The 113,428-nt window shown below is 73.6% G+C and carries 98 protein-coding genes (2 of these 98 only partly in view); 63 read left to right on the top strand and 35 right to left on the bottom strand.

Features of this window, described 5'->3' with window-relative positions; translation table 11 throughout:
• The 13 genes in view from AC1Z4A_RS29315 to AC1Z4A_RS29255 are tightly spaced (at most 20 nt apart) and all read left to right on the top strand, a layout consistent with a single transcriptional unit that may run on beyond the window.
• Positions 1-438: the 3' end of a right-handed parallel beta-helix repeat-containing protein gene (locus AC1Z4A_RS29315; protein WP_483682882.1), read on the top strand. 1,083 nt of this gene lie to the left of the window's left edge; only the last 438 of its 1,521 coding nucleotides appear in the window; its start codon lies beyond the left edge, outside the window; its stop codon occupies positions 436-438.
• Between the two features lies 1 nt (position 439).
• Entirely contained in the window at positions 440-1,738 is a 1,299-nt protein-coding gene (locus tag AC1Z4A_RS29310; RefSeq protein ID WP_483682881.1) for an O-antigen ligase domain-containing protein, read from the top strand.
• 8 nt (positions 1,739-1,746) lie between these two features.
• Complete coding sequence (locus tag AC1Z4A_RS29305; RefSeq protein ID WP_483682880.1) at positions 1,747-2,955, top strand: glycosyltransferase; 1,209 nt, start codon at positions 1,747-1,749, stop codon at positions 2,953-2,955.
• Positions 2,952-4,187 carry a class I SAM-dependent methyltransferase gene (locus tag AC1Z4A_RS29300; protein ID WP_483682879.1) on the top strand — a complete coding sequence of 412 codons (1,236 nt, stop codon included), beginning with the start codon at positions 2,952-2,954 and terminating at the stop codon, positions 4,185-4,187. Before AC1Z4A_RS29305 ends, AC1Z4A_RS29300 begins: the two co-directional genes overlap by 4 nt.
• Entirely contained in the window at positions 4,184-4,978 is a 795-nt protein-coding gene (locus AC1Z4A_RS29295) for a glycosyltransferase family protein (protein ID WP_483682878.1), read from the top strand. Before AC1Z4A_RS29300 ends, AC1Z4A_RS29295 begins: the two co-directional genes overlap by 4 nt.
• Positions 4,975-5,622, top strand: coding sequence for a PIG-L deacetylase family protein (locus AC1Z4A_RS29290; protein ID WP_483682877.1), 648 nt, complete (start codon positions 4,975-4,977; stop codon positions 5,620-5,622). The genes AC1Z4A_RS29295 and AC1Z4A_RS29290 overlap by 4 nt, the downstream gene beginning before the upstream one ends.
• A 3-nt stretch (positions 5,623-5,625) precedes the next feature.
• Entirely contained in the window at positions 5,626-6,651 is a 1,026-nt protein-coding gene (locus AC1Z4A_RS29285; RefSeq protein ID WP_483682876.1) for an NAD-dependent epimerase/dehydratase family protein, read from the top strand.
• A 20-nt stretch (positions 6,652-6,671) separates the two neighbouring features.
• A complete protein-coding gene (locus AC1Z4A_RS29280; protein WP_483683771.1) occupies positions 6,672-7,946 on the top strand; it encodes a DUF4910 domain-containing protein in 1,275 nt (424 codons plus the stop codon).
• Between the two features lie 5 nt (positions 7,947-7,951).
• Positions 7,952-9,298 (top strand): hypothetical protein, encoded by a 1,347-nt coding sequence (locus tag AC1Z4A_RS29275; RefSeq protein ID WP_483682875.1) that lies wholly within the window; start codon positions 7,952-7,954, stop codon positions 9,296-9,298.
• Positions 9,295-10,242 carry a glycosyltransferase family 2 protein gene (locus AC1Z4A_RS29270; RefSeq protein WP_483682874.1) on the top strand — a complete coding sequence of 316 codons (948 nt, stop codon included), beginning with the start codon at positions 9,295-9,297 and terminating at the stop codon, positions 10,240-10,242. The genes AC1Z4A_RS29275 and AC1Z4A_RS29270 overlap by 4 nt, the downstream gene beginning before the upstream one ends.
• Complete coding sequence (locus AC1Z4A_RS29265; RefSeq protein WP_483682873.1) at positions 10,239-11,468, top strand: polysaccharide pyruvyl transferase family protein; 1,230 nt, start codon at positions 10,239-10,241, stop codon at positions 11,466-11,468. Before AC1Z4A_RS29270 ends, AC1Z4A_RS29265 begins: the two co-directional genes overlap by 4 nt.
• An 11-nt stretch (positions 11,469-11,479) precedes the next feature.
• Positions 11,480-12,031 carry a dTDP-4-dehydrorhamnose 3,5-epimerase gene (gene rfbC / locus AC1Z4A_RS29260; protein WP_483683770.1) on the top strand — a complete coding sequence of 184 codons (552 nt, stop codon included), beginning with the start codon at positions 11,480-11,482 and terminating at the stop codon, positions 12,029-12,031.
• Positions 12,032-12,038: 7 nt separating this feature from the next.
• Positions 12,039-13,364: a glutamate-1-semialdehyde 2,1-aminomutase gene (locus AC1Z4A_RS29255; RefSeq protein ID WP_483682872.1), complete on the top strand. Its 1,326-nt coding sequence runs from the start codon at positions 12,039-12,041 to the stop codon at positions 13,362-13,364.
• Between the two features lie 12 nt (positions 13,365-13,376).
• On the opposite strand, the gene AC1Z4A_RS29250 is transcribed toward AC1Z4A_RS29255, so the two are convergent.
• Complete coding sequence (locus tag AC1Z4A_RS29250; RefSeq protein ID WP_483682871.1) at positions 13,377-14,039, bottom strand: phosphatase PAP2 family protein; 663 nt, start codon at positions 14,037-14,039, stop codon at positions 13,377-13,379.
• 111 nt (positions 14,040-14,150) lie between these two features.
• Positions 14,151-14,576 (bottom strand): secondary thiamine-phosphate synthase enzyme YjbQ, encoded by a 426-nt coding sequence (locus AC1Z4A_RS29245; RefSeq protein WP_483682870.1) that lies wholly within the window; start codon positions 14,574-14,576, stop codon positions 14,151-14,153.
• A gap of 168 nt (positions 14,577-14,744) precedes the next feature.
• Between AC1Z4A_RS29245 and AC1Z4A_RS29240 the strand changes: the two genes are divergently transcribed.
• The 4 genes from AC1Z4A_RS29240 to AC1Z4A_RS29225 are packed head-to-tail and all read left to right on the top strand — an operon-like array spanning position 14,745 to position 18,828.
• Positions 14,745-15,500 carry a (Fe-S)-binding protein gene (locus AC1Z4A_RS29240; protein ID WP_483682869.1) on the top strand — a complete coding sequence of 252 codons (756 nt, stop codon included), beginning with the start codon at positions 14,745-14,747 and terminating at the stop codon, positions 15,498-15,500.
• Positions 15,497-16,966: a lactate utilization protein B gene (locus AC1Z4A_RS29235; protein ID WP_483682868.1), complete on the top strand. Its 1,470-nt coding sequence runs from the start codon at positions 15,497-15,499 to the stop codon at positions 16,964-16,966. Before AC1Z4A_RS29240 ends, AC1Z4A_RS29235 begins: the two co-directional genes overlap by 4 nt.
• Entirely contained in the window at positions 16,963-17,655 is a 693-nt protein-coding gene (locus AC1Z4A_RS29230) for a LutC/YkgG family protein (protein ID WP_483682867.1), read from the top strand. The genes AC1Z4A_RS29235 and AC1Z4A_RS29230 overlap by 4 nt, the downstream gene beginning before the upstream one ends.
• Before the next feature lie 21 nt (positions 17,656-17,676).
• Positions 17,677-18,828 carry a CaiB/BaiF CoA transferase family protein gene (locus AC1Z4A_RS29225; RefSeq protein WP_483682866.1) on the top strand — a complete coding sequence of 384 codons (1,152 nt, stop codon included), beginning with the start codon at positions 17,677-17,679 and terminating at the stop codon, positions 18,826-18,828.
• Between the two features lie 42 nt (positions 18,829-18,870).
• Here the strand turns inward: AC1Z4A_RS29225 and AC1Z4A_RS29220 are convergent, their stop codons facing one another.
• Positions 18,871-20,667, bottom strand: a complete 1,797-nt coding sequence (locus AC1Z4A_RS29220; protein ID WP_483682865.1) for an ABC transporter ATP-binding protein — start codon at positions 20,665-20,667, stop codon at positions 18,871-18,873.
• 136 nt (positions 20,668-20,803) lie between these two features.
• Between AC1Z4A_RS29220 and AC1Z4A_RS29215 the strand changes: the two genes are divergently transcribed.
• Complete coding sequence (locus AC1Z4A_RS29215) at positions 20,804-21,253, top strand: MarR family winged helix-turn-helix transcriptional regulator (RefSeq protein WP_483682864.1); 450 nt, start codon at positions 20,804-20,806, stop codon at positions 21,251-21,253.
• A 102-nt stretch (positions 21,254-21,355) separates the two neighbouring features.
• On the opposite strand, the gene AC1Z4A_RS29210 is transcribed toward AC1Z4A_RS29215, so the two are convergent.
• On the bottom strand, positions 21,356-22,972 hold the full coding sequence (locus AC1Z4A_RS29210; RefSeq protein WP_483682863.1) for a peptide-N4-asparagine amidase: 1,617 nt from the start codon (positions 22,970-22,972) through the stop codon (positions 21,356-21,358).
• Positions 22,973-23,139: 167 nt separating this feature from the next.
• Between AC1Z4A_RS29210 and AC1Z4A_RS29205 the strand changes: the two genes are divergently transcribed.
• Both AC1Z4A_RS29205 and AC1Z4A_RS29200 read left to right on the top strand, forming a co-directional pair.
• Positions 23,140-24,972 carry an ABC transporter transmembrane domain-containing protein gene (locus AC1Z4A_RS29205; RefSeq protein ID WP_483682862.1) on the top strand — a complete coding sequence of 611 codons (1,833 nt, stop codon included), beginning with the start codon at positions 23,140-23,142 and terminating at the stop codon, positions 24,970-24,972.
• A complete protein-coding gene (locus AC1Z4A_RS29200) occupies positions 24,969-26,750 on the top strand; it encodes an ABC transporter ATP-binding protein (protein WP_483682861.1) in 1,782 nt (593 codons plus the stop codon). Before AC1Z4A_RS29205 ends, AC1Z4A_RS29200 begins: the two co-directional genes overlap by 4 nt.
• A gap of 49 nt (positions 26,751-26,799) precedes the next feature.
• On the opposite strand, the gene AC1Z4A_RS29195 is transcribed toward AC1Z4A_RS29200, so the two are convergent.
• Entirely contained in the window at positions 26,800-27,669 is an 870-nt protein-coding gene (locus AC1Z4A_RS29195) for an NAD(P)-dependent oxidoreductase (RefSeq protein ID WP_483682860.1), read from the bottom strand.
• A 212-nt stretch (positions 27,670-27,881) separates the two neighbouring features.
• Between AC1Z4A_RS29195 and AC1Z4A_RS29190 the strand changes: the two genes are divergently transcribed.
• Positions 27,882-28,406 (top strand): TetR/AcrR family transcriptional regulator, encoded by a 525-nt coding sequence (locus tag AC1Z4A_RS29190; RefSeq protein WP_483683769.1) that lies wholly within the window; start codon positions 27,882-27,884, stop codon positions 28,404-28,406.
• Positions 28,407-28,516: 110 nt separating this feature from the next.
• On the opposite strand, the gene AC1Z4A_RS29185 is transcribed toward AC1Z4A_RS29190, so the two are convergent.
• Positions 28,517-29,308 carry a metal-dependent hydrolase gene (locus AC1Z4A_RS29185; RefSeq protein WP_483682859.1) on the bottom strand — a complete coding sequence of 264 codons (792 nt, stop codon included), beginning with the start codon at positions 29,306-29,308 and terminating at the stop codon, positions 28,517-28,519.
• 133 nt (positions 29,309-29,441) lie between these two features.
• Here AC1Z4A_RS29185 and AC1Z4A_RS29180 point away from each other — a divergent pair, with 133 nt between their 5' ends.
• A complete protein-coding gene (locus AC1Z4A_RS29180; RefSeq protein ID WP_483682858.1) occupies positions 29,442-31,955 on the top strand; it encodes a DEAD/DEAH box helicase in 2,514 nt (837 codons plus the stop codon).
• Positions 31,956-31,987: 32 nt separating this feature from the next.
• On the opposite strand, the gene AC1Z4A_RS29175 is transcribed toward AC1Z4A_RS29180, so the two are convergent.
• The 3 genes from AC1Z4A_RS29175 to AC1Z4A_RS29165 all read right to left on the bottom strand — a co-directional run bounded on the left by AC1Z4A_RS29175 (position 31,988) and on the right by AC1Z4A_RS29165 (position 34,472).
• Positions 31,988-32,929 carry a DUF6397 family protein gene (locus AC1Z4A_RS29175; RefSeq protein WP_483682857.1) on the bottom strand — a complete coding sequence of 314 codons (942 nt, stop codon included), beginning with the start codon at positions 32,927-32,929 and terminating at the stop codon, positions 31,988-31,990.
• Between the two features lie 65 nt (positions 32,930-32,994).
• Entirely contained in the window at positions 32,995-33,411 is a 417-nt protein-coding gene (locus AC1Z4A_RS29170) for a roadblock/LC7 domain-containing protein (RefSeq protein WP_483682856.1), read from the bottom strand.
• A gap of 161 nt (positions 33,412-33,572) precedes the next feature.
• Positions 33,573-34,472 (bottom strand): oxygenase MpaB family protein, encoded by a 900-nt coding sequence (locus AC1Z4A_RS29165; RefSeq protein ID WP_483682855.1) that lies wholly within the window; start codon positions 34,470-34,472, stop codon positions 33,573-33,575.
• Between the two features lie 124 nt (positions 34,473-34,596).
• Here AC1Z4A_RS29165 and AC1Z4A_RS29160 point away from each other — a divergent pair, with 124 nt between their 5' ends.
• The 4 genes from AC1Z4A_RS29160 (at position 34,597) to AC1Z4A_RS29145 (ending at position 38,264) form a co-directional block, all read left to right on the top strand.
• On the top strand, positions 34,597-34,872 hold the full coding sequence (locus AC1Z4A_RS29160; protein ID WP_483683768.1) for a hypothetical protein: 276 nt from the start codon (positions 34,597-34,599) through the stop codon (positions 34,870-34,872).
• A 172-nt stretch (positions 34,873-35,044) separates the two neighbouring features.
• Positions 35,045-35,947, top strand: coding sequence for an alkaline phosphatase family protein (locus tag AC1Z4A_RS29155; protein ID WP_483682854.1), 903 nt, complete (start codon positions 35,045-35,047; stop codon positions 35,945-35,947).
• 2 nt (positions 35,948-35,949) lie between these two features.
• The gene (locus tag AC1Z4A_RS29150; RefSeq protein WP_483682853.1) at positions 35,950-37,236 is read left to right on the top strand and encodes an MFS transporter; all 1,287 of its coding nucleotides are present in this window, start codon (positions 35,950-35,952) and stop codon (positions 37,234-37,236) included.
• Complete coding sequence (locus tag AC1Z4A_RS29145) at positions 37,233-38,264, top strand: TolB-like translocation protein (RefSeq protein WP_483682852.1); 1,032 nt, start codon at positions 37,233-37,235, stop codon at positions 38,262-38,264. Before AC1Z4A_RS29150 ends, AC1Z4A_RS29145 begins: the two co-directional genes overlap by 4 nt.
• An 18-nt stretch (positions 38,265-38,282) precedes the next feature.
• Here AC1Z4A_RS29145 and AC1Z4A_RS29140 read toward each other — a convergent pair whose 3' ends face one another.
• Entirely contained in the window at positions 38,283-38,465 is a 183-nt protein-coding gene (locus AC1Z4A_RS29140; RefSeq protein ID WP_483682851.1) for a hypothetical protein, read from the bottom strand.
• A gap of 352 nt (positions 38,466-38,817) precedes the next feature.
• Between AC1Z4A_RS29140 and AC1Z4A_RS29135 the strand changes: the two genes are divergently transcribed.
• Together AC1Z4A_RS29135 and AC1Z4A_RS29130 are read left to right on the top strand one after the other, a co-directional pair.
• On the top strand, positions 38,818-41,709 hold the full coding sequence (locus AC1Z4A_RS29135) for a DEAD/DEAH box helicase (protein WP_483682850.1): 2,892 nt from the start codon (positions 38,818-38,820) through the stop codon (positions 41,707-41,709).
• Positions 41,706-42,974: an SWIM zinc finger family protein gene (locus AC1Z4A_RS29130; protein ID WP_483682849.1), complete on the top strand. Its 1,269-nt coding sequence runs from the start codon at positions 41,706-41,708 to the stop codon at positions 42,972-42,974. Before AC1Z4A_RS29135 ends, AC1Z4A_RS29130 begins: the two co-directional genes overlap by 4 nt.
• 21 nt (positions 42,975-42,995) lie before the next feature.
• Here the strand turns inward: AC1Z4A_RS29130 and AC1Z4A_RS29125 are convergent, their stop codons facing one another.
• Positions 42,996-43,388 (bottom strand): hypothetical protein, encoded by a 393-nt coding sequence (locus AC1Z4A_RS29125; RefSeq protein ID WP_483682848.1) that lies wholly within the window; start codon positions 43,386-43,388, stop codon positions 42,996-42,998.
• A gap of 205 nt (positions 43,389-43,593) precedes the next feature.
• A complete protein-coding gene (locus AC1Z4A_RS29120) occupies positions 43,594-44,451 on the bottom strand; it encodes a phosphatidylinositol-specific phospholipase C/glycerophosphodiester phosphodiesterase family protein (RefSeq protein ID WP_483682847.1) in 858 nt (285 codons plus the stop codon).
• A gap of 221 nt (positions 44,452-44,672) precedes the next feature.
• Here AC1Z4A_RS29120 and AC1Z4A_RS29115 point away from each other — a divergent pair, with 221 nt between their 5' ends.
• The 3 genes from AC1Z4A_RS29115 to AC1Z4A_RS29105 all read left to right on the top strand — a co-directional run bounded on the left by AC1Z4A_RS29115 (position 44,673) and on the right by AC1Z4A_RS29105 (position 49,091).
• A complete protein-coding gene (locus AC1Z4A_RS29115; RefSeq protein ID WP_483683767.1) occupies positions 44,673-45,890 on the top strand; it encodes a phosphodiester glycosidase family protein in 1,218 nt (405 codons plus the stop codon).
• A 133-nt stretch (positions 45,891-46,023) separates the two neighbouring features.
• A complete protein-coding gene (locus tag AC1Z4A_RS29110) occupies positions 46,024-47,436 on the top strand; it encodes a family 2B encapsulin nanocompartment shell protein (protein WP_483682846.1) in 1,413 nt (470 codons plus the stop codon).
• Between the two features lie 230 nt (positions 47,437-47,666).
• Positions 47,667-49,091, top strand: coding sequence for a family 2B encapsulin nanocompartment shell protein (locus AC1Z4A_RS29105; protein ID WP_483682845.1), 1,425 nt, complete (start codon positions 47,667-47,669; stop codon positions 49,089-49,091).
• Positions 49,092-49,127: 36 nt separating this feature from the next.
• Here the strand turns inward: AC1Z4A_RS29105 and AC1Z4A_RS29100 are convergent, their stop codons facing one another.
• On the bottom strand, positions 49,128-49,322 hold the full coding sequence (locus tag AC1Z4A_RS29100; RefSeq protein ID WP_483682844.1) for a hypothetical protein: 195 nt from the start codon (positions 49,320-49,322) through the stop codon (positions 49,128-49,130).
• Positions 49,323-49,557: 235 nt separating this feature from the next.
• Here AC1Z4A_RS29100 and lysX point away from each other — a divergent pair, with 235 nt between their 5' ends.
• On the top strand, positions 49,558-52,926 hold the full coding sequence (lysX, locus tag AC1Z4A_RS29095; RefSeq protein ID WP_483682843.1) for a bifunctional lysylphosphatidylglycerol synthetase/lysine--tRNA ligase LysX: 3,369 nt from the start codon (positions 49,558-49,560) through the stop codon (positions 52,924-52,926).
• Here the strand turns inward: lysX and AC1Z4A_RS29090 are convergent.
• From AC1Z4A_RS29090 to AC1Z4A_RS29065, 6 genes are all read right to left on the bottom strand, one after another.
• Positions 52,871-53,593, bottom strand: coding sequence for an ABC transporter ATP-binding protein (locus AC1Z4A_RS29090; RefSeq protein ID WP_483682842.1), 723 nt, complete (start codon positions 53,591-53,593; stop codon positions 52,871-52,873). The two genes, lysX and AC1Z4A_RS29090, sit on opposite strands and share 56 nt — an antisense overlap.
• Positions 53,586-54,497: an ABC transporter ATP-binding protein gene (locus tag AC1Z4A_RS29085; protein WP_483683766.1), complete on the bottom strand. Its 912-nt coding sequence runs from the start codon at positions 54,495-54,497 to the stop codon at positions 53,586-53,588. Before AC1Z4A_RS29085 ends, AC1Z4A_RS29090 begins: the two co-directional genes overlap by 8 nt.
• A 44-nt stretch (positions 54,498-54,541) precedes the next feature.
• Positions 54,542-55,372: an ABC transporter permease gene (locus tag AC1Z4A_RS29080; protein WP_483682841.1), complete on the bottom strand. Its 831-nt coding sequence runs from the start codon at positions 55,370-55,372 to the stop codon at positions 54,542-54,544.
• An 11-nt stretch (positions 55,373-55,383) separates the two neighbouring features.
• Positions 55,384-56,352: an ABC transporter permease gene (locus AC1Z4A_RS29075; RefSeq protein WP_483683765.1), complete on the bottom strand. Its 969-nt coding sequence runs from the start codon at positions 56,350-56,352 to the stop codon at positions 55,384-55,386.
• A gap of 32 nt (positions 56,353-56,384) precedes the next feature.
• Positions 56,385-57,974 (bottom strand): ABC transporter substrate-binding protein, encoded by a 1,590-nt coding sequence (locus AC1Z4A_RS29070; protein WP_483682840.1) that lies wholly within the window; start codon positions 57,972-57,974, stop codon positions 56,385-56,387.
• Between the two features lie 77 nt (positions 57,975-58,051).
• Entirely contained in the window at positions 58,052-59,119 is a 1,068-nt protein-coding gene (locus AC1Z4A_RS29065) for a LacI family DNA-binding transcriptional regulator (protein ID WP_483682839.1), read from the bottom strand.
• 142 nt (positions 59,120-59,261) lie between these two features.
• On the opposite strand from AC1Z4A_RS29065, the gene AC1Z4A_RS29060 reads away from it, so the two are divergent.
• The 6 genes from AC1Z4A_RS29060 (at position 59,262) to AC1Z4A_RS29035 (ending at position 68,866) form a co-directional block, all read left to right on the top strand.
• Positions 59,262-60,587 carry an ABC transporter substrate-binding protein gene (locus AC1Z4A_RS29060; RefSeq protein ID WP_483682838.1) on the top strand — a complete coding sequence of 442 codons (1,326 nt, stop codon included), beginning with the start codon at positions 59,262-59,264 and terminating at the stop codon, positions 60,585-60,587.
• Between the two features lie 77 nt (positions 60,588-60,664).
• Positions 60,665-61,597: a carbohydrate ABC transporter permease gene (locus tag AC1Z4A_RS29055; protein WP_483682837.1), complete on the top strand. Its 933-nt coding sequence runs from the start codon at positions 60,665-60,667 to the stop codon at positions 61,595-61,597.
• Complete coding sequence (locus tag AC1Z4A_RS29050) at positions 61,597-62,427, top strand: carbohydrate ABC transporter permease (protein WP_483682836.1); 831 nt, start codon at positions 61,597-61,599, stop codon at positions 62,425-62,427. The genes AC1Z4A_RS29055 and AC1Z4A_RS29050 overlap by 1 nt, the downstream gene beginning before the upstream one ends.
• Before the next feature lie 13 nt (positions 62,428-62,440).
• Complete coding sequence (locus AC1Z4A_RS29045; RefSeq protein ID WP_483682835.1) at positions 62,441-63,676, top strand: glycoside hydrolase 5 family protein; 1,236 nt, start codon at positions 62,441-62,443, stop codon at positions 63,674-63,676.
• Position 63,677: 1 nt separating this feature from the next.
• Positions 63,678-65,765, top strand: a complete 2,088-nt coding sequence (locus tag AC1Z4A_RS29040) for an endo-beta-N-acetylglucosaminidase (RefSeq protein WP_483682834.1) — start codon at positions 63,678-63,680, stop codon at positions 65,763-65,765.
• Between the two features lie 56 nt (positions 65,766-65,821).
• Complete coding sequence (locus AC1Z4A_RS29035) at positions 65,822-68,866, top strand: alpha-mannosidase (protein WP_483682833.1); 3,045 nt, start codon at positions 65,822-65,824, stop codon at positions 68,864-68,866.
• Positions 68,867-68,871: 5 nt separating this feature from the next.
• Here AC1Z4A_RS29035 and AC1Z4A_RS29030 read toward each other — a convergent pair whose 3' ends face one another.
• Positions 68,872-69,468, bottom strand: coding sequence for a TetR/AcrR family transcriptional regulator (locus AC1Z4A_RS29030; RefSeq protein ID WP_483682832.1), 597 nt, complete (start codon positions 69,466-69,468; stop codon positions 68,872-68,874).
• A 174-nt stretch (positions 69,469-69,642) separates the two neighbouring features.
• On the opposite strand from AC1Z4A_RS29030, the gene AC1Z4A_RS29025 reads away from it, so the two are divergent.
• From AC1Z4A_RS29025 to AC1Z4A_RS29010, 4 genes are all read left to right on the top strand, one after another.
• Positions 69,643-70,608, top strand: coding sequence for an alpha/beta hydrolase family protein (locus tag AC1Z4A_RS29025; protein WP_483682831.1), 966 nt, complete (start codon positions 69,643-69,645; stop codon positions 70,606-70,608).
• Between the two features lie 64 nt (positions 70,609-70,672).
• Positions 70,673-71,233 carry a DUF1697 domain-containing protein gene (locus AC1Z4A_RS29020; RefSeq protein ID WP_483682830.1) on the top strand — a complete coding sequence of 187 codons (561 nt, stop codon included), beginning with the start codon at positions 70,673-70,675 and terminating at the stop codon, positions 71,231-71,233.
• 9 nt (positions 71,234-71,242) lie between these two features.
• Positions 71,243-74,020, top strand: a complete 2,778-nt coding sequence (locus AC1Z4A_RS29015; RefSeq protein WP_483682829.1) for an alpha/beta fold hydrolase — start codon at positions 71,243-71,245, stop codon at positions 74,018-74,020.
• Positions 74,017-74,871: an ABC transporter permease gene (locus AC1Z4A_RS29010; RefSeq protein ID WP_483682828.1), complete on the top strand. Its 855-nt coding sequence runs from the start codon at positions 74,017-74,019 to the stop codon at positions 74,869-74,871. Before AC1Z4A_RS29015 ends, AC1Z4A_RS29010 begins: the two co-directional genes overlap by 4 nt.
• Before the next feature lie 67 nt (positions 74,872-74,938).
• On the opposite strand, the gene AC1Z4A_RS29005 is transcribed toward AC1Z4A_RS29010, so the two are convergent.
• Both AC1Z4A_RS29005 and AC1Z4A_RS29000 read right to left on the bottom strand, forming a co-directional pair.
• Positions 74,939-75,850 carry an SDR family oxidoreductase gene (locus tag AC1Z4A_RS29005; RefSeq protein WP_483682827.1) on the bottom strand — a complete coding sequence of 304 codons (912 nt, stop codon included), beginning with the start codon at positions 75,848-75,850 and terminating at the stop codon, positions 74,939-74,941.
• Positions 75,847-76,626 carry an SDR family oxidoreductase gene (locus tag AC1Z4A_RS29000; RefSeq protein ID WP_483682826.1) on the bottom strand — a complete coding sequence of 260 codons (780 nt, stop codon included), beginning with the start codon at positions 76,624-76,626 and terminating at the stop codon, positions 75,847-75,849. The genes AC1Z4A_RS29005 and AC1Z4A_RS29000 overlap by 4 nt, the downstream gene beginning before the upstream one ends.
• Before the next feature lie 76 nt (positions 76,627-76,702).
• On the opposite strand from AC1Z4A_RS29000, the gene AC1Z4A_RS28995 reads away from it, so the two are divergent.
• The 4 genes from AC1Z4A_RS28995 to AC1Z4A_RS28980 are packed head-to-tail and all read left to right on the top strand — an operon-like array spanning position 76,703 to position 80,229.
• On the top strand, positions 76,703-77,464 hold the full coding sequence (locus AC1Z4A_RS28995) for an enoyl-CoA hydratase family protein (RefSeq protein ID WP_483682825.1): 762 nt from the start codon (positions 76,703-76,705) through the stop codon (positions 77,462-77,464).
• 14 nt (positions 77,465-77,478) lie between these two features.
• Entirely contained in the window at positions 77,479-78,330 is an 852-nt protein-coding gene (locus AC1Z4A_RS28990; RefSeq protein WP_483683764.1) for a CoA transferase subunit A, read from the top strand.
• Positions 78,327-79,097 carry a CoA-transferase subunit beta gene (locus AC1Z4A_RS28985; RefSeq protein WP_483682824.1) on the top strand — a complete coding sequence of 257 codons (771 nt, stop codon included), beginning with the start codon at positions 78,327-78,329 and terminating at the stop codon, positions 79,095-79,097. The genes AC1Z4A_RS28990 and AC1Z4A_RS28985 overlap by 4 nt, the downstream gene beginning before the upstream one ends.
• A 7-nt stretch (positions 79,098-79,104) precedes the next feature.
• Positions 79,105-80,229 (top strand): NAD(P)H-dependent flavin oxidoreductase, encoded by a 1,125-nt coding sequence (locus AC1Z4A_RS28980; RefSeq protein ID WP_483682823.1) that lies wholly within the window; start codon positions 79,105-79,107, stop codon positions 80,227-80,229.
• Here AC1Z4A_RS28980 and AC1Z4A_RS28975 read toward each other — a convergent pair.
• The 3 genes from AC1Z4A_RS28975 to AC1Z4A_RS28965 are packed head-to-tail and all read right to left on the bottom strand — an operon-like array spanning position 80,210 to position 82,833.
• Entirely contained in the window at positions 80,210-81,379 is a 1,170-nt protein-coding gene (locus AC1Z4A_RS28975) for an acetyl-CoA C-acetyltransferase (protein ID WP_483682822.1), read from the bottom strand. The genes AC1Z4A_RS28980 and AC1Z4A_RS28975 overlap by 20 nt on opposite strands.
• Before the next feature lie 15 nt (positions 81,380-81,394).
• Positions 81,395-82,018, bottom strand: a complete 624-nt coding sequence (locus AC1Z4A_RS28970; protein WP_483682821.1) for a TetR/AcrR family transcriptional regulator — start codon at positions 82,016-82,018, stop codon at positions 81,395-81,397.
• 14 nt (positions 82,019-82,032) lie between these two features.
• Entirely contained in the window at positions 82,033-82,833 is an 801-nt protein-coding gene (locus AC1Z4A_RS28965; protein ID WP_483682820.1) for an SDR family oxidoreductase, read from the bottom strand.
• Between the two features lie 45 nt (positions 82,834-82,878).
• Between AC1Z4A_RS28965 and AC1Z4A_RS28960 the strand changes: the two genes are divergently transcribed.
• From AC1Z4A_RS28960 to AC1Z4A_RS28940, 5 genes are all read left to right on the top strand, one after another.
• Positions 82,879-83,718, top strand: a complete 840-nt coding sequence (locus AC1Z4A_RS28960) for an enoyl-CoA hydratase (RefSeq protein ID WP_483682819.1) — start codon at positions 82,879-82,881, stop codon at positions 83,716-83,718.
• Positions 83,719-83,809: 91 nt separating this feature from the next.
• Positions 83,810-84,997: an acyl-CoA dehydrogenase family protein gene (locus tag AC1Z4A_RS28955; protein WP_483682818.1), complete on the top strand. Its 1,188-nt coding sequence runs from the start codon at positions 83,810-83,812 to the stop codon at positions 84,995-84,997.
• Positions 84,994-86,019, top strand: coding sequence for an acyl-CoA dehydrogenase family protein (locus tag AC1Z4A_RS28950; RefSeq protein ID WP_483682817.1), 1,026 nt, complete (start codon positions 84,994-84,996; stop codon positions 86,017-86,019). The genes AC1Z4A_RS28955 and AC1Z4A_RS28950 overlap by 4 nt, the downstream gene beginning before the upstream one ends.
• A 23-nt stretch (positions 86,020-86,042) precedes the next feature.
• The gene (locus AC1Z4A_RS28945; protein WP_483682816.1) at positions 86,043-87,572 is read left to right on the top strand and encodes an FUSC family protein; all 1,530 of its coding nucleotides are present in this window, start codon (positions 86,043-86,045) and stop codon (positions 87,570-87,572) included.
• A gap of 122 nt (positions 87,573-87,694) precedes the next feature.
• A complete protein-coding gene (locus tag AC1Z4A_RS28940; RefSeq protein ID WP_483682815.1) occupies positions 87,695-88,210 on the top strand; it encodes a MarR family winged helix-turn-helix transcriptional regulator in 516 nt (171 codons plus the stop codon).
• Positions 88,211-88,237: 27 nt separating this feature from the next.
• Here AC1Z4A_RS28940 and AC1Z4A_RS28935 read toward each other — a convergent pair whose 3' ends face one another.
• The 4 genes from AC1Z4A_RS28935 to AC1Z4A_RS28920 form a co-directional block, all read right to left on the bottom strand.
• On the bottom strand, positions 88,238-88,819 hold the full coding sequence (locus tag AC1Z4A_RS28935) for a hypothetical protein (RefSeq protein WP_483682814.1): 582 nt from the start codon (positions 88,817-88,819) through the stop codon (positions 88,238-88,240).
• Positions 88,820-88,845: 26 nt separating this feature from the next.
• The gene (locus AC1Z4A_RS28930; RefSeq protein WP_483682813.1) at positions 88,846-90,324 is read right to left on the bottom strand and encodes an ATP-binding protein; all 1,479 of its coding nucleotides are present in this window, start codon (positions 90,322-90,324) and stop codon (positions 88,846-88,848) included.
• A 15-nt stretch (positions 90,325-90,339) separates the two neighbouring features.
• Entirely contained in the window at positions 90,340-91,047 is a 708-nt protein-coding gene (locus tag AC1Z4A_RS28925) for a response regulator (protein WP_483682812.1), read from the bottom strand.
• Positions 91,048-91,235: 188 nt separating this feature from the next.
• Positions 91,236-92,057, bottom strand: a complete 822-nt coding sequence (locus tag AC1Z4A_RS28920) for a PaaX family transcriptional regulator C-terminal domain-containing protein (RefSeq protein WP_483682811.1) — start codon at positions 92,055-92,057, stop codon at positions 91,236-91,238.
• 94 nt (positions 92,058-92,151) lie between these two features.
• Here AC1Z4A_RS28920 and AC1Z4A_RS28915 point away from each other — a divergent pair, with 94 nt between their 5' ends.
• The 8 genes from AC1Z4A_RS28915 (at position 92,152) to egtD (ending at position 100,759) form a co-directional block, all read left to right on the top strand.
• The gene (locus AC1Z4A_RS28915; RefSeq protein WP_483682810.1) at positions 92,152-93,801 is read left to right on the top strand and encodes an acyl-CoA dehydrogenase family protein; all 1,650 of its coding nucleotides are present in this window, start codon (positions 92,152-92,154) and stop codon (positions 93,799-93,801) included.
• A complete protein-coding gene (locus AC1Z4A_RS28910) occupies positions 93,798-94,604 on the top strand; it encodes a crotonase/enoyl-CoA hydratase family protein (protein ID WP_483682809.1) in 807 nt (268 codons plus the stop codon). Before AC1Z4A_RS28915 ends, AC1Z4A_RS28910 begins: the two co-directional genes overlap by 4 nt.
• A gap of 153 nt (positions 94,605-94,757) precedes the next feature.
• Complete coding sequence (locus tag AC1Z4A_RS28905; RefSeq protein WP_483682808.1) at positions 94,758-95,432, top strand: hypothetical protein; 675 nt, start codon at positions 94,758-94,760, stop codon at positions 95,430-95,432.
• A gap of 30 nt (positions 95,433-95,462) precedes the next feature.
• Positions 95,463-96,218 carry a bestrophin-like domain gene (locus AC1Z4A_RS28900; RefSeq protein ID WP_483682807.1) on the top strand — a complete coding sequence of 252 codons (756 nt, stop codon included), beginning with the start codon at positions 95,463-95,465 and terminating at the stop codon, positions 96,216-96,218.
• Between the two features lie 185 nt (positions 96,219-96,403).
• Positions 96,404-97,684, top strand: coding sequence for an ergothioneine biosynthesis glutamate--cysteine ligase EgtA (gene egtA, locus AC1Z4A_RS28895; RefSeq protein WP_483682806.1), 1,281 nt, complete (start codon positions 96,404-96,406; stop codon positions 97,682-97,684).
• Complete coding sequence (gene egtB / locus AC1Z4A_RS28890; protein WP_483682805.1) at positions 97,681-99,009, top strand: ergothioneine biosynthesis protein EgtB; 1,329 nt, start codon at positions 97,681-97,683, stop codon at positions 99,007-99,009. The genes egtA and egtB overlap by 4 nt, the downstream gene beginning before the upstream one ends.
• Positions 99,009-99,791, top strand: a complete 783-nt coding sequence (gene egtC, locus AC1Z4A_RS28885; protein ID WP_483682804.1) for an ergothioneine biosynthesis protein EgtC — start codon at positions 99,009-99,011, stop codon at positions 99,789-99,791. The genes egtB and egtC overlap by 1 nt, the downstream gene beginning before the upstream one ends.
• The gene (gene egtD, locus AC1Z4A_RS28880; RefSeq protein WP_483682803.1) at positions 99,788-100,759 is read left to right on the top strand and encodes an L-histidine N(alpha)-methyltransferase; all 972 of its coding nucleotides are present in this window, start codon (positions 99,788-99,790) and stop codon (positions 100,757-100,759) included. The genes egtC and egtD overlap by 4 nt, the downstream gene beginning before the upstream one ends.
• Before the next feature lie 13 nt (positions 100,760-100,772).
• Here the strand turns inward: egtD and AC1Z4A_RS28875 are convergent, their stop codons facing one another.
• Positions 100,773-101,789: an Lrp/AsnC family transcriptional regulator gene (locus AC1Z4A_RS28875; RefSeq protein WP_483682802.1), complete on the bottom strand. Its 1,017-nt coding sequence runs from the start codon at positions 101,787-101,789 to the stop codon at positions 100,773-100,775.
• Positions 101,790-101,938: 149 nt separating this feature from the next.
• Between AC1Z4A_RS28875 and AC1Z4A_RS28870 the strand changes: the two genes are divergently transcribed.
• Positions 101,939-103,405, top strand: a complete 1,467-nt coding sequence (locus tag AC1Z4A_RS28870) for an MFS transporter (RefSeq protein WP_483682801.1) — start codon at positions 101,939-101,941, stop codon at positions 103,403-103,405.
• 69 nt (positions 103,406-103,474) lie between these two features.
• On the top strand, positions 103,475-103,687 hold the full coding sequence (locus tag AC1Z4A_RS28865; RefSeq protein ID WP_483682800.1) for a dodecin: 213 nt from the start codon (positions 103,475-103,477) through the stop codon (positions 103,685-103,687).
• Positions 103,688-103,692: 5 nt separating this feature from the next.
• Here AC1Z4A_RS28865 and AC1Z4A_RS28860 read toward each other — a convergent pair whose 3' ends face one another.
• From AC1Z4A_RS28860 to AC1Z4A_RS28845, 4 genes are all read right to left on the bottom strand, one after another.
• Positions 103,693-104,898: a cytochrome P450 family protein gene (locus tag AC1Z4A_RS28860; RefSeq protein WP_483682799.1), complete on the bottom strand. Its 1,206-nt coding sequence runs from the start codon at positions 104,896-104,898 to the stop codon at positions 103,693-103,695.
• On the bottom strand, positions 104,895-106,082 hold the full coding sequence (locus tag AC1Z4A_RS28855; RefSeq protein ID WP_483682798.1) for an MAB_1171c family putative transporter: 1,188 nt from the start codon (positions 106,080-106,082) through the stop codon (positions 104,895-104,897). The genes AC1Z4A_RS28860 and AC1Z4A_RS28855 overlap by 4 nt, the downstream gene beginning before the upstream one ends.
• Complete coding sequence (locus tag AC1Z4A_RS28850) at positions 106,079-106,642, bottom strand: M78 family metallopeptidase domain-containing protein (protein ID WP_483682797.1); 564 nt, start codon at positions 106,640-106,642, stop codon at positions 106,079-106,081. Before AC1Z4A_RS28850 ends, AC1Z4A_RS28855 begins: the two co-directional genes overlap by 4 nt.
• 132 nt (positions 106,643-106,774) lie before the next feature.
• Positions 106,775-109,954, bottom strand: coding sequence for a bifunctional cytochrome P450/NADPH--P450 reductase (locus AC1Z4A_RS28845; protein WP_483682796.1), 3,180 nt, complete (start codon positions 109,952-109,954; stop codon positions 106,775-106,777).
• A gap of 123 nt (positions 109,955-110,077) precedes the next feature.
• Between AC1Z4A_RS28845 and AC1Z4A_RS28840 the strand changes: the two genes are divergently transcribed.
• On the top strand, positions 110,078-110,719 hold the full coding sequence (locus tag AC1Z4A_RS28840) for a PAS domain-containing protein (protein ID WP_483682795.1): 642 nt from the start codon (positions 110,078-110,080) through the stop codon (positions 110,717-110,719).
• A gap of 232 nt (positions 110,720-110,951) precedes the next feature.
• Here the strand turns inward: AC1Z4A_RS28840 and AC1Z4A_RS28835 are convergent, their stop codons facing one another.
• A complete protein-coding gene (locus AC1Z4A_RS28835) occupies positions 110,952-111,647 on the bottom strand; it encodes a (2Fe-2S)-binding protein (RefSeq protein WP_483682794.1) in 696 nt (231 codons plus the stop codon).
• A gap of 169 nt (positions 111,648-111,816) precedes the next feature.
• Between AC1Z4A_RS28835 and AC1Z4A_RS28830 the strand changes: the two genes are divergently transcribed.
• On the top strand, positions 111,817-113,428 hold the 5' portion of the coding sequence (locus tag AC1Z4A_RS28830) for an Orn/Lys/Arg family decarboxylase (protein ID WP_483682793.1). Its footprint extends 719 nt past the window's final position; only the first 1,612 of its 2,331 coding nucleotides appear in the window; the start codon lies at positions 111,817-111,819; its stop codon lies beyond the right edge, outside the window.

Below are 113,428 nucleotides of genomic sequence, written 5' to 3'. Positions count from 1 at the left end.
GACCGGTTCTGCAACAGCCCGGCCAACACCTCGTCCGGTGACTGCACATTGCTGGTGCGGCACTCCGACCGCTGCGCGCGGCCGGCGATCGCCACAGCACCGCTCTACACCGACTGCCGGTGGAAGACCCAGCGGGTGGACATCCACAACAACCGCTTCGTGCTGGACCCGTCCGTCGTCGACTGCACGGTGAAGTGCGACCGCATGGCGGTGCTGGCCAACTACGGCACCTATCCGGACTGGTCGCCGTACCAGGGCGAACGGGTGGCCGAGGCGATCACCCTCAAGCAGGACAACCGCTGGCACGACAACGTGTACATCGGACCGTGGAAATTCGTCGCCCACGACCCGAGCCGGGTGCTCGACTCCGGGCAGTGGCAGGGCACTCCGTACCAGCAGGACGCGGGCAGCACCTTCGCGCCACGGGCCGGTGGTTGAGATGGCCGGGAACCTGATGCACGGTGCGCTGCCGGGCGGACCGGATACGGCGGGCACGCAGCCCGGCACCGAACCGCGCCCTGCCGGCACACCGAGGATCGTCGGCACGGTCTGGGGGCTGCTGATCCTCAACACGCTCGGCTCCGCCGGGGCGAGGACCATCATCCCGCTGCCCCGCTCCCTCATCCAGATAGCCACCATGGGCGCGCTGGTCGCCGCGTTCGCGCTGGCGCTCGCACTCAATCCCCGGCTGCGCATCCATGCCGGCGCCTACTTGTTCCTGCTCACCCTGCTGCTGGTGCCGAGCGTGATCTCCAGTGCGCACCTGGAGTCCGGGTTCGGCGCGCTGTTCCGGTGCGCCCGGCTGGCTCTCTTCGTCAGCACGCTGTGGCTGCTCAGCCGCTGGTGGGACGGCGGGCTGACGTTCGTCCGGCACCACATCCGGATGTACTTCGCGGTGCTCGGGTCGGTGGCCGCCGGCCTGGTCGCCTCACCGGGCGCGGCCATGCCCGATCTCTACGGCGGGCGGCTGGTCGGCGCGTTGTGGCCGCTCACGCCGCCGCAGATCGGACAGTACGCCGCGGTGATCATCGGGCTCACCGTGCTGCTCGTCCTGGGCCGCCGGACCGACAGGGCGAGCGCGACGGTGGTCATCGTGCCGTCACTCGTTCTCCTCGCGTTGACCCACACCCGGACGGCCACGCTCGGCCTGTTCATCGGGCTGACGCTGGCGATCGGCTCGCTCGTCCTGACCAGCGCCGCAGCCCGCCGGTTCTTCACCTGGGCGGTGCTGTGCGCCGTGGTGGCCGCGGTGGCGCTCGGCCCCGTGCTGCAGGCCTGGTTCCTGCGCGGACAGAGCAAGGAGAACTTCAGCAACCTCACCGGTCGGGCCAAGGTCTGGGACGCCTTGCTGGCAGCACCCCGGACGACCGTGGAGGAGTTGTTCGGCGTGGGCCTGGGCGACAAGTCGTTCGGCGGGCTGCCGATCGACAACAGCTGGCTGGCCGTCTACAACGAGCAGGGTCTGACCGGCATCGCCCTGGTGGCGGCGATCATCATCGTGCTGGGCGGCGTCGCGTTGCTGCGGCCACCGTCGCTGTCGAGGGCCTGCGCGATCTTCCTGATCAGCTACTGCGCGATCGCGTCGTACACCGAGGCCGGGCTGGGCGACGCCTCGCCGTATCTGCTGCATCTGGCCCTGGCCGCCTCGCTGCTTGCGGCACCTGCCGCGGCCACGCCCCTCCCGGCGCCCGGCATCCCTCGACGACGTATCCCGCGATGGGCCAAGGATCGGAGGTGACCTCAAGCATGCACGTTCTCGTGGTGCACAACCGCTACTCCTCGGCGCAGCCGAGCGGGGAGAACAAGGTCGTCGACCAGGAGGTGGGGCTGCTGCGCGCGGCCGGCCACCGGGTCGAGGTGTTCGAGCGGCGCAGCGACGACATCGCCGCCCGTTCCCTGCCGGGCAAGGCTGCGGTGCCGCTGCTGGTGCCGTGGAACCCGGCGGTCCGCGCGGAGCTCGCCGCCCGGCTCCGTACCGAGCGGCCGGACGTGGTGCACGTCCACAACGTCTTCCCGCTCCTGTCGCCCGCGGTGCTGGCCGCCTGCGCCGACGCCGGCGTGCCCGCCGTGGCCACGCTGCACAACTACACCCAGGTCTGCCCGCCCGGCACGCTGCAGCGGGACGGCCGGCCGTGCACCGAGTGCGTCGGGGCGGCGCCGCTGCCCGCCGTCCGGCACGGCTGCTACCGGAACTCCCGGCTGGCGACGGTGCCGCTCGCGGTGAGCCTGTCGGTCAACCGGCGGCGGTGGTGGTCCGGCGTGGAGCGGTTCTTCTGCATCTCCGCAGCACAGCGCGACGTCCTGGTGCGGGCCGGCATGCCGGCCGAGCGGCTGGCGGTGAAGCACAACTTCGTGCCCGAACCGGGCGTCCGTCGAGCCGGCGACGGCAGGCATCTGCTCTATCTCGGCCGGCTCGCGGAGGCCAAGGGCGTGCGGCTGCTCATGGCCGCGTGGGACGAGATCACAGCGAGCGGCGGTGCGGGCGTGCCGCTCGTGGTCGCCGGCGCGGGGCCACTGGAGCGAGAGGTGACCGCCTGGGCGGCGGGCCGGGACGACGTGCGGTACGTCGGCCTGTACGACGCGGCCCAGTGCCGGCAGGCCATCGCGCAATCGGTCGCCGTGGTGGCTCCCTCGACGTGGCTGGAGGCGTTCGGCCTGGTGGTCGTGGAGGCGATGGCGGCGGGGGTCCCGGCCGTCGCCGCCGGTCACGGCGCCTTCGTCGAACTCGTCGAGGACGGGGTGACCGGGCTGCTGCACCGGCCGGGCGAACCCGCCTCGCTCGCGTCCTGCCTGCGCCGGATCACGGCCGGGCAGGCGCCCAACCGGGAGATGGGCCAGGCGGCCCGGCGCCGATACGAGCAGGCTTTCAGCCCGGCCGTCGGGCTGGAACGCCTGGTGGAGGGGTACCGGACCGCGATCGCGGGTCGGACGGAATCAATGGGGGGCAGTAGATGACACGATGCCGACTCTGCGGCTCGGCGGCGCTGGCGAGCGTCGTCGATCTCGGGGCGACCCCGCCGTGCGAGAGCTTTCTCGCCGCGGACCAACTGGACGAGCCGGAGCCGGCGTACCCGCTGCACCTGCGGGTCTGCACCGACTGCTGGCTCGCGCAGATCCCTCCGCTGATCACCCCGGAGGAAACGTTCACGCAGTACGCGTACTTCTCCTCCTACTCGACCTCCTGGGTGGAGCACGCGCGCACGTTCGTCGCCGACGCCGTACAGCGGGTGGGTCTCGGCCCCGACGCCTTCGTGGTCGAAGTCGCGAGCAATGACGGGTACTTGCTGAAGCACGTGGTGGACCACGGGATCCGCTGCCTCGGCATCGAGCCGTCGGTGAACGTCGGCGCCGCCGCGCGGGACGCGGGTGTGCCCACGCTCACGGAGTTCCTGTCCCCGGCCACCGGAACGGCCGTCCGCGCCGAGCACGGCCCGGCGGACCTGGTCGTGGCCAACAACGTGTACGCGCACATCCCCGACGTGGTCGGGTTCACCCAGGGGCTGCGCGCCCTGGTCGCCGACGACGGCTGGGTCTCCATCGAGGTGCAGCACCTGCTGACCCTGATCGAGGAGAACCAGTACGACACGATCTACCACGAGCACTTCCAGTACTACACGGTCGCGTCCGCGGCCCGGGCGCTGGCGAGCGGCGGACTCGCGCTCGTGGACGTCGAGCTGCTGCCCACACACGGCGGCTCCATCCGGCTCTGGGCCCGGCCGACCGAGGTGGCCGGCGAGCCGAGCCGCCGGGTGGCCGACGTACTGGCCCGGGAGAAGGCTGCCGGGCTGCAGGAGCTGTCCGGGTACACCGAGTTCTCCGCCCGGGTGGCCAAGGTGCGCCGGGACCTCCTGCGGTTCCTCGTCGAGGCGGCCGAGCGCGGCGAGACGGTGGTCGGCTACGGCGCCCCGGGCAAGGGCAACACCCTGCTCAACCACTGCGGCATCCGACCCGACCTGCTCGCGTACACGGTCGACCGCAACCCCTACAAGCACGGCAGGTTCACCCCGGGCACCCGCATCCCGATCCTGCCGCCCGAGCAGATCGCCGCCGACAGGCCGGACTACGTCCTCGTCCTCCCGTGGAACCTGCGGGCCGAGCTGGTCGAGCAGCTGTCCTTCGTGCACGACTGGGGCGGCCGCCTTGTCTTTCCCATTCCGGAACTGAGCATTGTCGAGGTCCAGTCATGAAGGTTGTTCTGTTCTGCGGCGGTTACGGGCTGCGCATGCGCAGCGGAGCCTCCGACGACATGCCCAAGCCGATGGCGATGGTCGGCCCGCGGCCGCTGATCTGGCACGTCATGCGCTACTACGCGTACTTCGGGCACACCGATTTCATCCTGTGTCTCGGGTACGGGGCTCACCACATCAAGAACTTCTTCCTCAACTACGAAGAGACCACGTCCAACGACTTCGTGCTGCGGGGCGGGCGGACCGAGCTGCTGTCCACCGATATAGCCGACTGGACCATCACCTTCGCGCAGACCGGCATCGAGTCGCCGATCGGGGAGCGGCTGCGTCGGGTGCGGCACCACCTGGACGGCGACGAGATGTTCCTCGCCAACTACGCCGACGTGCTCACCGACGCCCCGCTGCCGGAGATGATCGACCGGTTCGCGCGGCGCGACGCCGGTGCGTCGATGATGGTGGTGCCGCCGCAGTCCTCGTTCCACTGCGTGGACCTGGGCGAGGACGGCCTGGTGGGGGGCATCACCCCGGTGAGCGAACTGCCGCTGTGGGAGAACGGCGGCTACTTCGTGCTCCGCCAGGAGGTCTTCGACCACATCCCGGAGAACGGGGACCTGGTCGCCGACGGATGTGCCCAACTGGCCAAGTGCGGCCGGCTGGTGGCGCACCAGCACCGCGGCTTCTGGAAGCCGACCGACACGGTGAAGGAGCGGGCCGCGCTCGACGCCGCCTACGCCCGGGGCGACCGCCCGTGGGCCGTGTGGGAACGGGACGGCGCGGGGGTGAGCGCGTGATCCGGCTCGGGGCCGGGCGCCTGGACCGGATCGTCGCGGTGGGCGCGCACTGCGACGACATCGCCATCGGCGCGGGCGGCACGCTGCTGACGATGTGCCTCGCGCGGCCGGGTCTGCGCGTCGACGCTCTGGTGCTCTCCGGTGGCGGCACCGAGCGGGAGCAGGAGGAGAAGGCCGCGCTCGCCGCCTTCTGTCCGGGCGCCGAACTGTACCTGACCGTGCTCAAGTTGCCGGACGGCCGGCTGCCCGTGCACTGGGAAGAGGCCAAGGCCGCGGTCGAGGAGCTGCGCGAGCGGACCGAGCCGGATCTGATCCTGGCCCCGCGCACCGACGACGCGCACCAGGACCACCGCGGCCTGGCACAGCTGATACCCACCGCATTCCGCGACCACCTCGTGCTCGGCTACGAGATCGTCAAGTGGGACGCCGATCTCGGCCGTCCAGCGGCGTACCAGCCGCTGTCGCCGGAGACCGCCGAACAGAAGGTGCGGCTGCTGCAGGAGCACTACCCCTCGCAACGGCACCGGCCCTGGTACGACCGGGAGGCCTTCATCGGTCTTGCACGGATCCGCGGCATCGAATGCCACGCGCGCTACGCCGAGGCGTTCGCCGTCACCAAACTCACTCTCGACCTGGGGGATTGAACCTTGCGCGTACTGCTCACCGGACACCAGGGCTACCTTGGCACCGTGATGGCCCCGGTCCTCGCGGCCGCCGGGCACGAGGTCGTCGGTCTCGACGCCGGCTTGTTCGCCGGCTGTGTCCTCGGCCCGACACCCACGGACCCACAGGGGCACCGGGTGGACCTGCGCGACGTCACGGCCGACCACGTGGCCGGGGTGGACGCCGTGATCCACCTGGCCGCCCTGTCCAACGACCCGTTGGGATCGCTGGCGCCGGAGCTCACCTACGACATCAACCACCACGCGTCCGTGCGGCTGGCCCGGCTGGCCCGCGACGCCGGAGTGCGGCGCTTCCTGTACGCGTCGACCTGCTCCGTCTACGGCGCCACCGGCGGAAACGACCTGGTGACCGAGGATGCCCCGCTGCGCCCGGTGACGCCGTACGCGGAGTCCAAGGTGCGGGTGGAGGACGACCTGCATGCGCTGTCCGACGGCGACTTCAGCCCGGTGTTCATGCGCAACGCCACCGCCTTCGGCTACTCACCCCGGCTGCGCGCCGACATCGTGCTGAACAACCTGGTGGGCCACGCGCTCCTGTCCGGCGAGGTGCTGGTGCTCTCCGACGGCACCCCCTGGCGCCCGCTGGTGCACGCCGCCGACATCGCAGGGGCCTTCGCGGCCGCGCTGATCGCGCCGCGGGAAGCGGTGCACGACCGGGCGTTCAACATCGGCAGCGAGGTCAACAACGTCACGGTCGCCGAGATCGCCGAGCAGGTCGCCGAGGCGGTGTCCGGCGCGCGGGTGGTGATCACCGGGGAGACCGGTGCCGATCCGCGGTCCTACCGGGTGGACTTCTCCCGGTTCCGCGCCGCGATACCCGGCTTCGACTGCGAGTGGACGGTGAAGCAGGGCGCGCTCGAACTCGCCGACGCCTACCGCAAGCACGGGCTGACCCGGGAGGACTTCGAGCGACGCTTCACCCGGCTCGCCGTGCTGCGCGCGGCGTCCGACGCGGGCGCCGTCGACGACACCCTGCGGTGGCGCCGGTGACCGCGACCGGCGAACAGCCGATGACCTCGACCGGCGAACAGATGCACGCCCTGGTGGAGCGGCTGTACCCGCTGTGCCGGAGCATCACCGGCGACGGCGTGCGCGCCACCCTGGAGATCATCGACGAGTACGTCCCGTTGCAGGTGCACGAGGTACCGACCGGGACTCGGGTGCTCGACTGGACGGTGCCGCAGGAGTGGAACATCCGGGACGCGTACATCGCCGACTCCGCGGGCAACCGGGTCGTCGACTTCGCCGCGTCCAGCCTGCACGTGCTCGGCTACAGCGTGCCGGTGTCGGCGACCATGCCGCTGGCCGAGCTGCGCGGACACCTGCACACCCTGCCGGACCACCCGGCCTGGGTGCCGTACCGCACCAGCTACTACAAGCCGGAATGGGGGTTCTGCCTGGCCCAGGAGACCTTGGACGCGCTGCCGGACGGCGAGTACGAGGTGTGCATCGACTCCACACTCGCGGACGGCCACCTCACCTACGCCGAGCACGTGGTCCCCGGGCAGGTCGCCGACGAGGTGATCGTCTCCTGCCACGTCTGCCACCCGTCGCTGGCCAACGACAACCTGGCCGGCATCGCGGTGGCGACGTTCCTGGCCCGGGCGCTGGCGGAGCGGACGCCGTACTACACCTACCGGTTCATCTTCGCGCCCGGCACCATCGGGGCGATCACCTGGCTGGCCCGCAACGCGGACCGGGTGGAACAGGTCAAGCACGGGCTGGTGCTGGCCTGCGCCGGCGACCCGGGCCGGCTGACGTACAAGCAGAGCAGGCGCGGCGACGCGGAGATCGACCGGGTGATGCGGCACGTGCTGCGCGCATCCGAACGTCAGCATCACGTCGCCGAGTTCACTCCGTACGGTTATGACGAGCGGCAGTTCTGCTCCCCCGGTTTCGATCTCGGCGTGGGCTCGCTCAGCCGGACCCCGTACGCCGGCTACCCCGAGTACCACACCTCGGCGGACAACCCGGACTTCGTCTCCCCGGAGGCGATGGCGGACACCCTCGCCGTCTGCCGCGAGGCATTCGCCGTGCTGGACCGCAACCGGCGGTACGTCAACCTCAGCCCCTACGGCGAGCCGCAGCTGGGCCGGCGCGGTCTGTACGACTCGCTCGGCGGCCGCAGCGACGCGAAGCAGGCCGAGATGGCCATGCTCTGGGTGCTCAGTCTCTCCGACGGCGAGCACAGTCTGCTGGACGTCGCCGAGCGGTCCGGGCTGCCGTTCGACACCGTCGCCGCCGCGGCCGGCGCCCTGCACGGCGCCGGGCTGATCAAGGCGTGACGCCGATGACCACCGAGGGGGTGAAGGCGACGACACCGGCGACAGCGACACCGGCGGAGGGGCCCGGGGAGACCGGGCGGTCCGCCCAACGGGGCGTCGTCGGCCGGCTGTCCTGGGGGCTGGCCGACCAGGCGGTCTCCAGCATGATCAACTTTGCGGTGGGCATCTACGTCGCCCGCGAGCTGGGGGTGACCGCGTTCGGCGTGTTCAGCCTGGCCTGGCTGACCTACGGCGTGGTGCTCAACGTCTCCCGCGGGCTGGCCACCGACCCGCTCGTGGTGCGGTTCAGCGGCGTGCCGGAGGCGACCTGGCGCGCGGCGGCGGCCCGGTCGTCGGGGGCCGCGCTCGCCGTCGGCGCCACCCTCGGCGCGGTGTGCCTGCTGGTCGGGCTCGGCCTCGGCGGCGACGTGGGGCCCGCGTTCGCCTGCCTCGGCGTCGCCCTGCCGGCGCTGCTCTTGCAGGACTCCCGGCGGTTCGCGTTCTTCGCCGCCGGCACCGGGCAGAAGGCGTTCGCCAACGACCTCGTGCAGGGCGTCGCGCTCGTTCCGGCCATGGTCGTGGCGGCCCGGGTGGGCACCGTGGCCGCTTTCGTGCTGGCCTGGGGCGCCGCCGCTGCGGCGGCCGCCGGATACGGCTTCCTCCAGTCCGGCATCCGGCCCCGGGTGGCCCAGGCCCGCGGGTGGCTCCGCGAGCAGCGCGACCTCGGCTCCCGGTACCTGGTCGAGAACGTCAGCCTCAGCGGCGCGAGCCAGCTGCGGGCGTACGGGCTCGGCGCGATCGCCGGGGTCGGCGCGGTGGGTGCGGTCCGGGGCGCCGAACTCCTGCTCGGCCCGTTCCTCGCCCTGCTGATGGGGCTGTCGCTGGTCACCGTCGCGGAGGCGGCCCGGGTGCTGAGGCAGGCACCGCACCGGCTCGGCCGGTTCTGCCTCCTGCTGGGCGGCGGGCAGGCCGCCGCCGCGCTGCTGTGGGGCTCGGCGCTGTTGCTGATGCCGGACCGGGCCGGCGAACTCGTGCTCGGCGACGTCTGGCACTCCGCCTCGCAGCTCATCGTGCCGGCCACGCTCGGCGTCGCGGGCGCCGGCCTCGGCAGCGGCGCGGCGGCCGGGCTGCGCGCGCTCGCCGCGGCCCGGCGCAGCCTGCGCTGCCAGCTGTTCGCCTCCGCCTGCTACCTCGGCGGCGGGATCGGCGGGGCGGCCGTGGCCGGCACGGTCGGCTCGGCCTGGGGCGTCGCCGCCGCGACCGCCTGCGGCTCGGCCGTGTGGTGGCTGCAGCTGCGGATCGCCCTGCTCGAGCGCCACCGCGCCCCCATCCCCGAAGCAGAGGACGGCATCCCCGAAGTGAGGACGACATGACCGCCCACCCCAGGCTGAGCATCGGCCTGCCCGTGTACAACGGCGAGGAATACCTGGCCGAGTCGCTCGACGCCCTGCTCGGCCAGACCTACGAGGACTTCGAGCTGGTCATCTCCGACAACGCCTCGGCCGACGGGACGCAGGACATCTGCCGCAAGTACGCCGCACAGGACTCGCGCATCCGGTACCTCCGGCTGCCCCGGAACATCGGCGCCGCGCCGAACCACAACTACGTGTTCACCGAATGCCGCGGCGAGCTGTTCAAGTGGGCCTCGCACGACGACCTGTACGCCCGGGACCTGTTACGGCGCTGCGTGGAGGCGCTGGACGAGCGGCCGGACGTGATCCTCGCGCACTCCGACCAGGCGGTCATCGACGGCGAAGGCAAGGTGAAGGTCCCGTACGAGTACGGGCTCGCCACCGACTCGCCGCACGCGCCGGAGCGCTTCCGCAGTTTCCTGTTCGAGCCCGGTGGCGACGACTTCTACGGGGTGATGCGGGCCGACATGCTGCGCCGGGTGAAGCCGCACGACAGCTACCACCACGCGGACCGCACGTTCGTCGCCGAGATCGTCCTGCACGGTCCCTTCCACCAGGTGCCGGAGCTGCTGTACTTCCGCCGCGACCACCCCACCCGCGCCGAGCGGGCGAACCCTTCCAAGCGCTCCCGGTGCGTCAACCTGGACCCGCGCCGGGCAGGCCCGCTGCACCCGACGCCCCGGCTGCTCGCCGAGTACGTCTGGGGCTTCGTCGCGGCGATCCGGCGGGCGCCGCTGTCCGCGGCCGACCGGCGCGCGTGCTACCGCCACCTGGCCGCATGGACGACCAGCCGGGCCCGGCCGGGCGCCGGCGAGCGGGTCGAGGACCGCGCCCCCGTCGACCCGGGCCGGCTCGCTGTCTCCGTCGACGCCCTCGTCGCGGGCCGTGAGGGGCGGCGGGCATGAAGACTGCGGCACGCGTGGGGGTGTTCGGCCTGCTCGGCTCCGGCAACCTCGGCAACGACGGGTCGTTGGAAGCCGTGCTCGGGTACCTCCGTGCCGAGCACCCGGAGGCGGTCGTGGACGCGCTGTGCGGCGGACCCGAGGTCGTCGCGACCCGGTACCGGATCCCCGCGACGCGGCTGCACTGGTACCGCGGGGAGTACCGGACCGCGTCACGTGCGGGCGCGATCGCGGCCAAGGGCCTGGGCAAACTCGTCGACGCCGTCCGCACCGCTGCCTGGGTGCGCCGGCACGACGTGGTGATCGTGCCGGGCATGGGCGTCCTGGAGGCCACGCTGCCGCTGCGGCCGTGGGGCTTCCCGTACTCGCTGTTCCTGCTCTGCGCGACCGGCCGGCTGTTCGGCACCCGGGTCGCGCTGGTCGGCGTGGGCGCCGACACGATCGGCAACCGGCCTACCCGGGCCCTGGTGCGCTGGTCGGCGCGGCTGGCCACGTACCGGTCGTACCGGGATGCCCAATCCCGCGACGCGATACGGGAGATGGGCGTGGACACCGCGCGCGACGAGGTCTACCCGGACCTCGCGTTCGCCCTGCCGACACCGACTCAGGCGAGCGCGTCCTCGGACCCGCCGGGCCCGGTCTGCGTCGGCGTCATGGATTTCCACGGCGGCAACGACGACCGCGCCCGGGCCGAGGAGATCCACCGGCGCTACCTCGACGGGACAACTCGGTTCGTCCGCGCGCTGGTCGAGGACGGCAGGCCGGTCCGGCTGCTCACCGGCGACGAGTGCGATGCGCCGGTGGTCGCCGCGATCCTCGACGCGGTGGACTCACCGCTGGTCACCGCTGCCGAGGCGGCCTCGCTGGCCGACCTGATGAAGGAGACGGCGGCAGCCGACACCGTGGTGGCGACCCGGTACCACAACCTGATCTGCGCGCTGAAGACCGGCACGCCGACGCTCGCACTCAGCTATGCGGCGAAGAGCGACGCGCTCATGGCCCGGATGGGGCTGGGCACGTACTGCCACCCTGCCCGCGAGGTCGACGCAGGCCGGCTGCTCGAGCAGTTCCGATCCCTGGAGCAGCGATCGGCGGAGCTGCGACGGACCCTCTCCGAGCGGAACCTGGTCGCCACCCGGCAACTGGAGCACCAGTTCACCACCTTGACCGCGGCCCTGTTCCCGGCGGCCGACCACGCCCACGCCCACGCCATGCGGGAGGCTCGATGAAGAAGGCTGGAATGAAGGCGACCGAAGTCCCGGCGATCGACGGCGCATACCTGTTCGAGCCGACGCCGTACGCCGACGAGCGCGGCTTCTTCTGCCGCACCTTCGACGCCGACGTGGTCCGCTCGGTGGGCCTCGATCCGGACGCCTTCATCCAGGACAGCGTGTCCCGCTCGGCCCGGGGCGTGCTGCGCGGCCTGCACCTGCGCTCCGGCGCCGGCGAGGCCAAGCTGGTGCGGTGCTCGTACGGGAGGATCTTCGACGTCGTCGTGGACCTGCGGACGGACTCGCCGACCTACCGCAACGTGGCCGTCTTCGAGCTGTCCGGCGAGACGCAGGTGACCCTGTACATCCCGGCGGGGTGCGCGCACGGCTTCCAGGCACTGACCGAAACCGCCGACACCTCGTACCGGATCGACCGCCCGCACGATCCGGCCGAGGACGTGACGATCGCCTTCGACGACCCGGAGCTCGCCATTCCCTGGCCGCTGCCGGTCACATCGATGTCCCGGAGGGACCGGGAGGCGCCGAGCCTCGCCGAGGCCCTGCAACGGAAAGAAAGTTGAGGTCGGCGTGGACACTGAAGAGTTCCGACTGCCCCGGTCGCGGCAGGCGAACGAGCGGCTGCACGCCCTGATCCCCGGGGGTGCGCACACCTACGCCAAGGGCGACGACCAGTACCCCGAGAACCTGGCCCCGGTCATCAGCCACGGCCGCGGTGCCCACGTGTGGGACATCGACGGCAACCGCTACATCGAGTACGGCTCCGGCCTGCGGTCGGTCAGCCTCGGCCACGCCCACCCACGCGTGATCGAGGCGGTGCGGCGGGAACTCGACCGCGGCAGCAACTTCGTCCGGCCGTCCATCGTGGAGGTCGAGGCCGCGGAACGCTTCCTGGCCACGGTGCCGACCGCCGAGATGGTGAAGTTCGCGAAGAACGGCTCCGACGCCACCACCGCCGCGGTGCGCCTCGCCCGCGCCGCCACCGGGCGCCCGCGCGTGGCCGTCTGCGCCGACCATCCGTTCTTCTCCGTCGACGACTGGTTCATCGGCACCACGCCCATGTCCGCCGGTATTCCGGCGGCGACCACCGAGCTCACCGTGGCGTTCCCTTACGGAGACCTGGCCGCCACGGAGGAGCTGCTCGCCCGGTACCAGGACGAGGTCGCCTGCCTGATCCTCGAACCCGCCTCCCACACCGAGCCGCCGCCGGGGTACCTCGCCGGCCTCCGCGAACTGGCCGACCGGCACGGCTGTGTACTGATCTTCGATGAGATGATCACCGGCTTCCGCTGGTCCGAGGCGGGCGCCCAGGGCCTGTACGGCGTCGTCCCCGACCTCTCCACGTTCGGCAAGGCGCTGGGCAACGGATTCGCCGTCTCCGCGCTGGCCGGGCGCCGCGATCTGATGGAGCGGGGCGGGCTGCGTCACTCCCGCGACCGGGTGTTCCTGCTGTCCACCACGCACGGTGCGGAAACCCACTCGCTGGCCGCCGCGATGGCCGTGCTCACCACCTACGTCGAGGAGGGCATCACCGCGCGACTGCACGCCCTCGGCGAGCGGTTGGCCGCCGGTGTCCGCGAGGCCGCGGCCGGCATGGGTGTCGGCGACCACATCGTCCTCCGGGGCCGGGCCAGCAACCTGGTCTTCGCCACCCTCGACGAGAACGGGCAGCCGTCGCAGCAGTACCGCACCCTGTTCCTGCGCCGACTCCTCGCGGGCGGGGTGCTGGCCCCGTCGTTCGTGGTGAGCAGCGCGCTCGGCGACGCCGACATCGATCGCACCGTCGAGGTGGTGGCCCAGGCATGTGCGGTGTACCGGAAGGCACTGGACGCCGCCGACCCCACCCCCTGGCTGGCCGGGCGACCGGTGAAGCCCGTATTCCGCCGCTTGGCGTGAGGTGATGTGACGTCAGCGGCGGGGCTCCCGCTGGCTGGCGTCAGCCATCCGGTCGACCAGCCACGCGGTCGCCGGTACCACCGCCAGCGCGGTGCACCAGCCGCCGAGGACGTCGGTCGGGTAGTGCGCGCCCAGGGCGACCTGCGCCCAGCCCATGGCGGCGCCGGCCACCAGCGCCGCAGCGAGCACGAGTAACGTGCGGGCCGTCCTGCCGAGGCCGAGCCGCCCGGTCGCCGGCAGCGCCACCACGAGGGCAAGCGCGGTGAAGAAGGCGGTGTGCCCACTCGGGTAGGACAGGTTGTCGCCGTGGATGGTGCGTCCCACAAGCGACTTGAGCAGCGTCGCCGTCCCCACGGTCATGCCGACACCGGCAACAACGAACACCGCTGCGCGAGGCCGCCGAAGCAGCAGACAGCCCGTCACGGTGGCCACGACCAGCATCGCCGATCCGGCGGGCTCCCCCAGGAAGTCCATGACCAGAGCGACGGACCGCCACGGCGGCCGCACACTGTCCGCCGTCGGCTGGATGACCCATCGGTCCACCCTGCCGGGCTGACTGTGGTCGGCATACAGCACCCCGAGCACTACGACCACCAGCGTGGCGAGGGCCGCGATCAGCCCGAGCCACGCGCGCAGCGACGGGGGCAGCACCGCGGGCGCCGGCCGACCGGTCACACGCCCACCGCTTCCGGTCGGCCTGCGGTAGCTTGCCAAGGGCATCGGAATCAGTCCCTACCTGCTCTGGCTGCACAGCGGCCGCTGTCGCACTGCCGTCCGTCACATACTTCAGCCCAGAAAGGTCAACCGCACCTGACGGTCGCGGTTGTCCACATTCGTGTCCACCAGGCACACCGACTGCCAGGTGCCCAGCTCCAGCCGCCCGGCAAGCACCGGGAGCGTGGCGTGCGGCGCCACGAGGGCGGGCAGCACGTGGTCCCGTCCGTGGCCGCGGGTGCCGTGCCGGTGCCGCCACCGGTCGTCGGCGGGCAGCAGGTCGTGCAGCGCGGCGAGCAGGTCGTCGTCGCTGCCCGCGCCGGTCTCCAGAACCGCCACGCCGGCGGTCGCGTGCGGGACGAACACATTGAGCAGGCCGTCGCGGCCCGCCGCCGCCTCGCGCAGGAACGCCTCGCAGTCATGCGTGAGGTCGTACACCTGCTCCGTGGAGCCGGTGGTGATGTCGAGGACGTGGGTACGGAAAGTGGTGTCGGCCATGGCCTCACCGTAGCCGCTGGGCGGCGCGCCGGGACGGCGACCGGGCCCGGCCCCGGCGGCTCCCGGCCCCTCTCTGGCCGGAATCCGTCGGGTTCTTCACAGCGGGATCATGCTGGGGCAGTATGAGGCGGCGGACGATCACCGGCACGGGAGGCGGCAGGGAGTGTCATGCGCGTAGGACTGTTCGTCACCTGCGTCAACGACACGCTCTATCCACGCACCGGCCGGGCGGTCGTGTCCCTGCTGGAACGGCTCGGTGTGCGGGTCGACTTCCCGGCCGCGCAGAGCTGCTGCGGGCAGCCGCTGTACAACACCGGCTACCGCCACCGCAGCGAGCCGCTGATGCTCCGTCAGGCCGCGGTGTTCCGCGACCACGACTACGTTGTCACCCCGTCCGCCTCTTGCGCCGCCATGATCCGGGACGCCTACCCCCGGATCGCCGCCCGCGCGGCTGCCGAAGGGCGGGCGGCCGGCGCGCTCGCCGAGGCGGCCGCGAGCACCGGGCCCAGGACGTACGAGCTGACCGAGTTCCTGGTCGACGTGCTGGGCGTGACCGATGTCGGCGCCCGCTTCCCGCACACCGTCGCCTACCACCCCACGTGCCACGGACTGCGCCTCCTGGGGCTGGGCGACCGCCCGCGCCGATTGCTCGAGCGGGTCGAGGGGCTCGAGCTGCGGGAGCCGGCCGGCGCGGCGGAGTGCTGCGGCTTCGGCGGCACCTTCTGCGTCAAGAACCCGGCCGTCTCGGCCGCCATGGGCGCCGACAAGGCGCGCGCCCTCACGGAGTCCGGCGCGGAGTTCGTCTGCGCGGTCGACAACTCCTGCCTCATGCACATCGGCGGCACCCTCGCCCGCCAGGGCTCCGCCGTGCGCCCCCTGCACCTCGCGGAGATCCTGGCCTGCACGGACGGAACCCTTCCATGAGCCGTACGTATGTGGGCATGCCCGCCTTCCCCCGCGCGGCCGCCGCCTCGACCCGGGACGCCACGCTGCGGGCCAACCTCCGCCGTGCGACGCACACCATCCGTGCCAAGCGGGAGCAGGCGGTCGCCGAGCTGGCCGACTGGGACCGGCTGCGCGCCGCGGCCGCCGCCGTCAAGGACCGGACGCTGCGCCACCTCGACCACTACCTCGTGCAGTTGGAGGAGAGCGTCACCCGCGCCGGAGGCACGGTCCACTGGGCGGCCGACGCCGCCGAGGCCAACCGGATCGTCACCGAGCTGGTCCGGGCCACCGGAGAGCGCGAGGTGGTGAAGGTCAAGTCCATGGCCACCCAGGAGACGGGCCTCAACGCCGCCCTGGAGGAGGCGGGCATCCGGGCGTACGAGACCGACCTCGCCGAACTCATCGTCCAGCTCGGCGACGACCTGCCCTCGCACATCCTGGTCCCGGCGATCCACCGCGGCCGCGCCGAGATCCGCGACATCTTCCGCGACCGCATGGCCGACTGGGGCCGTCCCGCCCCGGAGGGGCTCACGGACCGTCCCGCCGACCTCGCCGAGGCGGCCCGGCTGCACCTGCGCGAGAAGTTCCTCAACGCCAAGGTCGGGGTCTCCGGCGCCAACTTCATGGTGGCCGAGACCGGGACGATGGTGGTCGTCGAGTCCGAGGGCAACGGCCGCATGTGCCTGACCCTCCCGGAGACGCTGATCTCCGTCGTGGGCATCGAGAAGACCGTGCCCACCTGGCGCGACCTGGAGGTCTACCTCCAGTTGCTGCCCCGCTCCTCGACCGCCGAGCGCATGAACCCCTACACCTCGATGTGGACGGGCACGTCCGACGGGGACGGTCCGCGCGCCTTCCACCTGGTGCTGCTCGACAACGGCCGCACCGACACCCTCGCCGACCCGGTCGGCCGCCAGGCCCTGCGCTGCATCAGGTGCTCGGCCTGCCTCAACGTCTGCCCCGTGTACGAGCGGGCCGGCGGCCACGCCTACGGCTCCCCCTATCCGGGCCCCATCGGGGCGATCCTCACACCTCAGCTGCGGGGCCTCGCCTCCCCGTTGGAGGAGTCCCTTCCGTTCGCCTCCTCCCTGTGCGGCGCGTGCTACGAGGTGTGCCCGGTCGCCATCGACATTCCCGAGGTCCTGGTGCACCTGCGGGAGCGGGTCGTCCAAGGCGCCGAGGTGACGGCCCGTGGTGTGCGCACGGTCGTCAAGCCGGCGAAGCGCCATGCCGTCGAGCACGGGGTCATGGCCGCCGCGGGGTGGACGCTGGAGCACCCCCGGGTGCTGCGCCGCATGCAGCGCCTGGCGGCCCGTACCCGGCGGCTCCATCCGAGCAGGCTGCCCGGGCCGGGCCGCGCCTGGTCGGACACCCGGGAGCTGCCGGAGGTGCCCGCCGAGTCCTTCCGGGACTGGTGGGACCGGAGTCGCGGGGGCGCCCGATGAGTGCCGGTGCACACCCGGGCAGGGAGCGGATCCTGGCGCGCGTGCGGCGTGCCCTGGCGGACGTGCCCCGGCACGAGCGGCCGCGCGACCACCCCGTGCCGCGCGACTACCTGCGGACGCACGGGACGCGAACGCCCGCCGAATCCGCCGGGCTGCTGGCCGAGAACCTCGCGGACTACCGGGCCGTGGTGCACCGCGTCGACACGGCCGGGCTGCCCGCGCTCCTCGCCGAACTCCTCGGCCGCCGCGGCGCCCGCCGCGTGGCCGTTCCCGGCGGGCTCCCGGCCGAGTGGCTGGGGGCCGCGCCGGTGGAGCAGGTTCCGGACGCGCCCGGGCTGACGGCGCGCGATCTGGACGCGGTGGACAGCGTCGTCACGGGCTGCGCCGTGGCGATCGCCGAGACCGGCACGGTGGTCCTGGACGGCGGGCCGGGCCAGGGGCGGCGGATCGTCACGCTCGTGCCCGACCACCACCTGTGCGTGGTGCGGGTCCCGGACCAGGTGGTGGACTCGGTGCCGCAGGCGCTCGAACGCCTGGTGCCCACGCGGCCGCTGACGTGGATCTCGGGGCCGTCGGCGACCAGCGACATCGAACTGGACCGCGTCGAGGGGGTGCACGGGCCGCGCACCCTGGAGGTGATCCTCATGACCGGCGGGGCGGACGGGCCGCACGGGCCGGGCGCCCCTTGACCCGTACGGAGAGGAACCGCGGTGGAACCACCTCTGCGCGGCATCACGGTCGTGGCTCTCGAGCAGGCCGTGGCCGCTCCTTTCGCCACCCGTCAGCTTGCGGATCTCGGGGCCCGCGTGATCAAGGTCGAGCGGCCGGAGCGGGGTGACTTCGCCCGCGACTACGACGGCCGGGTGAAGGGCCTCTCCGCCTACTTCGTGTGGGTCAACCGGGGCAAGGAGAGCGTGGTCCTCGACCTCAAGGACCCGGACGACCGCGTGCTGCTCGACCGGCTGCTGGCCGGTGCCGACGTGTTCGTCCAGAACCTCGGGCCGGGCGCCGCCGAGCGGCTGGGGCTCGGCTGCGAGGCCCTGCGGTCCCGGCACCCCCGTCTGATCACCTGTGACGTCTCCGGATACGGAAGCACCGGGCCCTACCGCGACAAGAAGGCGTACGACCTGCTGGTGCAGTGCGAGGCGGGGTTGGTCTCCATCACCGGCAGCCCGGGCGCCGCCGCTCGGCCGGGCATATCCGTCGCCGACATCGCGGGCGGGATGTACGCCTTCACGGGCATCCTCACCGCCCTGTACGAGCGGGAGCGCACCGGCAGGGGCTCCGCCGTCTCCGTAGCGCTCCTCGACGCGCTGGCGGAGTGGATGGGGCATCCGTACTTCGCCGAGGCCTACGACGGCCCGCCGATCGCCCGCAGCGGCGCCCGGCATCCGTCCATCTCCCCCTACGGGCACTACCGCTGCGGAGACGGGGCGCGGGTGTTCCTGAGCGTGCAGAACGACCGCGAGTGGGTGGCGCTGTGCGAGCAGGTGCTCAGGAGGCCCCGGCTGGCCCGTGATCCGCGCTTCGCCGACAATCCGCTGCGGCACGCCCATGACGACGAGCTGACGGCCGTCATGGAGGAGTGCTTTGCGGCACACACGGCGGACGGGGTGCTGGCGCTGCTCGGCGGAGCGGGGATCGCCCACGCCCGTATGCGGACGGTCGCCGAGTTCGCGGCGCACCCGCAGCTGGCGGCGCGGGACCGCTGGCGTGAATTCGATTCGCCCGTGGGCCGGTTGCGCGGACTGCTGCCGCCGGTGGTGGTGGCCGGGCGGGAAGCCGAGATGGGAGCGGTGCCCGCGCTGGGCGAGCACACGGCGGCGATCCGGGCGGAGTTCGCCGGGCCGCCGGGCCCGTGAGCACGACACCCGGCTCCCGGCCCCGACCGGCCCGGACGGGCGTCAGACCTTCACGGCGAGCGGGACGTCACGACGTACCAGCGCCGCGTAGTGCCCGTCGTCCGCGAGGAGTTCCTGGTGGGTCCCGCGCTCGGCGATGCGGCCGTGGGCCAGGACGACGATCTGGTCGGCGTGGCGGACCGTGGAGAGGCGGTGGGCGATGGTGATCGTGGTGCGCCCGGCGGACAGCGCGTCGATGGCCTGCTGCACGGCGTGCTCGGTGTGGGTGTCCAGGGCGCTGGTGGCCTCGTCCAGGATGAGGACCGGCGGGTCGCGGAGGATGGTCCGGGCGATGGCCAGGCGCTGCTTCTCGCCGCCGGAGAAGCGGTAGCCGCGCTCGCCGACGAGGGTGTCGTAGCCGTCGGGGAGGGAGGCTATGTGGTCGTGGATCTGGGCGGCTTCGGCCGCTGCCCTGATCTCCTCGTCGGTGGCGTCGGGCTTGGCGAAGCGGAGGTTGTCGGCGACGGAGGCGTGGAAGAGGTAGGTCTCCTGCGAGACCACTCCCACGGCGCGCGACAGGGTGTCGAAGTCGAGGTCGCGCACGTCGACGCCGTCCAGGAGGACGCGCCCGCCCGTGACGTCGTAGAGCCGGGGGACGAGATAGCTCAGGGTGCTCTTGCCGGACCCGGTCGGCCCGACGACGGCCAGGCTGCCGCCCGCCGGAATGGTGATGTCGATGCCGGCGAGCGCCGCGCTCGCGGGGTCGTAGGAGAACGAGACGTCCTCGAAGCGGACTTCGCCACGGATCTTCTCCAGCCGCACCGGGCGCTCGGGCTCGGCGATGTCGACGGGGAGGTCGAGGTACTCGAAGATCCGCTGGAAGAGCGCGAGGGAGGTCTGCATCTGCACGCCCGTGGAGAGCAGGCTGACCGCGGGGCGGAACAGCCCCTGCTGGAGCGAGACAAAGGCCACGAGCGTGCCCAGGGAGATGCCGGGCCCGCCGGTCTGAAGGGCGATTCCCGCCGCCCAGTAGATGAGCGCGGGCATGGCGGCCATGACGACGCTGATGGTGGACATCCGCCACCGCCCGGCCATGTTGGTCCGCACCTCGAGATCGACGAGGCGCTCCGACTCCTGGGCGAACGCCTTGGTCAGCGAGTCGGAGCGGCCCATCGTCCGCCCGAGCAGGATGCCGCTGACGGAGAGCGACTCGGTGACCATGGCGGCCATGGCGGCCATCTGGAGCTGCCGCCGGGCCGTGATTCTCTTGCGCTCGTCGCCCACGCGGCGGCTGATCCACACGAACACCGGCAGCAGGAGCAGGGAGACGGCCGTCAGCCGCCAGTCGAGGGCCACCATTGCGGCGACGGTGGCGATGACGCTGGTGAGGTTGGAGACCAGGGACGTGGCGGTGGAGGTCACGGTGGCCTGCATGCCGCCGATGTCATTGGCGATGCGGGACTGCACCTCGCCCGTGCGGGTCTTGGTGAAGAAGGCGAGCGGCATGCTCTGGAGGCGGCCGTAGACAGCGGTGCGCAGATCGTGCATCACGCGCTGGCCGACGGTGGTGGAGATCAGGGTCTGCAGCACGCCGAAGACGCTGTTCACGACGGCTGCCGCGATCATTCCGAGGGCCAGCAGGCTCAGCAGGCCGGTGCGGCCCCGGGGGATGGCGACGTCGAGGACCTCGCGCAGCAGGAACGGCGAGGCGACGGTGACGAGCGACGAGGCGGCGACGAGCAGCCCGACGAGGGCGAGCTTGCCGCGGTAGGGACGGAAGAGGCGGAGGATGCGCCGCACCTGGGCGGGCTGCTCCGGGTCCGCGGGAGACGGGGTCCAGTTCATTTCGTCGTGAGGCATGGGCTCCTTCAGTGAGATCGGTGCCGTGGGGCAGAGCGAACGGAACGGAGGAACTTCGAGAGCATCGACGCTGAACAGAGCATAGCTCACTGTTACCTATACTCACAATGCAGAACGTCCTGATAGGATTGCGATCATGACGGCCCCCGACACGTCCGGCCAGCTCACCGAGCAGCTGCTGAGGCTGACCCGCAGGCTCCACCGCGTGCAGAAGCGCTATCTCGACCCGGTGGGCATCACCCCCGCCCAGTCGCGGCTGCTGCGCACGGTCGCCCACTACGAGCAGCCGCCGCGGATGGCCGACCTGGCCCGGCACCTGGAGGTCGTGCCCCGTGCGGTCACCTCGCTGGTGGACGCCCTGGAGGCCAACGGCTCGGTGCGCCGGGTCCCGGACCAGTCCAATCGCCGCGTCATCCGGATAGAGCTGACGGACGAGGGCCGCTCGACGCTGCGCGCCCTGCGCGAGGCGCGCCGGGCCGCCGTGGAGGAGATCCTGGCGCCCCTGAGCGCCGAGCAGCGCGAGGCGCTGGGCGACCTGCTGGCCGAGCTGCTGACGCGCTCGGACGGCGGGCCCTCGAAGTCCTAGCCCCCCTCGAAGTCCCGGGCCACGCCCCGGCCCCACGGCAGGGCGGGCCCCCGGACGTCTGACGCGTCCGGGGGCCCGCCCACCGGATGAGGGAGACGACCGTCAGCAGCCCCGGCGGTCCTCGGTCAACTGACCATGGACGGTGCCCAGCGTCCGGTCGTAGCAGGCACCGGGTCCGAGCAGCCGGTAGTGCTCGCGGGAGACGCCCTGGGCATGCCGCTGCTCCCGGGGGACGTTCTGCACATAGGACGCATTACCGGTGAAGGTGTCGTCCAGTCGGCTCCAGCCGAGACGTTTCCCCGCCCGCACGGTCTGTGTGTCGGCCCGGTCGCCCATGGTCAGCACGGTGCGCAGCCGGTTGTCCGGGTCCACGGTGGTCACGCCCTCCATGCTGTAGTCGCGGTGGGCCGTGTTCACCGTGGCCGGTCCGCGGCCGGCGACCGTGACGGTCTCGTCGTCCGTCCAGCGGGCCCGCAGCCCGTCCGGATTCTCGCCGTCCTTCCAGCGGTGCAGCGAGGTGGCGGCGACCCGGCGGCCGACCGTGGTGGCGACCCGCCCGTGCGAGGTCTTCACATAGCCGGAGACGGTCAGCTCGTGCTCGGCGTCGGCCGCCACCCGGTGCCGGTCGCCGGGCTGGTAGTCGGCGGTGTTGCGCGGGGCGCTCTCCCGGTGCCTGGTGACCGCGCCGGTGACCACGGCCGACTTGGCGTCCTGCCAGACCAGGACGTTGACCGGGGTGTCCCAGCCGCTCTGCCCCTTGGGCACCCCGGCGACCTCGACCGATATCCGGTGGGCCTTGCCGTCGTTCAACTGCCCCGCGAAGGGCGTGAGGTCGTACTCCACCGGCCGGACGTCGAAGGCGCGCGGCCCGGGGATCACGTAGAAGAGGAACGGATTGGACCAGCCGCCGGTCCATACCGTCGGGTAGGGGGCGGCGATGCCGGCCAGTCTGCCGTCCACCGAGATGCGCACCTCCCGGTTGGGGCCGTCCTCGGACTTGCAGGAGTAGGGCGCCTTCTCCGGCACGGCGAGGTACCAGAACTCCTCGCAGCCGCCGCCCGATCCGGTGGCGTACACCTCCGCCACGATGCGCTCGGTGTTGCGCGGCGTGGTCAACTTCCCCTGGTACACCGCGCCTTCGGTCCGGGCGCCGTCCAGGGTGAGCACCCGGTCGGGGGCCGGTGCGGGCTTCACCCGGCCCTCGGCCTTGTAGAAGGTCAGCGTCGCCTTGACCTTGATGACTCCGGTGTAGGTGTCGTTCACCAGGTTGCCGATGAGCATCTCGACCGGCTGCGGGCCGCGCAGGGTGGGCGCGTAGCGGGTGACGTCCTTCTCCACGTGCCAGGTGATGCCCTTGGGCGAGGGCTCGGGTGTCGAGGTGCGCAGCACCTCGACACCACCTATGTGCAGATAGCCCAGGCGGTCGAACTGCCGCCCGGCCACGGCTCCTTCGAGCCGCAGGACGACCTTGCTCCAGCGGTTGCCGCAGCGCTCTGGTGGTGTGTAGGTGCCCCGGTAGGGCGTGTAGTCGCGGAACTCGGTGTCGGCGACGGTCACCGTGCACGAGGTGGTGTCCGGGACGGCCACGGGCGGGGCCGCAGTGACCGGGTCGTGCCAGGCCGTGCCGAACTCGGTGGGCGGGTCGGCGGCCGCGGCCGGGCCGATGCCCAGCGCCAGGCCGGTGGCCGCGGCGCACAGTACGAGAAGCAGTCGTCTCATGGGGCAGGAGTGAAGCGCTTCGTCGGGCGGCACACCAGTAGTCCGCTGGCCTGATCCGTGGCACCGGCGGGGAAAACCAGTTGAATTCGGCAGTCCGGTGACGCAAGCCTTGCACGGCTCCCCCCTCCACCCCCACATCCGCTCACCCCTCGTGAACCCGGGATGTCATGCAAATTCGCGATCTTCCGTATTCCGATCCGGGACGGCCGGACACCCGGTCGGGCCCGCGCTTCCTGATCTGGCTGGGCCGGAACCAGTTGGGCGGCCAGCTGAAGGCACTGTTCTGGGGCGTCGTCCACATGGCGTCCGTGGCGCTGTTCCCGCTGGCCGTGGGCATGGGCGTGGCGGCGGTCGTCGACCGGTCCGGCGCGCGGCTCGCGGTGGCGGGCGGCCTGCTGGCGCTGCTCGGCGGCCTCACCGCGCTCGGTGACACGATGCTCCACCGGGTCGCCGTGACCAACTGGATAACCGCCGCGGCACGCGTGCAGCAGCTCCTCGCGCGCAAGACGGCCGAGTTGGGGGCCACGCTGACCCGGCGCGTCGCCGCGGGCGAGGTGGTGGCGGTGTCGACGGGCGACGTCGAGAAGATCGGCTGGTTCGTGGAGGCTCTGTCGCGCTTCGCGGCGGCGGCGTTCACCTCGGTGGCGGTGTGCGTGGCCCTGCTGGTCTACCAGCCCGCGCTCGGCGTGGTGGTGGCCGTCGGCGTGCCCGTACTCGCCCTGGCCGTCCTGCCGTTGCTGCCGCGTGCGACGCGACGGGCCGACGAGCAGCGCGAGAAGGCCGGCCGGGCCACCGAGCTGGCCTCGGACACGGTGGCGGGGCTGCGGGTGCTGCGGGGCATCGGCGGCGAGGAGCTCTTCCTGAGCCGCTACCGCAGCGCCTCGCAGGAGGTGCGGGCGGCGGCCGTGCGCAGTGCCCGGATGTGGGCGCTGATCGCCTCGGTGCAGGTGGTGCTGCCGGGCCTGCTGCTGATCGCCGTGGTCTGGTACGGGGCCGGGCTGGCCCGGGACGGCCGGATCGGGGTGGGTGAACTGGTCACGGTCTACGGCGTGGTCACCTTCCTGCTCTTCCCGCTCCGGCAGTTCGAGGAGATCTCCATGGCCTACTCCTTCTCCCGCCCGTCGGCGGAGCGGGCGGCGCGGGTGCTGGGCCTGCGGCGCACCACCTCCCCGGAGGATTCCCCTGCGGGCTCCCCGGCGGACGGCGGCGAGGCGGTCGGCGCGGGCCTCACGGGCGACCTCTACGACCCGGCCACCGGCCTGCTGGCCCCGGCGGGCCTGCTGACGGCCGTCGTGTGCGGGGACCCGGACTTCGCCGGGCGGCTCGCCGACCGGCTCGGCGGGCACGCCCCGGAGGGCACGGCGGAGGCCCCGTCCGCGCTCCTGGGCGGAACGGCGCTGGACAAGGTGCCGTTGGCCGCGGCCCGCACGGCGGTGCTGGTCCAGGACAAGGACCCGGTGCTGCTCTCGGGCACCCTGGCGGAGCTGCTGGACGTGCCCTCCTCGGGGGCCGTCGGCCCGGAGGCCGCCCTGGCCGCGGCGCAGTGCGGCGACGCACTGGCCTCGCTCGCGCAGGCGTCGGCGGACGCGTCCGGTGACCCGATGCGGACCCGGATCACCGAGCGCGGGCGCTCGCTGTCGGGCGGCCAGCGCCAGCGGCTGGCGCTGGCCCGCTCGCTGGTGACCGATCCCGAGGTGCTCGTGCTGGACGAGCCGACCTCGGCGGTCGACTCGCACACCGAGGCGCGCATCGCCGACGGCCTGCGGGCCCTGCGGAAGGGGCGCACGACCGTGGTGTTCTCCTCCAGCCCGCTGCTGCTCGACCGGGCGGACCGCGTGGTGCTCGTCCGGGACGGCAAGGTGGCGGCGGTGGGCGCACACGGTGAGCTCGTGCGCTCGAACGCGGTTTACCGGGCGGTCGTCACCCGTCGGACGGACGAAGAACTGGACAGGGAACTCATGGAGTTCGGGAAAAGCGAGCACATCGGGGAGTCGGCATGATCGGCGTTGCGCCACCGGCGTACGACCCGGCCGCGCCGGAGTCGGCGACGACCCTGCCGGTCGCGGCGCCGGCCACTGTGCGGCGGTATGTGAAGGCCCTCCTGGGCAGGCACCGAAGGGCCTTCGCCCTGCTGGTGGGGGCCAACGCGATCGCGGTGCTCGCGTCGACGGCCGGTCCGTACCTGCTGGGCGGGCTGGTCGAGGACCTGTCGGCGGGAGCGCAGGATCTCCATCTCGGGCGTACGGCCGCCCTGTTCGCCGTCGCCCTGGCCGTGCAGACGCTGTTCACGTGGATGGTGCGGCTGCGCGGGGCGGTGCTGGGCGAGCGGATGCTGGCGGATCTGCGCGAGGACTTCCTGGTGCGGTCGGTCGCGCTGCCGCCGAGCGTGCTGGAACGGGCCGGGACCGGCGACCTGCTGTCGCGCATCACCACGGACGTCGACCGGCTGGCCGAAGCCATGCGGGAGGCGGTGCCCCAGCTGGCGATCGGCTTCGTCTGGGCCGGGCTGCTGCTGGGCGCGCTGACGGTGTCCGCGCCGCCGCTGGCACTGTGCCTGCTGGCCGGTCTGCCGCTGCTGATCGCCGGCTGCCGGTGGTACTTCCGGCGGGCGCCCGCGGCGTACCGCTCCGAGGCGGCGGGGTACGCGGCGGTCGCCGCGTCGCTCGCGGAGACCGTGGACGCCGGGCGCACCATCGAGGCGCACCGCCTGGGCGGGCGCCGGGTCGAGCTGTCGGACCGGCGCGTGGACGAGTGGGTGCGTTGGGAGCGGTACACGCTCTGGCTGCGGTCGGTGCTGTTCCCCGTGATCAATGTGACGCACGTGCTGCTGCTCGGCTCGGTGCTGATCGTCGGTGGGGTGTTCGTCCTCCAGGGCTGGCTCTCGGTGGGGCAGCTGACCACGGGCGCGCTGCTGGCACAGATGCTCATCGATCCCATCGGGCTCATTCTGCGCTGGTACGACGAACTCCAGGTCGCCCAGGTGTCGCTGGCCCGGCTCGTGGGCGTGCACGAGATCGAGCCGCACGCGGGGGACGGGCAGGTGCACCCGGAGGGCCGTGCCGTGCGGGCGGAGAAGGTGCACTTCGGCTATCCGACCGGCGGCGACGTGCTGCACGGGGTGTCCCTCGACATCCGGCCGGGCAGCCGCGTGGCCCTGGTCGGGCCGTCCGGTGCAGGCAAGTCGACGCTGGGGCGGTTGCTGGCGGGCGTCTACGCGCCGCGCTCGGGCGCCGTGACGCTGGGCGACGCCGAGCTGTCCCGGATGCCGACGGAGCAGGTGCGGCGCCATGTGGCGCTGGTCAACCAGGAGCACCACGTCTTCGTGGGCTCGCTGCGGGACAACCTGCTGCTGGCCAGGACCACCGCGGGGGACGGTGAACTGTGGGCGGCGCTCGGGGCGGTGGACGCCGACGGCTGGGCACGGGCCCTGGAGAAGGGCCTGGACACTGAGGTCGGCTCCGGCGGGCTCGCCCTCACTCCCGCCCAGGCCCAGCAGATCGCCCTTGCCCGGCTGGTCCTCGCGGACCCGCACACGCTGGTCCTGGACGAGGCGACCTCGCTGCTGGACCCGCGCGCCGCCCGGCATCTGGAGCGTTCGCTGGCGCGCGTGCTGGAGGGGCGCACGGTCGTGGCCATCGCCCACCGGCTGCACACCGCGCACGACGCGGACGTCATCGCGGTGGCGGAGGACGGCCGGATCAGCGAGCTGGGCAGCCACGACGAGCTGGTCGCGGCGGACGGCGCGTACGCGGCGCTCTGGCGCTCCTGGCACCAGTAGCCCGGGAACGGACGGGTGGCCCTGCCCGATGGCAGGGCCACCCGTCCGGCTACGCCGTCTTCTTGAACACCTCGATCAGGCTGGTGAAGCTGTCACCCGCGTGACCGGCCGCCAGACCGCGCCGGAAGACATCGAGGAGCGCGCCGGGCAGCGCGGTGTCGACGCCCGCGTCCTCGGCGGTGTGGACGATGTGCTCGACGCTCGCCTCGCCCATGGCGAGCTTGTCCACGTCGCCGGGGTGCTCGCCCTTGTCGATCCGCGGCGTGTAGAACGCGAAGAAGTTCGCGAGCGAGTTCGCGGTGGACGTGGCGTACGGGAGGAATTCCTCGGCCGGGATGCCGTTGGCGTCGGCCATGGCGAGGGCGTGCAGGTAACTGGTCATGGAGTTCCAGAAGATGACCATCTGCATCTGGTAGTACAGCGGGGCGAGCCCCGGGTCCTCGCCGCGATAGTCGGTGCCCGTCAGCACCTTCAGGGTGTCGGCGTGCGCCTCGAAGACGTCCTCGGGGCCGCTGTAGAAGGTCGCGGACTCCGGGTTCCCGATGCCCGAGGGCGGCGTCTGCACTCCACCGGCGAGATACCGGGCGTCGTGGCCCGCCGCCCAGCGGGCCGCCTCGCGGGCCTTCGCGGGCGTGTCCGAGCTGAGGTTGACGAGGACGCGCCCGGCGAGGGCGTCGACGGCGGGCTCGAGGACGGCATACATCGCGGCGTAGTCCGTCAGGCTGAGGATCACCAGCTCGTTGGCGGCCAGGGCCTCGCCGATCGTCGCCGCCCGCGTGGCGCCCTCGGCCGCCAGTTCGTCGGCCTTGGCCGCGGAACGGTTCCACACGGTCACGGGGTGGCCGTTCGCCAGGAACGCCCGCACCATCGCCTGCCCCATCGGTCCGAGGCCGATGACGGTGACCGACTGCTTGCTCATGAGAAAACCCCCTTCTAGAACGAACGCTCTATCTAGAGAGGAACGTAGCACACCCCTGGAACGAACGCTCTATCCGATATCCTGACGCGGTGAAGACCAAGCCGGAACACGACAAGTCGCAGCACGACGCAGACGACGCAGACGGCGCGGGCAAGGACGCCGACGCCGCCCTCGGCACCCGTGAGCGGGTCGTCCGGGCGGCCTCACGGCTGATGCAGCGCCAGGGGTACGACGGGACCGGGATCAAGCAGATCGCCCAGGAGGCCAAGGCCACCCTCGGCTCCGTCTACCACTTCTTCCCCGGCGGCAAGCAGGAGCTGGCCGTCGCGGCGGTCCACCACGGCGACCGGGAATTCGCCGGCATCCTGCGCGAGGCGCTGGAGAGCGAGCAGGATCCGGCCGATGCGGTCGTCGCCTGCACCCGGGTCCTCGCCGAGGGGCTGCGGGCGTCCGACTGGATCGACGGCTGCCCCGTCACGGCCACCGCCCTGGGGACGGCAGGCCGAGCCCCCGACATCCAGCAGGCCGCCGCCGAGGCCTTCGCGAACTGGCGGAACCTCGTCGCCGAGCGACTGCGCCGCGCCGGTATCGACGAGACCGACGCCCTCGACCTGGCGCACACCGTGATCAACACGCTGGAGGGGGCGGAGCTGTCCGCCCAGGTCTCCCGGAGCGAGGAGCCACTGCGGATCGCGGGCGAGCATCTCGCCCGGCTGATCGACTGCTACCGGAGATGACTCTCACCGGGACCGGAGACGACGGTCGACCGAAGCGACCGGCGCCTCCGAGCCCGTGAACTGCGGAGCCGACACCAACCGGCCCGCCAGAGAGTGACCCTCCTCACATCTCAGACGAACTCCAGGGCCCCGAGCCCGGCGATGCCTCCGAGCACCATGAAGGCGGGCATGAGGACCTTCACCTCCACCCAGCTGCCCGCGCGGAAGCGCATGCCCTTCGGCGGGCCGAGCGGGTACCAGCGCTTGCGGCCGATGGGTATCGGCCACAGGATCGGGCACCCGGAGACGGTGAGCGCATCCCCGATGTCGTGCACGAGTGCGCCGAGCACTATGGGGAGCCCCAGCCACAGGTATTCCTGCCCCGGCCCGTCGAACATCCAGTCGGCGCCATTGCCCGGCCGGTCCAGCACTCCGGCGAGGATCCATGCACCCGCGGCACCGAGCAGCCACACCAGCACGTCGCTGGACGTGCGGGCCGCCCGCCACAACAGCCCCTCGATGGCGAGCACCAGGTGGACGAAGAGAATGCCCAGCACGGCCCAGCGACCGCCGGTCATCGCCAGCGCCGCGGCCCCGGCCCCTATGAGCAGCGCCCACAGGGCGGTGTGGGTGAGCGTGCGGTGCCCGCCGTTGCGCCGGGGGTCGCCCTTCGCCCGGGTGGCCTTGTACACGGCGTGCGACAGCTTGTCGATCACTTCGCAGAGCATCCGCGATATCGGGCCGAACGCACGGGATATCGTCGCCGACTTGTGATCGAGGTCGGGGGCCAGCGCGGCACCGGCACAGATCAGTGCGCCGACGACGAGTACGGGCCAGGGCATCGGGTGGCCCGACCCGGCGGCCGCCGCGCCCACGCACAGCCACGCCGCCGCCCCCGACAGCGAGTGCGCCGGTCCCATCATGATGCTCTCCACCCCTCGATCGGTGGCGCCGCTCCTTCCTGACGCCGGGTCGGCCACTCAGCGTAATGCCGGAATGATCATCGTTCGACCGGCCGGTTCCCTGATCCGGCCGTGGGCCAGGCAGTATGGGGGTGTGACCCTTATCGATCAGATGCCGAGCCATGCCGACCCCGATGCCCTTTTCGAAGCTTTCTCGACCTGGGCCGAGGAGCGGGGCATCACGCTGTACCCCGCGCAGGAGGAGGCGCTGATCGAGGTGGTCTCCGGGGCGAACGTGATCCTCTCGACGCCGACCGGCTCGGGCAAGAGCCTCGTCGCGGCGGGAGCGCACTTCACCGCACTGGCCAACGACCAGGTGACCTTCTACACCGCGCCGATCAAGGCACTGGTCTCGGAGAAGTTCTTCGACCTCTGCAAGATCTTCGGCACCGAGAACGTCGGCATGCTCACCGGTGACGCCTCGGTCAACGCCGACGCCCCCGTCATCTGCTGCACGGCCGAAGTGCTCGCCTCCATCGCGCTGCGGGACGGCAAGGACGCCGACATCGGCCAGGTCGTCATGGACGAGTTCCACTTCTACGCGGAGCCGGACCGGGGCTGGGCGTGGCAGATCCCGCTGCTGGAGCTGCCGCAGGCGCAGTTCATCCTGATGTCCGCGACGCTCGGCGACGTCTCGCGGTTCGAGGAGGACCTGACCCGGCGCACCGGGCGGCCCACCGCCGTGGTGCGCTCCGCGACCCGGCCCGTGCCGCTGTCGTACGAGTACCGCGCGACGCCCCTGACCGAGACCCTCACCGAGCTGCTCCAGACACAGCAGGCGCCGGTGTACATCGTGCACTTCACCCAGGCGGCCGCCGTCGAGCGGGCGCAGGCGCTGATGAGCATCAACATGTGCTCGCGCGAGGAGAAGGACGAGATCGCCAAGCTGATCGGCAATTTCCGCTTCACCACCAAGTTCGGCCGGAACCTCTCGCGCTACGTGCGCCACGGCATCGGCGTGCACCACGCGGGCATGCTGCCGAAGTACCGGCGGCTCGTGGAGCGGCTGGCCCAGGCCGGTCTGCTGAAGGTGATCTGCGGCACGGACACCCTCGGCGTGGGCGTCAACGTGCCGATCCGCACGGTGCTGTTCACCGCTCTCACCAAGTACGACGGCCAGCGGGTGCGGACGCTGCGGGCGCGGGAGTTCCACCAGATCGCCGGGCGGGCCGGGCGGGCCGGGTTCGACACGGCGGGCTTCGTCGTCGCCCAGGCGCCCGACCACGTCGTCGAGAACGAGAAGGCGCTGGCGAAGGCGGGCGACGACCCGAAGAAGCGCCGCAAGGTGGTCCGCAAGAAGGCGCCGGAGGGCTTCGTCAACTGGACCGAGAACACCTTCGAGAAGCTCATCGCCTCCGAGCCCGAGCAGCTCACCTCCCGCTTCCAGGTGACGCACGCGATGCTGCTGGCGGTGATCGCCCGGCCGGGCAACGCCTTCGAGGCGATGCGCAGGCTGCTGGAGGACAACCACGAGCCGCGCCGGAACCAGCTGCGGCACATCCGCCGCGCCATCGCGATCTACCGCTCGCTGCTGGACGGCGGTGTGGTGGAGCGGCTCGACGAGCCGGACGCCGAGGGCCGGATCGTGCGGCTGACAGTGGACCTCCAGTCGGACTTCGCGCTGACCCAGCCGCTGTCGACCTTCGCGCTGGCCTCCTTCGAACTGCTCGACCCGGAGTCGCCCTCCTACGCCCTGGACATGGTGTCCGTGGTGGAGTCGACGCTGGACGACCCGCGGCAGATCCTGGCGGCGCAGCAGAACAAGGCGCGCGGCGAGGCCGTGGCGGCGATGAAGGCGGAAGGCGTCGAGTACGAGGAGCGCATGGAGCGGCTGATGGACGTCGGCTACCCCAAGCCCCTGGAAGAGCTGCTCTCGCACGCCTACGCCGTCTACCGCAAGAGCCACCCGTGGGTCGGCGACCATCCGCTGTCGCCGAAGTCGGTCATCCGCGACATGTACGAGCGCGCCATGACCTTCACGGAGTTCACCTCCTTCTACGACCTCGCCCGGACCGAGGGCATCGTGCTGCGCTACCTGGCCGGCGCGTACAAGGCGCTCGACCACACCGTGCCGGACGACCTCAAGTCCGACGACCTCGAGGACCTGATCGCCTGGCTCGGGGAGATGGTGCGCCAGGTCGACTCCAGCTTGCTGGACGAGTGGGAGCAGCTGGCCAACCCCGAGGAGGAGTCCGCGGAGGAGGCCCAGGACCGCGCCGACCAGGTCAAGCCGGTCACCACGAACGCCCGGGCGTTCCGCGTGCTGGTGCGCAACGCGATGTTCCGCCGCGTCGAGCTGGCGGCCCTGGACAAGGTGGCCGAGCTGGGCGAGATGGACGCCGACTCCGGCTGGGACGAGGACCGCTGGGCCGATGCCCTGGACGCCTACTGGGACGAGTACGAGGAACTGGGCACCGGCCCCGACGCGCGCGGTCCGAAGCTGCTGCGGATCGAGGAGCACCCGGAGGACGGGCTGTGGCGTGTCCGGCAGACCTTCGCGGACCCGCGCGGCGACCACGACTGGGGCATCTCCGCCGAGGTGGACCTCGCCGCCTCCGACGAGGAGGGCCGCGCGGTGGTCCGGGTCACGGACGTCGGCCAGCTCTAGGGGGTGCCCCGCCGGGGCGGCCGGGCCCGCGGCTACTTCCGGTGCCACAGCCGCCTCCAGAGCACTGCCAGGCCACGTCGGCACTGGGGACGCACGGCCTCGGGAGCTTCGGCACCCGAGGCCGCGGCACTTGGGGCTGCGGTACTTGGGGCTGCGGCAACGGCCCCGGCAGCGGCTCCCGCCGCCCGGACCGGCGGCACCGGCGCGGGCCGGAGGGCCCGGGCCTCCGCCAGTGCGACAGTCAGGCAGAGGCGGTACCAGTCGATCTCGTCCTGCTCCTCCGCCAGCAGCAGCCCGGCAGTGACTTCCTGGGCCGATGCCGTGCCCGTGCGGAGCGGGGCGAGGGCCGGTCGCAGCGTGCCCAGGTACGCCCGCTCCGCGGGGTCCGGCACGGCGTCGGCCAGGTCTTCGGGGCCGAGGACGGCGGCCTGGACGGCTGCCCGCTCCCAGGGGTCCTCGGTCTGGGCCGACAGCTGATCGAGCCGCCGGGCGCGCCAGCCGCGGGCCCGGCGGTCGGGGTGTCTCTCCAGCGCCTCGCGCAGCGGGTCGGGCGTCCGGCCCGTCAGCATCCCGGGGTTGCGGTCGGCGAACTCCACGAGGTCCGCGGCCAGGTAGTGCCAGACGAGGGCGCGGTAGCGGTTGACGTAGAAGCGCACGGGAGCGAAGCAGCCGCCCCGGGCCAGGCGGGTGAACCGGGCGGGGCTGATGCCGAGCAGGTCGGCGCCCTCTGCCGTGCCGACCACCCACAACCGGGCGCGCAGGGACTCCGGGAAGCCCTCGGCGCTCCGGTGCCGCTCGACCTCCTCGCGCGCGACCCGTCGCCGGCCGGCCGGGTCCCACCCGACGGTCCGCACTTCCCCCAGCTGCACGGCCAGCTCGAACTCGCGCGGCCTCAGCCCCAGTTCCCGGGCTGCCCGCACCAGCGGGACACTCTGCTCCGCCGCACCCCTCGTGCGGCACTGCTCCACCACCATGACACTCCCCCGCCACCATTCGATTACCGACAGTGACGAAGATAGCGGTGGGGTACGACACCGCGTCAGGCCTGTGGATAACTTCCGGGCGCCTCCGGCGAATCCGGCGCCTCCCCCGGGCGCCCGGCGACCTCGTTGACCAGCACGGTCATCTCGTAGGCGACCTGGCCGATATCGGCCTCCGCGCCGCCGAGCACGCACAGGCAGCTCTCCTCGCCGGCGGCGGTCACGAACAGGACGCCCTCGTCGAATTCGACCATGGTCTGCCGCACCCGCCCCGCCCGGAACTGCCGGCCGGTCCCCCGGGCGAGGCTGTGCAGCCCCGACGCGACCGCCGCCAGGTGCTCGGCGTCCTCCCGTTCCAGATTCGCGCTCGCCCCCGTCACCAGACCGTCGTTGGACAGGACGAGCGCGTGGCGTATCTCCCCGACGCGCTCGGTCAGGTCGTCCAGAAGCCCCTCGAGTTCCTTGCCGATGGCCATACCGCCTCCCCGTTCCCCGAATTCCCGGAACTGCCGTGCAAGCCTTGCTCACCTCGGTGCTCCCGGCAACCCGCCCGGCCCCTCGGCACACGCCTGTTGGCCAGTCGGCACACGATGCGGACACGACAGCCTCCGGATGTGCCCGGGGAAGGCCGGACGGCTCACTCCGCGACGGACTCCCCCTGCTGTCCGTGGAGGACGGGGCACGTGGCGCCACGGCTCGGGAAGGTGCCGAGTCCGGTGACGGTGTAGCCGTTCGGGTAGCCCTTGATCTCCGGGTTCTGGCGGGCGTAGTGCGGGGTGCGCCGGGGCGGTAGCAGCCGGACGGCCCGGGCGCGGGCGCGGAGGGAGCCGCGGACCAGGGCACGGGTAGCCGGGTGCGGCGGCTCGTAGCGGAACGCGTTCAGCAGCGCGTCGTCCAGCAGGGCCATGCTCGTTCCGCGCAGGAGGGGGGCGAGGGGCTTGGGATACCAGGAGGCCATGAGGTCGAGAGTGGCGTCCGAGACGCGCCGGCCTTCCTCGGTCCAGCCGAAGTGGGCATCCTCGTACGCGTCGAGGCAGCGTTCGAAGTCGGCGTAAGTATCGGGAATATCCTGGATGCCCATGTGCCGGCCGAGCGTGCGGTAGTACGCGGCCATGGCACGCCGTTCATGGTCGGACAGGCGCCGCCAGCCGTAGCTGTCGATCCACCTGCCGGGAATCACCACGAAGGTGCACAGGACGTACCGCATGTCGTCGTTGCTGATGTCGTAGCTGTGGTGCATCTGGTTGATCCGGCGGATCGCCGACCGCCCGGTCTCGCTGTCGAAGCCGTGCTCGAGCACCGCGTCGAGCAGCAGCGCGGTGTCGTCGTAGCGCTTCTGCGGACGGCCCGTGAACTCCCCGGTCCCGCCGAGCAGGCGCCCGATGCTCGGCACGGCGTACGTGCGGTAGAGCGCCAGCTCAAGTGCGCGCGTGATGTCCCAGGGGAACTCGAGAGTCGACGTGATCCGGTAGACGCGCAGGAAATCGCGCTCGGGATCGAGCCGCCGGATTTCCCTGAGCCAGTCGTAACGCTTCACTGCGCGGTCTCCCCTTCGTTCGTCGGAGGTTCAACTCTACGAGCGCCGGGCACACTTGAACGACCGCAGGAAGTGCCGCTCGACGGGGCAGGTGATCCGCGTGTTCGACAAACTCCGCAAACGTCTGGAAGGGGACCGCCAAGCCACGGCCCCCCGAGTCGCCCCGGGCCACCCCGGCGACCGACGACACAACCTCTTCGAGGCGGCGGCGGTCTACGTGGCCGCGTGCGCCGAGAACGACACCGACCGGAGCGCCGAAGCGGCCCGGTGGGTCTCGCCGGAGGCCCTCAGCTTCGGCATAAACGAACTCGCCTGCCGGGCCGTCATAGCCCTGGCGCGCGAGCACGACCAGTCGCCGCAGACAGTGACCCGCACCCTGCTCGGCCTCCCCGCGGCCTGACCCCTCACCCGCCCCGACCTGCTCCTTCACCCGCCGAGGGCAAGTCGTCGCACTCCGCTTGGACGACGTTCGCCAACCCGTCACACCAAAGTCGTGTACATGCCACTGCGCTCGCTCCTACGCTGCCACCGCACCCGAGCCCCGCCGTCTCTCCCACCGTCCGGAGGATCTCGTGCCCGCCGCAGCCGGTCACCCGCACAGTTCCCGCCGCCTTCGCCGCCGTCACCTCGTCGCCCTCGCCTCGGCCGTCGGCCTCGCCGCCACCTCGCTGGGCCTCTGGGCCTCGGACTCCGCGGCCGCGCCCACCGTCCCGACGCCGGACCACGTCGTGGTCGTGGTCTTCGAGAACCACGCCTACGGCCAGGTCGTCGGCAGCTCCGCCGCCCCGTACGTCAACTCGCTCGTCGCGGGCGGCGCCAACCTGACTGCCTCGTACGCCGAGACCCACCCCAGCCAGCCCAACTACTACGCACTGTTCTCCGGCGACACCCAGGGCGTCACCGACGACAGCTGCGTCGACCCCGGCTTCAGCGACGAGCCCAACCTCGCCTCCGAGCTGATGGGCGGCGGCAGAACCTGGGCGAGCTACAACGAGTCGCTGCCCGCCGAGGGATCCACCGAGTGCAGCGGCAACGGCGGCAAGTACCGCCAGAAGCACAACCCCTGGTTCGGCTTCGACAACGTCCCCACCAGCACGGCGCACACCTTCGCCGCCTTCCCGCGCGACTACTCCAAGCTCCCCACCGTCTCCTTCGTGGTGCCGAACATGTGCAGCGACATGCACGACTGCTCCGTGGGCACCGGTGACACCTGGCTCAAGAACAACCTCAAGGGCTATGCCGACTGGGCCAGGACCCACAACAGCGTGCTCCTCATCACCTTCGACGAGGACAACAAGCTGAGCGGCAACCGTATACCGACCGTCCTCTACGGCCAGCAGGTCAAGGCGGGCGCCACGTCCGGCACCACCTACAACCACTACGACGTCCTGCACACGCTGGAGACCATGTACGGCCTCCCGCACGCCGGGCACGCCGCCGATGCCAAGGACATCACCGGCATCTGGAACAGCTGACCGTGTACCTCACGGACGGCCGCACCACCCCGCACCCCTGCTCCGGCACCGCCGGCCGTGGCCCCGTCCCGGGCCGGCGGGCCGCCGTCGTACCCGGCACGGTCCTCGCGCTGGGCACCGTCAGCCTCGTCACCGACGTCTCGTCGGAGATGGTCAGCGCAGTCCTGCCGCTCTACCTCGTGGCCGGACTGGGCCTCTCGCCCCTCGGCTTCGGCCTCCTCGACGGCGTCTACAACGGCGTCGGCGCGCTCGTACGGCTCGTCGGCGGGCAGCTCGCCGACCGCGGGACCGGCGGCCACAAGGCGGTGGCCGCCGTCGGTTACGGCCTCTCGGCCCTGTGCAAGCCACTGCTGCTCGTCGCCCACTCGCTGCCGCTGATCGGTGCGGTGCTCGCCGCCGACCGCACGGGCAAGGGCCTGCGCACCGCGCCGCGCGACGCCATGATCTCGCTCGCCTGCGAACCGGCCGACCGCGGGCGGGCGTTCGGCGTGCACCGGGCGATGGACACCGCAGGAGCGCTGGTCGGCCCGCTGTTCGCCTTTCTGATCCTGCGGGCCGCCGCCGAAGGGTACGACGCCGTCTTCACCGCCAGCGGGTGCGTGGCGGCGCTGGGCGTCCTCGTCCTCCTGCTGTTCGTGCCGGGGCGCACGCGCCCGCACGCCGCGCCCCGAACTACCGGAGGCCGGTCCTCCGCACGGGACCTGCTGCGCCGGCCGGCGGTCCGCCGGCTCACCGGCTGTGCGGTGCTGCTGGGGCTGACCACCGTCAGCGACTCCTTCCTCTACCTCACCCTGCAACGCCGCCTCGACCTCGCCGAGTCCTGGTTCCCGCTGCTGCCGCTGGGCACCGCGGGCACATTTCTGCTGCTGGCGGTCCCGCTCGGCGCGGTCGCCGACCGGTTCGGCCGCCGACGGCTGTTCCTCTGCGGCCACCTCGCGCTGCTCGGGGCGTACGGGCTGCTCGTCGCCCCTGTCGGGGACTCCCCGACCCTGGCCTGCCTGGTGCTCACCCTGCACGGAAGCTTCTACGCCGCCACGGACGGCGTGCTCGCGGCGGCGACGGCCGACGCCGTCCCGGAGACGCTCCGGGGCAGCGGTCTGGCGCTGGTGCAGACCGGCCAGGCGGGCGCACGCTTCGCCTGCTCGATCGCGTTCGGCGCCGCCTGGACGGCCTGGGGGGACCGCACCGCCCTCGGCACGGCCGCCGTGGGGCTGGCCGTCTCCGCCGCCGTCAGCGCGCTGCTGCTGCGCCCCTCGCCCTCCGACGTCACACCGGAGCCCACCCGTTGAACCGCGAAATCCTGTCGAACCGCAAGGGCCGCCTGCTCGTGCTGCTCGTCGCCGTCCTGCTGCTGGCAGGGGTCACCGTGGGGGCCGTCCTGCACGCGGCCGACCGGGCGGCGGAGAAGGACCGGGCCCGGCCGGACGGCCCGGCCGTACGCTCCGGAAAGGTCACGCTGAACGCCCCGGGCCGCGGTGTCTTCCGCAACATGGCCTGGGGACCGCACCGGGACGAGATCGCCTCCGTCCCCGCGGACGACCCCACCGGCCCGCGCACCGCCTCCGGGGTCCGCTGCCTGCGCTTCCATGCGGCAGGGGGCACCGGCATCTGTCTCCAGTCCGCGCACAGCGGCCTCCGCGAGAGCTATCGCGCGGTCGTCCTCGACGCGCACCTGCGCGAGCTGCGCCGCTTCGACCTGGCGGGCATTCCGACGCGCGCCAGGGTCTCCCCCGACGGGCGCTCCGTGGCGTGGACGGTCTTCGTCAGCGGCGACTCGTACGCGACTGCCTCCTTCTCCACCCGCACCTCGATCGTCGACACCAGGACCTGGGCCGCGGACCGGAACCTGGAGGACTACCGGCTCTTCGTGGACGACCGTCCGTACCGGGCGGCGGACGTCAACGTCTGGGGCGTCACCTTCGCCGACGGAGACCGCTTCTACGCCACGGTGGCCACCGCCGGAAAGACCCATCTGGTCGTCGGCGACCGTGCGGCCCGGACGCTGCGGACCCTGCACGAGAACGTCGAATGCCCCTCCCTCTCCCCCGACGGGACGCGTATCGCGTACAAGAAGCGCGTCCAGGGCGCGTCCTCCGACGCGCCCTGGCGGCTGTACGTCCTCGATCTGCGCACGCAGCGGGAGACCGCCACGGCCGAGGGGCGGAACGTCGACGACCAGGCGGTGTGGGAGGACGGGCACACGCTGGTCTACTCGCTGCCCGGCGACTACGGCTCCGACCTGTGGACCGTCCCGGCCGACGGCTCCGGCCGCCCCAGGATGACGATGGCGGCGGCGCTCGCCCCCGCCTTCACCTAGGGGTCTCGCAGGACGCCGCTACCGTCCCAGCTCCTTGCGGGACACCCGGCGCAGCCGCTTGCGCTGCGACGGGTCCAGCAGCAGGTAGGCGCCGACCGGCACTCCGACGATCACCAGCAGTGCCGCCCAGAAGGGCAGCAGCCACAGCAGGACCACGCCCACGGCCACGCCGCCGACGGCCACCTTCGCCCTGTTGGTCATGTGCGTGCCTCCTTCGCGACGGCTGTCGCGACGCCTGCCGCTGTGCCCTTCGCAACGCCCGGCGGCCGTGCCCGGCCGCCCGGGCCGTCCGCGGCGGGGCGCCCCTCCGGTGCACGTGGCGCAGCGCCTACCGGCCGGAATCGACCAGTCCGGTTTCAGCGTACGCCCGGACCGGCCGCCTGCTCGGGCTCCGGCCGTTGGCGAGCGGGCGGGCCTGAAACCTCCGGATGGCGGAGAGATGCGGCAATGCGCCCGAGAGCACCGTGACATGGCTCACGCTCCGGACCCCCTCGTCCGGCGGTCGCGTCGTGTACCCTCGGCCGCTCCGGGCTCCACTAGTCAAATTTGAGGAATGCACATCGCTGTGACTCCGCCCCCTGCCGCAACGCCCTCGGACATCCTCCGGCTCGCCCAGTGCTCGGCCGTCTTCCTCCCCGGAGACCCCGCCCGCACGGGGCACATCGCCTTCTGGCTGCCGGACGGCACGCCTCCGGTCACCTCGGGTGCCGTCGAGGAGCTGACCGTGGCCGTGCCGGACGGCGACGACGTCGTCACCACGACCGTGCAGGCCACCCTGCTGCCCGTGCGCGAAGCCCTCCCCGCCCTCACCCGGGCCCGCGCCGCGCGGGCCGACGAGGCGGCCGCCTTCTGGGGCGCCGCCGCCGTGCTCGCCCTGCAACTGGCCGCCCGGGGCAAGCTGTTGCCGGGCCTGACCGACACCGATCACGACGCCTGGCGGGTGGGCCCGCTCACCCCCGACGACCTCGGCCGCGTGCACGAGCTGGCCGCCGCCATGCCCCCCGCCGCCCGCGCCGTCCCGCTCGCGGGCAGCGAACCGCCGCTGCTCCCGGAGCCGGAGCGGCTGCTCCGCGCCTTCCTCGACGCCGTCGCCGACGGCCTGCCCCGCTCCCCCGCCGCCGCCCTGGCGGCCGGCGGCCGTGCCTTCGCCGCCCCCGAACCGCGGCGCGTCCCCGAACTGCGCCCCTGGGCCGCGGACGTGGCCGCCGGGCACGACGCGGGGGTGCGGCTCTCCCTGCGCGTCGAGGTCCTCGGGCTGACCGGCGCCGGGGGCGGGACCGGTGAGGACGCCCGCCCCCGCTTCCGGGCCGTGCTCCAGCTGCACAGCCTCGCCGACCCGGCGCTCGTCGCGGACGCCGCCGACGTGTGGTCCGGGGCCTCGCCCGCGGCGGCCTCGCTCGGCCGGGGCGCCCGGATGAACGCCCTGCTCGCTCTGCGCCGCGCCGCCCACGCCTGGCCGGCGCTCTCGCCGCTGCTGTCGGAGGCCACCCCCGGCGCCCTTGACCTCGCCGACGAGGAGGCCGGCGAACTGCTCGGCGCGGCCTCCGCCGCCCTCGACGCCGCGGGCATCGAGGTCCACTGGCCGAAGGACCTGGCCCGCACGCTCACCGCGCGGGCCGTCGTCGGCCCGCCGGACGGCGCGGACGGCCGAGGGCCCGACCTCCGGTCGGGCCTGCCGCCCCTGCTCTCCGCCGATGCCCTGCTCGCCTTCGACTGGCGCTTCGCCCTGGGCGGCCGGGAGCTGACCCGGGCCGAGCTGGACCGGCTCGCGGAGGCCGCCCGCCCGGTCGTCCGGCTGCGCGACCAGTGGGTGCTGGTCGACCCGGAGGCGGTGCGCCGGGCCCGGGCGCGGGAGGACCGCAAGGTCACCCCCGTCGAGGCCCTCGAGGCCGCCCTCACCGGCCGGGCCCGCACCGGGGACGGCGCCGACGAGACCGTCGAGGTCCAGGCGACCGGCTGGCTGGCGGCGCTCCGCGACGCCATCGCCGACCCCGCGGCCGCCCGCGAGCCCGTGGCCCAGCCCGCCGCACTCGCCGCCACCCTGCGCGACTACCAGCTGCGCGGCCTGGACTGGCTGGGCCGCATGACCTCACTGGGCCTCGGCGGCTGCCTGGCCGACGACATGGGCCTCGGCAAGACCATCACCCTCATCGCCCTCCACCTGCACCGGCAGACCCTCCCCGAAGCGGCCGGCCCGACCCTGGTCGTCTGCCCCACCTCGCTCATGGGCAACTGGCAGCGGGAGATCGAACGTTTCGCCCCGGGCACCCCGGTACGCCGCTTCCACGGCACCTCGCGGAGCCTGGACGCCCTGGCGGACGGGGAGTTCGTCCTCACCACGTACGGCACGATGCGCCTGGACGCACCGCGGCTGGCGGAGGCCGGCTGGGGCATGGTCGTCGCCGACGAGGCCCAGCACGTGAAGAACCCCTTCTCGGCGACCGCCAAGGCTCTGCGCACCATCGGGGCGAAGGCGCGCGTCGCGCTCACCGGCACTCCGGTCGAGAACAACCTGTCCGAGCTGTGGGCCGTCCTCGACTGGACCACGCCCGGCCTCCTCGGCTCGCTCGGCGCCTTCCGCCGCCGCTACGCGGATGCCGTCGAGGGCGGCGCCGATCCGGCGGCCGCCGAGCGCCTCGCGGCGCTCGTCCGCCCGTTCCTGCTGCGCCGCCGCAAGTCCGATCCCGGCATCACGCCCGAACTGCCGCCCAAGACCGAGATGGACCGCGCAGTCGCGCTGACCGAGGAACAGACGGTGCTGTACGAGGCCGTGGTGCGGGAGATCCTCGCCGAGGTGGCGGGCGCCGACGGTCTCGAACGGCGCGGCCTGATCGTCAAGCTCCTCACCGGGCTGAAGCAGATCTGCAACCACCCGGCGCAGTACCTCAAGGAGAACGACCCGCGGATTCCCGGCCGTTCCGGCAAGGTCGAGCTGCTGGACGAGCTGCTGGACACGATCCTCGCCGAGGGCGCGAGCATGCTGGTCTTCACCCAGTACGTCCGGATGGCCCGGCTCCTGGAGCGGCACCTGGCCGCGCGCGGGGTGCCCGCCCTGCTCCTGCACGGCGGCACGCCCGTGGCACGGCGCGAGGAGATGGTGCGCCGCTTCCAGGAGGGCGAGGTCCCGGTCTTCCTGCTGTCCCTGAAGGCTGCGGGCACCGGCCTGAACCTCACCCGTGCGGGGCACGTCGTGCACTTCGACCGTTGGTGGAATCCGGCCGTCGAAACCCAGGCGACCGACCGCGCCTACCGCATCGGCCAGACCCAGCCGGTGCAGGTGCACCGCTTCGTCGCCGAAGGCACCGTCGAGGACCGCATCGCGGAGATGCTCGCGCGCAAGCAGGCACTGGCCGACGCCGTCCTGGGCACGGGGGAGGCCGCGCTGACCGAACTGACCGACGCCGAGCTGGCGGAGCTGGTGGCACTGAGGGGGACTGCACGATGACCTGGGGAAGTTCTGCGGACGGGCGCGACGAGCGCACCTTCGAGGCCTTGCCGCCCGCGCCCGGACAGGGCTTCGCCCGGAGCCCGTGGGGCCTGGCGTGGCTCAGGGCGCTGGAGGAGACGGCCCTGGACGGCAGGCAGGTGAAGGCGGGGCGCAGTCACGCCCGTGCGGGCGCGGTCGGCGCGGTGACGGTCCGGCCCGGCCGGATCACCGCGCTCGTACGCGACCGGGACGGCACGGCGCAGCGCGCCGACGTGATGGTCCAGCAGCTGTCCGGGGCCGACTGGGAACGGTTCCTGGACCTGGTGGCCGACCGTTCCGGGCACATAGCCGCCCTGCTCGACCGGGACATGCCGCAACACCTCGTGGAGGACGCGGCCGGAGTCGGCGTGGACCTGCTGCCAGGCATCGGCGATCTCGAGCCGGAGTGCGCCTGCGGGGCATGGGACCACTGCCTGCACACGACGGCCCTGTGCCATCAGGTGGCGCGGCTGCTGGACGAGGACCCGTTCGTGCTGCTGCTCGTGCGCGGGCGCGGTGAGCGCGAGCTGCTGGAGGAGCTTCAGGCGCGCAGCGCCGCCCGGGCCGAGGCCCCCGCCCGGCCGACTCCGGACGGCGTGCCCGCGCGCGAGGCGTTCGCGGCGCGCGGCTCCGTGCCGCCGCTGCCCGCTCCCCCGCCGCCGGTGGCGGAGCCGGGCCGTCCACCGGTACTCATCGGCACCGGGACAGCCGCACCCGGAATCGACGCCGAGGCGCTGGAGTTCCTGGTCGCGGACGCGGCCGAGCGGGCCCGCCGGCTGCTGGCCGAGGCCCTGGCGCCGGGGCACGGGCGGGCGCCCGTGCCGGAGCCGCTCACGGTCCGTCAGGACGCGGTGCGGCTCGCGGTGTCGGCGCCGGACCGGGTCGCGGCCCGGCTGGCGGCCGGGTGCGGCTACGGGCGGGCGGCACTGGCCCGGGCCGTGCGGGCGTGGGGGTACGGCGGCCCGGCCGCGCTGGCCGTGCTCGAGGAGGAGTGGGAGCCGGATCCCGAAGCCCTCGCGCTCGCCCGCGGTCAGCTCGCCGCCGCATGGGCGGAGGACGGGAGCGCGCCGCGACTGCGGGCGGCCGGCAACCGCTGGACGGCTCCGGGCACGGACGCCCAGCTGCGCTACGGCCGTGACGGTCGCTGGTGGCCCTACCGCAAGGAGGGAGGCCGCTGGCAGCCCGCGGGGCCCTGCGACCGCGACCCGGCGACGGCCCTGGCGATGGTGCTCGCCGGCAGCTGACGGTCCGTCGGCAGGCGGCCGCTAGAAGCCGAAGATCCCGCTGGGCAGGCCGCTCGGCAGCTGTGAGGGGAGGGTCGAGGGAAGGGCGCTGGGCAGCCAGGAGGGAAGGGCGCTGGGCAGGCCGCTCGGCAGGGCCGGCGACGCCGAGGTGCTGCTCGCGCCCACGGGCTCGCCGTCCTTCCCCGGCCCGCCGCTCCCCTTGTGCCCGGTCACCAGCACCGCGCCCAGCGCCACTCCGGCGACCGCCACCACTGCCGTGGCGACCAGGCCGAGCCGCCGCCCGCCGCCCCGGCCGGCCGACGGATCGGGCAGCCAGGGCGGCTGCGCGGGCCCGAAGCCGCCGGGCGGGGGCATCGGCGGCCCCGTGGGCGGTCCGTACGGCGGACCGGCGGGCGTTCCCGGTGGAGAGGCCATACGGCCAGCGTCCCCGCGCCCGCGCTTCCGTGGCGGTGCGGTGACGGTACCGCCACAGTTTCCGTGCCGGACCTCGACATTCCAACGGCCGGGCATCCGCGTGGCGTTACCGGGAGATAGATCCGCTGTCCGTACGATTTAACGGATGACTGCCGAAATCACCCGAATGCGGGTCAACGGGGCGGGGCCGGAGCACACCGGGTGCTCAGCGACCCGAGCGCAGGAACGCCTCCAGGCCCGCCAGGTCGTCCGTGTTGAGGTAGTCCACCTGCGCGGCGAGCAGCTCCCGCCAGAGGGCGTCGCGCGCGGGGCCGGGCCGGTCGGGCGTGGCCCAGAAGCGCACCTGACGGCGCTCGGCGTGCGCGGCGGCGACGATCCGCAGGAGTTCCGCCCGCTCCCGCTCGGGCATCGGTCCCTCGCCCTGCCAGCCGAAGTGCTGCCCCCAGTTGTCGCTGATGAGCGGGGCGAAGGAGGCGGGTGCGCCGCCGAGGTCGCCGAGCCTGCCGTCGTAGAAGGCGTGCCGCACCCGCTCCGCCTCCATGGGCCCCCGCGCCCCGCGGTCCCCGGAGACCACGGCCGTCACCGCTCCCCGGCGCACCCGTCCGGCGGTACAGGAGCTGAGCATGGAGTGGTACGGGCGCAGGTGCCGGGAGAGCGCGCGGTAGGTGGGATCGCCCGGCGACTTGACGTCGATGAGCAGCTGGAGCGTGAGGTCGTAACCGCGGTAGACGCGGCCGTGGTTGGCTCTGACGCGGCGCAGCAGCGGGTCGAGGTAGAGGGCCTCCAGAGTGCGCCGCGGGTCGAGCTGCGAGGCGTCGTGCGCCACGAGGAGCCGGTCCCCGACGAGCCAGATGTCGGCCTCGACGCTGTTGAAGCCGTGCGAAAGCGCATCGGTGAGCGGGCGGGCGTGCTCGTAGTCGTTGTGCGCGTGGGCGTGCCGCAGCGGGGGCTTGCCGCGGCCGGTCGCGTCGGCGTCCGGCGAGTCGGCGAGGGCGCGGGGCGTGACGGCCCCGGCAAGCGCTGCTCCGAGGGTAATGACGGCGGCTCGGCGGGTGCGGGACATGGGGCTGCCTCCGGGCGGAGCGGGCGAATAAGCGTGGTCTGCACGGGCCTTCGCTGGTGAGTATCCGGGCCCACCGGGCCTTTTGACAGGGATGTGCCGAGAGTTGCCCAGGCCGACGTCCTGGCGTTCCTTGTCGTTCTTTCGGGGCATGGTTAAGTCCCGTGCGTCATGGCAGAGTTGACGAGACCTCTGGGGTGACTGTGGGCAGACGTGTACGCCGCGTGCGCGCGGTGATGACGGTACTGATGGCATGGGTCTCGCTGGTGGGTGGGGGCGGCACCGCATGGGCCGAGGCGGACGAGCTGACCCCCCTGCTGAGCGCCCCGTCCTCGCTCGGGCCGGGGGTGACGTACCGGAGCTTCTCGCTCAAGGGCTCGCACGGACGGGCGTTCGGGCATCTGCTGACGGTCGATCTGCGCAACCGGCACGTGTCGGTGGACCTGCTGCACCCGGGAGCGGTCGCGGCGCGGGCCCGGATGTCCCGGCTGGCCGAGCAGCGGGGCGCGGTGGGTGCGGTGAACGGCGACTTCTTCAACATCACCGAGGCCCAGCACCCGGGCGTGGAGGCGACGGGGGCCCCGGTGGGCCCGGCCGTCGCGGGCGGGCGGGCACTGAAGGCGGCGGTGCCGGACGGCCAGCGCTTCGGTCCGCAGATGCCGTCGGGGGTCACCACGGAGGACGTCCTCGCGGTGAGCACCGAGGGGGTGGGCCGGCTGGACCGGCTCGAACTGGACGGGGCGGTGCGGACGGAGGACGACGAGCTGCCGCTGAGCGGCCTCAACCAGTACGCCCTGCCGGTCGACGGGATCGGCGCATTCACATCGGCATGGGGCAAGGCCTCACGGGTGCGGGCGACCTGCGGCACCGACCGGGACCGCGGCGCGCCGTGCAGCGGCGACACCTACGAACTCACCGTCAGGCACGGGCGGGTGGCCTCGGTGGCGAACCGGCCGGGCCGGGGCGCGATCGCGCGGGGCTCGGTGGTGCTGGTGGGGCGCGAGGAGGGGGCGCGTGAACTGCGCAAGCTGGCGGTCGGCAGCCGCGTCGAGGTCGACGAGCAACTGCGGGCGCGGCGGTCCGGAGCCCTGCGGTGCGCGATCGGCGGCTTCCCGATCCTCCGCGACGGCCGCGCGCTGTCCGGGCTGGACCGGGCGACGCCGGCGGTGCGCACGGCGGCGGGCCTGGCCGACCGGGGGCGGCTGCTGTACCTGCTGGCACTGGACGGCGGCCCCGCCTACCGCTCCGGGCTGACCGTCGCCGAACTGGCCCGCGCAATGCGGAAGCTGGGGTCCGTCGACGCCTTCAACCTGGACGGCGGCGGGTCCTCCACGCTGGTCACGAGGGCCCCGCACGAGAGCGGGGCGACGGTGCGCAACCACCCCTCGGGCGGTGCCGAACGGCCCGTGGCCAACGGGCTGGGCGTGTTTATCCGACCTTGACATCAGGCTTTAATCCCATCCGTTTGAGTGATCGCGTCGGCCCTATTCCGCTGCTAGCTTCGAATGGGGTCGATCGGGAATTCCTCGCAGTTCCGTAATGGACAGTTCCGTATGGATGGGTGGGCTTTCGAATATGACAACGCCAGTGGAGTCCGGTACCGCCGCGGCCAATCCACCGGGCCGGCTGAGTCTGGGCACGGAGGCGGCCCGGAATCTGGCGACGACGACCAAGACCGTGCCGCAGATGCAGGGGATCACCTCGCGGTGGCTCCTGCGCCTGCTGCCGTGGGTCCAGCTCTCCGGCGGCACGTACCGGGTCAACCGGCGGCTCACGCACACGCTCGGGGACGGCCGGGTGGAGTTCTTCACCACCGGCGCGGAGGTGCGGGTCATCCCGGCGGAGCTGGGCGAGCTGCCGCTGCTGCGCGGCTTCGCGGGCGAGGAGGTGCTCCAGGAGCTGGCCGGCCGGTTCGCCCAGCGCGAGTTCCGGCCCGGCGAGGCCCTGGTGGAGGCCGGGCAGCCGGCCGACCAGGTGGTCCTGCTCGCCCACGGCAAGGCCGAGAAGGTACACGCCGGTGAGTACGGCGAGCCCGCCGTGCTCGGCGTGCTCGCCGACGGCGGGTACTTCGGCGACCGGCCGCTGGCCGACGGCGCCCCGGGCGACTGGGAGTTCACGGTCCGGGCGGTGACGCCCTGCACGGTGCTGACGCTGTCGCACCAGGACTTCCAGGAAGTACTGGAGCGCTCACACGAGTTGCGCTCCCACGTGGACGCGTACCGCGCCCGGTCCGCGCTCCCGCAGAACGAGTACGGCGAGTCCGCCATCGACCTGGCCGCGGGCCATGTCGGCGAGCCCTCGCTGCCCGGGGTCTTCGCGGACTACGAGCCGTCCCCCCGCGAGTACGGGCTGAGCGTCGCGCAGACGGTCCTGCGGGTCCACACCCGCGTCGCCGACCTCTACAACGAGCCCATGAACCAGCTCGAACAACAACTCCGCCTCACCATCGAAGCCCTGCGCGAACGCCAGGAGCACGAGATGGTCAACAACCGCGAATTCGGCCTCCTCCACAACGCCGCCCTCAACCAGCGCATCCACACCCGCAGCGGCCCACCCACCCCCGACGACCTCGACGAACTGCTGGCGACCGTATGGAAGGACCCCACTTTTCTGCTGGCGCACCCGCGCACCATCGCGGCGATCACCCGCGAGTTCAACCGCCGGGGCATCTATCCGGACAGCGTGGACGTGAAGGGCCACGCGGTGCCCGCCTGGCGGGGGGTGCCCATCTTCCCCTGCAACAAGATCCCGGTCAGCGAGACGGGCACCAGCTCCGTCCTGCTGATGCGCACCGGCGAGCAGTCCCAGGGTGTCGTCGGACTGCACCGCACGGGAATTCCCGATGAATACCAGCCCAGCCTTTCCGTGCGATTCATGGGCATCAGCGAACAGGCAATCATGTCCTATCTGGTGAGCGCCTACTATTCCGCGGCGGTCCTGGTGCCGGACGCCCTGGGAATTCTCGAGAACGTCGAGATCGGGCACTGAGCAGCCCGAAGGACGAACCGAAAGCGGAGTGACGGAGAAGTCGTCGCCCCCGGCCGGGGGCCGCGACCGCTGCCGGGCGGGCCCATCGGTCTGGGCACAGCCGCCGCCCGATGACGCGGCCTCGCGGACCCCCGGCCCTGCCCCGGCGCCGACGCCCCGCCACGCCCGCCAGCAGCCACATCCGCACCGCCTTTCACGTCATGTTTCGCACAGATGGGTGAAGACCACTTATGACCACGTCAGTGGAGCCGGACCAGTCCGGGCAGCCGACCCCGGAGCAGCGCGGCTCGGCACAGCTGAGCCTCGGCACGGGCGCGGCCCGGCAGCTCGCGACGACCACCAAGTCCGTGCCCCAGATGCAGGGGATCTCCTCGCGCTGGCTGCTCCGCGTGCTGCCCTGGGTGCAGGTCTCGGCCGGCACCTACCGGGTGAACCGGCGGCTGACCTACACCGTCGGCGACGGCCGCGTCGAGTTCGTCTCGACGGGCGCGGAGGTGCGGGTCATCCCGCCGGAGCTGGGTGAACTGCCGCTGCTGCGCGACTTCGCCGACAGCGCCGCGCTGGAGGCGCTGGCCGACGCGTTCGTCCAGCGGGAGTACGCGCCCGGCGACACCCTCGTCGAGTCGGGACGGCCGGCCGACGAGATCTTCCTCGTCGCCCACGGCAAGCTCACCAGGACCGGCACCGGCAAGTACGGGGACGAGACCACCCTCGGCACCCTGGCCGACGGTGACTACTTCGGCGAGCGGGTCCCCCTGGAGCCGGAGGCGACCTGGGGCTTCACCGTGCGGGCCGTCACCCGCTGCACGGTGCTGGCGCTGCCGCTCCGGGCCTTCCAGGAACTGGCCGAGCGCACCGAGTCCCTGCGCTCGCACGTCGCGGACTTCGCGGCCCGCCCGCCCGCACCCCCGGCCAACAAGCGCGGCGAGGCGGACATCGCGGTGACCTCGGGGCACATCGGTGAGCCGGTCATCCCCGGCACGTTCGTCGACTACGACCTCAAGCCCCGTGAGTACGAACTGAGCGTCGCGCAGACGGTCCTGCGGGTCCACACCCGCGTCGCCGACCTCTACAACGAGCCCATGAACCAGCTCGAACAACAACTCCGCCTCACCATCGAAGCCCTGCGCGAACGCCAGGAGCACGAGATGGTCAACAACCGCGAATTCGGCCTCCTCCACAACGCCGCCCTCAACCAGCGCATCCACACCCGCAGCGGCCCACCCACCCCCGACGACCTCGACGAACTGCTGTCCCGGCGCCGCAAGACCCAGTACCTGCTGGCGCACCCGCGCACGATCGCCGCGTTCGGCCGCGAGTGCAACAGCCGTGGCCTCTACCCGAAGAACATCGAGGTGCTGGGCACGGCCGTACGCTCCTGGCGCGGGGTGCCGCTGCTCCCCTGCAACAAGATCCCGGTCAGCGAGACGGGCACCAGCTCGATCATCGCCATGCGGACGGGCGAGGAGAACCAGGGCGTCGTCGGCCTCCACCAGACGGGCATCCCGGACGAGTACCAGCCCAGCCTCAATGTGCGCTTCATGGGCATCAACGAGCAGGCGGTCTCGTCCTATCTGGTGAGCGCCTACTACTCGGCCGCGGTGCTGGTGCCGGACGCCCTGGGCATTCTGGAGGACGTCGAGATCGGACGCTGAACCCCACGGCCGGGCCCCGTGCGGGGCCCGGCCGGATCAGGGCCGGACGCCGCCGACGAGCTGGGTGGTGGCCGAGAGGCCATTGGAGATCGTCGGCGCCACGCTGGTGCTCGCGAGCAGGAAGCCCAGCAGGATGCAGACGAGTGCATGCCCGAACTTCAGGCCCCCGTTGCGCATGAACACCACTGCCAGGATCAGAAGCAGCAGAACCACGGAGATCGAGACGGCCATGGCGTACCTCCTCGGCGGAGCGGCGGTTGTCCGCCAGTCTGGCCCATTCCACCGCCCGGAACCGCGCGGCAGGCATACTCCATCCGGGTATGGATGTCACCGGTTCGGACGGCTGCCGGGGGCCCGATGGCCCTGACCGGGATGCGGGAACCCGCCCGTGCGGCAGTCACCGGGCCCGGCCTCTCGGGCTCGTGTTCGACAGGCGCCGGGCCCACGGCGTGCCTAGGCTGACGGAATGAGCCGAACAGCCCGGGACGGCGGACCCGCCACGGCGCCGGAAGCCGGAGTGCAGGAGCGGCCGGGACAGGGCGGACGGGACACCGCCTGGCACCGCCTGCTGCACCGGGTGCCCAACGGGTTCGCGCTCTTCTTCGGCCTGCTCGGCGTCTTCTGCGCCCTCACCGCGCTGATCCCGCCACTGCGGCACGCGGCGGGGCCGGTCACCCGGACCCTGGACCTGCTGACCGTCCCCACGGCCCCCAACCTGGCCTACGCCGTCTTCCTGCTCCTGCTCGCCGCGGCCATGACCGCCCGCAAGCGGGTCGCCCTCTGGTTCGTCATCGGCTACCTCTCCCTGCTGCTGCTCGCGGACGCGCTGCTGCTGGCCGTGGGCTACTGGGACATGGTCCCGTCGACGGTGGTGAGCGCCGCCGCCATCGCGCTCCTGCTGCTGGCCCGGCGGGAGTTCTACGCGGCCTCCCGGCGGGGGGCGTTCCTGCACGCCCTGGGCGTCCTCGTGGCCGGTCTCACCGTGGCCGTCCTGGTCGGCTGGGGCCTGGTCTCGCTCTTCCCGGGCTCGCTGGAGCCCGGCGGCGGGAACCGGCTGCTGTTCGTGGCCAACAAGGTGTGCGGCGGCCTGGTCAGCGGCCGGCACTTCACCGGGCACCCGCCGCACTGGCTCTACTTCCTCCTCGGCCTGTTCGGCGCGCTCGCCCTGCTCAACGCGGCCATGGCGCTCTTCCGCTCCCAGCGCCTGGAAGCGGCCCTGCACGACGACGAGGAGCCCCGCATCCGCGCCCTCCTCGGCCGTTACGGCGCCCGGGACTCGCTCGGCTACTTCGCCACCCGCCGCGACAAGGCCGTCGTCTTCTCCCCCAGTGGAAAGGCCGCCGTCACCTACCGCGTCGAGGCGGGCGTGTGCCTGGCCTCCGGCGATCCGCTGGGCGACCCCGAGGCATGGACCCCGGCCATCGAGGCATGGCTCGAGCTGGCGGGCCGCTACGGCTGGCAGCCGGCCGTCATGGGCGCCAGCGAGGAAGGCGCCAAGGCATTCGCCCGCTCCGGGCTCGGCGCGCTGCAACTGGGCGACGAGGCCATCCTCCAGGTCGCCTCCTTCGACCTCGAGGGCCGCGAGATGCGCGTGACCCGCCAGGCCGTCCACCGCGTGGAGCGCACGGGCGCGACCGTGCGCGTACGGCGCCACTCGGCGCTGTCCGACGAGGAGATGGGCGAGGTCATCCGGCGCGCGGACGCCTGGCGGGACACCGAGACGGAGCGGGGCTTCTCCATGGCCCTGGGCCGTCTGGGCGATCCCGCCGACGGGGACTGCCTGCTCGTCGAGGCGTTCGACAGCGAGGGCACGATGATCGCGCTGCTGTCGTTCGTGCCGTGGGGGCCCGACGGGATCTCGCTGGACGTGATGCGCCGCGACCGGGCCGCGCCCAACGGCGTCATGGAGTTCATGGTCGCACGGCTGTGTGCGCAGGCCGGGCGGTTCGGCATCAAGCACATCTCCCTCAACTTCGCCGTCTTCCGCTCGGCCTTCGAGGAGGGGGCACGCATCGGCGCGGGTCCGGTGCTGCGGCTGTGGCGCAAGCTGCTGCTGTTCTTCTCCAAGTGGTGGCAGCTGGAGGCGCTCTACCGCTCGAACGTCAAGTACAACCCCGAGTGGCACCCCCGCTTCCTGTGCTACGCCGACGCGGGCGCCCTCGCCCGGATCGGGCTGGCGGCGGGGATCGCCGAGGGCTTCGTCTCGGTCCCGAGCCTGGGGAAGCTGTGGAGCCGGGGCCGTCCCCGGGGCATCACCAGCCCCGCCTCCACCGCCGGGCTGCCCTCCCTGACGGAACTGGGCTTCGGGCCCGGTGACGGGGCCGCCGGGGCGCCACCGGCCGACGAACTGGCCAGCCTGCCGGAGCAGGTGCGGGTCCGGCGGCACAAGCTGGAGCGGCTGCGGGCGGCCGGCGTCGACCCCTATCCCGTGGACGCCCGCCGCACCCACACCCTCGCTGCGATCCGCGCCGCGCACTCCGGCCTCCCGCCCTCGGCCCGCACCGGGGAGCACGTGACCGTCACCGGCCGGGTGCTGCTGATCCGCAACCACGGCGGGATCGCCTTCGGCCTGCTCCGCGACTGGTCCGGCGACCTGCAGCTGGTCTTCACCCGCGACGGCTCCGGCGAGGAGCTGCTGCGCCGCTTCGCCACCCACGTCGACCTGGGCGACCACCTCGAGGCCGAGGGCGAGGTCGGCACCACCGACCGGGGCGAGCCGAGCGTCTTCGTCACCCGCGCCCGGATGACCGCCAAGTGCCTGCGCCCGCTGCCCGACAAGCGGCGGGGCCTGACCGACCCGGAGGCCAGGGTCCGGATGCGCTATGTGGACCTGGCCGTGTCCCCGGCGGCCCGGCACACCCTGCGGGCCCGCAGCGCGGCCGTGCAGGCGCTGCGCCGCGGCCTGCTCGACCGCGGCTTCCTGGAGGTCGAGACGCCGATGCTCCAGCAGGTCCACGGCGGCGCGAACGCCCGGCCCTTCACCACCCACATCAACGCCTACGACCTGGACCTGTACCTGCGGATCGCGCCGGAGCTGTATCTGAAGCGGCTGTGCGTGGGCGGTCTGGAGAAGGTCTTCGAGCTGGGCCGGACGTTCCGGAACGAGGGCATCTCGTACAAGCACAACCCCGAGTTCACGATGCTGGAGGCGTACCAGGCGTTCGCCGACTACGACGTGATGCTGGACCTGACGCGGGAGCTGATCCAGGAGGCGGCCGTCGCCGCGCACGGCTCGGCGATCGCGGTGCGGACGGACGCCGACGGGAAGCGCACCGAGCACGACATCTCGGGGCAGTGGCCGGTGCGGACCGTGTACGGCTCGGTCTCCGAGGCGCTGGGCCAGGAGATCGGCACGGACACGCCGGTCGCGGCCCTGCGCGCGCTCTGCAACGCGGCGGGCGTGCCGCACGGGCCGGAGGACGGGCATGCGGACATGGTGCTGGAGCTGTACGAGCGGCTGGTGGAGGAGCGGACCACCTTGCCCGTCTTCTACAAGGACTTCCCCACTGACGTCTCGCCGCTCACCCGCCGGCACCGGGCCGATCCCCGGCTCGCCGAGCGCTGGGACCTCGTCGCCTTCGGCACGGAGCTGGGCACGGCCTACTCCGAGCTGATCGACCCCGTGGAGCAGCGGCGGCGGCTGACCGCGCAGTCGCTGCGGGCCGCGGGCGGCGACCCGGAGGCGATGGAGCTGGACGAGGACTTCCTGCGCGCCCTGGAGTACGCGATGCCGCCGACGGGCGGGCTGGGGATCGGCGTGGACCGGCTGGTCATGTTCCTCATGGGGCTGTCGATCCGGGAGACGCTGCCGTTCCCGCTGGTGCGGCACCGCTGAACGCACCTGCCGCGGGCGAGAGTTCCCGCCATGCGACCGTGCGGTCGCACCAGCGGTTGAGCAGTGCCGGGTCGTGGCCGACGGCCAGCAGCCCCGCGCCCGTCTCCCGGCGGTAGGATTCGACGACCGCCACCAGCGCCGCCGTCGTCGAGGCGTCCAGCATCGCCGTCATCTCGTCGCAGATCAGCCAGCGCGGGCGCAGCGCGAGCGCCCGTGCGAGGCAGGCGCGCTGGAGCTGTCCGTCGCTGACCTCGTGCGGGCGGCGGGCGAGCAGCTCGGCCGAGAGCCCGACGGCGGGGGCCAGTTCGCGCAGCCGGTCCGCGGTCTCGGCGCGGCGGCCCGTAGCCCGCAGCGGCTCGGCGATCAGGTCGCGCAGGCGCAGCCTGGGGTCGGCGGCCTGCCGGGGCTGCTGGAAGACCACCCCGAAGGCGGTGCGCTGCTCGCGTGGCGCGCGGTGGCGCCAGCCGCGGGCGGGCTCCCCGTCGAGGACGACCGTACCGGCCACCGGCCGGTGCAGCAGGGCGGCGACGCGTGCGAGGGTGGACTTGCCGCAGCCGCTGGGGCCGAGCAGGCCGACGGCCTCCCCGCCGTGGACGGTCAGCGACACGTCGCGCACGACGGGCTCGCGCCGGTCGTATCCGGCGGTGATGTCGCGCAGTTCAAGCACGGGCGGTCTCCTCGGCGGCCGGGTGCGGGCGGTGGCAGGCGACTCCGCCGGCGAGGGCCGGTACGGTCCCGCACGCCGCCGTCGCCCGGGTGCAGCGCTCCGCGAAGGCGCAGCCGTCGGGCAGCGCGCCCAGCTCCGGCGGCATGCCGGGGATGGGGGTGAAGGCCCGCTCGGGCAGGGCGTCCAGCAGTCCGCGGGCGTAGGGGTGCCGGGGGCCGGGCGGGCCGAAGAAGGCTGCCGTGTCGGCGACTTCGACGATGCGGCCCGCGTACATCACGGCGACGCGGTCGGCGATCCGCTCGGCGGCCGCGAGGTCGTGGGTGATCATCAGCAGGGCGTGTCCGGCGTCGGCGTGGCGGCGCAGCTCGTCCACCGTGCGGTCGACGAGTTCGCGGTCGAGGCCGGTCGTGGGCTCGTCGGCGAGCAGCAGCGGGGCGTCCCCGACGAGTGCGAGCGCGGTGGCCGCGCGCTGGGCGAGGCCGCCGGACAGCTGGTGCGGGTGGCGGTCGAGGTGGTCGGCGGGGAACGCCGCCCGCGCGGCGGCCTGCTCGACGGCCCGGTGCAGCGCCGCGCCGCGCGCCCCGGTCAGCTCGCGCACGGTCTCGCGCAGCTGCGCGCGGACGGTGCGCACCGGGGTGAGGTGTGCGGCGGGGCTCTGCGGGACGAGGCCGATGCGGCGGCCCCGTACGGTGCGGGCGAGCGTGCGCTCGTCGGCGGCGATCAGGTCGAGGTCCCCGAGGCAGGCGTGCCCGGTGGTCCGGGCGTTGCCGGGCAGCAGGCCCAGCAGCGCGGAGGCGAGCACGGACTTGCCGCAGCCGCTCTCGCCGACGAGGGCGAGGCACTCCCCCTGCCGGAACCGGAAGGACACGTCGGTGACGGCGGCGATCTCGCGGCCTCCGCGCATGCGGAAGCGGACGGACAGGTTGCGCACGTCCAGGGCGGGAGTCGTCACAGGGTCGGCTCCGATCGGCGCCTGGGGTCGAGCCGCTCGCGCCAGGCGCCGGCCAGGCCCGCCACGGCGAGGGTGGGGACGACGATGAACAGGCCCGGGAAGAGCGTCGGCCACCAGTCGCCGGCCAGCAGCGAACTGCGGGCGCCGTTGACCATGTTGCCGAGGCTGGCCTCGTGCGTGGGGAGGCCCAGGCCCAGGAAGGAGAGGGCGGACTCGTGCCAGATGGCGTGCGGGACCATGAGCACGGCCGCGAGGGCCGCTTGGGGCAGGACGCCCGGCAGCAGGTGACGCACCGTCACTTGTCGGCGCGAGGAGCCGCCCGAGACGGCGGCGTCGATGTAGGGCCGGGTGCGCAGGGAGAGCACCTCGGCCCGGACGATGCGGGCCGTGGAGAGCCAGTGGGTGACCGCCACCGAGGCGATCACCGGTCCGATGCCGGGCCGGAAGAGGGCGACGACGAAGATGCCGAGCAGCAGGTGCGGCACGGACGAGAAGAGGTCCACCACGCGCATGACGGCGCGGTCCGTCCACCCGCCGAGCGCGCCCGCGAGCGCCCCGGCCGCCGTGCCGAAGAGGGTTGCGACGAGTGCGGCGACGACGCCGACGAGCAGGGAGACCCGGAGTCCGTACACGCAGCGCAGGAGCAGGTCGCGGCCGACCTCGTCGGTGCCGAAGGGGTGCTCCAGGCTCGGTGGGCGGAGCCTGGCGGCGAGGTCGACGGCCTGTTCGTCCAGCGGCACTGCGAGGGGGACGAGCAGCGCGGCGAGGACGACGGCCGACAGGACGAGCAGGGAGACGCGCAGCCTCGTGGCGGGACTAGCGGTCATAACGGTCACGGTCACATCTCCTGATGGGACACCCGCGGATCGACGAGCCCGTACAGCAGGTCCGCGAGGAGGTTGCCGAGCAGCACGGCGGCGGTGGCGAGCACGGTGAGCGCCGCCAGCAGCGGGAAGTCGGTCTTGGTGGCGGCCTCGACCGTCGCGGAGGCGATGCCGGGCCAGCTGAAGACGGTCTCCACGAGCAGGGCGCCGGTGATCAGCTCGGGCACCCGGGAGCCGACGAGCGTGAGGACGGGCAGCAGCCCGGACCGCAGCGCGTGGCCGAGGAGCACGGTCCGCTCGCTCAGGCCGCGGGCGCGCGCGCCGCGCACGGGGTCCTCCGCGAGGGCGTCGCCGACGCCCTGGCGCACGTACAGCACGAACCAGGGCAGTTGGGTGACGGCCAGGACGGCCGCGGGGAGCACGAGGTGGGAGGCGATCTGCCCGGCTCCGGCCGCGTCGCTGCCGGTGTCGGTGAGGCCGCCGGCGGGGAGCGCGTCGAGGCGGAGGGCGAAGAACCAGATCGCGAGCAGCCCGAGCCAGAAGGGCGGTGCCGCTTCGAGCGTGTAGGACAGGGCGGTGACGGTGCGGTCGAGGAGGCCGCCGCGGCGCCGGGCGGCGAGCACGCCGAGCGCGGTGCCCACGGTGACGGCCAGGGCGAAGGCGACGCCGCACAACAGGACGGACCAGCCGATGCGTTCGCCGATGACCTGGGCCACGGGCTGGCGCAGGGCGGTGGAGTCGCCGAGGTCGCCGGTGAGGGCGGCGGTGAGCCAGTCCCACCAGCGGGCGACGAACGGCCGGTCGGCGCCGAGGTTCTCGCGCAGTTGGTCGAGGACGCCCCGCCCGGCGCCGAGCCCGGCGGTTCCGGCGTAGGCCTTGGCGGGGTCGAACGGCGAGGCCGCGGCGAGGGCGAAGACCCCGAGGGTCACGGCGGCGAGCAGGGGGACGGCGGCCAGCAGCCGCCGTCCCGCCAGGCGCGCCATGGGCCCCCAGGGGAGGGTGCGGAGGGCGGGGGTCACTGCTTCGGCTGCCAGGCCTCGACGTTCCACCAGGGCCCGGCGCCGAGGCCGTGGTCGTGGGGCTCGGTCTGGGTGGTGACGTCCTGCCAGCGGTCGCTCATCACGTAGAGGTGGTCGACGTGGGTGAGGAAGGTGTAGCCGGGGTTGTCGGCGAGGCCCTGCTGGACCTTGTCGTAGGCGGCCTTGCGGGCGGTTCCGTCGCCGCTGCGGCGGCCTTCCTCCAGGGCCTTGTCGACGTCGGGACTGGCGTAGGCGGCCATGTTGTTGAAGCCGTCGAGGGCGAGGGAGGAGTGCAGCAAGTTGTAGAGGTCGAAGTCGGGGTCGGCGGGGTTGCCTCCGCCGGCGAGGACGGCGTCGTCCTTCATGCGCGGCTCGATGACCTCCCAGGTGCCGCTCTGCACCTTGACCTCGATGCCGGTCTTCTTGGCGTCGGAGGCGAAGGCGAGGGCGTGCTCCTCGCGGAGCTTGTCCCCGGCGGGGAACCAGAGGGTGAAGGAGGCGCGCTGTCCGTCCTTCTCCCGGACGCCGTCGGTGCCGGGCTTCCAGCCGGCGTCGTCGAGGAGCTTCTTCGCCTTGTCCGGGTCGTACGGGCGCTCGGTGCCCTTGGCGAACCACTCGCTGTCGGTGGGGACGGGCCCGTATCCGGCCCGGCCCGCGCCCTGGAGCAGCTTGTCGACCATGGTCTTGCGGTCGACGGCGAGGTCGAGTGCGCGGCGGACGGCGAGGTCGCCGGTGACCTTGTGCGCGGTGGGCAGGGTGACGCCGCGGAAGTCGGTGGTCCGGGCGGTGACGGTCACCTTGGACCTGTCGCCCTTGAAGCCCTTGGCGAGGTCGGGCGGCAGGATGGCGCCGTCGAGGTCGCCGGAGCGCAGCCGGGTGGCGCGTACGTCGTCGTCCTTGACGATCGCCATGGTGAGCTTCTTGACCGCGGGCTCGCCGCCCCAGTAGCCGGGGTTGGCCTTGAAGGTCAGCTTCTCGCCCTTGCTCCAGCCGGTGAGGACGTACGGGCCGGTGCCGATGGGCGCGGTGTTGAAGGAGCCGGTGTTGACGTCCTGGTCCTTGGCCGCGTGCTCGGGGGCGATGGGCAGGACGGTGCGCTCGGCGAAGGGGGCGTAGGCGTACTTGAGCGTGAAGACGACGGTGTCGTCGCCCCGGGCGGTGACGTCGCCGATGGCGTCGAGTTCGCCCTTGGCGGCGTTGTTGGTCTTCTCGTCGAGGATGGTCCGGTAGGTGAAGACCACGTCCTTCGCGGTGAAGGGCTCGCCGTCGCTGAACTTCACGCCCTGGCGGAGCTTGTAGGTGTACGTGCGCCCGTCGTCGGTGATCTTCGGCAGCTCGGCGGCGAGGGCGGGCCGGAGCTTCATGGCGGCGTCGCGGCGGAGCAGCCCGTCGAAGACCTTGGAGTTGCCGTCCTTGCCGTAGCCGAGGAGGGGGCTGAGAGTCTCGGGCTCGTTGGCGAGCCCGACGACCAGCGAGTCCTTGCTCCCGGTCCCCTTGCCGCCCGGCGTCGAACAGGCCGCCGCTCCTGCCGCGAGTACGCCTGCCATGGCCGTGGCGGCCACTCCCCGTACGGACCGGGCCGTCATGCACTGCACCTCTTGCTCACATCATGAAAATCTGCAATTGCGAATCACTCGCAATTAAACAACAGGCAAAGGGCTGGTCATGAACCGGGGGTCGGGGCAGGCCCCGTGCTGCCGCGCGGGAGCAGGCGGGGCAGGTCGTCCTGGGCGCTCACCGCCGGGGCGCCGTCGAGGAGGGCGATGAGGCGGCGTGCCGCGTGCCGGCCGAAGGCGCCGGTGTCGCGGGAGAGTGCGGTGAGCACGGGGTGGGTGTTGCGGCAGAGGACCGAGTCGTCCCACGCGACGATGGAGAGTTCTCCGGGTACGGACAGACCGCGCTCGGCGGCGACGGCGAGGCCTGCCACGGCCATCACGTCGTTGTCGTAGACGATCGCCGTGGGGGGCCGTTGGGCGGCCAGGGCGTGGCGGGTGGCCTCGGCGCCCTGGGCGTCGGAGTAGTCGGTGGTCACCGACCGCACCTCGGGCAGGGCGAGGCGGGCCGCCTCGGCGCGCAGGGATTCGATCCGGCGGCGGGTGTGGGCGAGCCCGGGCAGGCCCGCGACGTGCACGATGCGGCGATGGCCCAGGGCGTGGAGGTGGCCGACGACCGAGGCCATCGCGCCGCTGTCGTCGGCCCGGACGACGGAGATCGCCGCGCCGGGCGGCAGCGCGTCGCGGCCCGGGCCGCGGCCGGGCGCCCCGATGACCACGGCGGGCAGGGCGAGTTCGGCCAGGAGGGCCGGGCGGGGGTCGCCGTCCCTCGGGTCGACGACGAGGAGGCCGTCCACGCGGTGCTCGGCCCACCAGCGCCGGTAGACCGCGCACTCGGCGTCCAGGTCCTCGACGACCTGGAAGAGCAGCCCGAGCCGGCGGACGGCGAGCGCCTCCTGGATGCCGGAGACGAGCTGGAGGAAGAACGACTCGACGCCGAGGGTCCGCGCGGGGCGCGCGAGGACCAGGCCGACGGTCGCCGAGCCCTCGCCGGACAGGGCCCGGGCGGCGGTGCTGGGCTGCCAGCCGAGCTGTTCGGCGACGCGCCGGATCCGGTCGCGGGTGGCCTCGGAGACGCCGGGGCGGCCGTTGAGGGCGAAGGACACCGCGCTCTCCGAGACGCCCGCGCGGCGCGCGACGTCCTTCATCGTCGGACGCCGGGCCGGGGTGCGGCGCATGGCTTGCTTCCTCCTGCTAAAGCGCTTGAGCACCAACACACTAAAGCGCATTAGCCGTTGCCGGAAGTATTGACGCGACTCCCGTGCCGGGTGCAGGTTTTGAGCTGCCTCCTGCCGACCCGATCGAAGGAGCTCGTCGGTCATGCCCGGATTCCGGCCGCCGTCCCGGCCGCGCAGTGCAGCCGTCACCACCGCCCTCCCGACCGCCCTCCTGCTGGCCTCCGCGTCGGTGCTCTCCGGCTGCGGATCGGGCGGGGACGGCGGCGGATCGAGCGCCGGGGGAAAGCCCGAGGGTGAGATCACCTTCCAGACCTGGAATCTGCGGGCGAACTTCAAGGACTACTTCGACGGGCTGGTCGCGGAGTTCGAGAAGCAGAATCCGGGTGTGCGGGTCAAATGGCTGGACCAGCCCGCCGAGCACTACGCCGACAAGCTCGGCGCGGACGCCGCCAACGGATCCCTGCCGGACGTCGTCAACGTCTCCCCGGACCTGTCCTGTCCGCTGGCCCGTGCCGGGGTGCTGATGAACCTCGACAAGGAGAAGGCCGCCGCACGCTTCAAGGGCGAGTACACGCCGGAGTCCTGGCAGGGCAACACCCTGCCGGGGCTGGACGGTTCGTACGCCTTCCCGTGGTATCTCAACACCGGCCCGCTCTTCTACAACAAGGCGCTCTTCCGCGCCGCCGGACTCGATCCCGAGAAGCCGCCCAGGAGCTACGACGAACTGTTCGCGACGGCCATGGCGATGGCCGCGAAGTCCGGTGGCAGGACCGCCACCCTCGCGAACACGCCGTCCGTCGAGGACTTCGGCCGCTACGGCGTGCGGCTGATGAACGACGACGCCACGAAGTTCACCTACAACGAGCCCAAGGGCGTGGAGCTGCTGGGCAAGTACAAGGAGCTGTACGACCGCGGCGGGCTCGACCCGCAGGCGCTCACCAATACCCCCGAGAAATCCGGCCAGAAGTTCCTGGAACAGAAAGTCGCGATGAATCCGGGCAGCGCGCACGACCTGGAGACGTTCAAGAAGAACGCGCCGACGCTGTACCGCGAACTCGGCATCACCGACGCCCCGAACAACACCGGCAAGCCCAATATGTACGTCATGGGCCTGGCCGTCAGCGAGAAGAGCAGACACAAGGCCGCCGCGATCGCCTTCGCCCATTTCGTCACCGACCGGAAGAACCAGGAGGCCTTCGCGCACAAGGTCGCCGTCTTCCCCAGCACCAGGGGCTCGCTGGAGGAGCCGTACTGGACCGAGGAGGACGGCACCGACGAGGGCCGGGTCCGGGTGGCCTCGGCGAAGATGCTGAAGGGCGCGGTCAACTACACGCCCGTGGTGATGAGCGACGAGATGAAGACCGTGCTCAAGAACGAGGTCGCCAGGGCTCTGCAGGGCAAGAAGTCGCCCCGGCAGGCGCTGGACGACGCGGCCGCGCAGAGCAACAAGCTGCTGAAGCAGGGCTGAGCCCGGTGCGACGCCCTGTGGGACGCGCTGTGGGACGCACTGCGGGAAGCCTTGCGGGACGATCTGTGGAACGCCCTGTGAGCCCTTCCGCCCCGGTGCGCCCGGCCGCGCGCGTCCGTACGCACCGGCCCGTCACGCCCTGGCTGTTCCTGCTGCCGGGCCTCGCCGTCGTCGCCGCCTTCAGCCTGTATCCCTTCCTGAGCACCTTCGCCAAGGCGTTCACAGACGCCCGTACCCTCGCCCCCGGCGAGTGGACCGGCCTGGCGAACTTCCGTGCCCTGCTGCACGACGAGCAGTTCTGGGTGGCCCTGCGCAACAGCTGCCTGTACGTGCTGCTGGTCGTGCCGTTCACGGTGATGCTGCCGCTGCTGCTGGCCCTGCTGGTGCAGAAGCGGATGCCCGGGGTCGCGTTCTTCCGGTCCGCCTTCTACACCCCGGTCGTGGCGTCCGTCGTCGTGGTGTCCCTCATCTGGGTGTGGATGCTCGACGACCGCGGCCTGGTCAACGGCATCCTGCACGCCCTCGGCGCCGGGCCGGTCGACTTCCTCGGCGACTCGTGGCTGCTGCTGTTCAGCGCCATGGCCCTGACCGTGTGGAAGGGGCTCGGCTACTACATGATCATTTATCTGGCGGCGCTCGGGAACGTCCCCCGCGAGCTGCACGAGGCCGCCGCCGTCGACGGGGCCGGTGCCCTGCGCCGCTTCGCCAGCGTCACGCTGCCCACGGTCCGGCCGACCATGGTGCTGGTCGGCGCGCTCTCGTCCGTGGCGGCGTTCAAGGTCTTCTCCGAGGTCTATCTGATGGCCGGGCCCACCGGGGGCCCCGCCGGGCAGGACACCACCCTGGTGATGCTCGTCCAGCGGACCGGCACCGGGCTGAACGGCCGGGTGGGCTACGCCTCCGCGATCTCCCTGGTCGTCTTCGCCGTCGCCCTCCTGCTGATGCTGCTCGTGCTGCACGCAGGCCGCGAGGGCCGGGCCGGACGGGTCGGCCGCGGGGAGGAGGGCTGATGCTCCGGACGACCGGCCGGGAGAAGGCCCTGCGCTATCTGCTGATGCTCCTGGTGCTGACGGTCGCCGTGGGGCCCTTCCTCTGGCAGCTGTCCACCTCCCTCAAAGGCACCACCGAGGACGTCTACACCTCGCCGCCGCGCTTCCTGCCGCAGCACCCGACGACGCAGAACTACCGGCAGGTCGCGGACATCATCCCGGTGTGGGACTACGTCCTCAACTCGCTCCAGGTCGCGGCGGCCAGTGTGGTCACCAACCTGGTCGGGGCCTCGACGGCCGGGTACGCGCTGGCCCGGCTGCGCTTCCGGGGCCGCGGGGTGGCGGGGCTCGCCTTCGTGCTGGCGCTGCTCGTCCCCCTGGAGTCCATCGTCATCGCGCAGTTGACGATGATGCGCGACCTCCACCTCAACAACACCCTGACCGCGGTCGTCCTGCCCGGTGCCGTCGGCGCCCTCAACGTCCTGCTGATGCGCAACGCCTTCGCCGCCTTGCCCTACGAGGTGGAGGAGGCGGCGGTCATCGACGGGGCGAACGCCTGGCAGCGGTTCGTCCGGATCGGGCTGCCGGCGGTGCGCGGCACCCTCGCGGTCGTGGCGATCTTCGCCTTCATGGGCGCGTGGGACGACTTCCTGTGGCCGCTGATCGTCCTCTCCGACCCGGACAGGTTCACCCTGACCGTAGGGCTCGACTACCTGCACGGCACCTTCGCACAGAATCCCCGGCTGGTCGCCGCCGGGACCGTCATCGCGGTCGCCCCGCTCATCGTGATGTTCGCCTTTCTCCAGCGGTACTTCTTCCGCGGGGTGGGCGAGGGCGCCGTCAAGGGCTGAAGGGATCGTCCACGTGCGCTTCGGCGTCAACTACACCCCCACGAGCGGCTGGTTCCACCACTGGCTCGACTTCGACCTGGACTCCGTCCGCGCCGACCTCGACTCCGTCGCCGCCCTCGGGCTGGACCACGTCCGGGTCTTCCCGCTCTGGCCCCTCTTCCAGCCCAACCGCACCCTCATCCGGCCGCGCGCCCTCGAACAGCTCGGCCTGCTCGTGGACGCAGCGGCGGAGCACGGGCTGGACGTGAGCGTCGACGGGCTGCAGGGCCACCTCTCCAGCTTCGACTTCGTCCCCTCCTGGACCACCACCTGGCACCGGCGGAACCTCTTCACCGACCCGGACGTCGTCGAGGGCCAGGCCGCCTACCTCGGTGCGCTCGGCGGGGCGCTTGCAGACCGGCCCAACTTCCTCGGCCTGACGATCGGCAACGAGATCGACCAGTTCTCGGGCGACCCCCATCCCGACCCCGACCGGATCGGTCCGGAGCAGGCGGGCCGCTGGCTGCGCCGGATGCTGGACGCGTGCGAGGCGGCCGCGCCCGGCCGGATGCACACGCACGCCTCCTACGACGCCGCCTGGTACGACGGGGCGCATCCCTTCACCCCCGCCCACTCGGCGCGGCTGGGCGACGCGACCGCCGTGCACTCCTGGGTCTTCAACGGCACGGCCCAGCGGCACGGTCCGGCGGGCGCCGCGACCGAGCGGCACGCCGCCTATCTCGTCGAGCTGTCCAAGGCGTGGGCGGAAGACGCCGCCCGTCCCGTCTGGCTCCAGGAGGTCGGCGCCCCGGCGCCGCACATCCCGCCGGAGGCGGCCGCGGCGTTCACGCGGGCGACGCTCGACCACGTGCTGGACTGCGCGGGGCTGTGGGGGGTGACGTGGTGGTGCTCGCACGACGTGGACCGGGGGCTGGCGGACTTTCCCGAGCTGGAGTACGGGCTGGGGCTGCTGACCAATGACCGGCGGGTCAAGCCTGCGGGGGAAGTGGTGGCGCGGGTGGTGCGGGAGTGGAGTGCGGTGCGGGAAGCGCCGGAGCCGCGGCGGGTGGGGCTGGTGGTGGATGTGGGTGAGGGGGACGGGGCGCCGGGGCGGGGGGTGTGCGCGCCGGGTGGGGCGTTCTTCGAGGCGTGGATGCGGATGGCCGAGCGGGGGGTGACGGCGGCGGTTGTGCTGGCCGAACGGGCCGCGGATGCGGGGCACTTGGCCGTGCGGGGGATTTCGGAGGTGGTGGGGGTTGAGGAGGTTTGACATGAGCCGAGCCGCCAGACCGTCAACCGCCGTGTCACGGCGCGCCGTTCTCGTCGGCGGCACCGCGGCACTCGCCGCAGTCGCCCTGCCCGCCGGGCACGCCGCGGGTGCCGACGGCGACATCCAGCCCTACGCCTCGTACTGGTACCCCGACAGCCTCCCGGACGGTGTCCCCGGGCCCGGGGTGCGGTGGCGGAGTCTGCGTGCGTGGCGGGCCGAGGACGATCCCGACCTGCCGTTCAACCGGGCGACCGTACCGCTCGCGACGCGCTTCGCTCCCCCGCCGCCCAACCCCACCGCCCGCGCCGGCCAGGCGCGCGTCTCCGCCCTCGTCTCCTTCGCGCCGACCTCGGCCAACCCCTCGCAGGGCTCCGCCACCGCCGACTACTACGCGCTCACGCACTGGGCCTACCTCGACGAGCTGGTGTTCTGGGGCGGCTCGGCCGGCGAGGGGCTGATCCTGGCGCCCAACGCCCCCGTCGTGGACGCCGCGCACCGCAACGGCGTGCCCGTCCTCGGCACGGTCTTCCTGCCGCCCGCCGCCTACGGCGGACAGCTGCGCTGGACGCAGGAGCTGGTGCGGCGCTCGGCGGACGGCGCCTTCCCCCTCGCCGACCAGCTGATCCGGGTGGCACGGACGTACGGCTTCGACGGCTGGTTCCTCAACGCCGAGACCGGCGGCGGGGACGCCCGGCTGGGGGCCGGCATGCGGGACTTCGTCGCGTATCTGCGCAGCCGCGGCAAGGGACTTGGGCTCCGGGTCACCTGGTACGACGCCATGGCCGTCTCCGGCGACGTCTCCTGGCAGAACGAGCTGAACGACCGCAACTCCCCCTTCTTCACCGCCGCCGACACCATGTTCCTCAACTTCAACTGGAGCCGCTCCGGCCTCGACTCCTCCGGGCGGCTCGCCCGACACCTGGGGCGGGACGCGCACGAGCTGTGGGCGGGCATCGACGTCGAGGCGAACGGCTGGGACACCCGGGTCGACTGGGACGCGATCGTCCCGGCCGACCGGCCGCACGTCGCCTCGTACGGCTTCTACCGCCCCGAGTGGACCTGGAAGAGCCTGCCCGCGGACCGGCGCTCCCCCGCCGGCTTCCACGCGCGCGACGACCGCTTCTGGTGCGGGCCGTCCCTGGACCCGGCCCGCCCCGACCCGGGCCCGTGGCGGGCCCCGGTGGCATCCGTCGCGGACCGCTCGACCGTGACCGCACTGCCCTTCGCGACGACCTTCAACACCGGCCACGGGCTGGCCTGGTACGAGCGGGGCGTGCGCACCGCCGACGCCGCCTGGAACCACCTGGGGCTGCAGGACCGGCTGCCCGGCCGCCGCTGGGCAGTGCACACGGCAGGCGCCCGGCCGGCCGTCTCGTTCGACTTCGCGGACGCCTGGCACGGCGGCTCCAGCCTCCTGGTGGCGGGTGACCTCGCGCGGCCGGCGACCGTCGAGCTGTACGCGGTGCGGCTGCCGCTGTCCGGGGCGACGGTCGTCGAGCTGACGCACCGTGCCGACCCCGGATCGGCGGCCGTCCGGGTGGAGCTGGCCGTCGCACCGGCGGAGGGGCAGCCGTACCGCTTCTCGTACATACCCGCGGGCACGCTCCGCGCAGGCGGCGGCCGGGGCTGGGCCACGGCCGTGCTGCACGTGGGCAGGCTGCTGCGCGGCCGCGCGGGACGGACGGCCCACACCCTCGGCATCCGGCTGACGGCGCCGGCCGGCGGGCACGTCCGGTGGCGGCTGGGCCGCCTGGCGGTGCGCGACGCCGCTCCGGCGGCGCCCAGGCGGCCGGGCGCCGTCTCCGTGACCGCCTCGCGGCGCACCGCGGACGGCACGGCGGCCCTGCGGCTGGCCTGGGGTGCGGCCGGCGGGCCCGGCACCGGGGAGGGACCGGGTCTGCGCCACTACGAGCTGCGCCAGGCCCTGCCCGGGGGCGGCTTCCGCTTCCTGGGCGGCACCTGCGGGCATGCCTACTACGTCCCGGCGCTGCGGCGCACGGGCGGCGAGGCGGCCACCCGCGTCGAAGTGCGCGCCGTGGACGAGCTGTACACCGCCTCGGCGCCCGCGTCCGTCGCGTTCCGCTGGTAGCCGTACTCAGCCGTACCCGCAATCCGTGCTCGCGTGAGGTTCCCCGAAGGAGAGGCATGCACAACGACCGCACCATCATCGAGGCCCGCCTCGCGCGGGTGCTGGACGAGCGCGTCCGGCCGGCCGTCCACCCCGAGTCGGTGCCGCTGGACGTCACGGTGTGGCACGCGCCCGGCGAGCCCGTGTCCGTGGCCGAGGGCCTGGCGGCCGTGCGCACGCCGATCGAGGTGGGCGCGGAGTGGGGCCCGGCCTGGGGCACGAGCTGGTTCACCGTCTCCGGGACCGTGCCGCGGGCGTGGGTGGGCCGTACCGTGGAGGCCCTGCTGGACCTGGGCTTCGACGAGAACATGCCGGGCTTCCAGTGCGAGGGGCTCGTCTACCGCCCCGACGGCTCACCGGTCAAGGGCCTCAACCCGCGCAACCAGTGGGTGCGTATCGCCGAGCGGGCGGCGGGCGGCGAGCGGGTCCTGCTGCACGTCGAGGCGTCCGCCAATCCGGTGATCATGGACTACCGGCCGTTCCGGCCGACCGAGCTGGGCGACCGGGAGACCGCCGACGACGCGCCGCGCTACCGCCTGGCCCGCATGGACCTGGCCGTCTTCGACCGCACGGTGTGGGAGCTGGTCCAGGACCTCGAGCTGCTGGGCGAGCTGATGGCCGAGCTGCCGGTGGAATCGCCGCGCCGCTGGGAGATCCTGCGGGCCGTCGAGCGGTCCCTGGACGCGATCGACCTCCAGGACGTGGGCGGCACGGCGGCCCGCGCCCGCGCGGCGCTGACCGGGGTGCTCGCAGCTCCGGCGCACGCCTCGGCGCACCGCATCAGCGCGGTCGGGCACGCGCACATCGACTCGGCGTGGCTGTGGCCGCTGCGCGAGACGGTGCGCAAGGTGGCCCGTACGACCGCCAGCATGACCGCGCTGCTGGAGGAGGAGCCGGACTTCGTCTACGCCATGTCCCAGGCGCAGCAGTTCGCGTGGATCAAGGAGCACCGGCCCGAGGTGTACGCGCGGGTGAAGAAGGCGGTGGCCGAGGGCCGCTTCGTCCCGGTGGGCGGCATGTGGGTGGAGTCCGACACCAACATGCCGGGGTCGGAGGCGCTGGCGCGGCAGTTCGTGCACGGGAAGAGGTTCTTCCTGGAGGAGTTCGGCATCGAGACGGAGGAGGTGTGGCTGCCGGACTCCTTCGGCTACTCGGCGGCGCTGCCGCAGCTGGTGAGGCTGGCGGGCGCGAAGTGGTTCCTGACGCAGAAGATCTCATGGAACCGGACCAACGTGTTCCCCCATCACACCTTCTGGTGGGAGGGCCTGGACGGCAGCCGGGTCTTCACCCACTTCCCGCCGATCGACACGTACAACGCGCGGCTGTCCGGGCAGGAGGTCGCGCACGCGGTCCGCAACTTCCGGGAGAAGGGCGGCGCGACGCGCTCGCTGGCGCCGACCGGCTGGGGCGACGGCGGGGGCGGCACGACGCGCGAGATGGTGGCGCGGGCGAAGCGGCTGGCGGACCTGGAGGGATCGGCGCGGGTCGTCTTCGAGAAGCCGTCGGCCTTCTTCGAGAAGGCGCACGCGGAGTACGGGCACGCGCCGGTGTGGGTCGGCGAGCTGTACCTGGAGCTGCACCGGGCGACGCTGACCAGCCAGGCCCGGACCAAGCAGGGCAACCGGCGGTCGGAGCACCTGCTGCACGAGGCCGAGCTGTGGGCGGCCACCGCGGCCGTGCGCACCGGGTTCCGCTATCCGTACGAGGCGCTGGACCGGCTGTGGAAGACGGTGCTGCTCCACCAGTTCCACGACATCCTGCCGGGGACCTCGATCGCATGGGTGCACCGGGAGGCGGCCCGCACGTACGCGGAGGTGGCGGAGGAGCTGGAGTCGATCGTCTCCGGGGCGCTGGCGGCGCTGGCCGGGGAGGAATCGCCTGCGGAGGAGGTGGTCGTCTTCAACGCGGCACCGCACGCGCGGGGTGGCGTACCGGCGCACGGTGCGGCGCCCGTCAGCGCCCCGGCCGCCGCCGGGCACGCCGCGCCCGAACCGCGCGAGGGCGGGGGTTTCGTGCTCGACAACGGGCTGCTGCGCGTCGTGATCGACGGGCGCGGGCTGATCGTCTCGGTCTACGACCCGCAGGCCGACCGGGAGGCCCTGCCCCCGGGCGGTGCGGCCAATCTGCTGCAGCTGCACCAGGACTTCCCGAACATGTGGGACGCGTGGGACGTCGACCACTTCTACCGGAACACGGTGACCGATCTGACGGACGCCGAGACGCTGGAGGTGGTGGACGACGCGGCTGCCGGGTCGGTGCGGGTTGTCCGCTCCTTCGGCTCCTCGCGCGTCGAGCAGCGGATCTCCCTGCCGGCGGGCGCGCGGCGGGTGGACATCGCCACGGAGGTCGACTGGCACGAGACGGAGAAGTTCCTCAAGGCCGCGTTCCCGCTGGACGTGCACGCCGACCGGGTGGCGGCCGAGACCCAGTTCGGGCATCTGTACCGGCCCACGCACACCAACACGAGCTGGGACGCGGCCAAGTTCGAGGCGTGCGCGCACCGCTTCGTGCACCTGGAGGAGCCGGGGTGGGGGGTGGCGCTGGTCAACGACTCGACGTACGGGTACGACGTGACGCGGGCGGTGCGTGCGGAGGACGGCGGGACGACCACCACGGTGCGCCTCTCCCTGCTACGAGCCCCGCGTTTCCCGGACCCGCGCACCGACCAGGGGGTGCACCGCTTCCGGTACGCGCTGGTGCCCGGTGCGTCCTTGGGGGACGCGGTGCGGGAGGGGTACGCGATCAACTTGCCGGAGCGGCGGGTTCGGGGAGTCGGCGGGGGCGGGGTTGCGCCGCTGGTGCGGGTGGACGGGGGCGGGGCCGGGGTGGTCGTCTCGGCGGTGAAGCTGGCGGACGACGGGAGCGGGGATGTGGTGGTGCGGGCGTACGAGGCGTTGGGGGGTCGGGCTCGGGTCCGCCTGACGGCGGGGTTCGCCGTTGCGTCGGCGAGTGTCTGCGACCTGCTGGAGCGGCCGGTGGGGGCGGTTGCGGTGGAGGACGGCGGGGTGGGGCTGCGGCTGCGGCCGTTCGAGATCGTGACGGTGCGGCTGGGCCGGGGGTGACGGCATCAGGACGCGTGAGGCCGCCGGAGTCCCTGGAGGAGGAGGGCGATCAGGCGTCGGGGGGCGTAGCGGGGGTCGTTGTCGTGTCCGATGCAGAGGTTGCCGATGCCGCGCATCAGCTCGTAGGGCTGCGTGCCGGGCCTGATGTCGCCGGCCTCGACCGCGGCGTCGAGCAGTTGGGCGCAGACGGGCAGCAGGCGGTCGAGGAAGTAGGCGTGCAGCGCGGCGAAGCGGTCGTCGTCGGACTGCAGGGCGTCGGCGAGTCCGTGCTTGGTGACCAGGAAGTCAACGAAGAGGTCGATCCACTGGCACAGCGCGTCGAACGGGGAGTCGGCACTGGCCAGCAGACGGGGGCCGGCCTCGGCGCATGCCTCGATCTGGTGGTGGTAGACGGCGGTGACGAGATCCGCCCGGGTCGGGAAGTGGCGGTAGATCGTGGCCATCCCGACGCCTGCCCGGGCCGCGATCCGGCGGATCGGCGCGTCGACGCCGGAGGTGACGAAGACCTCGGCGGCTGCGGTGAGCACCGTCTGCCGGTTGCGCTGGGCGTCGGCCCGCTTGCTTCGGGACGGCGGCTCCCCTGCAGGGCTCTCGGTGGCCATCACGTTCTCCTTCGGTACCGCTTGACAAAACGGAGCACCGCTCCAGATATTAAATGGAGCAGTGTTCCGTTTCAGCTTAGCCGAAATTGGGACGTTCCTGACTGACTGTCTTGTCCGCCTGCCGGTCGCAGGAGACCGGCGGGCGGCAGGCGCCACCGAAGGGGAACCCACATCGTGAGCACATCCACTGCCACCAGCGCCGACGCCTTGGGCACGCCCGTCCCGGTCCTGTCCTTCAGCCCCGTAGTCCTCTCCGTGCCCGGACGTCCCGTGGACCTCCAGGTGCGCGTCTCCGCACCCGCGACCGGAACCGGCCTCCCCGTCATCCTCCTCTCCCACGGTCACGGCCCCTCGAACAACCTCTCCTCGCTCAACGGCTACGCGCCGCTCGCCAACTTCTGGGCGGCACACGGATTCGTCGTCGTCCAGCCCACCCACCTCACCTCCCGGACACTGAGCCACCTGGTCGCCGACGCCGCGGGAGCGCCCGTCTTCTGGCGCTCCCGCGCCGAGGACATGACCCACATCCTCGACCGGCTCGACGTGCTCGAGCGCACTGTGCCGCAGCTCGCGGGACGGATCGACCACACCAAGGTCGCCGTCGCCGGACACTCGCTCGGCGGCTTCACCGCTGCCCTCCTGCTGGGCGCCGGGCTCAACGACCCCGACACCGGGAACGTGGTGCACCTCGTCGAGCCCCGGATCAAGGCGGGCGTACTGCTCGCTGCGCCCGGCAGGGGCGGCGACGTCCTCAACGGGCCCATGGCCGGGCAGTGGCCGGTCATCGGGGCCGTCGACTTCTCCACCATGACCGCACCCGCGCTGGTCGTCGCGGGCGACAAGGACGACTCCCGGCACTTCACGGACATGGGGCCGGACTGGCACGCCGACCCCTACACCCTCGCCCCCGGCCCCAAGACCCTGCTCACCCTGTTCGACGCGGAGCACGGACTCGGCGGTATCGCCGGTTACGACGCCGCCGAGACCACGGACGAGAACCCCGAGCGGGTTGCCGCCCTCGCCCGGCTCACCGCGGCCTACCTCCGCACCCGGCTTCACCCCGGCGCCCTCACGTGGCAGACCGCGTGCGAGGCACTGACGACCGGTCCCGACCCGGTAGGACGAGTCGAATCCAAGTAGCTGGAGGGCCGGGGGCTTGCCCCCGGTTTCGGGAAGGGGCGGGACCGGGGAAAGAATGCCCGCCGTGACCACCTACGTAGCCCTCCTCCAGGGCATCAACCTCGGCGGCAAGCGCCGCGTCCCCATGCAGACCCTGCGGGAGCTGCTCGGCGGGCTCGGCTGCCAGGCCGTCCGCACCCATCTCAACAGCGGAAACGCCGTGTTCACCCACCCGGACGCCGACGCCCCGGCGCTCGCCGCGGGTCTGCAGGCCGCCATCGAGCGCGAGCTGGGGCTGTCCGTGGACTGCCTCGTACGCGAAGCGGGTGACATACGGCGCGTCGTCGACGCCAATCCGCTCGGCGACCGGGACTTCGACCCCAGTCGATTCGTGGTGATCTTCCTGCCCGGCCCGCCCGACCCCGCCACCGTTGCCGACCTGGACCCGGCGGCGTACGCACCCGAGGAGTTCGCCCTGGGCGAGCGCGAGGTGTACCTGCACTGCGCCGTCGGCATCCGCGACTCCAAGCTGGCGAAGGTGCTGACGAGCCGCCGTCTCGGCATGGTGGGCACGGGGCGGAACTGGAACACCGTCACCAAGCTCGCGGACATGGCGGACGCCGGGCCGCCCGACCGCTCCGCTTAGCATTCGAACATGAAACTGCGTTTCCCCCGCCCGCGCGGGCGGCGGCTGTTCGCCGCCACGGCCGCGGCCGTCGCCCTCCTCGGCGGCGGCACCTGGACCGTGGCCTCGGCAACCGGCGGCGATCCGCCCGTGCACCGCGAGGACCGGTTCATGACGGTGCCCGAGGGGCCGGGGGACGACGGCACGGTCCGCATCGACACCTCCTTCTTCACCTCCGGCGGCGCGGGCCGCCGGCCCGCCGTGCTGCTGGCGCACGGCTTCGGCGGCAGCAAGGACGACCTGCGCCCCCAGGCCGAGGAACTGGCCCGGTCCGGCTACGCCGTGCTGACCTGGTCCGCGCGCGGCTTCGGGCGGTCCACCGGGCGGATCGGGCTCAACGACCCGGACCACGAGGTCGCGGACGTCGGCCGCCTCATCGACTGGCTGGCGCAGCGGCCCGAGGTGCGCCTGGACGCGGCGGGAGACCCCCGGGTCGGCATCGCGGGCGGCTCCTACGGCGGCGCGATCTCCCTGCTCGCCGCCGGGTACGACCCGCGGGTCGACGCGATCGCCCCGCAGATCACCTACTGGAACCTCGCCGACTCCCTCTTCCCGGGCGGCGTCTTCAAGAAGCTCTGGTCGGGGATCTTCTTCAACACCGGCTCGACGGGCTCCCCCGTGTCCGCCGGTTCCCCGGCCGATTCCCCCTCCGGCCCCGGCCCCGGCACCGCCGCCCGCCCCGGCAACGGCCCGCGCAGCGAGGGCAAGGCGGCCCCGCCGCCGGAGGGCTCCGGCTGCGGCCGGTTCGAGACGAGCCTGTGCGAGATGTACGAGCGGGTGGCCGTCGCCGGAAAGCCGGACGACCGGGCGCGCGAGCTGCTGGAGCGCCGCAGCCCCGCCGCGGTCGCGGGCCGGATCAGGGTTCCGGCCCTGCTCGTCCAGGGGCAGAGCGACTCGCTGTTCCCCCTCGACCAGTCCGATGCCGCCGCCGAGGCCATCCGCCGCAACGGGGCGCCCGTGTCCGTCGACTGGATCGCGGGCGGGCACGACACCGGGACCAAGTCCGAGCAGGACCGCATCGAGAGCCGTACCCGCGCCTGGTTCGACCGCTACCTCAAGGACGACGAGGGCGCGGACACCGGCCCGGCGTTCCGCGTCAGCAGGACCGGGGGCGTCGACACCACCGACGGCCGGGCCCGGCTGCACCCCGCGAGCGGCGACCGCTACCCGGGGCTCCGCTCCGACCCCCGCACCGTCGTGCTGACCGGCCGTGAGCAGTCGTTCGGCAATCCCGCCGGGGCCGCCCCGCCGGCCCTCTCCGCGGTGCCCGGCATCGGGGCGCTCTCCCAGCTGTCGGGCCTCGGCCTCGGCGTGTCCCTCGACTTCCCCGGCCAGTACGCGCACTTCGACTCCGAGCCGCTCGACGAGGACGTCCACGTCACCGGAGTGCCGACCGCGAAGGTGAAGGTCGCGTCGGACACGGGCGAGGCAGTGCTCTTCGCCAAGGTCTACGACGTCGGCCCGGACGGCCGGCAGCAGCTGCCCAGGCAGCTCGTCGCCCCGGTGCGCGTCACGGACGCGAAGGACGGCAGGACCGTCGAGCTGCGGCTGCCCGCCGTCGACCACACCTTCGAGGCCGGGCACCGGATGCGGCTGGTCCTGGCCGCCACCGACCTGGCCTACGCCTCGCCCGTCCAGCCCGCCGCGTACACCGTCTCCCTCGCGGACGGCGGCGGCCTGAGCATGCCGACCGCACCCGGGGTGCGGACCGCGGCGGCCGGGCTGCCCTGGTGGACCTGGGCCATGCCGCTCGGCGGCGCCGTGCTGGCCGCGCTCGTCCTGCTGACGGGGCGGCGCCGGTCGGCCGTGCCCGCGCCCGATCCGGCGCTCGCCGAGGTACCGCTCCAGATCACGGGGCTGAGCAAGCGGTACGCCGGGGCCGCGGACCGGTATGCCGTGCGGGACGTATCGTTCCGGGTGGAGCGCGGCCAGGTGCTGGGCCTGCTGGGGCCCAACGGCGCGGGCAAGACGACGACGCTGCGCATGCTCATGGGGCTCATCCGCCCCGACGAGGGGGAGATCCGCGTCTTCGGGCACGCGATCCGCCCGGGTGCTCCGGTGCTGTCGCGGGTGGGGGCGTTCGTGGAGGGCGCGGGCTTCCTGCCGCACCTGTCCGGCCGGGCCAACCTCGACCTCTACTGGCGCGCGACGGGCCGGCCCGCCGAGGACGCGCACATCGACGAGGCCCTGGAGATCGCCGGCCTGGGCCCGGCGCTGGAGCGGGCGGTGCGCACCTACTCCCAGGGCATGCGGCAGCGGCTGGCCATCGCCCAGGCCATGCTGGGACTGCCGGACCTGCTGATCCTGGACGAGCCGGCCAACGGTCTCGACCCGCCGCAGATCCGGGAGATGCGGGAGGTGATGATCCGTTACGCCGCGGGCGGCCGGACCGTCATCGTCTCCAGCCATCTCCTCGCCGAGGTGGAGCAGTCCTGCACCCACCTGGTCGTGATGGACCGCGGGCGGCTGGTCGGCGCGGGCCCGGTCGGGGAGATCACGGGCTCGGGCGACACACTGCTGGTGGGCGTGGCGGGCAAGGTGTCGGACGTGACGGCGGAGAAGGTGGGCGCCCTGCCGGGTGTCGCCTCCGCCGTGCCGACGGACGAGGGGCTGCTGGTGCGGCTCGACGGCGCGGGAGCGCCGGAACTGCTGGTGGAACTGGTCCGGCTGGAGATCCCGGTGGCGAGCGTGGGCCCGCACCGGCGGCTGGAGGACGCGTTCCTGACCTTGATCGGAGGCTCGGCATGACCACGGCGCCGGCGTCCGCGCCCGGTTACCGGGCGCGGCACACCCTGCCCCTGCGGGTGGAGGCGGCACGGCAGCTGCGGCGGCGGCGCACGCTCGTGGTCGGCGCGGTGCTGGCCGCGCTGCCGTTCGTGCTGATGGCGGCCTTCGCGATCGGCGGGGATCCCAAGGGGCGCGACGGGCGGGTGACGCTGATCGACACCGCCACGGCGTCCGGGGTGAACTTCGCGGCCACCGCGCTGTTCGTCTCGGCGGGCTTCGTGCTGGTGGTCCCGGTGGCGCTGTTCTGCGGCGACGCCGTGGCCTCGGAGGCGAGCTGGTCCTCGCTGCGCTATCTGCTGGCGGCCCCGGTGCCGCGGGGGCGGCTGCTGCTGAGCAAGCTGGCCGTGGCGCTGGGGTTCGGCGCGGCGGCGATGGTGCTGCTGCCGCTGGTGGCGCTGGCCGCGGGCACGGCCGCGTACGGCTGGGGGCCGCTGCGGATCCCCGCGGGCGGCTCGCTGGACGCCGGGACGGCGACGGGCCGGCTGGCGCTCGTCGTCGCCTATGTGTTCGTGGGTCAGCTGGTGACGGCCGCGCTGGCGTTCTGGCTGTCGACGGTCACGGATGCGCCGCTCGGTGCGGTGGGCGGGGCCATGGGCCTGACGATCGTCGGCAATGTGCTGGACGCGGTGACCGCGCTCGGGAGCTGGCGCGAACTCCTGCCCGCGCACTGGCAGTACGCGTGGGCGGACGCGCTCCAGCCGCACCTGGAATGGGCCGGGATGATCAAGGGGTCGGCGGTGTCGGTGGCGTATGCGCTGGTGCTGTTCGCCTTGGCGTTCCGGCACTTCCGGGGGAAGGACGTGGTGTCGTAGGGACGGTGTCGCAGGAGCGGGGTCGTGGGAGCGGTGGCGTGCGGGGCGGCCTCGTGCGGGGCGCCGCTCACTCCGCTCCGTGGACCCGCCCCGGCTCCCGCGCCTCCGCCAGCAGCCGCCGCGCCGCCTCCCCCGCCTCCGCCGGGGACCAGCGGGCGCCCTTGTCCGCGGTGGGCCCCGGGCTCCAGCCCTCCAGCACCGTGATGCGGCCCGCCTCGGCCTCGAAGACCCGGCCCGTGACGCCCTCGGACGCGGCCGAGGCCAGCCAGACGACCAGCGGCGAGACGTTCTCCGGGGCCATCGCGTCGAAGTCCTCGCCCGGCCGGGCCGCCATCGCCTCGGCGAACGGCCCCTCCGTCATCCGTGTGCGGGCCGCGGGTGCGAGGGCGTTGACCAGCACGCCGTAGCGGCCCAGCTCGGCGGCAGCGACGAGGGTCAGGGCCACGATCCCCGCCTTGGCCGCGGCGTAGTTGGCCTGGCCCACGCTGCCCAGCAGCCCCGCGCCCGAGGTGGTGTTCACGACCCGGGCCACCGGCGCCCGGCCGGCCTTGGCCTCCGCGCGCCAGTGCGCAGCCGCGTGCCGCAGGGGCAGGAAGTGGCCCTTGAGGTGGACGCGCACCACCGCGTCCCAGTCGTCCTCGCCGAGGTTGACGAGCATCCGGTCCCGCAGGAACCCGGCGTTGTTGACCAGCGCGTCCAGCCGCCCGTACGTCTCCAGCGCGGTGGCGACGAGCGAGGCGGCCCCCGCGTCCGTGGCGATGTCGCCCGTGTGCGCGACGGCCTCGCCGCCCCGGGCGCGGATCTCCGCCGCGGTCCCGTGGGCGGGGCCCGTGGCGGCGCCCTCCCCGGCGGGGCCGGTGCCGAGGTCGTTGACCACGACCCGCGCCCCCTCGTCCGCCAGGGCCAGCGCGTGCGCACGGCCCAGGCCGCGGCCCGCGCCCGTGACGACGGCCACGCGTCCGGTGCAGATCCCGGTCATGTCGCGGCTCCTCTCGCGGCGTCCAGGAAGGCCGGGCGCTCGCCGCCGCCGTGGACGAGCAGGGCGGCGCCGGAGATGTAGGCGGCGTGGTCGGAGGCGAGGAAGACGGCGGCCTCGCCGATCTCGTCGGGCTCGGCGAGGCGCCCGGCGGGGACGGTCCCGGCGACGGCGGCGACGCCCTTCCGGCCGCCGTAGTGCAGGTGGGCCGCCTCGGTGCGCACCATGCCGAGGACGAGGGTGTTGACGCGCACGGCCGGGGCCCATTCGACCGCCATGGTCCGGGCGAGGTTCTCCAGGCCCGCCTTGGCGGCCCCGTAGGCGGCGGTGCCGGGCGAGGGGCGGGTGCCGCTGACGCTGCCGACCATCAGGATCGCGCCGCCGGAGGGCTGTTCGCGCATGATGCGGCGGGCGGCCAGGGACACCGTGAGCGGGGCCGTCAGGTTGAGTTCGAGGATGCGGGCGTGGCCCGCGGCGTCGGCCTCGTCGAGCGGCCGGCAGGGCGTGCCGCCGGCGTTGTTGACCAGGACGTCCAGGCGGCCCGCAGTGGAGCGGAGCCAGGCGAAGAAGTCGTGCACGGCCGCCGGTTCGCGCACGTCCACGGACTGGAAGCGGGCCGTCCGCCCCGCTGCCGAGACCGGCGCGTCCGGTGGGCGGCGGGCGCAGACCACGACCTCCGCGCCCGCGCGGAGGAACGCCCGGGCGATCCCCGCGCCGACCCCGCGCGTGCCTCCGGTGACGACGGCGACGCGGCCCTCCAGGCCGGGAGCTGTGCTCACTTCGCGCCTCCCGCGGCAGGCGGTCCACTGGTACGGTCACGATAGACCTAACAAACGTTTGGTGGAAAGGCGGCCCATGGGCATCTCCACCGCACGTCCCGAGCCGGGAATCGCCGTCGTCACCGTCGACTTCCCGCCCGTCAACGCCCTTCCCGTGCAGGGCTGGTACGAGCTGGCGGGCGCCCTGCGCGCCGCGGGCGGGGACCCGGCCGTCCGCTGCGTCGTACTCGCCGCGGCCGGGCGCGGCTTCAACGCCGGTGTGGACATCAAGGAGTTGCAGCGCACGCCCGGGCACCGGGCGCTGATCGGCGCCAACCACGGCTGCTTCCAGGCCTTTTCCGCCGTCTACGAGTGCGAGGTCCCGGTCGTGGCCGCCGTGCAGGGCCACTGCCTCGGCGGCGGCGTCGGCCTCGTGGGCAACGCCGACGCGATCGTCGCCGCGGACGACGCCTCCTTCGGGCTCCCCGAGCTGGACCGGGGCGCCCTCGGCGCCGCCACCCACCTCGCCCGGCTCGTGCCCCAGCACCTCATGCGGACGCTCTACTACACCTCCCGCACGGTCACCGCCCGGGAGCTGCACCGCCACGGCTCCGTGTGGCGGGTCGTCCCCCGGGACGAACTGGCGGCGGCCGCGCTGGGGCTGGCCCGGGAGATCGCCGCCAAGGACGGATCGCTGCTGCGGATGGCCAAGGCGGCGCTCAACGGCATCGACCCGGTCGACGTCCGCCGCAGCTACCGCTACGAGCAGGGCTTCACCTTCGAGGCAAGCCTCGACGGCGCCGGGGACCGGTACCGCGACGCGTTCGTCGCGCGGCACCCGGGAGGGAAGCGGGCGTGACGGCGGACAAGACGATGACCGCGGACGAGGCCGTCGGGCGCCTCGCGGACGGCATGACGATCGGCATCGGCGGCTGGGGCTCCCGGCGCAAGCCCATGGCGCTCGTACGGGCCCTGCTGCGGTCCGGGCTCACCGACCTGACCGTGGTCTCCTGCGGCGGCCCGGACGTGGGCCTGCTGGCGTCGGCGGGCCGGATCCGCAGGCTCGTCGCCCCGTTCGTCACACTCGACTCCATCCCTCTCGAACCGCACTTCCGCACCGCCCGGCAGCGCGGCGAGCTGGAGCTGACGGAGCTGGACGAGGCCATGTTCCTGTGGGGCCTGACGGCGGCCGCGCACCGGCTGCCGTTCATGCCCGTGCGGGCCGGGCTCGGCTCGGACGTGATGCGGGTCAATCCCTGGCTGCGCACGGTCACTTCGCCGTACGCGGACGGGGAGGAGCTGGTGGCCGCGCCCGCGCTCGTCCTGGATGCGGCCCTGGTCCACCTGAACCGCGCCGACGTGCACGGCAACGCCCAGTACCTGGGCCCGGACCCGTACTTCGACGATCTCTTCTGCGAGGCGGCGCGGGAGGCGTACGTGTCCTGCGAGCGGATCGTCGGGAGCGAGGAGTTCGCGGCGGCGGGCGCACCGCAGACGCTGCTGGTGCCGCGCCACTGCGTCACCGGGGTCGTCGAGGCCCCGGGCGGTGCGCACTTCACCTCCTGTGTGCCGGACTACGGGCGCGACGAGGCGTTCCAGGCGGCGTATGCCGCGGCCGCGGCCGATCCGGAGGCCTGGCGGGAGTTCACGGAGCGCTTCCTGGCCGGGGACGAGGACGGCTACCGGGCAGCGGTCGCGGCCCATGGCGCGGAGGGCGGCGCGTGAGCGGGGATGCGGGGGCTTCCAGGGCCGAGGTCTGCGTGGTGGCGTGCGCGGAGGTGTGGCGGGGCGCCGGGGAGGTGCTGGCGAGCCCGATGGGCGGCGTGGTACCCGTGATCGGCGCCCGGCTGGCCAAGCTGACGTTCGCACCGGAGCTGCTGCTGACGGACGGCGAGGCGCTGCTGATCGCGGACGTGCCGGCGCTGGGCGCGCGGGGCGGGGTCGTCGAGGGCTGGCTGCCCTACCGGCGGCACCTGGCGCTGGCCGCGCACGGAAGGCGGCACGTGATGATGGGCGCGAGCCAGCTCGACCGGCACGGCAACCAGAACATCAGCTGCGTGGGCGACTGGCGGCGCCCGCACCGGCAGCTGATCGGCGTGCGCGGCGCCCCGGTCAACACCCTCAACAACCCCACCAGTTACTGGATTCCCCGGCATTCCCCCCGGGTCCTGGTCGAGCGGGTCGACATGGTCAGCGGCGTCGGCCACGACCGTGCGGCCGCCGCCGGGCCGTCCGCGACGCGCTTCCACCGCATCCCCCGCGTCGTCACGGATCTGGCCGTCCTCGACTTCGAGACGCCCGACCGGACGATGCGGGTCCGCTCGCTGCACCCCGGTGTCACGCCCGGCGAGCTGCGGGCCGCGACCGGCTTCCCGCTCGACGTGCCGGACGACGTGCCCCGCACCCGCCGCCCGACGGCGGCCGAACTGCGCCTGATCCGCGAGGTCGTCGACCCTGGGCAGCAGCGCGACCGCGAGGTGGGAGGGACATGAGGGAACCGTGAGCGAAGCCGCCGCCTGTCTGCCCACCGCGTTCACCCGGCTCGTCGGGGTCCGCCACCCCATCGTGCAGACCGGGATGGGCTGGGTGGCCGGGCCCCGTCTGGTGACCGCGACGGCGCGGGCGGGGGCGCTCGGCATCCTGGGCTCCGCGACCATGACGCCCGAGCAGCTGCGGGCCGCCGTGCGCGAGGTCAAGTCCCGCACGGACCGGCCGTTCGGGGTCAACCTGCGCGCGGACGCCGGTGACGCGGCGGAGCGGGTGGGGATCCTGGTGGCCGAGGGGGTGCGGGTCGCGTCGTTCGCGCTGGCGCCCTCGCGCGAGCTGATCGCCCGGCTCAAGGACGCCGGCGTCGTGGTCGTCCCCTCGGTGGGCGCCCGGCGGCACGCCGAGAAGGTCGCGGCGTGGGGGGCGGACGCGGTCGTGGTGCAGGGCGGGGAGGGCGGCGGCCACACGGGGCCGGTGGCGACGTCGGTGCTGCTGCCGCAGGTGGTCGACGCGGTGGGGATCCCCGTCGTCGCGGCGGGCGGCTTCCACGACGGGCGGGGCCTGGCCGCCGCGCTCGCCTACGGCGCGTCGGGCATCGCCATGGGCACCCGCTTCCTGCTCACCGCCGACAGCACGGTGCCCGCGCCCGTGAAGGCGGCCTACCTCGCCGCGTCCGTCCAGGACGTCACCGTCACCACCAAGGTCGACGGCCTTCCGCACCGCATGCTCCGCACGCCGTTCGTCAGCGCTCTGGAGCGCGCGGGCCGCCCCGCCGCGCTCCTGCGGGCCCTGCGGCACGCGGCGGCCTTCCGGCGGCTCTCGGGCGCCGGCTGGCCCCGCATGCTGCGGGACGGGCTGGCCCTGCGGCACGGCGGGGAGCTGACCTGGAGCCAGGTCCTGCTGGCGGCCAGCACGCCGATGCTGCTCAAGGCGGCGATGGTGGACGGGCGCACGGATCTGGGGGTGATGGCGGCGGGGCAGGTGGCGGGGGTGATCGACGATCTGCCGTCGTGCGCGGAGCTGGTGGAGCGGATCATGGAGGAGGCTTGCGGGACGCTGCGGGGGTTGAGCGGGAGGGTTCCCTCCGGGGGGCTCCGCCCCCCGGAGACCCCGGTCCTCAAACGCCCGACGGGCTGATTTCGATCACCGTCACATTCGCCTGCCCGCCCCCCTCGCACATCACCTGGAGGCCGAACCTCCCGCCCGTCCGCTCCAGTTCGTGCAGCAGCGTCGTCATCAGCTTGGCCCCCGTCGCCCCCAGCGGATGCCCCAGGGCTATCGCCCCGCCGTTGGGGTTGACCCGCTCCGGGTCGGCTCCCGTCTCGGTCAGCCATGCCAGGACCACGGGCGCGAACGCCTCGTTGATCTCGACCACGTCGATGTCGTCCATCGTGAGGCCCGCCCTGCGCAGGGCATGGGCCGTGGCAGGGATCGGCGCCGTCAGCATGCGGATCGGGTCCTCGCCGCGCACCGAGAGGTGGTGGATGCGGGCACGGGGCGTCAGTCCGTGGGCGTGGACGGCCCGTTCGCCGGCGATCAGCAGGGCCGCGGCGCCGTCCGACACCTGGGAGGAGACGGCAGCGGTCAGCCGGCCGCCCGGTACCACGGGACGGAGGGCGGCCATCTTCGCCAGGGAGGTGTCGCGCCGCGGCCCCTCGTCAACGGCCACGTCCCCGTACGGCGCCAGCTCGCGGTCGAAGCGGCCCTCGTCGATGGCGCGCACGGCCCGCCGGTGCGAGAGCAGCGCGTACTCCTCCATCTGCTCGCGGGTGATCCCCCACTGGTCCGCGATCAGCTCCGCGCCGTGGAACTGGCTGACGGGCCGGTCGCCGTAGCGCGCCCGCCAGCCGCGCGAGCCCGCGAACGGGCCGTCCGTCAGGCCCAGCGGCTCGGCGGCCCGGTGGAAGGCGTGGCCGATGGGGATCTGCGACATGTTCTGGGTGCCGCCGGCCACGACCAGGTCCTGGGTGCCGGAGAGCACAGCCTGCGCGGCGAAGTGGACGGCCTGCTGGCCGGAGCCGCACTGCCGGTCGACGGTGACGCCGGGCACCTCCTCCGGCAGCCCGGCGGCCAGCCAGCTCGTACGGGCGATGTCGCCGGCCTGCGGCCCGACGGTGTCCAGGCAGCCGAGGATCACGTCCTCCACGGCCGCCGGGTCCACGCCCGTGCGCTCCAGCAGGGCCGTGATGACGTGCGCCCCCAGGTCGGCGGGGTGGGCGGCGGCGAGCCCGCCGCCCCGCTTGCCGACGGGGGTCCGCACCGCTCCGACGATGAACGCTTCGGCCATGACTCGCTCCAGGGGTTACCGGGATACGGCGATCCCGTCCAGGACCATCGACAGGTACTGCCGGGCGATCTCCTCCGGGCCGTGCGCGCCGCCCGGCCGGTACCACGACGCGGCGACCCACACGGTGTCGCGCAGGAAGCGGTAGGCGAGCCGGACGTCGAGGTCGGCGCGGAAGACGCCCTCGGCCACGCCCCGCCGCAGGGTGTCCTGCCACAGCTCCTCGAACTTCTCCTGGGAGTCGGCGAGGTAGCCGAAGCGGGGGTGGTCGACGAGGTGGCGGGCCTCCTTCTGGTAGATCGCGACGGCGGCGCGGTGCCGGTCGATCTCGCGGAAGGACTCGGTGACGAGCGCCTCGACGGTCTCGCGGGGGCCGAGGCCGGCGGCGAGCACGGCGTCGTAGCCGGCCCACAGCTCGCCGAGGAAGCCGGCGAGGATCTCGTCCAGCATCGACTCCTTGGAGTCGAAGTGGTAGTAGAGGCTGCCCGCGAGCATCCCGGCCTCGTCGGCGATCCTGCGGACGGTGGTGGCGCTGTAGCCCTGCTCGGCGAACACCTCGGCGGCCGTCGCCAGCAGCTCCCCGCGTCGCGCGGCGGACGGCTTGCCGGATCCGGGCCCGGTGGTCTTCTTGCTGATCGGCACGCGTCCATTCTCGGTCACGCGCGCTGGCTGCTGACCGAGACGGTCTCGCCGGTCATGTACGAGGAGTAACCGCTGGCGAGGAAGACGACGACGTTGGCGACCTCCCAGGGCTCGGCGGCCCGTCCGAACGCCTCCCGCTCGGTCAGCTCGGCGAGCAGCCCGGGCGTGGTCACCCTGGCCAGGTGCGGGTGGACGGCGAGGCTGGGCGCGACGGCGTTGACCCGCACCCCGTAGGCGGCGGCCTCCACCGCCGCGCACCGGGTGAGGGCCATGACCCCGGCCTTGGCGGCGGCGTAGTGCGCCTGGCCGCGCTGGGCACGCCAGCCGAGGACGGAGGCGTTGTTGACCACCACCCCGCCCGCGCCGCTCGCACGCATGCGGCGCAGGGCGGCGCGGGTGCAGCGGAAGGTGCCGTTCAGGGTGGTGTCGAGGACCGTGTGCCATTGCTCGTCGGTCATGTCGGCGAGTTCGGCGGTGCCGCCGAGGCCGGCGTTGTTGACGAGGACGTCGAGCGGGCCGTGCCGCGCCTCGGCGAGGTCCAGGAGGGCGGCGACCTGTGCCTCGTCGGTGACGTCGCAGGGGGTGCCGGCCACGCGCGCGGCGCCGAACTCCGCGGCCAGGGCGGCGACGGTCCGCGCGAGGCGGGGCGCGTGGGCGTCGCCGAGGACGACGCTCGCACCCTCCTCCAGGAAGCGCCGGGCAGTGGCCCCGCCGATGCCCGTGCCGGCGGCGGCCGTGACGACGGCGGTGCGGCCGGACAGCAGCTCGTGCGAGGGGGGACGGGGCGGCGGGCCGAAGCTCTCGACGCTGCTCATGACCGTACGTTAACCTACCAAACACTTGTTAGGGAAGGATGGTTGATGACCACTGACCCTGTAGTGCGCTACGAGCGGCTCGGCCCGGTGGCGACGGTCACCATGAACCGGCCCGAGTACCGCAACGCCCAGAATTCCGAGATGACTTATGCCCTGGACGGCGCCTTCTACGAGGCGTCGGCGGACGACGAGGTCAAGGTGGTCGTCCTCGCCGGGGCGGGCGGGCACTTCTCGTCCGGCCACGACATCGGCACTCCGGGGCGCGACGCACACCTGCCCTTCGCCCGCCGGGCGGGGCTGTGGTGGGACCACTCGGACAAGACCGGCGCGGAGCAGCGGTACGCGCGCGAGTCCGAGGTCTACCTGGGCATGTGCCGCCGCTGGCGCGAGCTGCCGAAGCCGGTCGTGGCGAGCGTGCAAGGCGCCTGTGTGGCGGGCGGGTTGATGCTGGCCTGGGTGTGCGACCTGATCGTGGCCGCCGAGGACGCCTTCTTCGCCGACCCGGTGCTGCGGATGGGCATCCCGGGCGTCGAGTACTTCGCCCACCCGTGGGTGATGCCGCCGCGCATCGCGAAGGAGTTCCTCTACACGGGCGACCGCATGAGCGCGCGCCGCGCGTACGAGATCGGCATGGTGAACCGTGTCGTACCGCGCGCGGAACTCGCCGCCACCACCCGCGAGTTGGCCGAGCGCATCGCACGCATGCCGCGCCTGGGTCTCGCGCTCACCAAGCGGGCGGTGAACCAGGCGGAGGACCTGCAGGGCCTGCACGCGGGCCTGGACTCCGCGTTCGCGCTCCATCACCTGGCGCACGCGCACAACGCGGAGACGGCCGCCGACCCCTTGGGGGGCATGGACGTACGGGCCATGAAGGACGCCCGGTGAGCCCGCTCCCCCGCCCACCGGAGGGGGACTCCGGGGACTTCCGGGACTTCGTGGGCTTCGGAGACTTCCGCCCGCCCCGGGCGGCCTCCTGATGGAACTCGACCTCACCCCCGGGGAGCGCGCCTTCCGCGCCGAGGCGCGCGCCTGGCTCGCCGGGCACGTCCCTCCTCCCCCGCTCCCCCCGCCGGAGACCGAGGAGGGGTTCGCGCGGCACCGGGCCTGGGAGCGCACCCTGTACGAGGCCGGATGGTCGGCGGTGGCGTGGCCACGCGCGTACGGGGGCCGGGACTGTTCACTGCTCGAATGGCTGGTCTTCGAGGAGGAGTACCACACGGCCGGGGCCCCGGCCCGGGTGTCCCAGAACGGCATTGCCCTGCTCGCCCCCACGCTGCTCGAACACGGCACGCAGGAGCAGTGCGCCCGGCTGCTGCCCGCCATCGCGAGCGGCGAGACGGTCTGGGCGCAGGCCTGGTCCGAGCCGGAAGCGGGCTCCGACCTCGCCTCCCTGCGGTCCGTCGCGGAGCGCACGGCAGGCGGCTGGCTGCTGAGCGGGCAGAAGACGTGGTCCTCGCGGGCGGCGTTCGCCGACCGGGCTTTCGGGCTGTTCCGCAGTCACCCGGGCGCGGACCGGCCGCACAAGGGGCTGACGTATGCGCTGTTCCCCCTCGACGCCGAGGGGGTGACGGTACGGCCGGTCGGCCGACTCGACGGCAGGCCGGTCTTCGCCGAACTCTTCCTGGACGGCGTCTTCGTGCCCGACGAGGACGTCGTCGGCGAGCCCGGCGAGGGCTGGCGGGTCGCCATGAGCACGGCGGGCGAGGAGCGCGGTCTGACGCTGCGCAGCCCCGGCCGCTTCTCGGCCACCGCGCGGCGGCTGGCGGAGCTGTGGCGGTCGGCTCCCGGCCCCGTCGACGCTGCCCTGGGCGACCGGGTCGCCGATGCGCTGATCCGGGCCCGGGCGTACCGGCTGTACGGCTACGCGCAGGCGTCCCGGCCTCGGTCCCGCTCCGGTGCCGGGGCCGCGCCGGGCGCGGAGTCCAGCCTGACCAAGGTCTTCTGGTCCGAGCTGGACCTGGCCCTGCACGAGACGGCCCTGGACCTGCTCGGTCCGTACGGCGAGCTCTCCGCCGCCGCGGAGGAGGCGCCCGCGCACGGGAGTTGGACGGACGGCTGGACCTTCGCCCTGGCCGGGCCGGTCTACGCCGGCACGAACGAGATCCAGCGCGACATCATCGGCGAGCGGCTGCTGGGGCTGCCGAAAGGACGGCGGCGGGGATGAGGTTTGCGCTGGACGCGGAGCAGACGGCCTTCGGGCGCTCGCTGGACCGGATGTTCGCGGCGGCCGGCACCCCGGCGGCCGTACGGTCTTGGGCGCGCGGCGAGCACGGGCCGGGGCGGGCGCTGTGGGAGCGGGCGGCCGGGGCGGGCGTCTTCGCGCTCGCGGCGCCGGAGGCGTACGGCGGGGTCGGGCCGCTGCCGGTCGAACTGGCCGTCGCCTTCGTGGAGTCGGGGCGCCACTGCCTGCCGGGTCCGCTGGTCGAGACGGTCGCGGCCACGGTCCTGCTGACGCGGCTGGCGGCGTCGGGCGCTGCGGCGCCCGCGGCGGAGTGGGTGCCCGGGGTGTGCGCGGGGCGGGTTCTGGCGACCCTGGCCGCACCGGCCGGTGGCCCGTACGCGCCGGACGCCGACGCGGCGGACGCGGTCTTCGTCGTGACCGGCGCGGACGGGGGCGGTCCGGACGAGCTGCGGCTGGCCCCCGGCCACGGCCCGGTGCAGCCTTCTCTCGACCCGGCCCGGCGGCTCGCCCGGCCCACCGGGGGCGGGAAGCTGCTGGCCGCCGGGCCCGCCGTGCGCGAGGCGGCCTCGCACGCCGCGGTCTGGGCGGCGTTCGCGACTGCCGCGCAGGCGCTCGGGGTGGGGCTCGCGCTGCTGGATCGGACGGTGGCCTACGCCCGGCAGCGCACTCAGTTCGGTGCCGCCATCGGCTCGTTCCAGGCCGTCAAGCACCGGCTGGCGGACACGCTCGTCGGCCTGGAGTTCGCCCGGCCTCTGCTGTACGGGGCGGCGGTGGCGCTGGCCGCGGGCGGGCCCGGTGTACCGGCCGACGTGGCCGCGGCCAAGGCCGCCGCCTGCGACGCGGCGTACGCGGCCGCCCGTACCGCGCTCCAGGTGCACGGCGCGATCGGCTACACCGCCGAGTACGACCTGTCGCTGTGGATCGGGCGGGCCAGGGCGCTGAGGTGTGCGTGGGGAAGCCCGGAGGAGTGCCGGAGCAGGGTCCTCGATTTATTTCGTGAGTAAAACACCTGTTAATCTCTTACTCCATGGCACCGTCCTCACCTGCCCGCCCCCGCCCTTTGCCCCTGCCGCTGCGCGGCCTGGTCCGGCTGAGGCCGTTCGCGGACATCTGGTTCAAGGCCGCGCTCAGCGGTGGCGCGGCCATGGCGGTGGCCGACGCGGCCCTGCTCGCGCTGGACCGGCTCGACCTGGCCCTCTACACCGCGGCCGGCGCCCTGTGCGCGCTCTACGGGCACGACCGGCCGTACGCCGCCCGGGCCCGCACGGTGGCCATGGTGGTGCTGGGTGCGCTCGCGGGCGTCGGCACCGCGCTGGCCGCCGCGGCGCTCACCGGCTCGGCCGCGCTGCTGGTGCTGCTCGCCGCGCTGGTCGCCGCGGCCCAGAAGGCGGTGTGCGAGGCGGCCCGGGTCGGGCCGCCGGGGCCGGTCGTGCTCACGTTCACCACGTCGACCTGCTTCTTCGTGCCCCAGCGGCTCGCCGAGGTGCCCGGACACCTCGGCCTGGTGCTGGCCGGCGGGGCGCTGGCCTGGCTGGTCTGCATGGCTCCGGCCCTGGTGCGGCCCCACGGGCCCGAGCGGATCGCCGCCGCCCGGGCGCTGGAGGCCGCGGCCCGGCTGCTGGGAGATCCGGCCGGGGCGGGGGTCGCCGCCCGGTACGCGGTGGCGGCCACCGCGGGGGCCGCGCGGCGGGCGTGCGGCGGCATGCCGCACCTGGAGGCGCTGATCGCACGGGCGGAGGCCGTGCTGGGGGCCACGGCGGCGGATCCCGCGGAGGCCGAGCGGCTGCGGGCGGCCGCCCGCGCGCTGCGCCGCGGCACCGGCGCACGGCTCCGCCGCACGGGCCAAACCTTCAAGCCCGCCCGGCAGTCGAAAGGATCCTTCCGGGGCGGAACACTGTGCTCCCCCGTCGTCGTGCGCGTCGCCCTCGGCTCCTCGCTCGCCGGCTGGGCCGCCCTCGCGCTGGGCAGCGCCCACCCCTACTGGGCCGTCGTCACCGCCGCCGCGGTGTGCCAGGCCAACACGTCCCTCTCCTGGCAGCGCGCGGTCCAGCGCGTCCTCGGCAGCCTCCTCGGGCTGCTGCTCTTCACCGCGCTGCTGCCGCTCACCCGGGCAGGTGGGACCGCGCTGGTGCTCGTCGCGCTCGCCCTCCAGGTCGGCGCCGAGGCGTTCATCGCGCGGAACTACTGGCTGGGGACCGTCTGCGTCACCCCCATGGCCCTGCTGCTGGGCGAGTTCGCAGGGGCGCACCCGGCCGGGGGGCTCGTGGCCGACCGGTGGACGGACACGCTGGTCGGTGCCGGGTTCGCCCTGCTCGTCTGCTGCGCGGTCACCAACCGGCGGGCGGCCGACCGGCTCGACGCCGCGCTGGACGGGGTGCGCGCGGCACGCGGTGCGGGGGGCTCCCGGGAGGGGCTGGGGGCGGCCCTCGTCGAGCTGCGGGAGGCGGCGGAGGTCGCGGGCGGGGAGTGGTGGCAGCGGGCGCTTCCGGTGGCGGCGGTGGCCGAGGAGGAGCGGGCGGGGTACCGGGCGCTGGGCGGGCCGATGCGGGTGCGGTAGGGCCCCGGCGGTCGCGGCCGGTCCCGGCCGGTCCCGTGGCCGGGTGTCCGGGGGCGCGGCCCGGCGCGGGCGTGCGGCGCGGCAGAATCTATCCGAGCACCCACCGGAGAGGATCGAGAACCGTGGCCGAGGACGCCGAGGACATCGTCGCGCGCGTGCTGCGCCAGTGGCAGCAGGTCCACCCAGGACTCGACACCGCGCCGATGGCCGTGATCGGCAGGCTCAACCGGTGTGCGGCCCTGCTCCAGCAGGCGACGGACGCCCCGCTGGTGCGGGAGGGGCTGTCGCGGGCCGAGTTCGACATCCTGGGCACGCTGCGGCGTACGGACCGGGAGCTGACGCCGGGCCGGATCGCCCGGGAGACCTTCGCCTCGGGGGCCGCCGTGACCAAGCGGCTGCGGGTGCTGGAGGAGCGGGGGCTGGTCGCCCGCCGCCCGGACGACCGCGACCGGCGGGTCGCCCACCTGTCCCTCACCGACGCCGGCCGCGAGTTGATCGACCGGCTCGTTCCGCAGCAACTGGAGTACGAGCAGGCCCTGCTGGCGGGCCTGGGCAAGGACCGCCAGGCCGAGCTGGCGGGCACGCTGGCGGAGCTGCTGGTGCTGCTGGAGGGACGGCTGGGCGGCCTCCAGCCGTAGGCACTGCGGGAGCCTTCCGGCCGTGCGTCAGCGCTTCGCGGGCGCCGACGGCGACGGCGTAGGGGCCGTGTCGAGCCTCGGGAGGACGTAGCCGTTCTCGCAGAGCTGGTCGGGCATCTCCTTGCCCCCGCCGACGAGGGTCACCTTCACTTCCGTGGGCGGCAGGTCGCCGGGCACCTGGTTGTGCGCGGCCGTGCAGACCAGTTGCCTGCGGCCGGTGAGCGAGAGCCTGGTGACGTCCATGGGCAGCTTGACCGTGACCCGGCCCTCGGCCGTGACGACCTCGACGCCGCCCCCGCCGCCCATGGGCAGGTCGGAGAAGAGGCCGCGCGCCCGCTCCGCCTCGTTGGGGCCCTTGAGCAGCAGCGGCACCGCCTCCTCCGCGGTCACCTCCTCGCCGGCCGGGCGGGACACCGGTTGGAGGGCCCCGACGAATCCGGGGTAGCCGAAGTAGAGCCGGGCCTCCTTCACGGGCTGGCCGGGCCGCTTGGCACCCTGGGCGGGCTGCCCCACCTCGACGACCTCGGTCGGCTCGATGCCGCAGCCGGCCAGGACGCCCGCGAGGGCGCCGGACAGCGCCACGGCCCCCACCGCGCGCCGTGCTCTCACGCGCCGTGCTTCCGCGCCTCGTGCTCTCACGCCTCGTCACCTCCTCCTCGTCGCAGCGGCAGGTCGACGGTGAACACCGCACCGCCCTCGGGCCCGTTGGCAGCCCGGACGGTCCCGTCGTGCAGCCGCACGTTCTCCAGGGTGATGGCGAGGCCGAGGCCGCTGCCCTCGGAGCGGACCCGGGCGGCGTCCGCCTTGAAGAAGCGCTCGAAGACGTGCGGCAGCACCTCGGGGTCGATGCCCTCGCCCCGGTCCGCGACCTCGATCAGCAGCCGCTCGCCCTCGTCCCGCGCCTCCGCGCGCACCACGACCCGGACCGGCTCCCCTCCGTGCCGCAGTGCGTTGCCGACGAGGTTGGCGATCACGACGTCGATGCGCCGCGGGTCCAGCCGGGCCCGCAGGTCCGCGGGCAGCTCGGCGGTGACCTTGTCCTGCCAGCCGCGGGCCTGGAGGGTCTTGCGCACAGTTTCGGCCACGTCGACCTCGTCGAGGTGCAGGGCGGCGGCGCCCGCGTCGAAGCGGGAGATCTCCATCAGGTCCTCGACCATGCGGGCGAGCTTGCCGGTCTCCTCGCTGATGAGCCGGACCGCGTGGGCGGTGTCCGGGTCGAGCCGGGCGGCGTCCTCGTCGAGGACGTCGACGACGGCGGTCATCGCGGCCAGCGGGGTGCGCAGCTCGTGCGAGACGTCGGCGGCGAAGCGCCGGGAGTTCGCCTCCATCCGGCGCAGCTCGGCGACGTTCTTCTCCAGGGCCGCCGCCATGTCGTTGAAGGTCCGCGACAGATCGGCCAGCTCGTCGCGCCCGGTCACCTTGAGGCGCGTGTCCAGCTCCCCCTCGGTGATCCGCTGGGTGGCGCGGCGCAGCTCGCGCACGGGCCGCAGCACACCGCGCGCGGCCAGCAGGGCGGGCACCACGGCCAGGGCCATGGCGGGCAGGGCGCCGCTCTGCGCGGCGTCCACCAGGGCGCGGACGTTCACCTCGTCCTCGTGCAGCGGCACCTGGGCATAGACCTCCAGGCCCGACAGCCCGCCGCCGTCCCCGCCGTAGGCGACGGGCAGGCCGATGGCGAGCCAGGGGCTGCCGTCGACGTTCACGCGCTGGAAGGCGGCTATGCCGCTGCGGACCTTCTTGCGCACGCCCTCGGGTACCGGCCCGGCCGGGGTGTTCTTGTCGCCGTAGGCCCGGCTGGCGGGCACCAGGGATCCGTCCTTGTAGCGGACGTGCACGATCCAGTGCTGGGCCTGGCCCGCCCGGTCGAGGTCCTGGGTGAACTTGAGCAGGTCCTGGCCGTCGGGCGGGAAGCGGAGGTCGGGCACCTGGGAGTTGACCTGCGCGCGCAGGGCGGTGACGGCCGTGTCCTGGGTCCGCTTGAGGATGGCGGTGCGGGCCTCGCGGAACGTCAGCGCCGCCGTGGTGAGCGCGCTCAACGCCGCGACCAGCAGGAACGCTACAACGAGCCGGGCGCGCAGGCCGCGCGCCAGGGTCTTCAGGTCCGGTCGTCGCACGGCCGTACCCGCCGCCTAGACGGGGCCGAAGCGGTAGCCGAAGCCGCGCACGGTCTGGATGTACTTCGGGGAGCGGGAGGAGTCCTCGACCTTGGTGCGCAGCCGCATGACGCAGGCGTCCACCAGCCGGGCGTCCCCGTGGTAGCTGTGCTCCCAGACGTGCTCGAGGAGCTGCTGGCGGCTGAAGACGCGCCCCGGGGTGGCGGACAGGTAGAGCAGGAGCTTCATCTCCGAGGGGGCGAGCGCGAGGTCCTGGCCCTGCTTGGAGACGAGCAGTCCGGCGCGGTCGATGGTCAGGTCGCCGTGGACCTCGGCGGCCCGGTCGGCGACCGGCTCCGTCCCCGGCCCGCCGCCGTCGACGGGGGCGGCGCGGCGCAGGACGGCGCGGATGCGGGCTTCGAGGACCTCGCCGCGGGCGGGCTTGACGATGTAGTCGTCGGCGCCGGCCTCCAGGCCGAGGACGACGTCTATGTCGTCGCCACGCGCGGTGAGCATGATGATCGGGATCTGCTGGGTGGCGCGGATGCGGCGGCACACCTCGAAGCCGCTCTTGTCGGGCAGCATCAGGTCGAGCAGGACGAGGTCGGGCCGGAAGGTCTCCAGGGCGGCCAGCCCGTCCCCACCGGTGGGCGCGGCCTCGACCTCGTGGCCGCGGCGGCGCAGGGTGAGGGTGACCCCTTCCCTGACGGCCCGGTCGTCCTCGATCAGAAGCACGCGTGACATGCGGACAGTATCGGTCGTACACAGGCGCGAATGCGCCCTGGAGGGCGCGCGGGGGTGGAACTGTCACGGACTCCTCATATTCGGGAGGTTTATTTCCCCACCCCGCCCCTTCCCTCTGTATCCGATATGCGGCTCCGCCGCAGGGCGGGGGCCCTGCCCCCGGACCCCCGGTCCTCAAACTCCCCCAGCTACCGCTGGGAGGTGCCCCCGGACGGGCTGGATTTGCCCCCGATGTGCCGCAGCAGCAGCGCCCGGAACTCTCCGTCGAATGCCTCGTACCGCCCCCGCAGTCCCTCCCCCGGCCAGTCCGCCGGCAGCAGCGCAGGCGGCAGCACCGGATCCGCCAGCAGATGCCGCAGCACCGCCGCCGAGACCGTGAAGCGCTCCGCGAGGCGGCGGTCCGTGCCGCCGTCCGGCAGGGTTCCGAGTGCCGCCTCCAGCGCGCGGGCCCGCCGGGCCCAGCCGTCCAGATCCCAGAGCGCGGCCGCGAGCGCCGCCGGGTCGCCCTCCGGGGCCGCGCCGGTGAGCACGGTGCACTGTTCGTCCACGACCGACGGGCGGTCGCGGACCAGGTTGGCGGGGCGCAGCCAGCAGCCCTCCCGCAGCTCGGCCAGGCGCAGGGCGGCCATCGCCTGGCGGAGCGCGGCGCGGTCGGGTGCGGTCCGGCGCTCGCCGGTGACCACGGCGATCTCCCAGCTGCCGGTCCAGGGGCGGGTGCGCGGGGCGCGGCTGTCGTCCTGCCGGGCCTGGCGGGCGAGGAGCCGGTCCGTGAGCCGGTAGGTGCCGTCGCGCTGCTCCAGGTCCCCGGCGGCGACCATCCGGGTCAGGGCCGTGCGGACCGTCCCCTCGGCAGTGCCGAACAGCTCCCCGACGCGGACGAGCGCACGGGCCGGGAGCGCCGGCGGGTGGTGGCCGAGGAGGGTGGAGAGCACGACCGAGCGCGCGGTCAGCGGCCGCAGGCCCAGTGAGGCAGTGGCAGTGGAAGAGGAAGAGGTGCCGGTGTCGTCCATGGCTGACGCAAACCCTGTTCATTACAGTCTCGGATCACGCATCATGAAAGTGTAATACCCAGGCCCGCACCCGCACCCCCGCCCGGAGGTCACCGTGAGCAGCCCCACCCACGAAGTGTTCAACCAGGCCCCGCCCCTGACCGGCTTCTCCACCGCCGACGACGCCGCCCTGCTGGAGGCCCTGCGCCGCGACGGCGGCGGCTGGGGCGAGGCGGAGGTCCGCACGCTGGGCGCCCGGGCCGGTTCGGAGGAGGTGCAGGAGTGGGCGCGCATGGCCGAGGCGAACCCGCCCGTCCTGCACACCCACGACCGCTACGGCCACCGCATCGACGAGGTGGAGTTCCACCCCGCCTGGCACCACCTGATGGCCGCCGCCGTGGAGAGCGGCCAGCACGCCGCCCCCTGGGCCGAGGCCCGCCCGGGCGCGCACCTGGTGCGGGCGGCGAAGTTCTACGTCTGGGCGCAGGCCGAGCCCGGCCACGGCTGCCCGGTCTCCATGACGTACGCGGCGGTGCCCGCCCTGCGCGCCCAGCCGGAGCTGGCCGCCGCGTACGAGCCGCTGCTCGCGTCCCGCACGTACGACTACGGGCTCCGCCCGCCGCTCGGCAAGCAGGGGCTGATCGCGGGTATGTCGATGACGGAGAAGCAGGGCGGCTCGGACGTCCGGGCCAACACCACCCGGGCCGTGCCGCGGGGCGACGGCTCGTACGCGATCACCGGGCACAAGTGGTTCACGTCCGCGCCGATGAGCGACGTCTTCCTGGTGCTGGCCCAGGCCGCCGAGGGGCTGACCTGCTTCCTCATGCCGCGCGTCCTCCCGGACGGCACGCGCAACGCCCTGCGGCTCCAGCGGCTCAAGGACAAGCTCGGCAACCGCTCCAACGCCTCGGCGGAGATCGAGTACGAGCAGGCCGTGGCCTGGCCCGTGGGGGAGCCCGGGCGCGGGGTGCGGACGATCGTCGAGATGGTCAACGTGACCCGGCTGGACTGCGTCATCGGCTCGGCCGCGGGGATGCGGGCCGGGCTGCGGCAGGCCCTGCACCACGCCGCCCACCGGCGGGCGTTCGGCGCCGAGCTGATCGACCAGCCGCTGATGCGCAACGTCCTGGCCGACCTCGCCGTGGAGTCCGAGGCCGCCACGGTGCTGGCGATGCGGCTCGCGGCGGCGCTCGACCGCGCCGGGGCCGGGGACGCCGAGGAGGCGGCGCTGCGGCGGCTGGCGCTGGCCGCGGGCAAGTACTGGGTCTGCAAGCGCGGCAGCACGCACGCCGCCGAGGCCCTCGAATGCCTCGGCGGCAACGGCTACGTGGAGGAGTCCGGCATGCCCCGGCTCTACCGCGAGGCGCCGCTGCTCTCCATCTGGGAGGGCTCCGGCAATGTGGCCGCGCTGGACGTGCTGCGCGTGCTCGACAGGGAACCGGCCGCCCTGGACGCCTACTTCGCGGAGGTCGGCCTGGCCGCCGGGGCGGACCCGCGGCTCGACGCCGCCGCCGTCCGGCTGCGCGCGCTGCTCGGCGGACTCGGCGACCCCGCCCGCGCCCAGCTGCTGGCCCGCCGCCTGGCGGAGCAGCTCACCCTGGTCCTCCAGGGCAGCCTGCTGGTGCGCCACAGCGCTCCCGAGGTCGCCGACGCCTTCTGCGCCTCCCGGCTGGGCGGCGAGTGGGGCAACGCCTTCGGCACCCTGCCGCCGGGGGCCGCCCTGGGGGCGATCCTCGACCGCGCCGCGCCCAAGGACGGACGGTGACGACGGACCGGGGCGCGGCGGACGCCGCCCCCGCGGTCCGCACCGAACGCCGCGGCCCGGTCACCACCGTCGTCCTCTCACGGCCCGCGGTCCGCAACGCCGTCGACGGCCCCACCGCCGCCGCGCTCGCCGATGCCTTCCGGGAGTTCGAGGCGGACGAGGGCGCGCTCGTCGCGGTGCTGTGGGGCGAGGGCGGCACGTTCTGCTCGGGCGCCGACCTCAAGGCGTTCGGCGGCGGGCGCGCCAACCGGGTGGCGGCCGGCGGCGACGGCCCGATGGGCCCCACCCGGCTGCGCCTGTCCAAGCCGGTGATCGCCGCGGTGAGCGGCCACGCGGTGGCCGGCGGGCTGGAGCTGGCCCTCTGGTGCGATCTGCGAGTGGCCGAGGAGGACGCGGTCTTCGGCGTCTTCTGCCGCCGCTGGGGCGTGCCGCTGATCGACGGGGGCACAGTCCGGCTGCCCCGGCTGATCGGTACGGGCCGCGCGCTGGACCTGATCCTCACCGGCCGTCCGGTGGAGGCCCGCGAGGCGTACGGGATGGGTCTGGTCAACCGGCTGGTGCCGCCGGGCGGTTCGCGGGCGGCCGCCGAGGAGCTGGCGGCGGAGATCGCCCGGTTCCCCCAGGCGTGCCTGCGGGGCGACCGGGCATCGGTCCTGGACCAGGAGGGAGTCCCGGAGGAGCAGGCCCTGGCCGCCGAACTCGCCCACGGCCTGCGGTCGTTGACCGAGGCGGGCGAGGGCGTGGCGCGCTTCGCCGCGGGCGCGGGACGGCACGGCGGCTTCGCCGAACTCCCGGACCGGTAGGGGGTGTCCGACGGGCCTGCGCCGGCCTGTCGGACTCGGACCCCCTGGGGAACTTGCCAGGAACTTGTCATGCCATGGCCTGGATTCACCCCATCGTAGGAATCCGGCCGAAAGCCCGGACAGGCCGTGCGGGACCGCTCCAGGATCTCGGTCGTGAGCGGATGGCGGCGTGCGGGGCGTACGGGGGTCGTGGCCTTCCTGGCCGTGCTGGCGACGGCCGGTGCCGGGCCCGCGACGAGCGGCGGGGCCGCCACCCGGTCCGAGTCCCCGGCCCGGACCTTCCGCGTCCAGGACGGCGAGGACACCGCCGTCGTCAGGCGCTCGGCCGGCTCCCTGGAGGCCGCCGCCGGCCCCGCTCCGTCCCCGGGCGAATCGCCCTCCTCCGCGTACGTCCTCCGCCGCCCCGGCTGCCTGACCGCCTGGGCCCGGGGCGGAGCGGCGGCAGCAATGTTCACGACCTGCCCGTCGCCCGCCCCGGCGCCCCCGCCGCCGGCGCCCGCGGCGAGCCCGCCACCCGTGCCGCGGGCCGTGCCGCCCGCCCCCGCGCCACCCGCGCCCGTGCCCGCTCCCCCGGTCGTACCGCTGCGTGCCCCCGCGCCGCTCCCGCGGAGCGCTCCCCCGGCCCCGCCGGCGTCCGCCGCCCCGGCACCCCCGCCGCCGGCACCCTCGCCCGCCCCGCGCATCGCGCCGCGCGCCTACCACTTGAGCGTGACGAAGCCGCCCAAGGGCGGCGCCTCGCTGGTCACGCTCACGCTGCTGCTCACCGCCCCCGCCGTGCTCGCGGCCGCGCTGCTGCGCCCGCGCTCCGGCAGCGGGCGGAACCGCTGATCCCGCCCCGCCGTTCCCTGGAGGTCCGTCTTGTCCGAGTGGCTGGTGCTGGTCATCTGCATGGCCGCCGCGTGCGTCGTCGTCCTGACCATCGCCGTGCTCAGAGGGCGGCGAGTGGGTGAGAGCCACAATCCCAACGAGACCCCGGACGTCATCGAGTACATGACGATGATGGTCGGGGTCGTCTACGCCATCGTGCTGGGCCTGGCGATCGCCGGCGTCTGGGAGGCCCGCAACACCGCCCAGGACACCGTCCGGGCCGAGGCGCAGGCGCTGCACGAGGTCTCCGAGCGGGTCCAGGTGTACGCACCGGAGGCCCGGGACCGCACCCGCAAGGACGTCGAAGCCTATGTGAGCTACGTCGTCAAGAAGGAGTGGCCGGTCATGCTCAGGGAAGGCCGGCTGACCGACAAGGGCGGGCAGCTGCTGGACAAGGTGCGCGCGGACGTCACCTCTTACCAGCCACGCGACGACCACGAGGGCCAGTCCTACCAGCCGCTGCTGGACCAGGTCGGGGCCGCGGACTCGGCGCGCAACGCACGGGCCGCGAACTCCGGCGACACCATGCCCGGCGTGGTGTGGTTCGGGCTGATCGCGGGAGCCCTGGTGGCGGTGGGACTGATCTTCACGCTCCAGATCACGCGGTCGCCGCGCGAGCTGCTGCTGGCCGGGCTCTACAGCGCACTGATCGCCTTCCTCCTCTTCCTCATCTGGGACTTCAACTCACCCTTCGGCCACGACGTGGCCGACTCCACCGGGCCGCTCACGGACCTCTTCAGCCTCTGATCCCGCCCTGACCCCGCTCCCGTCCTGCGGGCGGCTCCTCTGGCGGGTGCGGCACGGGCTCGCCACAATGTCCGCGTGGCCACGGTTCCGGGCTCCGGACTGACCGGATCGCGGCCCCGGACCCCGGCGGTCCGACTGCCGGCCCGGGTTTGGGGGTACGGAGGTACGGACGGGAGGTACCGAGCGTGACCGACTGCTTTGCTGACAGGGAAGGCCTCACCCGGCCGGTCGGCGAATCGGAGGCCGATGCGTACGTGCGCGGCATCTGTTTCAAGACCGGCCCGCCCCGCCTTCTCGGCGCCGAGCTGGAATGGCTCGTCCACGATCTGCACGACCCCGCCCGACCCGTCGCCCCGGACCGGCTGGCAGCCGCTGCCACCCGCGTGGGCGCCCTGCCGCTGCGGTCGGTGTTCACCATCGAACCCGGCGGCCAGCTGGAATTCAGCTCCCGGCCCGCGGAATCCCTCACCGCCTGCGTGGAGGAACTGTCCGCGGACCTCTCGCTCGCCCGCGCCGAGCTGCGCGGCCTCGGGCTCGCCCTGGAGGGCTACGGCAAGGAGCCGTGGTACGAGCCCCCTCGCGTCGTCGGCAACGACCGGTACAACGCGATGGAGGTCTACTACGACCGGATCAACGGCGCCGGCCGCAACGTCATGTGCCGCACTGCATCGGTGCAGGTGTGCGTGGACGCGGGGCACGAGGGTCCGGGGCCGCTGGGCTACGGGCGGCGCTGGCGGGTCGCCCACCTGCTGGGCGCGGTGCTCTCCGCCGCGTTCGCCAACTCCCCGCTGCTGCTCGGGCGGCCGTGCGGCTGGCGCTCCAGCCGGCAGGCCTGCTACGCCCGGATGGATCCCGGGCGCACGCTGGCCCCGCCGGACGGCCTCGACCCACGGGCGGCGTGGGCGGCGTACGTGCTCGACGCGAACGTCATGTTCGTGCGCTCCGACGAGGGGCCGTGGGCGGTGCAGCGCGGGCTGGCCCTGCGCCAGTGGACGCGGACGGGGCTGCCCCGGCCGGCGACCACCGACGATGTGGCCTACCACCTCACCACGCTGTTCCCGCCCATAAGGCCGCGCGGCCACCTGGAACTGCGCATGATCGACGCGCAGCCCGGGGAGGACGGCTGGATCGTGCCGCTGGCCGTGACCGCCGCGCTGTTCGACGACCCGTCGGCAGCGGAGACCGCCTACCGGGCGGTCAAGGGCCTGGGGGACGTGCCCGGCCGGCTGCCCCCGCCGCGGAACGCCCTGTGGCGCAGGGCGGCGCGGCACGGGATGGCCGATCCCGAGCTGCGTGCCGCGGCCGTGGCCTGCTTCGCCGCGGCCCGTGAGGCGCTGCCCCGGCTGGGGGCCGCCGAGCGGGTCCGCACGGTCGTCGACGAGTTCATCGACCGCTATGTGGACCGCGGCCGGTGCCCCGCCGACGACCTGCTCGACCGCGTCGACGGCAAGGAGGTCCACCCGTGACCCTCCCCGGGGCGGACCCCGACACGCTGCGCCTGCGGGCGGCGAGCGTCCTGCTCACCGCCCGCAACCGCACCCGCGCCCTGACCGACTGCGTCGACGAGCACGAACTGACCGCCCAGCACTCGCCGTTGATGTCCCCGCTGGTGTGGGACCTCGCGCACATCGGCAACCAGGAGGAGCTGTGGCTGCTCCGGGCGGTGGCCGGCCGGGACGCGCTGCGCCCGGAGATCGACCCGGTCTACGACGCCTTCGAGCACCCCCGCGCCGAGCGGCCCTCGCTGCCGCTGCTGTCCCCCGGCGAGGCGCGGGGCTATGCCGCGGACGTCCGCGACCGGGTGCTGGACGTGCTGGACCGCACCCCGGTGCTGGGGGGCGGTCCGCTGGTGGAGTCGAGCTTCGCGTTCGGCATGGTCGCGCAGCACGAGCAGCAGCACGACGAGACCATGCTGATCACCCATCAGCTGCGCACCGGCCCGGCGGTGCTCACCGCGCCCGGGCCGCCGCCGGCCGCACCGGACGCGGCCCTGCTCCCGGCCGAGGTCCGCGTCGAGGGCGGCCCGTTCACGATGGGCACGTCCACCGAGCCGTGGGCGCTGGACAACGAGCGGCCCGCCCACCGCCGCCTGGTGCCGTCCTTCTGGATCGACACCCTGCCGGTCAGCAACGGCGCGTACCTGCACTTCGTCGAGGACGGCGGCTACGAGGACCCGCGCTGGTGGCACGCGGCGGGCTGGGCGGAGGTGCGGCGGCACGGGCTGTGTGCACCGCTGTTCTGGCAGCGCGAGGGCGGTGGGTGGGTGCGGCGCCGGTTCGGGGTCGTGGAGCCCGTCCCGGCCGCCGAGCCGGTGCTGCACGTCAGCTGGTACGAGGCGGCGGCGTACGCGGCGTGGGCGGGCCGGCGGCTGCCCACGGAGGCGGAGTGGGAGAAGGCCGCACGCCACGACCCGTCCTCCGGCCGGTCGCTGCGCTACCCGTGGGGGGATGCGGATCCCACGCCCGGGCACGCCAACCTCGGCCAGCGGCACCTGCGTCCGGCCCCCGTCGGCGCCTATCCCCGCGGCGCCTCGCCGCTGGGGGTCCGGCAGCTGATCGGGGACGTGTGGGAGTGGACGGCGAGCGACTTCCTGCCCTATCCGGGCTTCCGGGCCTTCCCCTACCGCGAGTACTCCGAGGTGTTCTTCGGCGACCGCTTCAAGGTCCTGCGCGGCGGCTCCTTCGCCGTGGACCCGGTGGCCTGCCGGGGGACGTTCCGCAACTGGGACCTGCCGGTCCGCCGGCAGATCTTCTCCGGCTTCCGGACGGCGCGCGACGCGGAACCCGCCTGATGTGCCGGCACATCGCGGTACTGGGGCCCGACGTCCCGCTCGGAGAGACCTTGGTCGACCCGCCGTACTCGCTCGTCCGCCAGGCGTGGGCGCCGCGGCACATGCGGCACGGCACGGTCAACGCGGACGGCTTCGGCGTCGGCTGGTACGCGCCGGGCGACCCGCTGCCCGCCCGCTACCGGCGGGCGGGGCCCGTCTGGGGGGACGAGTCGTTCGCCGACCTCGCCCGGGTGGTACGGGCCCGGGCGCTGCTCGCGGCGGTCCGGGACGCGACGTTCGCGGGCGCGGACGGGGAGGCCGCGGCGGCCCCGTTCGCCGGCGGGCCCTGGCTGTTCAGCCACAACGGGGCCGTGCCCGGCTGGCCGGACTCTGCGGCCGCGCTGGTCCCGCTGCTGCCGCCCGGTGCGCTGCTGCGGCTGGCGGCGCGGTGCGACTCGGCGTTCGTCTGGGCGCTGGTGGAGCACCGGCTGCTGCGCGGCGAGAGCCCCGGGCCGGCGCTGGCCGGGGCGGTGGCGACGCTCGCCCGGGCCGCCCCGGGCTCCCGGCTGAACCTGCTGCTCACGGACGGGGCGTCCATCGCCGCCACGGCGTGGGGCGACTCCCTGTGGTATCTCGCCGACGGGAACGTGCGCACGGTCGTCGCCTCCGAGCCCTACGACGACGATCCGCACTGGACCGAGGTCCCCGACCGCACGCTGGTGACCGCCGACAGGACCGGCGTCACGCTCTTCCCGCTCCCCTCGAACCTCCCGCGTTCCCCGCTCAAGGAGCCCGCCCAGTGAGCCCGTTCGTCCTCACCCGTACCCTCCCCCTCGATGCAACGGCTGCCGCCCTGCGCGCGGACGTCACCGAAGGGCTGACCCGCTCGCCCAAGGAGCTTCCCCCGAAGTGGTTCTACGACGCGCGGGGCAGCGAGCTGTTCGACGAGATCACCCTGCTGCCGGAGTACTACCCGACGCGGGCCGAGCGGGAGATCCTCATCGCCCGGGCCGGTGACATCGCCGCGGCCACAGGCGCCCGGACGCTCGTCGAGCTGGGCTCGGGCTCCTCCGACAAGACGCGCCACCTGATCCGGGCCCTGCCGGCCCTCGGGTTCTACGTCCCGGTGGACGTCAGCGAGAGCGCCCTGTCCGGGGCCGCGGAGACGCTGCTGGCCGAGCAGCCGACGCTGACCGTGCACGCGCTCGTCGCGGACTTCCAGTACGGGCTCGCCCTGCCCGGGGGGCTGCCCGGGCCGCGGCTGATCGCCTTCCTCGGCGGCACGATCGGCAATCTGCTGCCGGCGGAGCGGGCACGGTTCCTGGCCGGTCTCCGCTCGGGGATGGCGGCCAAGGACGCGCTGCTGCTGGGCACGGACCTGGTGAAGGACGAGAGCGTGCTGCTCCCTGCCTACGACGATGCGCGGGGCGTCACGGCCGCCTTCAACAAGAACGTGCTCGCCGTCATCAACCGCGAGCTGGGCGCCGACTTCGAGCCCGGGAACTACGACCACGTCGCCCTGTGGGATGCGCGCCGCGAGTGGATCGAGATGCGGCTGCGGGCGCGCCGCGCGGCGGTGGTGAAGATCCCGGCGCTCGACCTGGCGGTGCACTTCGAGGCGGGCGAGGAGCTGCGCACCGAGGTGTCCGCGAAGTTCCGCCACGAGGGCGTACGGCGGGAGCTGGCCGCGGCGGGGCTGGAGCTGACCCACTGGTGGACGGACGCGGCGGGCCGCTTCGCCCTGTCCCTGGCCGTCCCGGCGGGGGCCTAGCCGGTGGAGCGGCTCAACGCCCCCGGCCGGTCCGGCCGGTGGCGGGCCGGGCAGCGCTCGCGGCGAGGTGTCCGGCCGCCTTGACCGTCCGGATGACCGGGGCCGTCTCCACGGAGCGGATCGCCTCCAGCGCACCCAGGCAGCGTGTGAGGTAGTGGTGCAGCCCCGCGGGGTCGGGGCACAGGGCGTGCGCGACGAGGTTGGTGGGGCCGGTGGTGGCGGCGACCACGGCGAGTTCGGGGTGGCTGGCGAGGGCCGTCGCGACGTGGTCGAGGTGCGCGGGCGGCACGGACATCCACAGCAGGGCCTGGGTGGTGGCCCCGAGGGCGCCGGGGGCGATCTCGACGTCGAAGAAGACCGTGCCCCGGGCGCGGAGTTCGGCCAGCCGCCGCGCCACGGTGGCCTGGGACCAGCCGGTGGCCGTGGCGAGGTCGGCGTGGCTCGCGCGCCCGTCGTGGCCGAGGGCGTCGAGCAGTTCGCGGTCGGCGGGTGTGAGCCGGGCCCGGCGGGACGGGGTTGCGGTGTCGTCGGGGGCCGGGTCCGGGGTGAGGGCCTGCTGCTGTGCCTCGTCGAGGGCTGCGAGGCGGCCGCGCCAGGCGGTGGGGCCGCCGAGGTAGGTGTGGAGCATGCAGTGGGCGGAGACCGCGGTGATGCCTGCTGTGCGGGGAAGGTCGTGCAGCAGCGTGGCGTGCGAGGTCTCCGCGCCGTGCGGGACGTGGACGACCGCGAAGATCTCCGTCCCGCCGGACGTCAGCTTGACCCATGAGGTGTCGGGGCGGCGGGCCAGGGAGTGGGCGAGGGTCCGGGTCACGGCCGGTGTCGTGGTGAGCCGGAGCATCCACTGGGTCTGCCCGGCCAGGTGCGGGTCGGCGAGGCCGACCACGCGCAGGCCCGCCTCGGTGCGCAGCCGCCGGTAGCGGCGGGCCACGGTCTGGGTGGACGTGCCGAGCACCCCGGCGATGCGGCTGAAGGGCGCCCGCCCGTCGATGTGCAGGGCGTGGACGAGGGCCCGGTCGAGGTCGTCGAGCATGAGCGCATCCCTCTTGATTCCGTGAACGATGGAAGAAATCCTCCAACAATCCCGGCCGGATGGAAACTTCGGCCTCGGCGGCCTGAGGGTGGGTCACGTCCCGGGCGCCCGTGCCCGGGACGTGACGACCTGGAGGGACAGCCGTGCGGGTGCGCATACGAGAACAGGAAGAACGGAAGGAAACCACCGGGGCGGGGGCGCCGTACCGGTGGCGGTGGGTGGCCCTGGGCACGCTGCTGCTGGCCGAGGCGATGAACCTGCTGGACGCGACCGTCGTACAGGTGGCCGCGCCGGTGATCCACGAGGACCTCGGCGGTGACGCCTCCGTCATCCAGTGGTTCAGCGCCGCCTACACGCTGCCGTTCGCCGTGCTGCTGATCACGGGCGGCCGGCTGGGGGACGTGATCGGCCGCAGACGGGTGTTCCTGGTGGGGGTGGCCGGGTTCGCAATGGCGTCCCTGGCCTGTGCGCTGGCCCCCACGGCCGGAGCACTGATCGCCGCGCGGGCGGTGCAGGGCGGCGCTGCCGCGCTGGTCATTCCGCAGACGTTCGGCCTGATCCGGGCGATGTTCGAGGGCGGTGAAATGGCCAGGGCGCTGGGCAGCATCGGGCCGGTGATGGGCCTGGCCGCGGTGTGCGGGCCGGTGCTGGGCGCCGTGCTCACCCACGCCGACCTGGGCGGCTCCTCGTGGCGGGCCGCGTTCCTGGTCAACCTCCCCCTCGCCGCCCTCGTCCTCGCCGGAGCGCGGGCGCTGCGCGAGGACCGGGCCGCGCGGCCGCCGCGCACGGACGTCCCGGGCACCGCCCTGGCGACGCTCGGGGCAGGGCTGGTCGTGTACCCGCTCATCGAGGGCGACTCCGCGGGATGGCCGCTGTGGACCTGGGCGGCCCTCGTCGCGGGCGTCCTCGTCCTGGCGCTGTTCGGACTCCACCAGCGGCACGCGGCCCGGCGCGGCCGCAGCCCCCTGACCGAGCCGAGCCTCTTCCGCGACCGGGGGTTCCCCGCCGCGCTGGTGACGTCGGCGCTGTTCTTCGCGGTGACGAACGGGCTGACGGTGGTGGTCGTCCTCCAGGTGCAGCTCGGCCTGGGCCGTGACGTCCTGGACTCCGGGCTGACCCTGCTGCCGTGGTCCTGCGGGCTCGCGCTCGCGTCCTGGGTCTCGGGCGCGTACTTGGTGCCCCGGTACGGTGCGCGGCTGATGTTTGCGGGGCTGGCCGTGCTGGGTGCGGGGCTGCTCGCCGCGCTCGCCGTCTACCGCGGTGCCGGTCCGGGCTCCTTGCCGTGGCCGCTGTCCGTGGCGCTGGCCGTGGGCGGGGCCGGGTGCGGGATGTTCACCGTTCCGTTCTTCAGTACCGCCCTCGCCCGGGTCCGGCCCCATGAGACGGGCTCGGCGGCGGGCCTGCTCAACGCCGTCCAGCAGTTCGGCGGCACGCTGGGGATCGCCGTGCTCGGCAGCACGTTCCTGCGCGCCTTCTCCGCCCGCTCCGGAACGGATGCCGGCCGGGCGGCCCTGGAGGCGGTGCAGCACGCCTTCGTGCTGGCCCTCGTCCTCCTGGCCGCCGCGGCCGCCGCAGCGGCGCTGATGCGGCCCCGTGCGGGCCGGCTCCCCCGATGAGGCCCTCCCGCCTCGCGCCCGCCGGGCTCCCGGGGCACGGTGGGAGGAGGCCCCGGCAGAGGAGAGGGCATGTCCAATCACACCTATCGGGTGACCGAGATCGTCGGCTCGTCCCAGGAGGGCGTGGACGCGGCGATCCGCAACGGGATCAGCCGCGCCGCGCAGACGCTGCGGGAGCTGGACTGGTTCGAGGTCACCCAGATCCGCGGCCACCTGGAGGACGGTGCGATCGCGCACTACCAGGTGGGGCTCAAGGTGGGCTTCCGTCTGGAGGACGCCTGATCGCGCTAGCGCCCGACAGTGACCGGCAGCGCCTTCAGGGAGTGGGACCTGAACGAGGTCCGCCAACGCAGCTCCCCGGGCGGGACGGCGAGTCCGATGCGGGGGAAGCGCCGCAGCAGCGTGCCGAGGGCGATCCGGATCTCCATGCGGGCGAGCGGCGCCCCGAGGCAGTAGTGCATTCCGTGACCGAGCGTCAGGTGCTGCTTGTCCGCGCGGTGGATGTCGAAGGCGTCCGGGTCGGGGTAGCGCTCGGGGTCGCGGTGGGCCGGGGCGAGACCGAGCATGACGGTGTCCCCGGCCGGGATGCGGGCGCCGGCGATCTCGACGTCCTCGGTGGGGAACCGGCGGATGGCCCACTGGTTGGGCAGGGCGTGGCGCAGGATCTCCTCGACCGCCTCGGGCAGGAGCCCGGGGTCGGCGCGGACCGCGTCGAGCTGGTCGGGGTGGCGGAGCAGCGTCAGCAGTCCGTTGCTGATGAGGTGCTGGGTGTTCTCGTTGCCGGCGAGCAGGATGAGGAAGGCCAGGGAGACCAGCTCGTCCTCGCTGAGGCGGTCCTCCTCGTCGCGGGCCGCGATCATCGCCGAGAGCAGGTCGTCCCCGGGGGCGGTGCGCCGGGCGGCGATCAGCTCCAGCAGGAAGCGGTGGATGTGGCCGACGCTCTCCGCGACCTGCCCGGGGTGCTCGGGCGCGAACATCGCGCTCGTCCAGCGGGAGAACGGGAGCCGGCTCTCCTCGGGCACGTCGAAGAGATCACCGATGACGCCCAGCGGCAGGGGGTTGGCGAAGTGCTCGACGAGGTCGACCACGCCGCCCCCGTCGGCGAGGCCGTCCGCGAGGCGGTCGGCCGCGGCCCGGACGCGGCCGTGGAGGTCCTCGATCCGGCGCGGGGTGAAGGCCTTGGACACCAGGCGGCGCAGCCGGAGATGGTCGGCCGGGTCGATGTTGAGCAGGTTGGCGTCCAGGGCCGGGGGCAGGGTGAAGCCGCGGTAGCCGGTGCCGGAGTGCTTCTTGTTCACCGACAGCCTGGGGTCGGTCAGCCCGGCGCGGACGTCGGCCTCGCGCAGCACGAGCCACACGGCGGAGCCGTCCGGGATCGTGACGTGGTGCACCGGGCCCGCCTTCCGGAGCCGGGCGTAGACCGGGTACGGGTCGGCGAAGAACGCCTCGTCGAAGGGCATGGGCAGGGTGTGCTCGGCGGCGGGCCGGTTCATGCTGTTTCCTCGGGCTGGAGGCTCGTGGCGCCGGCGACCGCGGCGTCGACGAGCGGGGACTTGGCGAACGCGTGGGCCAGCTTGCGCTGGAAGGCCAGTTCGGCGACGAGGTCGCCGGGCTCGGCGATGCGCGGGGTGGGGACGTGCTCGGAAGGCTGCCGCCCCTCGGCCTTGGCCCGGATCGCGGCGCGCAGATGGGCCGCCTCGATCGTGGCGGCCACGTCGTCCTCCGCCAGGCCGGCGGCCGTGGCGCGCTCGCGGGCCGCCTCGGCGACGGCGGGGTCCATCCAGGTACGCAGGGCCCACTGGGCGTCGCGGATCTCCACCACCGTGCGGTACAGGCGGGTGCGCAGGTCCGCTTCGGGGTCCAGGGGGATGACGGGCTCGGGCACCAGGGCCGTGACCCGGCGGTGCAGCGGGGCGAGTTCCCGGAGGGTGCGGCGGTCCCGGACGGCCTCCCACAGGGTGCTCAGGTGGCGTCCCCAGTCGGGCAGGGTCCAGGCGACGGTCTTGATGACGGTGGCGATGGCCACCGATATCTGGGCGACGGGCTCCCACGCCTGCCCGTTCGTGCCGAACTGCCCGGCGACGACGTCGGCGGCGCGGCAGCCGCTGTAGACCAGGGCGAACGGCAGGGTGAGCGCGGTCAGCTGCATGCCGCGGCGCAGCCAGGGGGTCGGGGCGACCTTGGCGCAGCGCCACCCGAGGATGCCGACGTCGATCTGGTTGGCCGTGTAGGCGAGGAGGTAGACGATGATGTAGGCGGGGTAGTACTGGGCCTTGGAGAGCGCGAAGTTGTTGGGGGCCTCCCGCTCGACGGTGGCCGCGGAGAAGAGGGTCACCATCGTGACCAGGACGAGCGCGAGGGCGATGAGGCGCGGTACGGCCTTGCGCCGGGCGACGTCCCGTTCGTGGGTGAGGTGCAGCAGCACCAGCTGCTGGCAGGCGGACATGAGGACCACACAGCTCTGGGTGAACAGCCCGGAGAAGTTGACGATGCCCACGGCCCGGCTGGTCGCCGCCCAGACGGCGGGCGTGGACACCGTGAAGGTGACCCAGAGGAGGAAGAAGTTCCCGGTCAGCGCGAGCTGGGTGACCGAGCGGTCCGTGCGCAGGACCCGCATCTTGTAGAGCATCGCGAGCAGCGCCAGGGCGGCGCAGACGGGATACAGGACGGCGTTCATTGCTCCCTCGGGGGTTGGGGGGACTCCAGGGCGGCGAGCCGTGCTGCGAGTTCCCGCGCCTCCTGCGGCACGGTCCAGGTCCGCTGTGCCGTCCAGGTGCTGATCTGGCGCCCGATGAGCGAGCCCACGAGTTCGGCCTCGATCTCGACCTCGGTCTGCTCGTGCTCGCGGCCGAGGACCCTGCGCACCATGTCGGGGTTGAGCGAGGGCAGCAGGAGCCGGGAGGAGTCCGTGGACAGCACGGGCGCGGAGTCGTGGTCGCAGACGACGTGGCCGATCTCGTGCAGGATCACCTGGTGCTGGTGGACCGGGGCGAGCCGCTGCTCGAAGACCACGTAGTCCTGGTCGTCGGCCGAGACCCAGAGCCCGTCGGGGCTGCCGAGCGGCAGGACCAGCGGGAGGAGGTGGATCGGCCGGCCGTGCAGCCGGCTGATGTGCTCGCACAGCTCGGGGATCGTCAGCGTGCCGTGCGCGGGCAGGCCCAGGGAGCGCACCCGCTCCCTGCACCGCTCGCGCAGCTCTCCCGGACCCCGGTCGCCGGCACGGAGTCGCCATCGCACGACTAACACCTACGCCGTGCCGCGCGCATGTCCCCCACCGCTCCCCCTCCGCCGTCCCGACCGGGCGTCTCTTTGTCGACAGTGATCAGAAGGTTACGGGAATCCGGGGAACGGCAGGGGACGGGTTCGCGCTCAGCCGATGGCGTGGACGTCCTCGACGTAGCGGCCCGCGTCCGTCAGCTCCCGCAGCCACGCGTCCGCCTCCCGGGCGTCCGCGCCCGTCCGGCGGGCGTACAGGTCGCGCAGGGCGGCGCGGACGCCCGGCGCCATGCGGCTGCCGTCGCCGCACACGTGCACCCGCGCCCCGGCCTCCAGCAGGGACCACACCTCGTCGCCCTCGGCGGCGAGGCGGTGCTGGACGAACGGACCCTGCGGGCCGGGCCGGTTGCTGAACGCCGGGCGCACCGAGACCGCGCCCGCCTCCTGTGCCGCGTGCAGTTCACCGGCGTGCAGGAAGTCGGCGTCGGGGGCGTCGCAGCCGAAGTAGAGGAGCGCGGGGGCGAGCCGGGCTCCGGCCGCCGCCCGGGCGGTGCGGTCGGCGACCGCACCCCGGAAGGGCGCGAGGCCCGTGCCAGCGGCCACCATCACCACGGGAGCCGGGTCGTCCGGGGCGATGCGGAAGGCCTCGCGGCAGGGCTGGACGCGGGCCAGGACCGTGTCGCCGGGCCGCAGGGCGGCGAGGTGGCCCGAGCCGGTGCCGCGGAACTCGCCCCGGCCGGAGCGGGCCGGGGCGCTCAGCACGGAGACCATCAGGTCGATGTGACGGGGGCCGGTGGCCGGTGAGGAGGAGACGGAGTAGAGGCGGGGGCGGATCGGGGGCAGCAGTTCGAGCAGGTCCGCGGGGCCGAGGGTGCCGCGCAGCGACGGGTGGTCCTCGATCAGGTCGAGGACGCTGCGCGGGTCGCCGTCGCCCACGGCCCGCAGGGCGGCCTGCTCGGGCGGGCAGGGGTTGCGGGCGGCCAGGTGCTCCAGCTGCCGTGGTGCCGGGGGCTGTTGCAGTTCCAGGTGGTGCGCCAGGAGTGCGCGCACGGTCAGCGGCCGGTCGACGGGCAGGGTGTCGCGGCCGGGGCGGCGGGGGTGCACGGCGAGCACGGTGCCGGGGTCGGTACCGAACAGCGCTGCGGCCCGGGCCACCAGGGCGGGGTCGTTGACGGGCAGGACGGCCAGGTGGTCGGCGGTGCGGTAGGTGACGCCGTCCGGCAGGGCGAGGCGCAGGAAGCGCTTGGTGCGCGGGTGAGCGGGGTCGGTCAGGTCGCGGGCCTCGGTGACGGTCATGGGCAGCATGCCGTGCCGGGCGGCGAGCGCGTCGAGCGGTCCGCCGGTGAGTTCGGTGACGGTGTGGGCGGCGCCGTCGTCCTCGGGTGCGGCGGCGCCGGTGCTCGCCGGGTCGCCGTACCGCTCCAGGAGCGCGCGGCGCAGCGCGCGGGTGAACTCCTCGACGGTGCCGCGCAGGTCGCCGGAGGCGTCGGCCTCGGCGCGGGGCAGCAGCCGGATGCCGCCGAGGGCGGCGAGCCGCTCGTCGAGGCGGGTGGGGACGCGCTGGTAGGTGGCGGCCCAGTTGCGGTCGCCGACGCCGAGGACGGCGTAGTGCACCCCTGCGGCGGCGTCCGGCCGCGCGGTGTCGGCCCACTGGGCGAAGGCGGTGGCGTCGTCCGTGGGGCGGCCGTTGTAGGAGGCGGCGACGATCACCACGGGGGTCTCGCGGGGCAGTGCCCCGGTGTGCTCGTCGAGCGGGGCCGCCGTGGCGGCGAAGCCGAGCCGGGCCGCTTCGCCGGCGAGGTCGTGGGCGAGGTCGCGGCAGGTGCCGTAGTTGGAGCCGTGCAGGACCAGCAGCCCGGTGCCCTGCCGGGCGCGGGCGGGTACGGGCGTGGCATCGCCGGTCTCCGTGGCGGACCGGGCGGCGCCCGGCAGGGCCGTGCGGGCGGCGAGCCGGTCGGCGGTGGTGCGGCGGGCCAGGGAGAGGGTGAAGCCGTCGGGCTTGAGGGTGAGGGTCTCCTTGATGCGCAGCCGGTAGCCGGAGCTGTCGGCGAAGCGGTAGCGGTGCACGAGCAGGCCGAGCAGCATGGTCGCCTCGTGCAGGGCGAACTGCCGCCCGATGCAGGCGCGTTCCCCGGTGCCGAAGGGCTTGTAGGCGTGCGGCGGGCGGGCCGCCTCCGCCTCGGGGGCGAAGCGGGCGGGGTCGAACAGCTCGGGGTTGTCGCCCCAGACCGGGTCGCGGTGCAGCATCGGGGTGAGGACGGTGACGCCCTCTCCGGCCCGCAGCGGGAAGCGCCCACCGAGCAGGGTGTCCTCGCGGGCCTCCCGGCCGAAGGCCGCGGCCGTGGGCCACAGCCGCAGGGCCTCGCACAGGACCTGCCGGGTCCAGCGCAGCCGGCCGACGTCCTCGAAGGACGGCTCGGGGTCCGCGGTGTCGCCCCACAGCTCGTCGGCCTCCCGCTGGGCGAGGCGCAGCGAGACGGGGTCCTTCAGCAGGTGGTAGAGGGCGAAGGACAGGGCGCCGGAGGTGGTCTCGTGCCCGGCTATGAGGAAGGTGATGACCTGGTTGCGGATGTTGGCCTGGTCGAGGGTGGTGCCGTCGGCCGGGTGCGGGGCGCCGAGCATGAGGCCGAGCAGGTCGTCGGTGCGGGTGTCGCCGGAGGCGGTACGGGTGGCGACGACGTCGTCCACCACGCCCGCGAGGAAGGCGGCGTCGGCCCGGAACGCCTCGTCCGCTGCCGTGTGGTCGGCGTCGGGGTCGCCTCCGACCCGGGTCATGCTCCAGTCGAGGCAGCGCACCATGGCCTCGACGAAGGGGTGCGGTTCGTCGCGTGCGAAGGACTCGAAGTCGTAGCCGAATCCGGTGAGTCCGATGGTGTCGAGCGTCATGCGGGTCATGTCCCCGGGCACGTCCACGGGCGCGCCCTCCGCCAGACGGGCGTCCCAGGACTCGACGAGGCGGCGGGCGACCGTCAGCATGGCCGGGTGGTAGGCGCGCAGCGAGCCGAGGGCGAAGGCGGGCAGCAGGATGTCGTGCGCCTTGGCCCAGTTGGTCTCGTGGTTGTAGGCGGTGAAGAGCCCGTCGGCGGTGAACTCGCGGACGTTCTCCAGCGCCGGGCCGACGTGCTTGGTGAAGCGCTCCTCGTCGGCCAGCTCGGCGACCAGGTCGAGCGAGGAGACGAAGAGCCGGTCCGTGCCGTGCAGCCGGCGCCGGAAGACCGGCCCGTGCCGGCGGGCCAGACGCATCACCTGCTGGAGCGGGGTGTCGCCCACTCCGACGGCGGAGACGTCCACGAGGGGGATGACGGCCGCGGGGGCCTCGGTCGCAAGGGTCATGTCCTCAGCCTGACCGCCCCGGTCCGGGCCGCAGGGAGCCCGGACTGCATGATTGTGCAGTGACCCGTGGCGCGCGGCTCTTGCGCCCGGGCGTACGAGGGAGTAACGCGGGGGTGCACAGCGGTGAACGAGGCGGCGTATGCCGAGTGGCGCAATCACTTCATCGTCCTGCTCGACCGGCTGCCCGTGCCGATCGCCATCTGCCAGGCGGACGGCGAGGTCGCCGTGGCCAATCCGGCCATGGCCGCGGAGTGGGGCCTGCCGCCGGGCCAGGTGCGCGGCCGCAATCTGCTGGACCTGTTCCGCCCGCGCACCGCGGCCCAGGTCGACCGGCTGACCGAGGCGCTGCGGCTGGGCCACCGCTCCCGCTACGCCATCGAGGTGCGCTGGGCGGCGGCCCGGGAGGGAGAGCTGCTGGTGGACACGGTGGGTGAGCCGTCGCGGATGTATCCGATGCTGCTGACGGTGCTGCGGGTGCGGGAGCGGGAGGGTGCCGGGGCGCGGCCGGCGGTGGAGGTGAGCGAGGTGGAGGGCCGGATCCTGGCGCTGGCGGCGGCGGGGGCGACGACGGCGGCGATCGGCAAGGCGGTCGGGCTGACGGTGGACGGCGTCAACTACCACGTCTCCCGGCTGATGCGGCGCTGGCGGGTGCCGAACCGTACGGCGCTGGTGGCGAAGGCGTACGCGCTGGGCGTCCTGGCCCCGGGGCAGTGGCCGCCGGTGCCGGTGCCAGGGGCTTTTTCCCCCACCCGCCCCTTCCCGTAACCGGGGGCTCCGCCCCCGGACCCCCGGTCCTCAAACTCCCCCAGCTACCTCCCCCAGCTACCGCTGGGGGTGCCCCCAGGAGGTGCCCCCGGACGGGCTGAATTTCAGCCCGTCCGGCGTTTGAGGCTGCGCTCGATGTGCGGCTCCGCCGCGTGGCGCGCGCAGCGCGGTCCAGGGGTCTGGGGCGAAGCCCCAGTCTCGGGAAGGGGCGGGGTAGGGGAAAAGAAACCCCTCACCGCCCCCGCGGAGGGTTCCGCAGCACACAGTCGCCGCAGTAACCCCCCGACGGCACCCGGTAATACAGGCAGCACGTGCTGCGCTCGAAGACCGGCCCCCCGGAACCGCAGCGCAGCGCCCCCGTGTTGCGCAGCAGCTCGTCCCGGAACAGCCCGCGCACCAGCGCGACCGCCGACGCCGCGTCCCCCGGACGCCCCCGCTCCGTGCACCAGTCGTGCAGCACCCGCAGCGAACCGGCCAGCGACGAACCGGCGTTGCCCCACAGCAGCCGCGCCGAGACGGGGGTCACCGCCCGGGTGGCCCGGTGCAGGGGGACCAGCAGGCCGTGCAGGACGGTGGCGGCGAGCTGTCCGGCCGGGTCCGCGGTGGGCGGCAGGGCCTCGGGGACGGCCAGCGACAGGTCGTCCGGCGCGGTACGGGCGGGGTGCCAGCGCAGCCCTTCCGTGGTCAGGGCCGGGAGCCGCCCGGTGAGCACGGCCGAGCCGAGGGCGACGGACAGCAGCCGCCCCGCGATGCCCTGGAAGGCGATGGACGCGGCCACGCGGGTGTCGTCCGTCCCCAGCCGCCCGGCGACGGTCGCGACCCGCAGCCGCACGGCCTCCTCGCCGAGCGGCAGGTATCCCTCAAGGCCGTCGCCCCCGGTGCGCAGCGCGAAGAACGGGCCCACATCGGCGAGTTCGCTGAGGTGCATGAGGCGGGCGGTTCCTTCGTTCGGAGGCGGTCGCACACTGTACCCCGTACGCCCCGCACGGGTGATTCGGAAGCCGGCGGGCTGCCCGGCCACGCGCTTCCGGCGAGACTGAGCGCCGGACATCCGATGATCGTAAGAGGTCGGGCATATCGTGCAAGGGGTGGATCTCATGGCCGGTGGCACGGGAACCGTTCTGTTCGCGCTGCGCGAGGACCCGCTCGCAGCGGACTCCGAGGGCGGGCAACTGCGCAGGATCCGCAGGGCGGTGGAGGAGCACGGCCTGGAGGTGCGCTGGGCCCGGACCGAGGCCGACGCGCGGGCGGTGCTGCGCACGGAGGCCGGGCTGGCGGCCGCGGTCGTGGCGTGGGACCTCCCGGCAGCCGGGGACGTCAAGGGCGACGAGCCGGGCGGCGCGGCGGTGCTGCGCCGGATCGGGCAGCGCTTCATGGACCTGCCCGTCCTGCTCGTCATGACGGAGGGCGCCGACGAGGACCTCGACCGCCTGCCGCTGTGGGTGGCGGAGGCCGTCGTCGGCTACGTCTGGCCGCTGGAGGACACCCCGGCCTTCATCGCCGGGCGGATCGCCGGGGCCGCGCGCGCCTACCGGGAGGCCGTCCTCCCGCCGTTCTTCAAGGCGCTGCGGCGCTTCGACGACGACCACGAGTACTCCTGGCACACCCCGGCGCACGCGGGCGGCGTCGCCTTCCTGAAGTCCCCGGTCGGGCGTGCCCTCTTCGACTACTACGGGGAGCGGCTCTTCCGCACCGACCTGTCGATCTCGGTCGAGGAGCTGGGCTCGCTGTTCGAGCACACGGGTCCGATCGGGGACGCGGAGCGCAACGCCGCCCGGATCTTCGGCGCCGACCGCACCTACTTCGTGCTGCACGGGAACTCCACCGCGGACCGCATGGTCGGGCACTTCTGCGTCTCCCGCGACGAGATCGCCCTGGTGGACCGCAACTGCCACAAGTCCGTCCTGCACGGCCTGGTCCTGTCCGGCGCCCGGCCCGTCTACCTCGTCCCCACCCGCAACGGCTACGGGCTGGCCGGGCCGCTGCCCCCGGCCGAGATCGGGGCCGCGGCGGTGGCGGGCCGCATCGCCCGCCACCCGCTCGCCCGGGAGGCGGCCTCGCCCGCGGCCGAGTACGCCGTGCTCACCAACTCCACCTACGACGGGCTGTGTTACGACGCCGTCCGGGTCGCCCGCGAGCTGGCCCCCAGTACGCCGCGGCTGCACTTCGACGAGGCGTGGTTCGCGTACGCGCGCTTCCACCCCCTCTACGCCGGGCGCTACGGAATGTCGGTGGGCCCCGGCACCTTCCCCGGCCCCGAGCGCCCCACCGTCTTCTCGACCCAGTCCACGCACAAGCTGCTGGCGGCGCTGTCGCAGAGCGCGATGGTGCACGTCAAGCCGTCGCCGCGGGCCCCGGTGGAGCACGACCGCTTCAACGAGGCGTTCATGATGCACGGCACCACCTCGCCCCTCTATCCCGCCATCGCCTCCCTCGACGTGGCGGCCTCGATGATGGACGGGCCGCAGGGGCACTGGCTGGTCGACGAGGCGGTCACCGAGGCCATCCGCTTCCGGCAGGCCGTGGCCCGCACCGGCAGGCGCATCGCGGCCGCCGGGGACCGGCCCCCCTGGTTCTTCGGCGCCTGGCAGCCCGGCAGCGTCACCGACCCGGACACGGGCGAACGGCAGGCCTTCGCCGACGCCCCCGCCGAACTCCTGCGCACCCAACCGTCCTGCTGGCAGCTGGAACCGGGCGCCGACTGGCACG

Source organism: Streptomyces sp. 17_S59, assembly GCF_056930295.1.
The sequence above is the reverse complement of the archived record's forward strand: the minus strand, read 5'-3'. Positions and strand labels throughout refer to the sequence as shown.

Excerpts from the sequence above, each read along its gene's own strand:
- AC1Z4A_RS29140 (WP_483682851.1), bottom strand. The coding sequence starts at position 38,465 with ATGACCAACAGGGCGAAGGTGGCCGTCGGCGGCGTGGCCGTGGGCGTG.
- AC1Z4A_RS29070 (WP_483682840.1), bottom strand. The coding sequence starts at position 57,974 with ATGACGGCCCGGTCCGTACGGGGAGTGGCCGCCACGGCCATGGCAGGC.
- AC1Z4A_RS29300 (WP_483682879.1), top strand. The coding sequence starts at position 2,952 with ATGACACGATGCCGACTCTGCGGCTCGGCGGCGCTGGCGAGCGTCGTC.
- AC1Z4A_RS28855 (WP_483682798.1), bottom strand. The coding sequence starts at position 106,082 with ATGAACGCCGTCCTGTATCCCGTCTGCGCCGCCCTGGCGCTGCTCGCG.
- AC1Z4A_RS29210 (WP_483682863.1), bottom strand. The coding sequence starts at position 22,972 with ATGAGACGACTGCTTCTCGTACTGTGCGCCGCGGCCACCGGCCTGGCG.
- AC1Z4A_RS29305 (WP_483682880.1), top strand. The coding sequence starts at position 1,747 with ATGCACGTTCTCGTGGTGCACAACCGCTACTCCTCGGCGCAGCCGAGC.
- AC1Z4A_RS28955 (WP_483682818.1), top strand. The coding sequence starts at position 83,810 with ATGGAACTCGACCTCACCCCCGGGGAGCGCGCCTTCCGCGCCGAGGCG.
- AC1Z4A_RS29080 (WP_483682841.1), bottom strand. The coding sequence starts at position 55,372 with ATGACCGCTAGTCCCGCCACGAGGCTGCGCGTCTCCCTGCTCGTCCTG.
- AC1Z4A_RS28950 (WP_483682817.1), top strand. The coding sequence starts at position 84,994 with ATGAGGTTTGCGCTGGACGCGGAGCAGACGGCCTTCGGGCGCTCGCTG.
- AC1Z4A_RS29065 (WP_483682839.1), bottom strand. The coding sequence starts at position 59,119 with ATGCGCCGCACCCCGGCCCGGCGTCCGACGATGAAGGACGTCGCGCGC.
- AC1Z4A_RS28975 (WP_483682822.1), bottom strand. The coding sequence starts at position 81,379 with ATGGCCGAAGCGTTCATCGTCGGAGCGGTGCGGACCCCCGTCGGCAAG.
- AC1Z4A_RS28965 (WP_483682820.1), bottom strand. The coding sequence starts at position 82,833 with ATGAGCAGCGTCGAGAGCTTCGGCCCGCCGCCCCGTCCCCCCTCGCAC.
- AC1Z4A_RS29265 (WP_483682873.1), top strand. The coding sequence starts at position 10,239 with ATGAAGACTGCGGCACGCGTGGGGGTGTTCGGCCTGCTCGGCTCCGGC.
- AC1Z4A_RS29195 (WP_483682860.1), bottom strand. The coding sequence starts at position 27,669 with ATGAGCAAGCAGTCGGTCACCGTCATCGGCCTCGGACCGATGGGGCAG.
- AC1Z4A_RS29120 (WP_483682847.1), bottom strand. The coding sequence starts at position 44,451 with ATGTCCCGCACCCGCCGAGCCGCCGTCATTACCCTCGGAGCAGCGCTT.
- AC1Z4A_RS29125 (WP_483682848.1), bottom strand. The coding sequence starts at position 43,388 with ATGGCCTCTCCACCGGGAACGCCCGCCGGTCCGCCGTACGGACCGCCC.
- AC1Z4A_RS29135 (WP_483682850.1), top strand. The coding sequence starts at position 38,818 with ATGCACATCGCTGTGACTCCGCCCCCTGCCGCAACGCCCTCGGACATC.
- AC1Z4A_RS28835 (WP_483682794.1), bottom strand. The coding sequence starts at position 111,647 with ATGCACCTCAGCGAACTCGCCGATGTGGGCCCGTTCTTCGCGCTGCGC.
- AC1Z4A_RS29245 (WP_483682870.1), bottom strand. The coding sequence starts at position 14,576 with ATGGCCGACACCACTTTCCGTACCCACGTCCTCGACATCACCACCGGC.
- AC1Z4A_RS29295 (WP_483682878.1), top strand. The coding sequence starts at position 4,184 with ATGAAGGTTGTTCTGTTCTGCGGCGGTTACGGGCTGCGCATGCGCAGC.
- AC1Z4A_RS28860 (WP_483682799.1), bottom strand. The coding sequence starts at position 104,898 with ATGAACCGGCCCGCCGCCGAGCACACCCTGCCCATGCCCTTCGACGAG.
- egtC (WP_483682804.1), top strand. The coding sequence starts at position 99,009 with ATGTGCCGGCACATCGCGGTACTGGGGCCCGACGTCCCGCTCGGAGAG.
- AC1Z4A_RS29200 (WP_483682861.1), top strand. The coding sequence starts at position 24,969 with ATGATCGGCGTTGCGCCACCGGCGTACGACCCGGCCGCGCCGGAGTCG.
- AC1Z4A_RS29100 (WP_483682844.1), bottom strand. The coding sequence starts at position 49,322 with ATGGCCGTCTCGATCTCCGTGGTTCTGCTGCTTCTGATCCTGGCAGTG.
- AC1Z4A_RS29050 (WP_483682836.1), top strand. The coding sequence starts at position 61,597 with ATGCTCCGGACGACCGGCCGGGAGAAGGCCCTGCGCTATCTGCTGATG.
- AC1Z4A_RS29175 (WP_483682857.1), bottom strand. The coding sequence starts at position 32,929 with ATGGTGGTGGAGCAGTGCCGCACGAGGGGTGCGGCGGAGCAGAGTGTC.
- AC1Z4A_RS29035 (WP_483682833.1), top strand. The coding sequence starts at position 65,822 with ATGCACAACGACCGCACCATCATCGAGGCCCGCCTCGCGCGGGTGCTG.
- lysX (WP_483682843.1), top strand. The coding sequence starts at position 49,558 with ATGAGCCGAACAGCCCGGGACGGCGGACCCGCCACGGCGCCGGAAGCC.
- AC1Z4A_RS29130 (WP_483682849.1), top strand. The coding sequence starts at position 41,706 with ATGACCTGGGGAAGTTCTGCGGACGGGCGCGACGAGCGCACCTTCGAG.
- AC1Z4A_RS29235 (WP_483682868.1), top strand. The coding sequence starts at position 15,497 with ATGAGCCGTACGTATGTGGGCATGCCCGCCTTCCCCCGCGCGGCCGCC.
- AC1Z4A_RS29240 (WP_483682869.1), top strand. The coding sequence starts at position 14,745 with ATGCGCGTAGGACTGTTCGTCACCTGCGTCAACGACACGCTCTATCCA.
- AC1Z4A_RS29010 (WP_483682828.1), top strand. The coding sequence starts at position 74,017 with ATGACCACGGCGCCGGCGTCCGCGCCCGGTTACCGGGCGCGGCACACC.
- AC1Z4A_RS29270 (WP_483682874.1), top strand. The coding sequence starts at position 9,295 with ATGACCGCCCACCCCAGGCTGAGCATCGGCCTGCCCGTGTACAACGGC.
- AC1Z4A_RS28945 (WP_483682816.1), top strand. The coding sequence starts at position 86,043 with ATGGCACCGTCCTCACCTGCCCGCCCCCGCCCTTTGCCCCTGCCGCTG.
- AC1Z4A_RS29040 (WP_483682834.1), top strand. The coding sequence starts at position 63,678 with ATGAGCCGAGCCGCCAGACCGTCAACCGCCGTGTCACGGCGCGCCGTT.
- rfbC (WP_483683770.1), top strand. The coding sequence starts at position 11,480 with ATGAAGGCGACCGAAGTCCCGGCGATCGACGGCGCATACCTGTTCGAG.
- AC1Z4A_RS29005 (WP_483682827.1), bottom strand. The coding sequence starts at position 75,850 with ATGACCGGGATCTGCACCGGACGCGTGGCCGTCGTCACGGGCGCGGGC.
- AC1Z4A_RS29280 (WP_483683771.1), top strand. The coding sequence starts at position 6,672 with ATGACCTCGACCGGCGAACAGATGCACGCCCTGGTGGAGCGGCTGTAC.
- AC1Z4A_RS28865 (WP_483682800.1), top strand. The coding sequence starts at position 103,475 with ATGTCCAATCACACCTATCGGGTGACCGAGATCGTCGGCTCGTCCCAG.
- AC1Z4A_RS29060 (WP_483682838.1), top strand. The coding sequence starts at position 59,262 with ATGCCCGGATTCCGGCCGCCGTCCCGGCCGCGCAGTGCAGCCGTCACC.
- AC1Z4A_RS29075 (WP_483683765.1), bottom strand. The coding sequence starts at position 56,352 with ATGGCGCGCCTGGCGGGACGGCGGCTGCTGGCCGCCGTCCCCCTGCTC.
- AC1Z4A_RS28875 (WP_483682802.1), bottom strand. The coding sequence starts at position 101,789 with ATGCTCGACGACCTCGACCGGGCCCTCGTCCACGCCCTGCACATCGAC.
- AC1Z4A_RS29230 (WP_483682867.1), top strand. The coding sequence starts at position 16,963 with ATGAGTGCCGGTGCACACCCGGGCAGGGAGCGGATCCTGGCGCGCGTG.
- AC1Z4A_RS29105 (WP_483682845.1), top strand. The coding sequence starts at position 47,667 with ATGACCACGTCAGTGGAGCCGGACCAGTCCGGGCAGCCGACCCCGGAG.
- AC1Z4A_RS29015 (WP_483682829.1), top strand. The coding sequence starts at position 71,243 with ATGAAACTGCGTTTCCCCCGCCCGCGCGGGCGGCGGCTGTTCGCCGCC.
- AC1Z4A_RS28990 (WP_483683764.1), top strand. The coding sequence starts at position 77,479 with ATGACCGCGGACGAGGCCGTCGGGCGCCTCGCGGACGGCATGACGATC.
- AC1Z4A_RS29085 (WP_483683766.1), bottom strand. The coding sequence starts at position 54,497 with ATGCGCGGAGGCCGCGAGATCGCCGCCGTCACCGACGTGTCCTTCCGG.
- AC1Z4A_RS29205 (WP_483682862.1), top strand. The coding sequence starts at position 23,140 with ATGCAAATTCGCGATCTTCCGTATTCCGATCCGGGACGGCCGGACACC.
- AC1Z4A_RS28960 (WP_483682819.1), top strand. The coding sequence starts at position 82,879 with ATGACCACTGACCCTGTAGTGCGCTACGAGCGGCTCGGCCCGGTGGCG.
- AC1Z4A_RS29310 (WP_483682881.1), top strand. The coding sequence starts at position 440 with ATGGCCGGGAACCTGATGCACGGTGCGCTGCCGGGCGGACCGGATACG.
- AC1Z4A_RS29110 (WP_483682846.1), top strand. The coding sequence starts at position 46,024 with ATGACAACGCCAGTGGAGTCCGGTACCGCCGCGGCCAATCCACCGGGC.
- AC1Z4A_RS28845 (WP_483682796.1), bottom strand. The coding sequence starts at position 109,954 with ATGACCCTTGCGACCGAGGCCCCCGCGGCCGTCATCCCCCTCGTGGAC.
- AC1Z4A_RS29275 (WP_483682875.1), top strand. The coding sequence starts at position 7,952 with ATGACCACCGAGGGGGTGAAGGCGACGACACCGGCGACAGCGACACCG.
- AC1Z4A_RS29190 (WP_483683769.1), top strand. The coding sequence starts at position 27,882 with ATGCAGCGCCAGGGGTACGACGGGACCGGGATCAAGCAGATCGCCCAG.
- AC1Z4A_RS28995 (WP_483682825.1), top strand. The coding sequence starts at position 76,703 with ATGGGCATCTCCACCGCACGTCCCGAGCCGGGAATCGCCGTCGTCACC.
- AC1Z4A_RS29215 (WP_483682864.1), top strand. The coding sequence starts at position 20,804 with ATGACGGCCCCCGACACGTCCGGCCAGCTCACCGAGCAGCTGCTGAGG.
- AC1Z4A_RS28920 (WP_483682811.1), bottom strand. The coding sequence starts at position 92,057 with ATGGACGACACCGGCACCTCTTCCTCTTCCACTGCCACTGCCTCACTG.
- AC1Z4A_RS28925 (WP_483682812.1), bottom strand. The coding sequence starts at position 91,047 with ATGTCACGCGTGCTTCTGATCGAGGACGACCGGGCCGTCAGGGAAGGG.
- AC1Z4A_RS29170 (WP_483682856.1), bottom strand. The coding sequence starts at position 33,411 with ATGGCCATCGGCAAGGAACTCGAGGGGCTTCTGGACGACCTGACCGAG.
- AC1Z4A_RS29185 (WP_483682859.1), bottom strand. The coding sequence starts at position 29,308 with ATGATGGGACCGGCGCACTCGCTGTCGGGGGCGGCGGCGTGGCTGTGC.
- AC1Z4A_RS29220 (WP_483682865.1), bottom strand. The coding sequence starts at position 20,667 with ATGCCTCACGACGAAATGAACTGGACCCCGTCTCCCGCGGACCCGGAG.
- AC1Z4A_RS29030 (WP_483682832.1), bottom strand. The coding sequence starts at position 69,468 with ATGGCCACCGAGAGCCCTGCAGGGGAGCCGCCGTCCCGAAGCAAGCGG.